At 69.2% G+C, this 109,850-nt stretch carries 115 protein-coding genes and 3 riboswitches (1 of these 118 only partly in view); of the genes, 64 read left to right on the forward strand and 51 right to left on the reverse strand.

Features of this window, described 5'->3' with window-relative positions; all coding sequences use genetic code 11:
• The 5 genes in view from ACK4JY_RS00250 to ACK4JY_RS00270 are tightly spaced (at most 36 nt apart) and all read right to left on the reverse strand, a layout consistent with a single transcriptional unit that may run on beyond the window.
• Positions 1–699, reverse strand: partial view of a sugar kinase gene (locus ACK4JY_RS00250; RefSeq protein ID WP_409602019.1) — the 5' portion only. Its footprint begins 411 nt before the window's first position; the window shows 699 of its 1,110 coding nt (coding positions 1–699); it begins with the start codon at positions 697–699; its stop codon lies off the left edge, out of view.
• Positions 696–1,976: a TRAP transporter large permease gene (locus ACK4JY_RS00255; RefSeq protein ID WP_409602021.1), complete on the reverse strand. Its 1,281-nt coding sequence runs from the start codon at positions 1,974–1,976 to the stop codon at positions 696–698. The genes ACK4JY_RS00250 and ACK4JY_RS00255 overlap by 4 nt, the downstream gene beginning before the upstream one ends.
• A 2-nt stretch (positions 1,977–1,978) precedes the next feature.
• Entirely contained in the window at positions 1,979–2,491 is a 513-nt protein-coding gene (locus ACK4JY_RS00260; RefSeq protein ID WP_409602023.1) for a TRAP transporter small permease, read from the reverse strand.
• A gap of 36 nt (positions 2,492–2,527) precedes the next feature.
• Positions 2,528–3,514: a TRAP transporter substrate-binding protein gene (locus ACK4JY_RS00265; RefSeq protein ID WP_409602025.1), complete on the reverse strand. Its 987-nt coding sequence runs from the start codon at positions 3,512–3,514 to the stop codon at positions 2,528–2,530.
• A 2-nt stretch (positions 3,515–3,516) separates the two neighbouring features.
• The gene (locus ACK4JY_RS00270) at positions 3,517–4,329 is read right to left on the reverse strand and encodes a 2-keto-4-pentenoate hydratase (RefSeq protein WP_409602027.1); all 813 of its coding nucleotides are present in this window, start codon (positions 4,327–4,329) and stop codon (positions 3,517–3,519) included.
• Positions 4,330–4,458: 129 nt separating this feature from the next.
• Here ACK4JY_RS00270 and ACK4JY_RS00275 point away from each other — a divergent pair, with 129 nt between their 5' ends.
• The 4 genes from ACK4JY_RS00275 to ACK4JY_RS00290 all read left to right on the forward strand — a co-directional run bounded on the left by ACK4JY_RS00275 (position 4,459) and on the right by ACK4JY_RS00290 (position 8,797).
• On the forward strand, positions 4,459–5,826 hold the full coding sequence (locus ACK4JY_RS00275) for a polysaccharide lyase family 1 protein (RefSeq protein ID WP_409602029.1): 1,368 nt from the start codon (positions 4,459–4,461) through the stop codon (positions 5,824–5,826).
• Between the two features lie 59 nt (positions 5,827–5,885).
• The gene (locus ACK4JY_RS00280) at positions 5,886–6,926 is read left to right on the forward strand and encodes a LacI family DNA-binding transcriptional regulator (RefSeq protein WP_409602030.1); all 1,041 of its coding nucleotides are present in this window, start codon (positions 5,886–5,888) and stop codon (positions 6,924–6,926) included.
• A gap of 120 nt (positions 6,927–7,046) precedes the next feature.
• Positions 7,047–7,463, forward strand: coding sequence for a DUF2231 domain-containing protein (locus ACK4JY_RS00285; RefSeq protein WP_409602032.1), 417 nt, complete (start codon positions 7,047–7,049; stop codon positions 7,461–7,463).
• On the forward strand, positions 7,460–8,797 hold the full coding sequence (locus ACK4JY_RS00290; protein WP_409602034.1) for a PQQ-dependent sugar dehydrogenase: 1,338 nt from the start codon (positions 7,460–7,462) through the stop codon (positions 8,795–8,797). Before ACK4JY_RS00285 ends, ACK4JY_RS00290 begins: the two co-directional genes overlap by 4 nt.
• A gap of 53 nt (positions 8,798–8,850) precedes the next feature.
• Here ACK4JY_RS00290 and ACK4JY_RS00295 read toward each other — a convergent pair whose 3' ends face one another.
• Complete coding sequence (locus tag ACK4JY_RS00295) at positions 8,851–9,492, reverse strand: RpiB/LacA/LacB family sugar-phosphate isomerase (RefSeq protein ID WP_409602036.1); 642 nt, start codon at positions 9,490–9,492, stop codon at positions 8,851–8,853.
• Positions 9,493–9,710: 218 nt separating this feature from the next.
• On the opposite strand from ACK4JY_RS00295, the gene kduD reads away from it, so the two are divergent.
• From kduD to ACK4JY_RS00310, 3 genes are all read left to right on the forward strand, one after another.
• A complete protein-coding gene (kduD, locus tag ACK4JY_RS00300; protein WP_409602038.1) occupies positions 9,711–10,454 on the forward strand; it encodes a 2-dehydro-3-deoxy-D-gluconate 5-dehydrogenase KduD in 744 nt (247 codons plus the stop codon).
• A gap of 68 nt (positions 10,455–10,522) precedes the next feature.
• A complete protein-coding gene (locus ACK4JY_RS00305) occupies positions 10,523–10,681 on the forward strand; it encodes a hypothetical protein (protein WP_409602040.1) in 159 nt (52 codons plus the stop codon).
• 269 nt (positions 10,682–10,950) lie between these two features.
• Positions 10,951–13,716 (forward strand): TonB-dependent receptor, encoded by a 2,766-nt coding sequence (locus tag ACK4JY_RS00310; protein WP_409602042.1) that lies wholly within the window; start codon positions 10,951–10,953, stop codon positions 13,714–13,716.
• 66 nt (positions 13,717–13,782) lie between these two features.
• On the opposite strand, the gene ACK4JY_RS00315 is transcribed toward ACK4JY_RS00310, so the two are convergent.
• The 6 genes from ACK4JY_RS00315 to ACK4JY_RS00340 all read right to left on the reverse strand — a co-directional run bounded on the left by ACK4JY_RS00315 (position 13,783) and on the right by ACK4JY_RS00340 (position 23,379).
• Positions 13,783–15,000: a homoserine dehydrogenase gene (locus tag ACK4JY_RS00315; protein ID WP_409602044.1), complete on the reverse strand. Its 1,218-nt coding sequence runs from the start codon at positions 14,998–15,000 to the stop codon at positions 13,783–13,785.
• Positions 15,001–15,011: 11 nt separating this feature from the next.
• Positions 15,012–16,196 (reverse strand): cystathionine gamma-synthase, encoded by a 1,185-nt coding sequence (metB, locus tag ACK4JY_RS00320; RefSeq protein ID WP_409602046.1) that lies wholly within the window; start codon positions 16,194–16,196, stop codon positions 15,012–15,014.
• Entirely contained in the window at positions 16,193–17,197 is a 1,005-nt protein-coding gene (locus tag ACK4JY_RS00325; protein WP_409602048.1) for a homoserine O-succinyltransferase, read from the reverse strand. Before ACK4JY_RS00325 ends, metB begins: the two co-directional genes overlap by 4 nt.
• A gap of 105 nt (positions 17,198–17,302) precedes the next feature.
• A riboswitch (SAM riboswitch) is annotated at positions 17,303–17,424 on the reverse strand.
• Positions 17,425–17,493: 69 nt separating this feature from the next.
• Positions 17,494–18,927 carry an efflux transporter outer membrane subunit gene (locus ACK4JY_RS00330; RefSeq protein WP_409602049.1) on the reverse strand — a complete coding sequence of 478 codons (1,434 nt, stop codon included), beginning with the start codon at positions 18,925–18,927 and terminating at the stop codon, positions 17,494–17,496.
• Positions 18,927–22,172 (reverse strand): efflux RND transporter permease subunit, encoded by a 3,246-nt coding sequence (locus tag ACK4JY_RS00335; protein ID WP_409602051.1) that lies wholly within the window; start codon positions 22,170–22,172, stop codon positions 18,927–18,929. The genes ACK4JY_RS00330 and ACK4JY_RS00335 overlap by 1 nt, the downstream gene beginning before the upstream one ends.
• Positions 22,173–22,179: 7 nt before the next feature.
• Positions 22,180–23,379 (reverse strand): efflux RND transporter periplasmic adaptor subunit, encoded by a 1,200-nt coding sequence (locus ACK4JY_RS00340; protein ID WP_409602053.1) that lies wholly within the window; start codon positions 23,377–23,379, stop codon positions 22,180–22,182.
• A 147-nt stretch (positions 23,380–23,526) separates the two neighbouring features.
• Here ACK4JY_RS00340 and ACK4JY_RS00345 point away from each other — a divergent pair, with 147 nt between their 5' ends.
• Positions 23,527–24,096, forward strand: a complete 570-nt coding sequence (locus ACK4JY_RS00345; RefSeq protein ID WP_409602055.1) for a TetR family transcriptional regulator — start codon at positions 23,527–23,529, stop codon at positions 24,094–24,096.
• Positions 24,097–24,204: 108 nt separating this feature from the next.
• On the opposite strand, the gene ACK4JY_RS00350 is transcribed toward ACK4JY_RS00345, so the two are convergent.
• The gene (locus ACK4JY_RS00350) at positions 24,205–24,660 is read right to left on the reverse strand and encodes a PaaI family thioesterase (protein WP_409602057.1); all 456 of its coding nucleotides are present in this window, start codon (positions 24,658–24,660) and stop codon (positions 24,205–24,207) included.
• A 48-nt stretch (positions 24,661–24,708) separates the two neighbouring features.
• Between ACK4JY_RS00350 and ACK4JY_RS00355 the strand changes: the two genes are divergently transcribed.
• The 3 genes from ACK4JY_RS00355 (at position 24,709) to ACK4JY_RS00365 (ending at position 26,900) form a co-directional block, all read left to right on the forward strand.
• Positions 24,709–25,023, forward strand: a complete 315-nt coding sequence (locus ACK4JY_RS00355) for a DUF3253 domain-containing protein (RefSeq protein WP_409602059.1) — start codon at positions 24,709–24,711, stop codon at positions 25,021–25,023.
• 138 nt (positions 25,024–25,161) lie between these two features.
• On the forward strand, positions 25,162–25,746 hold the full coding sequence (locus ACK4JY_RS00360; protein ID WP_409602061.1) for a uracil-DNA glycosylase family protein: 585 nt from the start codon (positions 25,162–25,164) through the stop codon (positions 25,744–25,746).
• A 62-nt stretch (positions 25,747–25,808) separates the two neighbouring features.
• Positions 25,809–26,900: an alpha/beta fold hydrolase gene (locus ACK4JY_RS00365; RefSeq protein WP_409602063.1), complete on the forward strand. Its 1,092-nt coding sequence runs from the start codon at positions 25,809–25,811 to the stop codon at positions 26,898–26,900.
• A gap of 66 nt (positions 26,901–26,966) precedes the next feature.
• Here ACK4JY_RS00365 and ACK4JY_RS00370 read toward each other — a convergent pair whose 3' ends face one another.
• Positions 26,967–27,293, reverse strand: coding sequence for a hypothetical protein (locus ACK4JY_RS00370; protein WP_409602065.1), 327 nt, complete (start codon positions 27,291–27,293; stop codon positions 26,967–26,969).
• 167 nt (positions 27,294–27,460) lie between these two features.
• On the opposite strand from ACK4JY_RS00370, the gene ACK4JY_RS00375 reads away from it, so the two are divergent.
• Complete coding sequence (locus tag ACK4JY_RS00375) at positions 27,461–28,552, forward strand: Glu/Leu/Phe/Val family dehydrogenase (RefSeq protein WP_409602363.1); 1,092 nt, start codon at positions 27,461–27,463, stop codon at positions 28,550–28,552.
• Positions 28,553–28,736: 184 nt separating this feature from the next.
• On the forward strand, positions 28,737–30,770 hold the full coding sequence (cckA, locus tag ACK4JY_RS00380; protein ID WP_409602067.1) for a cell cycle histidine kinase CckA: 2,034 nt from the start codon (positions 28,737–28,739) through the stop codon (positions 30,768–30,770).
• Between the two features lie 3 nt (positions 30,771–30,773).
• On the opposite strand, the gene ACK4JY_RS00385 is transcribed toward cckA, so the two are convergent.
• Positions 30,774–31,703 carry a LysR substrate-binding domain-containing protein gene (locus tag ACK4JY_RS00385; RefSeq protein ID WP_409602068.1) on the reverse strand — a complete coding sequence of 310 codons (930 nt, stop codon included), beginning with the start codon at positions 31,701–31,703 and terminating at the stop codon, positions 30,774–30,776.
• A gap of 100 nt (positions 31,704–31,803) precedes the next feature.
• Here ACK4JY_RS00385 and ACK4JY_RS00390 point away from each other — a divergent pair, with 100 nt between their 5' ends.
• Entirely contained in the window at positions 31,804–31,962 is a 159-nt protein-coding gene (locus ACK4JY_RS00390) for a hypothetical protein (protein ID WP_409602070.1), read from the forward strand.
• On the opposite strand, the gene ACK4JY_RS00395 is transcribed toward ACK4JY_RS00390, so the two are convergent.
• The 3 genes from ACK4JY_RS00395 to ACK4JY_RS00405 form a co-directional block, all read right to left on the reverse strand.
• Complete coding sequence (locus ACK4JY_RS00395; RefSeq protein WP_409602072.1) at positions 31,959–32,918, reverse strand: NAD(P)/FAD-dependent oxidoreductase; 960 nt, start codon at positions 32,916–32,918, stop codon at positions 31,959–31,961. The two genes, ACK4JY_RS00390 and ACK4JY_RS00395, sit on opposite strands and share 4 nt — an antisense overlap.
• Positions 32,867–33,934, reverse strand: a complete 1,068-nt coding sequence (locus ACK4JY_RS00400) for a DUF1176 domain-containing protein (protein WP_409602074.1) — start codon at positions 33,932–33,934, stop codon at positions 32,867–32,869. The genes ACK4JY_RS00395 and ACK4JY_RS00400 overlap by 52 nt, the downstream gene beginning before the upstream one ends.
• 94 nt (positions 33,935–34,028) lie before the next feature.
• The gene (locus ACK4JY_RS00405) at positions 34,029–34,163 is read right to left on the reverse strand and encodes a hypothetical protein (protein ID WP_409602076.1); all 135 of its coding nucleotides are present in this window, start codon (positions 34,161–34,163) and stop codon (positions 34,029–34,031) included.
• A gap of 175 nt (positions 34,164–34,338) precedes the next feature.
• Here ACK4JY_RS00405 and ACK4JY_RS00410 point away from each other — a divergent pair, with 175 nt between their 5' ends.
• The 3 genes from ACK4JY_RS00410 to ACK4JY_RS00420 all read left to right on the forward strand — a co-directional run bounded on the left by ACK4JY_RS00410 (position 34,339) and on the right by ACK4JY_RS00420 (position 36,880).
• A complete protein-coding gene (locus tag ACK4JY_RS00410) occupies positions 34,339–35,553 on the forward strand; it encodes an NADP-dependent isocitrate dehydrogenase (protein ID WP_409602078.1) in 1,215 nt (404 codons plus the stop codon).
• A 109-nt stretch (positions 35,554–35,662) separates the two neighbouring features.
• Positions 35,663–36,259 carry a DUF2939 domain-containing protein gene (locus ACK4JY_RS00415; protein WP_409602080.1) on the forward strand — a complete coding sequence of 199 codons (597 nt, stop codon included), beginning with the start codon at positions 35,663–35,665 and terminating at the stop codon, positions 36,257–36,259.
• 63 nt (positions 36,260–36,322) lie between these two features.
• Entirely contained in the window at positions 36,323–36,880 is a 558-nt protein-coding gene (locus tag ACK4JY_RS00420; RefSeq protein WP_409602082.1) for a DUF2939 domain-containing protein, read from the forward strand.
• On the opposite strand, the gene alaS is transcribed toward ACK4JY_RS00420, so the two are convergent.
• Together alaS and recA are read right to left on the reverse strand one after the other, a co-directional pair.
• Positions 36,877–39,537 (reverse strand): alanine--tRNA ligase, encoded by a 2,661-nt coding sequence (alaS, locus tag ACK4JY_RS00425; protein ID WP_409602084.1) that lies wholly within the window; start codon positions 39,535–39,537, stop codon positions 36,877–36,879. The two genes, ACK4JY_RS00420 and alaS, sit on opposite strands and share 4 nt — an antisense overlap.
• A gap of 280 nt (positions 39,538–39,817) precedes the next feature.
• Positions 39,818–40,900: a recombinase RecA gene (gene recA, locus ACK4JY_RS00430; protein ID WP_409602365.1), complete on the reverse strand. Its 1,083-nt coding sequence runs from the start codon at positions 40,898–40,900 to the stop codon at positions 39,818–39,820.
• 319 nt (positions 40,901–41,219) lie between these two features.
• Between recA and ACK4JY_RS00435 the strand changes: the two genes are divergently transcribed.
• Entirely contained in the window at positions 41,220–41,483 is a 264-nt protein-coding gene (locus tag ACK4JY_RS00435) for a hypothetical protein (protein WP_409602086.1), read from the forward strand.
• Between the two features lie 27 nt (positions 41,484–41,510).
• Here ACK4JY_RS00435 and ACK4JY_RS00440 read toward each other — a convergent pair whose 3' ends face one another.
• A complete protein-coding gene (locus tag ACK4JY_RS00440; RefSeq protein WP_409602088.1) occupies positions 41,511–41,750 on the reverse strand; it encodes a hypothetical protein in 240 nt (79 codons plus the stop codon).
• 206 nt (positions 41,751–41,956) lie between these two features.
• Between ACK4JY_RS00440 and ACK4JY_RS00445 the strand changes: the two genes are divergently transcribed.
• The 3 genes from ACK4JY_RS00445 (at position 41,957) to ACK4JY_RS00455 (ending at position 44,649) form a co-directional block, all read left to right on the forward strand.
• On the forward strand, positions 41,957–42,679 hold the full coding sequence (locus ACK4JY_RS00445) for a Crp/Fnr family transcriptional regulator (RefSeq protein WP_409602090.1): 723 nt from the start codon (positions 41,957–41,959) through the stop codon (positions 42,677–42,679).
• Positions 42,680–42,817: 138 nt separating this feature from the next.
• Complete coding sequence (locus ACK4JY_RS00450) at positions 42,818–43,012, forward strand: hypothetical protein (RefSeq protein ID WP_409602092.1); 195 nt, start codon at positions 42,818–42,820, stop codon at positions 43,010–43,012.
• Positions 43,013–43,101: 89 nt separating this feature from the next.
• Positions 43,102–44,649: a GNAT family N-acetyltransferase gene (locus tag ACK4JY_RS00455; RefSeq protein ID WP_409602094.1), complete on the forward strand. Its 1,548-nt coding sequence runs from the start codon at positions 43,102–43,104 to the stop codon at positions 44,647–44,649.
• 3 nt (positions 44,650–44,652) lie between these two features.
• Here ACK4JY_RS00455 and ACK4JY_RS00460 read toward each other — a convergent pair whose 3' ends face one another.
• From ACK4JY_RS00460 to chpT, 5 genes are all read right to left on the reverse strand, one after another.
• Positions 44,653–45,105 carry a MaoC family dehydratase gene (locus ACK4JY_RS00460; RefSeq protein WP_409602096.1) on the reverse strand — a complete coding sequence of 151 codons (453 nt, stop codon included), beginning with the start codon at positions 45,103–45,105 and terminating at the stop codon, positions 44,653–44,655.
• Positions 45,106–45,154: 49 nt separating this feature from the next.
• The gene (locus ACK4JY_RS00465; protein WP_409602098.1) at positions 45,155–47,044 is read right to left on the reverse strand and encodes a M20/M25/M40 family metallo-hydrolase; all 1,890 of its coding nucleotides are present in this window, start codon (positions 47,042–47,044) and stop codon (positions 45,155–45,157) included.
• A gap of 73 nt (positions 47,045–47,117) precedes the next feature.
• Positions 47,118–47,933 (reverse strand): CheR family methyltransferase, encoded by an 816-nt coding sequence (locus ACK4JY_RS00470; protein WP_409602100.1) that lies wholly within the window; start codon positions 47,931–47,933, stop codon positions 47,118–47,120.
• A 4-nt stretch (positions 47,934–47,937) separates the two neighbouring features.
• A complete protein-coding gene (locus tag ACK4JY_RS00475; RefSeq protein ID WP_409602102.1) occupies positions 47,938–48,309 on the reverse strand; it encodes a response regulator in 372 nt (123 codons plus the stop codon).
• 95 nt (positions 48,310–48,404) lie between these two features.
• Positions 48,405–49,061, reverse strand: coding sequence for a histidine phosphotransferase ChpT (gene chpT / locus ACK4JY_RS00480; protein WP_409602104.1), 657 nt, complete (start codon positions 49,059–49,061; stop codon positions 48,405–48,407).
• A gap of 89 nt (positions 49,062–49,150) precedes the next feature.
• On the opposite strand from chpT, the gene cysQ reads away from it, so the two are divergent.
• Positions 49,151–49,936, forward strand: a complete 786-nt coding sequence (gene cysQ, locus ACK4JY_RS00485) for a 3'(2'),5'-bisphosphate nucleotidase CysQ (protein WP_409602106.1) — start codon at positions 49,151–49,153, stop codon at positions 49,934–49,936.
• 74 nt (positions 49,937–50,010) lie between these two features.
• Here the strand turns inward: cysQ and ACK4JY_RS00490 are convergent, their stop codons facing one another.
• Complete coding sequence (locus ACK4JY_RS00490; RefSeq protein ID WP_409602108.1) at positions 50,011–51,258, reverse strand: hypothetical protein; 1,248 nt, start codon at positions 51,256–51,258, stop codon at positions 50,011–50,013.
• Between the two features lie 264 nt (positions 51,259–51,522).
• Between ACK4JY_RS00490 and ACK4JY_RS00495 the strand changes: the two genes are divergently transcribed.
• On the forward strand, positions 51,523–51,912 hold the full coding sequence (locus ACK4JY_RS00495) for a hypothetical protein (protein ID WP_409602110.1): 390 nt from the start codon (positions 51,523–51,525) through the stop codon (positions 51,910–51,912).
• Positions 51,913–52,051: 139 nt separating this feature from the next.
• On the forward strand, positions 52,052–52,414 hold the full coding sequence (locus ACK4JY_RS00500) for a hypothetical protein (protein ID WP_409602112.1): 363 nt from the start codon (positions 52,052–52,054) through the stop codon (positions 52,412–52,414).
• A gap of 103 nt (positions 52,415–52,517) precedes the next feature.
• Here the strand turns inward: ACK4JY_RS00500 and ACK4JY_RS00505 are convergent, their stop codons facing one another.
• Together ACK4JY_RS00505 and ACK4JY_RS00510 are read right to left on the reverse strand one after the other, a co-directional pair.
• Positions 52,518–52,682, reverse strand: a complete 165-nt coding sequence (locus tag ACK4JY_RS00505; protein ID WP_409602114.1) for a hypothetical protein — start codon at positions 52,680–52,682, stop codon at positions 52,518–52,520.
• Positions 52,683–52,875: 193 nt separating this feature from the next.
• Complete coding sequence (locus ACK4JY_RS00510; protein WP_409602116.1) at positions 52,876–54,522, reverse strand: peptide chain release factor 3; 1,647 nt, start codon at positions 54,520–54,522, stop codon at positions 52,876–52,878.
• A gap of 148 nt (positions 54,523–54,670) precedes the next feature.
• On the opposite strand from ACK4JY_RS00510, the gene ACK4JY_RS00515 reads away from it, so the two are divergent.
• Positions 54,671–54,805 (forward strand): hypothetical protein, encoded by a 135-nt coding sequence (locus ACK4JY_RS00515; RefSeq protein ID WP_409602118.1) that lies wholly within the window; start codon positions 54,671–54,673, stop codon positions 54,803–54,805.
• Positions 54,806–54,829: 24 nt separating this feature from the next.
• Here the strand turns inward: ACK4JY_RS00515 and ACK4JY_RS00520 are convergent, their stop codons facing one another.
• Positions 54,830–55,210 (reverse strand): hypothetical protein, encoded by a 381-nt coding sequence (locus ACK4JY_RS00520; protein ID WP_409602119.1) that lies wholly within the window; start codon positions 55,208–55,210, stop codon positions 54,830–54,832.
• A 224-nt stretch (positions 55,211–55,434) separates the two neighbouring features.
• Between ACK4JY_RS00520 and ACK4JY_RS00525 the strand changes: the two genes are divergently transcribed.
• Positions 55,435–55,848 carry a hypothetical protein gene (locus ACK4JY_RS00525; protein ID WP_409602121.1) on the forward strand — a complete coding sequence of 138 codons (414 nt, stop codon included), beginning with the start codon at positions 55,435–55,437 and terminating at the stop codon, positions 55,846–55,848.
• On the opposite strand, the gene ACK4JY_RS00530 is transcribed toward ACK4JY_RS00525, so the two are convergent.
• Positions 55,845–56,177 carry a DUF1491 family protein gene (locus tag ACK4JY_RS00530; RefSeq protein WP_409602123.1) on the reverse strand — a complete coding sequence of 111 codons (333 nt, stop codon included), beginning with the start codon at positions 56,175–56,177 and terminating at the stop codon, positions 55,845–55,847. The genes ACK4JY_RS00525 and ACK4JY_RS00530 overlap by 4 nt on opposite strands.
• A gap of 56 nt (positions 56,178–56,233) precedes the next feature.
• On the opposite strand from ACK4JY_RS00530, the gene ACK4JY_RS00535 reads away from it, so the two are divergent.
• The 8 genes from ACK4JY_RS00535 (at position 56,234) to flhA (ending at position 65,310) form a co-directional block, all read left to right on the forward strand.
• Positions 56,234–57,094: a hypothetical protein gene (locus ACK4JY_RS00535; RefSeq protein WP_409602125.1), complete on the forward strand. Its 861-nt coding sequence runs from the start codon at positions 56,234–56,236 to the stop codon at positions 57,092–57,094.
• A 95-nt stretch (positions 57,095–57,189) separates the two neighbouring features.
• Positions 57,190–58,821, forward strand: a complete 1,632-nt coding sequence (fliF, locus tag ACK4JY_RS00540; RefSeq protein ID WP_409602127.1) for a flagellar basal-body MS-ring/collar protein FliF — start codon at positions 57,190–57,192, stop codon at positions 58,819–58,821.
• An 11-nt stretch (positions 58,822–58,832) separates the two neighbouring features.
• Positions 58,833–59,858 carry a flagellar motor switch protein FliG gene (gene fliG / locus ACK4JY_RS00545; protein ID WP_409602129.1) on the forward strand — a complete coding sequence of 342 codons (1,026 nt, stop codon included), beginning with the start codon at positions 58,833–58,835 and terminating at the stop codon, positions 59,856–59,858.
• Between the two features lies 1 nt (position 59,859).
• Entirely contained in the window at positions 59,860–60,528 is a 669-nt protein-coding gene (locus ACK4JY_RS00550; protein WP_409602131.1) for a flagellar assembly protein FlbE, read from the forward strand.
• A complete protein-coding gene (gene fliN / locus ACK4JY_RS00555; RefSeq protein WP_324794999.1) occupies positions 60,528–60,860 on the forward strand; it encodes a flagellar motor switch protein FliN in 333 nt (110 codons plus the stop codon). Before ACK4JY_RS00550 ends, fliN begins: the two co-directional genes overlap by 1 nt.
• 36 nt (positions 60,861–60,896) lie before the next feature.
• A complete protein-coding gene (locus ACK4JY_RS00560) occupies positions 60,897–62,291 on the forward strand; it encodes a sigma 54-interacting transcriptional regulator (RefSeq protein ID WP_409602133.1) in 1,395 nt (464 codons plus the stop codon).
• 2 nt (positions 62,292–62,293) lie between these two features.
• Positions 62,294–63,196, forward strand: coding sequence for a class A beta-lactamase (bla, locus tag ACK4JY_RS00565; RefSeq protein ID WP_409602135.1), 903 nt, complete (start codon positions 62,294–62,296; stop codon positions 63,194–63,196).
• Positions 63,193–65,310, forward strand: coding sequence for a flagellar biosynthesis protein FlhA (flhA, locus tag ACK4JY_RS00570; RefSeq protein ID WP_409602137.1), 2,118 nt, complete (start codon positions 63,193–63,195; stop codon positions 65,308–65,310). Before bla ends, flhA begins: the two co-directional genes overlap by 4 nt.
• Before the next feature lie 16 nt (positions 65,311–65,326).
• On the opposite strand, the gene ACK4JY_RS00575 is transcribed toward flhA, so the two are convergent.
• Positions 65,327–65,890 carry a hypothetical protein gene (locus ACK4JY_RS00575; RefSeq protein ID WP_409602139.1) on the reverse strand — a complete coding sequence of 188 codons (564 nt, stop codon included), beginning with the start codon at positions 65,888–65,890 and terminating at the stop codon, positions 65,327–65,329.
• A gap of 256 nt (positions 65,891–66,146) precedes the next feature.
• Here ACK4JY_RS00575 and ACK4JY_RS00580 point away from each other — a divergent pair, with 256 nt between their 5' ends.
• From ACK4JY_RS00580 to ACK4JY_RS00600, 5 genes are all read left to right on the forward strand, one after another.
• Positions 66,147–67,679 carry a sensor histidine kinase gene (locus ACK4JY_RS00580; protein ID WP_409602140.1) on the forward strand — a complete coding sequence of 511 codons (1,533 nt, stop codon included), beginning with the start codon at positions 66,147–66,149 and terminating at the stop codon, positions 67,677–67,679.
• Positions 67,676–68,101 carry a response regulator gene (locus ACK4JY_RS00585; protein WP_409602141.1) on the forward strand — a complete coding sequence of 142 codons (426 nt, stop codon included), beginning with the start codon at positions 67,676–67,678 and terminating at the stop codon, positions 68,099–68,101. Before ACK4JY_RS00580 ends, ACK4JY_RS00585 begins: the two co-directional genes overlap by 4 nt.
• A gap of 2 nt (positions 68,102–68,103) precedes the next feature.
• Positions 68,104–69,153 carry a histidine kinase dimerization/phosphoacceptor domain -containing protein gene (locus ACK4JY_RS00590; RefSeq protein WP_409602142.1) on the forward strand — a complete coding sequence of 350 codons (1,050 nt, stop codon included), beginning with the start codon at positions 68,104–68,106 and terminating at the stop codon, positions 69,151–69,153.
• A 23-nt stretch (positions 69,154–69,176) separates the two neighbouring features.
• Complete coding sequence (locus ACK4JY_RS00595; protein WP_409602143.1) at positions 69,177–69,620, forward strand: NUDIX domain-containing protein; 444 nt, start codon at positions 69,177–69,179, stop codon at positions 69,618–69,620.
• A gap of 121 nt (positions 69,621–69,741) precedes the next feature.
• Positions 69,742–69,924: a CsbD family protein gene (locus tag ACK4JY_RS00600; protein ID WP_409602144.1), complete on the forward strand. Its 183-nt coding sequence runs from the start codon at positions 69,742–69,744 to the stop codon at positions 69,922–69,924.
• 75 nt (positions 69,925–69,999) lie between these two features.
• Here the strand turns inward: ACK4JY_RS00600 and ACK4JY_RS00605 are convergent, their stop codons facing one another.
• Genes ACK4JY_RS00605 through ACK4JY_RS00630 form a run of 6 tightly spaced genes read right to left on the reverse strand, consistent with a single transcriptional unit; the run spans position 70,000 to position 73,662 of the window.
• Entirely contained in the window at positions 70,000–70,515 is a 516-nt protein-coding gene (locus ACK4JY_RS00605; protein ID WP_409602145.1) for a hypothetical protein, read from the reverse strand.
• A gap of 36 nt (positions 70,516–70,551) precedes the next feature.
• Positions 70,552–71,730: a vWA domain-containing protein gene (locus ACK4JY_RS00610; RefSeq protein WP_409602146.1), complete on the reverse strand. Its 1,179-nt coding sequence runs from the start codon at positions 71,728–71,730 to the stop codon at positions 70,552–70,554.
• Complete coding sequence (locus ACK4JY_RS00615; RefSeq protein WP_409602148.1) at positions 71,703–72,071, reverse strand: DUF86 domain-containing protein; 369 nt, start codon at positions 72,069–72,071, stop codon at positions 71,703–71,705. The genes ACK4JY_RS00610 and ACK4JY_RS00615 overlap by 28 nt, the downstream gene beginning before the upstream one ends.
• Positions 72,061–72,348 carry a nucleotidyltransferase family protein gene (locus ACK4JY_RS00620; RefSeq protein ID WP_409602149.1) on the reverse strand — a complete coding sequence of 96 codons (288 nt, stop codon included), beginning with the start codon at positions 72,346–72,348 and terminating at the stop codon, positions 72,061–72,063. The genes ACK4JY_RS00615 and ACK4JY_RS00620 overlap by 11 nt, the downstream gene beginning before the upstream one ends.
• Positions 72,349–72,373: 25 nt before the next feature.
• Positions 72,374–73,102 carry a DUF72 domain-containing protein gene (locus ACK4JY_RS00625; protein WP_409602150.1) on the reverse strand — a complete coding sequence of 243 codons (729 nt, stop codon included), beginning with the start codon at positions 73,100–73,102 and terminating at the stop codon, positions 72,374–72,376.
• A gap of 32 nt (positions 73,103–73,134) precedes the next feature.
• Positions 73,135–73,662 carry an N-acetyltransferase family protein gene (locus tag ACK4JY_RS00630; RefSeq protein WP_409602152.1) on the reverse strand — a complete coding sequence of 176 codons (528 nt, stop codon included), beginning with the start codon at positions 73,660–73,662 and terminating at the stop codon, positions 73,135–73,137.
• A 77-nt stretch (positions 73,663–73,739) separates the two neighbouring features.
• On the opposite strand from ACK4JY_RS00630, the gene ACK4JY_RS00635 reads away from it, so the two are divergent.
• The 12 genes from ACK4JY_RS00635 (at position 73,740) to ACK4JY_RS00690 (ending at position 83,038) form a co-directional block, all read left to right on the forward strand.
• Complete coding sequence (locus tag ACK4JY_RS00635; protein ID WP_409602154.1) at positions 73,740–74,660, forward strand: histone deacetylase family protein; 921 nt, start codon at positions 73,740–73,742, stop codon at positions 74,658–74,660.
• Between the two features lie 61 nt (positions 74,661–74,721).
• Positions 74,722–75,354 carry a histidine phosphatase family protein gene (locus ACK4JY_RS00640; protein WP_409602155.1) on the forward strand — a complete coding sequence of 211 codons (633 nt, stop codon included), beginning with the start codon at positions 74,722–74,724 and terminating at the stop codon, positions 75,352–75,354.
• A 55-nt stretch (positions 75,355–75,409) separates the two neighbouring features.
• Complete coding sequence (locus ACK4JY_RS00645) at positions 75,410–75,658, forward strand: exodeoxyribonuclease VII small subunit (protein ID WP_409602156.1); 249 nt, start codon at positions 75,410–75,412, stop codon at positions 75,656–75,658.
• Entirely contained in the window at positions 75,658–76,011 is a 354-nt protein-coding gene (locus ACK4JY_RS00650; protein WP_409602157.1) for a tRNA-binding protein, read from the forward strand. The genes ACK4JY_RS00645 and ACK4JY_RS00650 overlap by 1 nt, the downstream gene beginning before the upstream one ends.
• Before the next feature lie 53 nt (positions 76,012–76,064).
• A complete protein-coding gene (locus tag ACK4JY_RS00655; RefSeq protein ID WP_409602366.1) occupies positions 76,065–76,934 on the forward strand; it encodes a polyprenyl synthetase family protein in 870 nt (289 codons plus the stop codon).
• 164 nt (positions 76,935–77,098) lie between these two features.
• A complete protein-coding gene (dxs, locus tag ACK4JY_RS00660) occupies positions 77,099–79,009 on the forward strand; it encodes a 1-deoxy-D-xylulose-5-phosphate synthase (RefSeq protein WP_409602159.1) in 1,911 nt (636 codons plus the stop codon).
• 64 nt (positions 79,010–79,073) lie between these two features.
• Positions 79,074–79,475: a hypothetical protein gene (locus ACK4JY_RS00665; protein ID WP_409602161.1), complete on the forward strand. Its 402-nt coding sequence runs from the start codon at positions 79,074–79,076 to the stop codon at positions 79,473–79,475.
• Between the two features lie 968 nt (positions 79,476–80,443).
• Complete coding sequence (locus ACK4JY_RS00670; RefSeq protein WP_409602163.1) at positions 80,444–80,803, forward strand: AtpZ/AtpI family protein; 360 nt, start codon at positions 80,444–80,446, stop codon at positions 80,801–80,803.
• A gap of 3 nt (positions 80,804–80,806) precedes the next feature.
• Entirely contained in the window at positions 80,807–81,595 is a 789-nt protein-coding gene (locus tag ACK4JY_RS00675; RefSeq protein WP_409602165.1) for a F0F1 ATP synthase subunit A, read from the forward strand.
• Between the two features lie 59 nt (positions 81,596–81,654).
• Positions 81,655–81,879: a F0F1 ATP synthase subunit C gene (locus tag ACK4JY_RS00680; protein ID WP_077356178.1), complete on the forward strand. Its 225-nt coding sequence runs from the start codon at positions 81,655–81,657 to the stop codon at positions 81,877–81,879.
• 77 nt (positions 81,880–81,956) lie between these two features.
• Complete coding sequence (locus ACK4JY_RS00685; protein WP_409602168.1) at positions 81,957–82,523, forward strand: hypothetical protein; 567 nt, start codon at positions 81,957–81,959, stop codon at positions 82,521–82,523.
• Positions 82,523–83,038, forward strand: coding sequence for a F0F1 ATP synthase subunit B (locus ACK4JY_RS00690; protein WP_409602170.1), 516 nt, complete (start codon positions 82,523–82,525; stop codon positions 83,036–83,038). Before ACK4JY_RS00685 ends, ACK4JY_RS00690 begins: the two co-directional genes overlap by 1 nt.
• Positions 83,039–83,123: 85 nt before the next feature.
• On the opposite strand, the gene ACK4JY_RS00695 is transcribed toward ACK4JY_RS00690, so the two are convergent.
• The 8 genes from ACK4JY_RS00695 to ACK4JY_RS00730 all read right to left on the reverse strand — a co-directional run bounded on the left by ACK4JY_RS00695 (position 83,124) and on the right by ACK4JY_RS00730 (position 92,044).
• Complete coding sequence (locus ACK4JY_RS00695) at positions 83,124–83,612, reverse strand: DUF6789 family protein (protein ID WP_409602172.1); 489 nt, start codon at positions 83,610–83,612, stop codon at positions 83,124–83,126.
• Positions 83,613–83,707: 95 nt separating this feature from the next.
• Positions 83,708–85,279 (reverse strand): aminomethyl-transferring glycine dehydrogenase subunit GcvPB, encoded by a 1,572-nt coding sequence (gcvPB, locus tag ACK4JY_RS00700; RefSeq protein ID WP_409602174.1) that lies wholly within the window; start codon positions 85,277–85,279, stop codon positions 83,708–83,710.
• A 12-nt stretch (positions 85,280–85,291) separates the two neighbouring features.
• Entirely contained in the window at positions 85,292–86,635 is a 1,344-nt protein-coding gene (gene gcvPA, locus ACK4JY_RS00705; protein ID WP_409602176.1) for an aminomethyl-transferring glycine dehydrogenase subunit GcvPA, read from the reverse strand.
• A gap of 33 nt (positions 86,636–86,668) precedes the next feature.
• Positions 86,669–87,034: a glycine cleavage system protein GcvH gene (gene gcvH / locus ACK4JY_RS00710; protein WP_409602178.1), complete on the reverse strand. Its 366-nt coding sequence runs from the start codon at positions 87,032–87,034 to the stop codon at positions 86,669–86,671.
• A 19-nt stretch (positions 87,035–87,053) separates the two neighbouring features.
• Entirely contained in the window at positions 87,054–88,172 is a 1,119-nt protein-coding gene (gene gcvT, locus ACK4JY_RS00715) for a glycine cleavage system aminomethyltransferase GcvT (protein ID WP_409602180.1), read from the reverse strand.
• Positions 88,173–88,227: 55 nt separating this feature from the next.
• A riboswitch (glycine riboswitch) is annotated at positions 88,228–88,312 on the reverse strand.
• Between the two features lie 4 nt (positions 88,313–88,316).
• Positions 88,317–88,414, reverse strand: a riboswitch (glycine riboswitch).
• A 29-nt stretch (positions 88,415–88,443) separates the two neighbouring features.
• A complete protein-coding gene (locus ACK4JY_RS00720; RefSeq protein ID WP_409602182.1) occupies positions 88,444–89,454 on the reverse strand; it encodes an adenosine deaminase in 1,011 nt (336 codons plus the stop codon).
• A 31-nt stretch (positions 89,455–89,485) separates the two neighbouring features.
• Complete coding sequence (gene argS, locus ACK4JY_RS00725; RefSeq protein ID WP_409602184.1) at positions 89,486–91,288, reverse strand: arginine--tRNA ligase; 1,803 nt, start codon at positions 91,286–91,288, stop codon at positions 89,486–89,488.
• Entirely contained in the window at positions 91,289–92,044 is a 756-nt protein-coding gene (locus ACK4JY_RS00730; protein ID WP_409602186.1) for a Tat pathway signal sequence domain protein, read from the reverse strand.
• A gap of 70 nt (positions 92,045–92,114) precedes the next feature.
• On the opposite strand from ACK4JY_RS00730, the gene ispH reads away from it, so the two are divergent.
• The 5 genes from ispH (at position 92,115) to ACK4JY_RS00755 (ending at position 96,837) form a co-directional block, all read left to right on the forward strand.
• Complete coding sequence (gene ispH / locus ACK4JY_RS00735; protein WP_409602188.1) at positions 92,115–93,086, forward strand: 4-hydroxy-3-methylbut-2-enyl diphosphate reductase; 972 nt, start codon at positions 92,115–92,117, stop codon at positions 93,084–93,086.
• An 80-nt stretch (positions 93,087–93,166) separates the two neighbouring features.
• Positions 93,167–94,075 (forward strand): DUF4232 domain-containing protein, encoded by a 909-nt coding sequence (locus tag ACK4JY_RS00740; RefSeq protein WP_409602190.1) that lies wholly within the window; start codon positions 93,167–93,169, stop codon positions 94,073–94,075.
• Between the two features lie 55 nt (positions 94,076–94,130).
• On the forward strand, positions 94,131–95,324 hold the full coding sequence (locus ACK4JY_RS00745) for a glycine C-acetyltransferase (protein WP_409602191.1): 1,194 nt from the start codon (positions 94,131–94,133) through the stop codon (positions 95,322–95,324).
• Between the two features lie 8 nt (positions 95,325–95,332).
• The gene (gene tdh / locus ACK4JY_RS00750; RefSeq protein WP_409602368.1) at positions 95,333–96,373 is read left to right on the forward strand and encodes an L-threonine 3-dehydrogenase; all 1,041 of its coding nucleotides are present in this window, start codon (positions 95,333–95,335) and stop codon (positions 96,371–96,373) included.
• A gap of 8 nt (positions 96,374–96,381) precedes the next feature.
• The gene (locus tag ACK4JY_RS00755) at positions 96,382–96,837 is read left to right on the forward strand and encodes an opioid growth factor receptor-related protein (protein ID WP_409602193.1); all 456 of its coding nucleotides are present in this window, start codon (positions 96,382–96,384) and stop codon (positions 96,835–96,837) included.
• 3 nt (positions 96,838–96,840) lie between these two features.
• Here ACK4JY_RS00755 and ACK4JY_RS00760 read toward each other — a convergent pair whose 3' ends face one another.
• From ACK4JY_RS00760 to ACK4JY_RS00770, 3 genes are all read right to left on the reverse strand, one after another.
• On the reverse strand, positions 96,841–97,233 hold the full coding sequence (locus ACK4JY_RS00760; protein ID WP_409602195.1) for a hypothetical protein: 393 nt from the start codon (positions 97,231–97,233) through the stop codon (positions 96,841–96,843).
• Positions 97,234–97,344: 111 nt separating this feature from the next.
• Complete coding sequence (locus tag ACK4JY_RS00765) at positions 97,345–97,872, reverse strand: thermonuclease family protein (RefSeq protein WP_409602197.1); 528 nt, start codon at positions 97,870–97,872, stop codon at positions 97,345–97,347.
• A gap of 126 nt (positions 97,873–97,998) precedes the next feature.
• The gene (locus ACK4JY_RS00770) at positions 97,999–99,003 is read right to left on the reverse strand and encodes a DNA topoisomerase IB (protein ID WP_409602199.1); all 1,005 of its coding nucleotides are present in this window, start codon (positions 99,001–99,003) and stop codon (positions 97,999–98,001) included.
• Between the two features lie 187 nt (positions 99,004–99,190).
• Here ACK4JY_RS00770 and rlmJ point away from each other — a divergent pair, with 187 nt between their 5' ends.
• The 3 genes from rlmJ to ACK4JY_RS00785 all read left to right on the forward strand — a co-directional run bounded on the left by rlmJ (position 99,191) and on the right by ACK4JY_RS00785 (position 103,305).
• Positions 99,191–100,027 (forward strand): 23S rRNA (adenine(2030)-N(6))-methyltransferase RlmJ, encoded by an 837-nt coding sequence (gene rlmJ / locus ACK4JY_RS00775; RefSeq protein ID WP_409602201.1) that lies wholly within the window; start codon positions 99,191–99,193, stop codon positions 100,025–100,027.
• A complete protein-coding gene (locus ACK4JY_RS00780) occupies positions 100,024–100,728 on the forward strand; it encodes a glutamine amidotransferase-related protein (protein WP_409602202.1) in 705 nt (234 codons plus the stop codon). Before rlmJ ends, ACK4JY_RS00780 begins: the two co-directional genes overlap by 4 nt.
• Positions 100,729–100,821: 93 nt before the next feature.
• Positions 100,822–103,305 carry an ATP-binding protein gene (locus tag ACK4JY_RS00785; protein WP_409602370.1) on the forward strand — a complete coding sequence of 828 codons (2,484 nt, stop codon included), beginning with the start codon at positions 100,822–100,824 and terminating at the stop codon, positions 103,303–103,305.
• Positions 103,306–103,309: 4 nt separating this feature from the next.
• Here the strand turns inward: ACK4JY_RS00785 and hemF are convergent, their stop codons facing one another.
• Positions 103,310–104,185: an oxygen-dependent coproporphyrinogen oxidase gene (gene hemF, locus ACK4JY_RS00790; protein ID WP_409602204.1), complete on the reverse strand. Its 876-nt coding sequence runs from the start codon at positions 104,183–104,185 to the stop codon at positions 103,310–103,312.
• A gap of 422 nt (positions 104,186–104,607) precedes the next feature.
• Between hemF and ACK4JY_RS00795 the strand changes: the two genes are divergently transcribed.
• Together ACK4JY_RS00795 and ACK4JY_RS00800 are read left to right on the forward strand one after the other, a co-directional pair.
• Positions 104,608–105,855, forward strand: a complete 1,248-nt coding sequence (locus ACK4JY_RS00795; protein WP_409602206.1) for a dipeptidase — start codon at positions 104,608–104,610, stop codon at positions 105,853–105,855.
• On the forward strand, positions 105,852–106,439 hold the full coding sequence (locus tag ACK4JY_RS00800; protein ID WP_409602208.1) for an NUDIX domain-containing protein: 588 nt from the start codon (positions 105,852–105,854) through the stop codon (positions 106,437–106,439). Before ACK4JY_RS00795 ends, ACK4JY_RS00800 begins: the two co-directional genes overlap by 4 nt.
• Here ACK4JY_RS00800 and ACK4JY_RS00805 read toward each other — a convergent pair.
• Complete coding sequence (locus ACK4JY_RS00805) at positions 106,436–106,879, reverse strand: tRNA (cytidine(34)-2'-O)-methyltransferase (RefSeq protein ID WP_409602210.1); 444 nt, start codon at positions 106,877–106,879, stop codon at positions 106,436–106,438. The genes ACK4JY_RS00800 and ACK4JY_RS00805 overlap by 4 nt on opposite strands.
• A gap of 196 nt (positions 106,880–107,075) precedes the next feature.
• Here ACK4JY_RS00805 and petA point away from each other — a divergent pair, with 196 nt between their 5' ends.
• From petA to ACK4JY_RS00820, 3 genes are read left to right on the forward strand one after another with little or no spacing between them, the layout of a single operon-like run.
• Entirely contained in the window at positions 107,076–107,612 is a 537-nt protein-coding gene (gene petA / locus ACK4JY_RS00810; protein ID WP_409602212.1) for a ubiquinol-cytochrome c reductase iron-sulfur subunit, read from the forward strand.
• A gap of 17 nt (positions 107,613–107,629) precedes the next feature.
• Complete coding sequence (locus tag ACK4JY_RS00815) at positions 107,630–108,952, forward strand: cytochrome b (RefSeq protein WP_409602214.1); 1,323 nt, start codon at positions 107,630–107,632, stop codon at positions 108,950–108,952.
• Positions 108,953–108,960: 8 nt separating this feature from the next.
• Positions 108,961–109,836, forward strand: a complete 876-nt coding sequence (locus tag ACK4JY_RS00820) for a cytochrome c1 (RefSeq protein ID WP_409602216.1) — start codon at positions 108,961–108,963, stop codon at positions 109,834–109,836.
• Positions 109,837–109,850 lie beyond the last annotated feature (14 nt).

Genomic DNA, 109,850 nt, shown 5'->3' on the forward strand with positions numbered 1-109,850 from the left:
GCAGGAGGCCCAAGCGTATTCGTCGCCGACCAGCACGTCGACCAGTCCGGCGATCTCGCGATTGACGCGCCGGGCGGCGTCGGGGTCCGGGTGGCTGGACCACAGGCTGGCGCGATAGTTGAGGTCGTAGCTGACCACCACGCCGTGCCGTTTGGCGGCGCGGACGGCGGCGAGCGTGGTCCCGGCCGTGCTCTCCGACAGGGCCGCGAAGATGCCGCCGGTGTGCAGCCAGCGCACGCCTTCGCCCCCCTCCTCGGGGCTGGCAAACAGGGCGTCCCAGTCGACCTCGTCGGGGCGCATCTGCGAGGCCGCGGAATTGGCCCGGTCCGAGGCTCCCAGCGCCCCGCGCACGCCGAAGCCCCGCTCGGTGAAATTCAGGCCCATGCGGGTGTTGCGGCCGACGCCGTCGGCCTCGCGCCACAGGATGTGGGAGGTGTCCACCCCGCCCTGCAGGATCAGGTCCTCGGCCAGGGCGCCCATCTCGTTGCGCGGCAGGGCGGTGACGACCGAGGTGCGCAGGCCGAAGGTCCTGCGCAGGCCGCGGGCGACATTGTACTCGCCGCCGCCCTCCCAGACCTGGAAGGACCGGGCGGTGCGGATTCGGCCCTCGCCGGGGTCGAGGCGGAGCATCACTTCGCCGAGGGCGACGCAGTCCCAGCGGCAGTCTTCGGCGCTGCGTAGCGCCAGTCGATCGGTCATTTCATCAGCGAGGGCAGCCACAGCGAAAGCGCCGGGATGAAGGTGACCAGCATCAGCACGCCGGCGCAAGCCAGCCAGAACGGCCAGATGGTCTTCAGCGCCCGGGTCATCGGTATGCCGGCGATGGCGCTGCCGACGAACAGCACCGATCCGACCGGCGGGGTGATCAGGCCGATGCCGCAGTTGAGCAGCAGGATGACGCCGAACTGCACCGGGTCGACGTCGAAGGCCTTGGCCACCGGCAGGAAGATCGGGGTGCAGATGATGATCAGCGGCGCCATGTCCATGAAGGTGCCGAGCACCAGCAGGATGAGGTTGATCAGCAGCAGGATCAGGATCGGATTGTCGGTCAGGGTCTGCAGCAGATCGACCATCATGACCGGCACCTGCAGGTAGGCCATCAGCCAGCCGAACGCCCCGGCGCAGCCGATGATGAACAGCACCATGCCCGAGGTCCGGGCGGCCCCGACGCAGGCCTCCTTGAAGGCGGCCCACGTCATGTGGCGGTACACCAGACCGGTGACCACGGTGGCGTAGACCACGGCGATCGAGGCGCTCTCGACGGCGGTGAAGACGCCCAGCCGGATGCCGGTGAAGATGATGCCGACCAGCAGCAGGCCGGGGATGGCGGCGACCAGCCGGGTCAGGATGGCGCGGAAGCCGGGGAAGGCCTCGGCCGCATAGCCGCGTCGGCGGGCGACGACATAGGAGGTGACCATCAGCACCGCCGCCAGCAACAGGGCCGGGATAATGCCGGCCGCGAACAGGTCGGAGATCGACACGCCGCCGCCGGCCGCGGCCGAGTACAGGATCATATTGTGCGAGGGCGGCACCAGCAGGGCCACCAGCGCCGCCGAGATGGTGACGTTGACGGCGTAGTCGGCGTCATAGCCGCGCTTTTGCATCTGCGGGATCATGGTGCCGCCGATGGCCGAGACGTCGGCGATCGCGCTGCCCGAAACGCCGCCGAACAGGGTCGAACCGACCACCGTGACCTGGCCCAGGCCGCCGCGCACATGGCCGACCATGGAGGAGGCGAGGGCGATCATCCGGTCGGACAGGCCGCCCTTCATCATCAGCTCGCCGGTGAAGATGAACAGCGGAATGGCCAGCAGGGCCACCGAGGTGATGTCGGATCCCATCTGCTGGAACACCACGATCGGCGGCAGGGCCAGATAGAGGACCGTGGCCAAGGTCGCGGCCAGCAGCGAGAAGGCGACCGGCACGCCGATGGCCAGCAGAATGGCCAGCAGGCCGAAGAGGATGAGATATTCCATGCTCAGTCCTCCGCCTCGGCCGGCGCATCGGGCGCGAGATAGTCGCCGGTGAGCAGGCGTTCGATCGAGAACAGCAGGATCAGGGCCCCGCCGATGCACAGGCCGGCGAACTTCAGACCCGACGGCAGCGGCGCCCCGGCCATGGCCACAGTCCATTCATCCAGCATCAGCGTGCCGCCCAGCACCATAAGCCCCGCGCCGGAGACGGCGGCGATCAGGCGCGAGATCGACTTGAGCACCCACTGGGCCCGCCCCGGGGCGGCGTCGCGGAAGGTCTGGAAGGCGAAATGGGTCTCGCGCCGAACGGCGACGGCGGCGCCGAACATGACGGCGAAGCTCATCAACAGCAGGGCCAGAGGCTCGGTCCAGCCGGGGCTGTCGTTCAGCACATAGCGGGCGAAGACCTGCCACGCCTGGACCAGGGCCATGGCCACGAGGGCGACCCCCGCCAGACCGAGGGCGAGGCTCGCCAGACCATCGAGGGCGCGGACGGATCCGCGTCGGGGTTCAGACATTCGGGCCCTCCCTGAGCGCCGGGGATGCGCGGTCGTTCAGGCGACCGCTGCGATACGTTCGTGGAGCGCGCGCAGGCGCGGCTCGGATAGATATCTGTCCAGCACCGGCCGGGTCGCGGCGGCGAAGGCGGCCTTGTCGACCTCGGCGACCTGCACCCCGGCGGCGACGACCGCGGCCCGGGCTTCGGCTTCGCGCCGGTCCCACCCGGTCCGCATGACCTGCACCGAGCGACGGGCGACGTCGCGGACCAGCTCCCGGTCCGACGGCGTCAGGGCGTCGAAGCTGGACTTCGACATCAGCAGGGCGTCGGGCGAGAAGGAGTGCTCGGTCTGGCTCCAGAACCCGGCGACCTCGTACTGGCGGCTGGACTGGTAGGCCGTCCAGTTGTTCTCGGCGCCGTCGATCAGATGGGTCTGCAGGGACGAGAACACCGCCCCGAAGGACAGCGGCGTCGGGTTGGCGCCCATGGCGCGCAGGGTGTCGAGGAAGATGTCCGACTGCGGCGCCCGCATCTTCAGGCCGCGCAGCTGGCCCGGCTCGGCGACCGGATGGCGGACATTGTACAGGCAGCGCGGGGCGGCGTCGTAATAGGCGAGGCCGACCAGTCCGCGGTCCTCGAACACGTTCAGCAACTCGGCGCCAATCTCGCCGTCAATGACGGCGCGGACATGGGCGATGTCGCGATAGACATAGGGCAGGGCCAGCAGCCGGGTTTCCGGGAAGGCGTTGTTCAGGGCCGCGACGGCGACGCGGCACATGTCGATGGCGCCGTGGCGCGCCAGGCCGATGGAGTCGTCCTCCGAGCCCAGTTGCCCGGAGGGGAACTGACGGACGCCCAGCCGGCCGTCGGTCAGGCGGCCCAGTTCCTCGCCCATCCATTTGACGGCGGTGACGGTGGGGAAGTCGCCGGGGTGGACATCCACGGCGTCGAAGACGGTGCGGCCGCCAGTCGTCGGGCGCGGGGCGCAGGCGGCGAGGCCCAGCCCGGCGAGTCCGGCGAGGCCGAGCGTTCTGCGCGTCATGGTCACGGCGTCTCTCCCTGGGCGGCGACGGCCCGGCATTCGATGCGGCCGTCGGGGCCGAAATCGGCGATCGCCGACTGACCGGCGCGGATGGCGTGGACCCCGGTGGCGGCGCCGGTCGAGATCAGCTGTCCCGCCTCCAGCCGCCGCCCGCGGCGGTGCAGCAGGTTGAGCAGGAAGCCGAGGGAATCGAGCGGACCGTCCGGGATCGACGCAGCCCCGCCTTGTCCGATCACGACGCCGTCAATGGTCATGGTGCAGGTCAGGTCGGCGAGGCGCGACCGCCAGTCCGCGACCCGGGCGCCGAGGATCAGGCCGGCGTTGTTGCCGAAGTCGGAGGCCGTCACCGCCGGTCCGTGGTCATTGATGCCGGCGAAGGGGCTGCCGGCGATCTCGACGCCGGTGAAGACGCGGGCGACCAGCGGCGCGACGGTCGCGGCGGTCCAGTCGTCCCTGTCCGGCGCGGTCTCGCCCAGTTCCAGCACATATTCGGCCTCGACCGCGGCGAAGCCGCCGTCGATCACATCGAACCGCGTCGGCGCCGCCCCGGCGGTCCAGACGGCATGCGAGAAGATCGGCCCGGCCAGCCGCCCGGCGCCGAAGCGCGCGTCATGCGGCGGGTTGATCCGGCCCAGCTTCCAGCCGGCGATCCGGTCGGGCCAGGCGGCGATGGCCTCGTCCTGGATCCGGTAGGCGGCGTCGAGCGATTCGGGCTGCGCGCCCGGATACGGCGACAGCGCCCGGCTGGCGCGCCGCGCGTCCACAAAGGCCCGTGCAATCGGCGAACCGCTTGAATTATCGTGTGCGTGGCTCACGCCGCCTCCCTGTTGCGGCAGACATTGCGCAGGAAGGAAACCGGTGTCAATTTGAATCCGGCGCCGTCGTTGCGACGACGCTCACGATGAAGGTCGCGGCCACAGGCGACCCTGTGACAGGATGGAAACATGACCCTCGCCCGTATCGCGGCCGTCGCGGCCGCCCTCGTTCTGCCCCTGACCGCGCCGTCCATCGCGGCGGCCCAGACGGCCGCTCCAGCGGCGACAGAGGCCGCCCTGCCGGCCTTCCCTGGTGCGCTCGGCTGGGCTTCCCGGACCCCGGGCGGGCGAGGCGGCCAGATCATCCGCGTCACCAATCTGGACGGGGAGGGGCCCGGCTCCCTGCGCGCCGCGATCGAGGCCGACGGCCCGCGCATCGTGGTGTTCGAGGTCGGCGGCGTCATCGACCTGGGCAAACAGACCCTGCGGCTGCGCAATCCCTTCATCACCATCGCCGGCCAGACCGCGCCGTCGCCGGGCATCACCCTGATCCGCGGCGGCATCGACATCACCGCCCACGACGTGATCGTCCAGCACATCCGCATTCGCCCCGGCTCGGCCGGCGGCGAATGGATGAGCGGCTGGGACGAGGACGGCATCGCCACCGTCGGCGCGCACAATGTCATCATCGACCACTGCAGCCTGACCTGGGCCACGGACGAGAACCTGTCCGCCTCGGGCCCGCGCTTCACCGGCGAGACGCCCGAGGAATGGCGTCGCGGCACCAGCCACAACATCACCTTCTCGAACAATCTGAACGGCGAGAGCCTGGCCTATTCGACCCATTCCAAGGGCGAGCACTCCAAGGGCTCGCTGATCCACGACAACGTCACCGGCCTGTTGATCGTCGGCAATCTGTACGCCCACAACTATGAGCGCAGCCCGCTGTTCAAGGGCGGCGTCCACGGCGTCATCGCCAACAATCTGATCTACAATCCGGGCCCGCGCGCCATCCACTACAACCTGGCGCCGGAAGAATGGGGTGATGTGCCGTTCGAGGTCGGCAAGATGTCGGTGGTCGGCAACGTCCTGCGCGCCGGGCCGTCGACGCCGACCGACCATCTGGCCTTCATGATGATCGGCGGGGCCGGCGACGTGGAATACTACGGTCACGACAATATCGCCGTCGACCAGGTTGGCGCGCCGCTCCGTATGTTCGGCCGCTACACAACTTCGCCTGCGCGGATCATCGAGATGCGCCGCCCGCCGGTCTGGTGGGAGGGCCTGGTCCCCATTCCCGCCGTGGACGTGCAGCGCGCCCTGCTGGCCAATGTCGGCGCCCGCCCGTGGGACCGCGACATGCGCGACGTGCTGTTGATCGCCGAGGTGGCCGAGGGGCGCGGCGAGATCATCGACCACGAGCGCGAGGTCGGCGGCTATCCGGCGGTGGTCGAGGCGACCCGCAAGACGTTCAATCCGGACGACTGGGACCTGCGCTTCATGACGCCGCTGCGCGAGGACGTGCTGGACCGCCCCGCGACGCGACGCGGCACCTGATCGCCGCTGACAGCCCCGCTGGTTCCGTCTAAGACAGCGTTCGACCAGAGAGATCGCGCGTGAACGAGCCCAGACGGACCGGCGGCAAGCCCGCGACCATCAACGACATCGCCCGCCTCGCCGAGGTGTCGAAGAAGACCGTTTCCCGGGTCATCAACAACTCCCCCTTCGTCAAGGAGGAGACCCGCAAGCGCGTCGAGGCGGTGATCGCCGAACACGGCTTCAGCCCCGATCCGCAGGCCCGCGGCCTGGCCTTCCGGCGGTCGTTCCTGGTCGGGATGATCTACGACAACCCCAGCCCCAACTACGTCGTCAACATGCAGCAGGGGGTGCTGGACGCGGTGCGCGGGTCGGGTCTCGAACTGGTCGTCCACCCCTGCAACCGTGCCGCCGACAACTTCCTGACCGACGTCCGCGCCTTCATCGTGCGGCAGAAGCTGTTCGGCGTGGTCATGCCGCCCTCGGTGTCGGAGGATGACCGGGTGGTGGCCATCCTCAAGGAGGCGGACTGCCCCTATGTCCGCATCGCCTCGGTGTCGCTGGACGAGCCCGCCTGCATGGTCGTGACCCACGACAGCCGCGGCGCGGCCCAGGCGGCGCGGCACCTGGCCGAGCTGGGGCACCGCAGGGTCGCCTTCATCTCCGGACCCGACACTTTCCGCTCGTCGTATGAGCGGGGGCAGGGTTTCCGCGAGGGGCTGGCTGAACACGGTCTGACCCTCGACGACGACTGCGTGCGCAAAGGCGCCTACACCTTCGAGTCGGGGGTGGAGGCGGCGCAGAGCCTTCTGGCCATGGCGAACCCGCCCACCGCCATATTCGCCGGCAATGACGAGATGGCCATCGGCGTCATGAAGGCCGCGCGCGACGCCGGCCTCGACGTGCCGCGCGATCTGTCGATCGTCGGCTTCGACGACCTGCCGATGGCCTCGCGGGTGTGGCCGAACCTGACCACGGTGCGCCTGCCCATCCGCGACATGGGGCGGATGGCGGCCGAAAAGCTCACCGCCCGCAGTCGCGGCCTCGACCCGGCGACCCTCGTCCAGCCGGAGGTCGATCCGTCGCTGGTGGTGCGCGATTCGACGGCGCCGCCGGAGTAGCCGAGGGGCGTCCCCGACGCGATTGGTCGCGGTCTGAATTGAACCAATCCGGTTGCGACGGATTGGCCCTGTGGCTGAGATCACGGACAGGGAGGCTTCAGGATGCCGTTCAGGCGATATTTGACCACGGGTGCCCCGCATCCCCTTCATGCGATCCTGCTGAGCTTTCCGATCGCCCTGTTCACCAGCGGCCTGATGTCGGACATCACCTATCTGCGGACCTCCGAGATCCAGTGGACGAATTTCTCGTCCTGGCTGATCGCCGGAGCCCTGGTGTTCGGCGGACTGGTTCTGGCCTGGGCGCTGATCTCCCTCGTGCTCGGCTGGCGCGGAGCGGAGCGCCGACCCCGCCTGATCTACGCCGGCGTCCTCGCCGGCATGTGGGTTTTGGGCCTGATCAACGCCTTCAAGCACAGCCAGGACGGCTGGAGCTCGGTGGGGGCGTTGGGCTTGATCCTCTCCATTCTGTGCACCCTGCTGGCGCTCGCGGCCGGTGTGATCGCCTTCTCCAACCGCGAGCGGGAGGTCGCGCCATGAGCCGCATTTCATGGATGGGTGCCGTCGCCCTCGCCGCCCTGGTCGCCGGCTGCGGCGGCTCTGACCAGAGCCTGAATCAGACCGGTCCGACCCCGGACATTCCGGATATCCGCGAGACTCTGATCCCGTCGATGAAGATCGCCGAGCCGATCGGCTGGGGCGACGAGGTTCCGACGGTTCCCGCAGGCTTCACCGTCACCGCCCTGGCCACCGATCTGCAGATCCCGCGTCAGATGCTGGTGCTGCCGAACGGCGACATCCTCGTGGCCGAGGGCCGGGGCGGCAAGGCGCCGCCGCTGCGTCCCAAGGACGTCATCGCCGGCGTGATCAAGAAGAAGGGCAACACCCAGGTCGAGAGCGGCAACCGCATCACCCTGCTGCGCGACGCCGATCAGGACGGCCGGGCCGAGGTGCGCACGGTGTTCATCGACAATCTGGACGCGCCGTATGGCCTCGCCTTCGTCGACGGCTACATCTACGTCGCCAATCAGGGCGCCCTTGTGCGCTTCCCCTATCAGCCAGGTCAGACGCGCATCACCGCCGCGCCAGAGGAGCTGACCAAACTCCCCGAGCGGATCAACCACCACTGGACCAAGGCGATGACCGCCAGCGCCGACGGTCAGACCCTCTATGTCGGCATCGGCTCGAACAGCAATGTCGGCGAGCGCGGCATGGCGGTGGAAGAGGAGCGGGCGGTGGTCTGGGCCATCGATCGCCAGACGGGCGCGCGCCGCACCGTCGCCACCGGCATCCGCAACCCGACCGCCCTGGCCATCGAGCCCCAGACCAGCGCCCTGTGGGCCGTGGTCAACGAGCGCGACGAGATCGGCCCGCAGGCGGTGCCCGACTATCTGACATCCGTGCGCGAAGGCGCCTTCTATGGCTGGCCCTACAGCTACTGGGGCAAGAACGTCGATCCGCGGGTCAGTCCGCAGCGGCCGGATCTGGTCGCCACGGCGATCGAGCCCGACTACGGCCTCGGCTCGCACGTGGCCGCGCTGGGCCTGTCGTTTGCGACGGGCGGCGGCTTCGGCGGGGCCTTCTCGCAGGGCGCCTTCGTCGGCCAGCACGGCAGCTGGAACCGCAGCGACCTGTCCGGATACAAGGTCTCGTTCGTGCCCTTCGCCGGCGGCCAGCCCAATGGCGAGATGGTCGACTTCGCCACCGGCTTCCTGACCGAAGACGGCGAAGCCCGCGGTCGTCCGGTCGGCGTCGTGTTCGACCAGGGCCGCCGCATCCTGCTGGTCGCGGACGACCTGTCCAACACCATCTGGCGCATCGCGCCGCGGCCCTCCGCCGCGGCTGCTCCGGCCGCTCCGGCGGCCCGACCCTAGGACCGGTTCCGACGGCCCGGCCCGGGAATCCGGGATCGGGCCGTGTTGGGGCTTCAGCCCTTGGCGAGGTTCTGGATGTAGTCGCGGATTTCCGCGTCCTCGGCGTGGGCGAAGAAATACTCCTGGAACCGCTCGCCGGCGATCGCCGCCTTCAGCAGGTCCTGGTCGACCGACTTCAGAACCGTGATCATGTCCTTGCAGGTCACGGCCTTCAGGCTCTTCAGGATGCCGCGGTTCTTGGCCATGATTTCCGCCCGCTCCTTGGGATAGCCCAGCCCCCGCTCGCCCTCGAACAGCTTGCGATAGACGTCCTGCAGGTTCAGTTCGGCGGCCCAGCCGAAGCCCTTGGCGTAGGGCATGGAGATGGCGTTGCCGTCGTTGATCTGGGCGAACAGAAAGGCGTCGGTCGGGTCGATCACCAGGCCGCAGAACACGCCCGGCATGGCGTTGCAGGCGAGCATCGAGCCCATCCCTGTGCCGCACCCCGTCACCACGAAGTCGGCCGCCCGAGAGTTGAGCAGAATGCCGGTCAGCAGGCCGTTCATCACGTAGGTGAGGGAGGCCTTATCTTCCGCCGTGTACATGCCGTAGTTGAACACCTGGTGGCCCAGCGGTTCGGCCACCGAGGTCAGGGCGGTGTGGATCGTCGCGTTCTTGGCGGCCTGGCTGTTTTCGGTGATCAGGGCGATTTTCATGGGCTTCCTCGGGGCGTGATGACGGGCGGGCGGAGCCTCAACACTCCTGACGGACGGTCGGCTGCATACGGCCGCGCCACATTCCGGCGTTTGCATCCGCTTATGACACCGGTTACCTATGCATTCAATCCGCATCCCACAAGGCGTGTCGGTCAGGGCGCATCCGTGCGAGACCCCCATTACCAAACTAATGTCAGCCAAGAGCGAGGCCAGCTGAAATGAACCCGTTCGATCTCAGCGGCCGCACGGCCCTGGTCACCGGCGCCAACACCGGGCTGGGCCAAGCCATCGCCGTCGGCCTCGCCGCAGCCGGCGCCGACATCGTCGCCGTCGGCCGCTCGGCGCCAACCGAAACCGAAGCCATGGTCACGGGCCTTGGCCGCGCCTTCAAAGCCATCTCCGCCGACCTCGGCTCGACCGCGCCGATCGCCGATGTGGTCGCCGGGGCGGGGCCCGTGGACATCCTCGTCAACAACGCAGGCATCATCCGCCGCGCCGACAGTCTCGACTTCAGCGAAGACGACTGGGATGCGGTGATGGACACCAATCTGAAGACCGCCTTCTTCCTCTCGCAGGCCGTGGCCCGGACCTGGGTCGCCGACGGCCGGGGCGGCAAGATCATCAACATCTGCTCGATGCTGTCCTTCCAGGGCGGCATCCGCGTGCCGTCCTACACCGCCTCCAAGAGCGGTCTCGCCGGCCTGACGAAGCTGCTGGCCTGCGAATGGGCGGCCAAGGGGATCAACGTCAACGGCATCGCCCCCGGTTATTTCGCCACCAACAACACCCAGGCCCTGCGCGCCGACGAGACGCGCAACCGCGATATCCTTGCCCGCATCCCGGCCGGCCATTGGGGCCAGCCGTCCGATCTGGCGGGGGCCGCGGTGTTCCTTGCGTCTGACGCCGCGAGCTATGTCCATGGGACGGTGCTGGCCGTCGACGGCGGCTGGCTGGCGCGCTAGCGCCGCCATATGGAACCCGGATCGGTGCGGCCGGTTTCGCCGTGCCCCCTTCCGTCGCGAACCCGCACATGCCGCCCCTGCGTACCGCCCAACAGTGCCGTCAGAAGGTCAGCGAATTGATCGCCGAGGCCGTCCCCGAACCCGATGCGGTTCGCCGCGAGGGCCTGCTCGGCATGGCCGACCAATGGATCAAGGTCGCGCGCAGGCGCCACCAAAGTCCCGGCTAGGTTCAATCCGTGGCGGTCATCCGTCGGCGGACACTGTGACCCCGACAGCACGGATAACGACGTTACCATTTCGCTTGATGACACTTTGTCACCGGACAGCCTTGCGAAAACGCGGATCGTCGGGTTAGGCTCTCGATTGCTACCGGTGTCAGGACGCGTTCCTCGCATTGATGACACCGGTGTCAAACGGAACGGCCGACAATGCCGGACCGCAATAATCGATAGACCGGGGTCACCCCGGCGTCCTTATGCCCATTGGGAGGAGGCATATGATGCAAGCCATTCAGTCGGGGCCGTGCGCCCTGCGTCGTACTTTGTTCGCCGGCGCTTCGGGCGTGGCGGTCGCCCTGTCGCTGGGGGCCGGGGCCGCGCTGGCCCAGACCGCGCCACAGACGCCCGAAGCCACGACCGAGGTCGAGGAAGTCATTGTCACCGGCTTCCGCGGCAGCCTGGCCCAGGCCCTGAACGTCAAGCGCAACGAGGCGGGCGCGGTCGACGTCATCATGGCGGAAGACATCGCCGACTTCCCCGACCAGAACCTGGCCGAAGCGATCCAGCGGGTGCCCGGCGTGACCATCACCCGTGACGCCGGCGAAGGCCGCAACATCTCCGTGCGCGGTCTTGGTCCGGACTTCACCCGCATCCGCATCAACGGCATGGAGGCCCTCGGCACCACCGGCGGCACCGACAGCTCCGGCGGCACCAACCGCGGCCGCGGTTTCGACTTCAACGTCTTCGCGTCGGACCTCTTCAACAGCATCACGGTGCGCAAGACCGCTTCGGCCGATACCGAGGAAGGCTCACTCGGGGCGACGGTGGACCTGCAGGCGGCCCGTCCGTTCGACTATCCGGGCTTCACCCTCGCCGTCTCCGGGCAACTGGGCTGGAACGATCTCGCCCAGAACGCCGACCCGCGCGCGGCCATGCTGATCTCCAACACATGGGGCGACGGCAAGTTCGGGGCGCTGCTCTCGGTCGCCTTCTCGAGCCGGAAGGCGCTCGAGGAGGGTCACAGCACGGTGCGCTGGCAGGGCGGCAACGTGGGCAGCGGCGCCGGGGCGGTCAACGCCTTCACGCCCCGCCTGCCGCGCTACGGTATCCTCGAGCACGACCAGGACCGGCTGGGCGTCACCGGCTCGCTGCAGTGGCGGCCGACCGACCGGACCGAAGTCAGCCTCGATCTGCTGTACGCCGACTTCAGCGCCACCCGGTTCGAGCATTTCCTGCAATCCCCGGACTTCAGCGCCGGCGGCGCTGGCGGCCGGGCCGGCATCGTGGTCGTGGACTCGGAAGTCGATAGCAACGGGACCATGGTCTACGGGCTATTCGACAATGTCGACGTGCGCTCGGAGTCCCGTTTCGACGAGCTCGATACCGTGTTCACCCAGCTGACGCTGGACGTGTCGCACGAATTTTCCGACACCTTCCGGGTCAAGGGCTTCCTCGGCTCCTCGACGTCGGAACATGACAACCCGATCCAGACCACCCTGCTGTTCGATCACGCGGGGTCGGACGGCTACAGCTACGACTACCGCGACAACGCCAACCTGCCGATGATCAGCTACGGCTTCGACGTCAACGATCCGGCCAGCTGGACCCTCAGCCAGATTCGGCTGCGCCCCCAGACGGCCGACAATACCTATGAAACCGCCCAGGCCACCGCGGAATGGGACATCAATCCCGTTCTCACCCTGAGCGCCGGCCTGTTCCTCAAGAGCTATACCTTCGAGACCACGGAACTGCGTCGCGACCCCGCGTCGTGCGGCCTTGCGCCGACCGGCAATGCCGAAGGGTGTCTTCCGGCCGGTGTCGCCGGAACCCCCATCTCCGACTATAGCCGCATCGTCGGCCTGGCGGATCAGTGGGACATCCCGGCCGGCTCGACCCTGTCATGGCTGATCCCGGACTATCACGCAGCGGACGCCCTGTTCGACTTCGGCAGCTTCCCGATGAGCTTCATTCCCTCGCGCGGCAACAACCGCTCGGTCGAGGAAGACAGCCAGGGAGGCTTCGTCCAGGTCGACTTCGACACCGCGATGGGGGCCATGCCCGTCCGCGGCAATGTCGGCCTGCGCTATATCGAGACCGACCAGTATTCGACCGGCTACACCCTGGCGGCCGGGGCTCCCGTCTTCACCGAGGCCAACCGCAGCTATGACGACCTGCTGCCGTCAATGAACGTCGTGTTCGAGCCGATGGACGACTTCCTGATCCGTCTCGGGGCAGCCAAGGTGATGACCCGGCCGGGCCTTGGGTCGCTGACGCCGGGCGGCACGGTGTCGGTGTCCGGCAACAACCGCACCGTAAACTCGGGCAACCCCCTGCTGGAGCCGACGCGGGCGACCACTTACGACGTCGCCTTCGAATGGTATTTCGCGCCCGAGTCGATCCTGTCGCTGGCGCTGTTCAAGAAGGATATCAACAGCTTCGTCGCCAACGACACGGTGACGGCGCCGTTCACCGGCAACGCCCTGGGTCTGCCCGACAGCGTCGCCGTCGCGGCGTGCGGCGCCACCGCCGGCTGCTCCCCGGGGGCGGACTGGGTGTTCAACCAGCCAGTCAATACCGAGGGGGGCGAACTGGACGGCTTCGAAATCAGCTACCAGCAGCCGCTGACCTTCCTGCCGGGCGTCTTCCGCAACTTCGGCGTCCTGGCCAACTACACCTATGTCGACTCGGAAATCGAATATCCGAACGGCACGACCAACACCCTGACCAACCTGTCGAAGCGCGCCTACAACGGCACCCTGTACTATGAGGACGACCGGTTCAGCGCTCGCGTCTCGGGCACCTACCGCGATGGCTATCTGACCCAGGTTCCGGGCCGCAACGGCAATGCGATCGAGGGGGTGGTCGACACCTTCAACGTCGACGCCTCGGCCTCCTACAACGTCACCGAGGAACTGACGCTGACCCTGGAAGGCATCAACCTGACCGACGAAGTCGCGACCCAGTACGTCGGCGACTACAATCTGGTCTCGGTGCACCACCACACCGGCCGACAGGTCTTCGCCGGCTTCCGCTACCGCTTCTGATTGACTCCTGATCGAAGCCATCTCGCGCCGCCGGATCCGATCCGGCGGCGCTTTTTTTGTCGCGGGTCAGCGAGCCGCCAGCAGATCCGTCAGATCGGCCCAGACGCTTTCCGCCGTCGGCGTCCGCCCGGCTCCGCGGCCGGTCGCGGTGAAGATCCGGCCGTCGGCGGTGGTCACGCGCACGGCGTTGCCCTCGTCGGCCAGCCCGGCGAACAGCGGGTCCGCGTCCATCGCCTCAAAGGTCACCGAGGCGGAACGCGCCGCCAGGTCCAGCCGCGCCGTCTGCCGCACGCGGCCGGTCGGCAGGGCCGTCGTCGCCGACAGCGCTTCCCGCGCCACGCCCGCCGGGGCCAGCCGCCAGTCGCCGGCCTCATGCGCGAGGATGGCCAGCTTGGCCGCGGCGTCCAGCCCGGTCAGATCGGCCGACGGATCGGCCTCGGCGAAACCCGCCTCGCGCGCCGCCGTCAGGGCGGCGTCGAACGCGACGCCGTGCGCCAGCCGGTTGAGGATGAAGTTGCAGGTGCCGTTCAGCACCGCCTCGATCCGCACCACCGGCGCATGGGCCCGGGCCCGGCGCACGGTCTCGATCAGCGGCGCCCCGCCGCCGACGCTGGCGGAATAGAGCAGCCGCGCCCCGCCGCTGTCGGCGAGGGCGGTCAGGGCCGGAAGGTCGCCGCCGACCGCCTGTTTGTTGGCGCTGACCACGTGGACGCCGCGGCCGAGGGCGGCGCGGATCAGCGCCAGTCCCGTCGACGCCTCGGAGATCGCCTCGACCAGTACATCCGGCTCGCGCGCCAGCAGGGCGGCGGGGTCGGACAGCAGCAGCGCCTCGGGCACGGCCACGTCGCGGCGCTTGGTCGGGTCGCGGACCAGCACCCCGACGACCTCGAACCGGGGGTCGGCCAGCAGTCGCGGCAGCAGGCCGCCGCCGACCACCCCGCAGCCGGCCAGCGCCACGCGCAGCCGCGTGAGCGGCGCCGTCACCTGTGCGGGCGGCGCGGCGTCCGGGCCGGGCGCCAGGGTGACTCCGTCGTGCAGCAGGGCCTCCCCGGCGGCGGGCGTCACCGTCGCCACGCCGATCGCGTCCAGCGCCCGGGCCAGGCCCGAGACCGCCTCCACCCCGCCCGCGACCACCGCCACCACCCGCCGGCCGCGCCGCACCTCGCGATAGACGGCCGAGGCGGCGTCGGCGGTTTCCGACGACAGTTGCAGCAGGGCGACCGGCTCGGTCGGCGCCAGCGCCGCCGGAACCGGATCGAGGCGGGCGAGGGGGAGGGCGGTCATGACGGCGTCCCTCAGGCGGCTTCGGCGGCGAGCGGAACCGGCACCGCGGCCAGCGCCGCCGACAGATCGGCCAGCAGGTCCTCGGGATGCTCCAGCCCGATCGACAGGCGCAGCAGGCCGTCGGTGATGCCGGCGGTCACCCGGGCCTCCGGGGTCATCGCGGCGTGGGTCATCAGCGCCGGATGGGCGATCAGGCTCTCCACCCCGCCCAGCGACTCGGCCAGGGTGAAGACATTCAGTCCGTCGACCAGCGCCCGCACCGAGGTGATGTCGGCCAGTTCAAAGCTGAGCATGGCGCCGAAGCCGGCCTGCTGGCGCGCCGCGATGGCGTGGCCGGGGTGGCTCTTGAGCCCGGGATAGTGGACCGCCTTGACCGCCGGGTGGGCGGCCAGCCATTCGGCGACGCGGCCGGCGGTGGCCTGCTGGCGCTCGATGCGGGCGAACAGGGTGCGGACCCCGCGCAGGGTCAGCCAGGCGTCGAACGGCGAACCGGTGACGCCGAGGCAGTTGGCCCACCAGGTCAGCTGCTCTAGATCGGCCGGGTCCTTCGCCACCACGCAGCCGCCGACCACGTCGGAGTGGCCGTTGATGTATTTGGTCGTCGAATGGATCACCAGATCGGCGCCGAGGGCGAGCGGCTGCTGCAGCGCCGGCGACAGGAAGGTGTTGTCCACCGCCGCCTTGCAGCCGACGGCATGGGCGCGGGCGCAGATGTCGGCAACGTCCACCACCCGCATCAGCGGGTTGGACGGCGTCTCGATCAGGATCAGTTTCGGTCCGCGGGCGAAGGCGGCGTCCAGGGCGGCGCGGTCGTTCTGGTCGACGAAGGCGACCTCAAAATGCTTCCGTTTCGCCCGCGCGCACAGCAGCCGGTGGGTGCCGCCGTACAGGTCATGCGGCGCGATCAGCAGGTCGCCCGGCTCCAGCGCGAACAGGGCCAGATCGACCGCCGCCATGCCCGTCGCCGTCACCACCGCGCCGCAGCCGCCCTCCAGCTTGGCCAGCGCCTCGGCCAGCACGTCGCGGGTCGGATTGCCCGAGCGGGTGTAGTCGTAGCGCCGCTTTCCATCGAGGCCGTCGAAGCTGAAGTTCGACGACAGATACAGCGGCGTCATCACCGCGCCATGGGTCGGGTCGGTGTTGACGCCGTGGCGGGCGGCGGTCGTACAGGGGCGGACTTCGGACGGGCAGGTCATGCGGCGATCTCACGGTGGGGAGTGGCGTAAAGCGGGGAGAGGGCGTCGTGCAGGGCGCGACCGACCAGTTCGCGTTCCTTGAGGAAGGCGTCGTGGCCGAAGATGGAGGGGGCCTCGACCAGCCGGCGCAGATGCGGCGCGCGCCCGGCCAGTTCGCGGCTGTCCTCGATCGGCACCAGCTGGTCCGAGGTGAAGCCGATCACGGTCAGGGCGCACTGGACCGCTTCCGGCGCGACGTCGTGGCGGTCCAGCGAGTCCGACAGGGCGATCCAGCGGGCGGCCGAGGTCACCTCGGCATAGCCGGCCCCGCGAGCGATCAGATAGTCGCACACCGGATAGGGCGCGCCCGCCTCGACCGGCGGCGTCGCGGCGAAGCGCAGGGCGAACTCCTCGGGCGTGCGATAGGTGGCCATGGCCAGTTCGCGGGCCAGCGCCACCCCCTCGGCCTCGCGGCCGCAGTCGCGGGCGAAGGCCAGCAGGCGCCGCTGCACGCCGCGCCAGGCGGTGGCGGCCGGATGGCTCCGGTGCGCGGCCGAAATCGCCACGACATGGCCGACCCGCTCGGGGAAGGCGGCGGCGAAGGCCAGGCCGATACAGCCGCCATAGGAGGCGCCGACGAAGGCCTCGACACGCGGCTCGTCCAGCGCATCCAGCAGCAGGGCCAGCAGGCGGGCCTGATCCGTGGTGGTGATGGTGACACCCGGCTCGTCCTTGCCCGGCAGCAGGTCGACGGCCAGCACGCGGACGCGATCGAGGTCGACGGGGCCGCCGGGTCGGACCGCCCACGACCACCAGCGGCTGACAAAGCGGCCGCTCGAAATGCCGCCGGCGACGACGACCAGCGGCCCGTTGACCGGACCGTGCACCCGACCGACGATTTCGGCCGCGGCCAGACGCTCGCCCGACTCCAGCCGGAACTCTCCCGGGATGGGCGCGCGGACGTCACGTCCGGGGGCTTCGTCGACGGGCCAGTCCTGGCCGGTTGGGTCTGGGGACGCCACGGTACGCTCCGCTCTCGCTCAGCGAAACCGGTGGGGCGAACCAATTCGTGCGGTGACAGACCCGTGGAGTTCAGTCGAACCCCGGACGTGGAGGGGCCATCGCTCCACTCATCTCTCGCGGCTCCGAAGGAACCCCGCAGGAGTTGGCACCATCTCCAGGATCGGGTGGATCCTGACAGGTTGCCCCGGCGTCAAAGGGCCTATCCCTCAGCCGGTCTTGATGAGTGCCCTTACGGTGCCGAACAGATCGGGCGACGTCAATACCCTTGTTGCAGGTGCGAAGCCGCCCGCCGCCGTTAGCCCTCGCTCCAGCCGCCCGCCAGCGCCTTGAAGAGGGCGATCTGATAGGTGGTGACCAGGGCGTCCGACGAGGCCAGTTGGGCGTCGGCCGCGGCCAGCGTCCGTTCCGCGTCCAGCACGGTCAGGAAGCTGTCGGCCCCGGCGTCGAAGCGCAGGCGCGACAGCCGGGCGGCCGTGGCCGCCTGATCCCGCGCCGACTGCAGCGCCGACCGCCGGTCCAGTTCGTTGGCGTAGTTGGCCAGCGCCGTCTCGGTCTCCTGCAGGGCGACCAGCACCGTCTGGTCGAAGGTTGCCAGGGCCGCCTCCGATCCGGCGCTTGCCTGTTCGATGCGGGCTCGGGCGGCGAACACATTGGGGAAGGACCAACTGATCAGCGGCCCGACCGAGAAGCGGAAATTCTCGCTGTCGCCCAGACCGTCGGCCTCCAGCGCCGTCGCTCCCAGCGAGCCGCCCAGGCTGATGCGCGGATACAGGTCCGCCGTCGCCACATTCACCCGCGCCGCGGCGCCGGCGAGGTTGCGCTCGGCCTGACGCACGTCGGGGCGGCGGGCCAGCAGGGCGGCGCCGTCGCCGACCGGGATCGGCTGAGCCAGCTGCGGCGGCCGCTGGCAGGCGCGGGCCGCTTCGCTGGCCTCGGCCGGGGTGCGGCCGGTGAGGGTGGCGAGACGGAACAGGGCCCCGTCGCGCTGCGCCCTCAACGGCGGCAGGCTGGCGCGGCTGCTTTCCAGCGCCGAACGGGCGCGGGCGGTGTCCAGCCCGTTGCCCGAGCCGGCGTCCAGCAGGCGCTGGGTCAGGTCGACGCTGTCCGATTGCAGTTCGATGGTCCGTTCGGCCACCGCGATCTGGGCGTTGGCCGAGCAGGCGTCGGCATAGGTGCGGGCCGTCTCGGCCGCGACCGTGACGCGCACGATATCCAGCGCCGCCTCGGCGGCGGCGGCGTCGGCCCGGGCGGCGCGGATGGTCGATTCCACCCGGCCGAACAGATCGATCTCATAGGCGACGTCGAGTCCGGCGTCGTAGGTGTCGGTCTCGGGCGCCTCGGTTCCGGCCGGCAGGCCCGGCACGGTGGCGGCCGAGGGCCGGCCGGTGCTGACCCCGGCCGAGGTCGTGGTGGCCGGGAACCGGCCGACCCGGGCCTCGCCGAGGGCCGCGCGGACGCGGCGCAGATTGGCCGCGGCGGCTTCCAGCTCGTTGTTCTCGGTCAGGGCCTGGCCGATCAGGCTGTCGAGGATCGGATCATCGTAGAGCCGCCACCAGTCATCGCGGGCGGCCTCGGCCGTCACGCCCGGGGCGTCGGCTCCGACGAAGGCGCCCGACGCGAGGGGGGGAAGGGTTGCGTCAGGCGCCTTCGGCCCGACCGCGCACGAGGCCAGCAGAAGGCTGGCGCCGGCGGTTGCGGTCAGGAACCGGAGAGGGGATCGGGTGGTCATCAGGCGTCTCCCAGCCGGGGCGTGGCGGGTTCGAGTTGATCGTGCGGCGGCAGGCCGCCGGTGGTCGGGATCTCGGTTTCCTTCTTCGGCGCGCCGGGCAGTTTGGCCGCCAGACCGCGCATCACGACGTAGAAGACCGGCGTGAAGATCAGGCCGAAGAAGGTCACCCCCAGCATGCCGGAGAAGACCGCCGTGCCCAGCGACTGGCGCATTTCGGCGCCGGCGCCGGTCGCTAGCATCAGCGGCACGACGCCGAAGATGAAGGCGAACGAGGTCATCAGGATCGGCCGCAGACGGGTCTGGGCGGCGCGAACGGCGGCATCCCAGCGGTTCAGTCCCTCGTCCTCGGCCTGTTTGGCGAACTCCACGATCAGGATGGCGTTCTTGGCCGCCAGCGCGATCAGCACCACCAGGCCGATCTGGACGAGGATGTTGTTGTCCAGACCGCGGATGTTGATGCCGATCATGGCCGCGAGAATGCACATCGGGACGATCAGCACGACCGCCAGCGGAAGGGTGAAGGCCTCGTACTGCGCCGCCAGCACCAGGAAGACGAAGATCACCGCCATGACGAAGACGATGGTCGCGCCCCCGGCCGACTGCTGCTCCTGCAGAGCCAGCCCGGTCCACTCATAAGAGAAGCCTTCGGGCAGGGCGGCCTCGGCCATCTGCTCCATGTGGGCCAAAGCCTCTCCGGACGAGACGCCGGGCGCCGCCTGGCCCTGCAGCTCGGAAGCCGGGAACAGGTTGTAGCGGACCACCCGGGCCGGACCGGAGTCCTCGCGCAGATTGGCCACCGAGCCGATCGGCACCATGGCGCCGGACGCCGAACGGGTCTTCAGATTGGCGATGTCGGCGATGTCGTCCCGCGCCGTGGGCTCCGCCTGCGCCGTCACCCGGAATGTGCGGCCCAGATAGTTGAAGTCGTTGACGTAGGACGAGCCCAGATAGACGCCCAGGGTGTTGAACACGTCCGACGGCTGGACCCCCATCATCAGCGCCTTGTCGCGATCGACGTCGGCGGCGATGCGCGGCGAGCCGGTGTTGTAGGTCGAGAACACCTGCTGCACCTGCTCCGGCGCCTGGGCGGCGGCGCCCATCATGGCGAAGGTCGCGCCTTCCAGCGGGCGATAGCCCGCGCCGGTGCGGTCCTGCACCATCATCTGGAAGCCGTTGCCATTGCCCAGACCCTGAACCGCGGGCGGGGCGATGACGAAGATGTTGGCGTCCTCGATGCCCATTGTCGCGCCGGTAATGGCGCCCGCCAGGGCCAGGGCGCTCTGTTCGGCGCTCTTGCGATCGTCGAAGGCGTCGAGGCGAACGAAGATGGTCGCAGCATTGGAGCCGAACGAGAAGCTGGAGCCGTCGAGGCCGGCGAAGGCGACCAGGCCTTCCACGCCCTCGGTGGTCTTGATGGTGTCCGAGGCCTGCCGCATCACCGCCTCGGTGCGTTCCAGCGAGGCGCCTGCGGGCAGCTGTATGACGCCGATCAGGAAGCCCTGGTCCTGCTCCGGAATGAAGCCTGACGGGGTGTCCATCAGCCGCCAGCCCGTCAGGCACAGCAGGCCGACATAGACGATCAGCACCATGCCGACGGTGCGCACCAGTCGCGCGGTCAGCCGGCCGTATTTGTCGGACAGCCAGTCGAAACCCTCGTTGAACTTCCGTCCGGCGTAGCCGCCGTAATAGGTGACCGCGCCCCAGGCGCCCGGCTTGCGGTGGGTGTCGTGCTCCTTGTGCGGCTTCAGCAGCAGGGCGGCCATGGCCGGCGACAGCGTCAGCGACACCAGCAGCGACACCACCGAGGCCGTGGTGATGACGATGGCGAACTCGCGGTAGAAGATGCCCGGGATGCCCGGCACGAACATGGTCGGGATGAACACCGAGACCAGCACCAGGCCGATCGAGATCAGGGCGCCCGAGACCTCCTGCATGGAGCGGTAGGCGGCCTCCTTCGGCGTCAGGCCTTCGCGGATATAGCGTTCGACGTTCTCGACCACGACGATGGCGTCATCGACGACGATGCCGACGGCGAGGACGAGGGCGAACAGGCTCAGCGAGTTGATCGAATAGCCGAGCATCAGCTGGACGGCGAAGGTCGCCACCAGCGCCACCGGAATGGCGACGATGGGGATGATCGCCGCCCGCCACGTCTGCAGGAAGACGACCACGACCAGCACCACCAGCAGGATGGCCTCGACCAGGGTGTGCTGCACCGATTCCACCGAGGCGGCGACGAACTCTGTCGGGTTGTAGGCGACCGACAGATCCATGCCTTGCGGCAGTTCGGCCTTCACGGCCTCCATCTCGGCCAGCACCCGTTCGGCCGTGCCGAGGGCGTTGGCGCCCGGCTGCTGAACGATGGCGATGCCGACGCCCCGCTCGCCGTCGAAGAAGCCGCGGATGCCGTAGTCCTGGGCGCCGAGCTCGACCCGGGCGACGTCGCGGACGCGGGTCACCCGGCCCTCGGCGTCGGTCTTGATGACGATGTCGCTGAACTGGTCGGGATCCGACAGGCGGCCCTGCACCTGCACCGGCAGCTGGAGGGCCGCGGCGTTGGTCGGGAAGGGCGGCTGGCCGATCGCCCCGGCCGCGGCCTGCACGTTCTGGGCGCGCAGGGCGGTGACGATGTCCTGGCCGGTCAGGCCGCGCGCGGCGGCCTTGGCCGGATCGATCCAGACCCGCATCGAATAGTTGCCGCCGCCGAAGATCTGCACCGAGCCGACGCCCTCGAGGCGCAGCAGCCGGTCCCGCAAGGTCGAGTTGGCGTAGTTGCCGACGTAGTCGTTATCCAGCGACTTGTCCGGGGACGTCAGCCCCAGGATCATCAGGAAGCCGCTCTCCTGCTTGTTCACGACCACGCCGGTCTGGCGGACCTGTTCAGGCAGGCGCGGCTCGGCCAGGGCGACCCGGTTCTGGACCAGCACCTGGGCCGCGTCCAGGTCGGTGCCCGGCTGGAAGGTCACGGTGATCGCCGCGACCCCGTCCGAGGTGGACGAGGACGACAGGTACAGCATGCCCTCGACGCCGTTGACCTCCTGCTCGATCGGCGCGGCGACGGTCTCGGCCAGGGTCTCGGCCGAGGCTCCGGGATAGGAGGCGGTGATGGAGATCGTCGGCGGCGCGATCTCCGGATACTGCGACAGCGGCAGCAGCGGATAGGCGAAGACCCCGATCAGGGTGATGAACACCGCGATCACGGCCGCGAAGATCGGCCGGTCGATGAAGAAGCGTGAGATGTTCATGTTCGGCTCAGTCGCCCGACGACAGGCTGTTGGCGAAGGTCGCGCTGGAGGCCGGCGCGGCCTGGGTCACGGGGACCGCGGCTTCGCTGGCCACCGGCTGGATGCGGCCGTTGGTCGTGGTCACCTTCATGCCCGGCTGCTGGATGCGCTGGACGCCGTTGATGATGACCCGGTCGTTGGCGGCGAGGCCCGAGCGGACGACGCGCAGGCCGTCTACCAGCGGCCCCAGTTGCACCGGCTTGGGCGCGACCGAGCCGTCGGCGGCGACGACATAGACGATGCGTCGGGCCTGATCGGTGGCGATGGCGGCGTCGGGCACCAGCATGGCGTTATAGGTTCCGGCCCCGGCCAGACGGGCCTGACCGAACATGCCGGGCTTGAGGAAGCCGTCGGGGTTCGGGATCACCGCCCGCAGGCGGATGACGCCCGAGGCCGTGTCGACCGCGTTGTCGGTGAAGTCGAGGCTGCCCGAGCGCGAATAGGTCGACTCGTCCTGCAGCCGCACCTGGATCGGCGCGGCGCCGTTGCGGGCCTGACGCTGATACTTGAGCAGCAGGGCTTCCGAGCCGTCGAATACAAAGTGGATCGGGGCGCTGGAGACGACGGTGGTCAGCACGTCGGCCGCCGACGATCCGCCGGCCACCAGATTGCCGGCGTCGACGCGGCGGTCGGACACCCGGCCCGAGATTGGGGCGGTGACGCGGGTGAACTCGACGTCCAGCTGGCGGGCGCGGACACTGGCGTTGGCGGCGGCGATGGCCGCCTCGGCCGTCTGCAGGGCCCCGCGCCGGGTGTCGACCTCGGCCTGGGACACGGCCTGCGAGTCCAGCAGGGTCTCGGACCGGGCCAGTTCGCTGCGCGCCAGCGCCAGCTGGGCCTGGGCCTGCGACAGTTGCGCGCGGGCCGAGGCGAGGGCGGCCTGGGCCGGACGCGGGTCGAGGGTGAACAGCAGCTGGCCGCGCCGGACGTACTGACCGTCGCGGAAATGGACGGCCGAGATATAGCCGCCGACGCGGGCGCGCACCTCGACCGACTGGGTCGCTTCGAAGCGGCCGGTGAACTCGTCCCAGTCCTGCACCGCCTGAACCAGCGGGGTGGCGACGGTCACCGCCGGCGCCGGCGGGGCCTGGGCCTCGCTCCTGGAGGAACAGCCATAGAGCGCGGCCGCCATCAAGGCGGACGCGGCCACGATCTTCGCGGTGCGCATGAAGGGTAAATCCTGTCTTCTGTCGACGCGGCGATCGGGGAGGAGGGCCGCTAGTCAACGCCCGGTGACTTAATGGTGATCGCGCTTTCGCTTGTCAACGGGTGATGACAAAGCCATATGGTTTATGGGGCCATTGGAGATCACAAATTGTTTTGTAACGTCGCGCCCCGGCCCCGTAACGCCGAGGCGACCCGCGCCGCCATCCTGAACGCCGCGCTCGAACGCTTCTCGCGGGAAAGCTACGACGACGTCGGCATGCGCGACATCGCCGGCGACGTCGGCGTCGACGCCGCCCTGGTGTCCCGTTATTTCGGCTCCAAGGACGAGCTGTTCCTGACCGTCCTCGACAGCTGCTCCAACGGGCGCGACCTGATGGATGGCTCACGTAAGGACTTCGGCCGCCGGGTCGCCCGGGAGGTCATTTTCGAGAGCAAGAATGAGGGCAAGCTCAAGAAGCTGCTGATCATGCTGCGCTCCGTCGGCTCGGCCAAGGCCATGGATCTGGTTCAGCGCACGGGCAGCGAGACCTTCTTCGATCCCTTCGCCGCCTGGATCGGCGGCGAGGACGCCGCGATTCGGGCCCGTCTGGCCGCGGCGACCATCATGGGCATGGCCGTCAGCCGCGAGATCACGGCCGGCTTCGGCCTGACCCCGGCGGAATGCGAGCGGCTTGCCGAACGCATGGGCGTCATGCTGCAGGACATCATCGACAACTGATCCGGGGTCCAGGGTCCAGGGTCCAGGGTCTCGCGCCAGCGGTCCGGGGTTCGGGGCTCCGGCGTGGTGGCTTCAGGGACCCTCAGACGCAGTCTGGCCCCCGAGCCCCTAGTCCGTGGCCCCTGGCCCCTGGCCCCTCTTCTCAAACTTCCGGATCACGCCCGAGAAGGTCATCAGGATGCGCTCGCCGGCGTTGATCTGGCCGCGCACGAAGATCAGGCTCTTGCCGGCCCGCACCACCTCGCCGGTGGCCTCGACCAGTTCGCCGACATAGGCCCCGTCGATGAAGGTCGAATCCAGCGACACCGTCACCCCCGACGCCCCCTCCATCTCCTGATAGGCGGTCTGGAACAGGGCGATGTCGGCGAAGGTCATCAGACAGCCGCCGTGCATCCGGTCGCCGGCGTTCATATGCTTCGGCTCGGCCCGGAAGGCGCAGCGCATCCGCCCGTCCGGGTCCGGCTTGAAATAGAACGGCCCGACCACCTGGTCGAAGGTGCCGTGCAGGTCGTACATCCGCCAGCCGGCGAACTCGCCCTCCGACACCGTGACTTTCGCGACCATCGAAATCTCCGCCTTCTTCTTGCTCTCGCAATGCACCATACAGGCGCGATGAGCGACCCCATCGAAACCGCCATCTTCGAAAAACTGGCGAAGGCCGACCCCAAGGGCGTCGGCGGCAAGAGCATCGAACCGGCCGATGTGGCCAAGGAGCTGCAGCCCGAGCAGTGGCAGCGCATGCTGCCCAAGGTTCGCGCCTGCGCGCTCGGCCTGATGCGTCAGGGCAAGCTGACCATCACCAAGAAGGGCAAGCCGGTCGACCCCAACGCCTTCAAGGGCGTCATCCGCCTGCGCCTGCCGACCGAGGCCGAGACCGCCGCGGCCCTGGCGGCCCTGCCGCCGCCCGTCGAAAGCGATGACGACTGATCTTCCACATCTCCCTCCCCTTTATGGGGAGGGATGTCGGCGCGCAGCGACGACAGGGTGGGGAAATGTCCCGAAGCGCCCCACCCGTCTCGCTCCGCGAGCCACCCTCCCCACAAGGGGGAGGGAAAGCGCCGCGTCATGACCCTCGACACCCTCCTCGCCGACATCCGCGCCTGCCGGGCCTGCCTCGGCCACCTGCCCCATACGCCGCGCCCGGTGGTGAGGGTCTTCCCCGAGACCCGGCTGCTGATCTGCGGCCAGGCCCCCGGACGGCGTGTGCATGAAAGCGGCCTGCCGTTCACCGATCCGTCCGGCGACCGCCTGCGCCAGTGGATGGGAGTCGACTACGAGACCTTCTACGCCGACCGCCGCCTCGGCGTCGCCGCCCAGGCCTTCTGCTATCCCGGCACGGCGCCGAAGGGCGGCGACTATCCGCCGCCGCGCCGCTGCGCCGAGCTGTGGCGGCCGCAGCTGCTGACCCAGCTGCCGGGCGTCGAACTGACGCTGCTGGTCGGCGGCTACGCCCAGGTCTGGGCCCTCGGCGACCGGGCGAAGATCAACATGACGGAGACGGTGCGGGCGTGGCGCGACTACGCCCCCGACATCCTGCCAATGCCCCACCCGTCGTGGCGCAACACCGCCTGGCTGCGGAAGAACCCGTGGTTCGAGGACGAGGTCGTGCCGTATCTTCGCCAAAGGGTCCGGGGCATTCTGGGATCATGACCTTCATGCGCCGCCTCACCGTTCCTTCTCCCCTCGGGGGAGAAGGCGGCCCGGAGGGCCGGATGAGGGGGAGGCCTGATCGGGACCGGCGGGCGGCCGTTCCGCGGCCAACAGCCGCCTCATCCGGACGGCTTCGCCGCCCACCTTCTCCCCCGAGGGGAGAAGGAATCCTCGCCCTGTTCCTCGCCCTCTCCCTCGCCGCCTGCGCCACGCCCGCCATCCAGCCGCCCCTGACCCCGCCGCCCGGCTTCGCCGGTCCGGCGCTCGAGGACCGCGCCCTGGTCATGGACGACGGCGCCCGCCTGCCGCTGGTCCGCTGGACTCCCGACGGCCAGCCCTGGGCCGTGGTCGTCGCCCTGCACGGCGTCAACGACGGCCGCGCCGCCTTCCGCCTCGCCGGGCCGTGGTGGGCCGAGCAGGGGATCGAGACCTGGGCCTTCGACCAGCGCGGCTTCGGCGCCGCGCCGGGACGCGGGATCTGGCCGGGCGAGGACCGCATGGTCGCCGACCTGCGCACCGCCGTGGCCCTTGCCCGCGCGCGCCATCCCGGGGCGCTGATCGTCGTGGCCGGCGAAAGCATGGGCGCCTCCGTGGCCATCGCCGCCTTCGCCTCGGACCGGCCGCCGGACGCCGACCGCCTGATCCTGCTGGCCCCGGCGGTGTGGGGCTGGTCGGCGCAGGGGCCGGTTAACTCCGCCGCCCTGTGGCTGGCCGCCCGCACCCTCGGCGATCGCGCCGTCCAGCCGCCGGACTGGGCGGTCAGGGACCGCGCGGCCTCCGACAACCGGGTCGAGTTGTTCCGCAACGGCCGTGATCCCAACAGCCTGATAACCACGCGCTTCGATGTCCTGTACGGCCTCGTCGACCTGATGGAGTCGGCCTCGGCGGGGCTGGGCGACGTACGGGCCCCGACCCTGCTGATGTACGGTGGTCACGACCATCTGGTGCCGAAGGCGCCGATGCGCCGCGCCCTCGACCGCGCCGGCGACCGCGCGGGCCTGCGCACCGCCTTCTACCCCGACGGCTGGCACCTGCTGAACCGCGACCTGCAGGCGGAGACCGTGTTTCGCGACGTGGAAGGGTGGCTGCGGGACGCCGCCGAGCCGCTGCCGTCCGGGGCGAGAGAGGTCGCGGAGGCCTTGGCAGACCCTTAGACCGAGGTCGCTAAAGCCGACGGTTCGAACGCCCGCTGTGGGTGGGAAGCGAACAGCGGCTATCAACTAAGACGTGGCGACCCCAAACGCGAACCAACACATGACAATCAACACCGCGATGTGCCCGCCAACATTCAGCCAGAACCAGACCGGATCATCGGCTCGGGACTCGTAGCGCTTCCGGGTTCCGCGGGCCGGAATGCGCCCTGTCCAAAGGCCAATGAACAGTTGCCAACCTACCAATGGCGGAAGCAGCAGGAACCACGTGACGCCTAACGCGGCCTTCCACTCCCGGGTCGCCCAACCGAACAAAAGGCCGCTTATAGCCGCTACGCCCAGCATGGCGGCGATAAGAGTCCACTTCTGTTTATTGGACCAGCTCCACCACAACATGGTGCCATCTAGAAGAATGGCGCTTCCGTCCGCAACTGGTCGGGAGCCGACGGTCGGGCAGGGAGGGTCCCATCCCCCCGCCCCCAAACCGCCATGCTTGCCCTGTTGATCCTCCCGGCGTATCAGCCGCCGCAATAAAAAATACCCCGGGAGACGCTCAGGTGAGCATGACGCTGTTTGATTCCCCGTCCTTCGCGAACCATGAAGGCGTCCACGCGGTCTTTGATGAAAAGACCGGCCTGCGCGCCATTATCGCGGTTCACTCCAGCGCCCGCGGCCCGGCCTGCGGCGGCACCCGGATGTGGAACTACGGCTCCAGCGCCGAAGCGCTGGAAGACGTGCTGCGCCTGTCGAAGGGCATGAGCTACAAGAACGCGGTCGCCGACCTCGAGATGGGCGGCGGCAAGTCGGTCATCATCGGCGACAGCCGCACACAAAAGACCCCCGAGCTGTTCCACGCCTTCGGCCGCGCCGTCGACACCCTCGGCGGCCTCTACTATGCGGCCGAGGACGTCGGCGTGTCGGTCGCCGACATCGCCGAGGCCCGCAAGGTCACCCCCTATGTGCTCGGCCTCAACGACGGCCCGGAAGCTTCGGGCGACCCCAGCCCGGTGACCGCCGAGGGCGTCTATCGCTCGACCCTCGCTGTCGCCCGCCGCCTGTGGAACCAGGACGACCTGACCGGCCTGACCATCGCCCTGCAGGGCATCGGCCATGTCGGCGGCTATCTGGCCGACAAGCTGCACGCCGCCGGCGCGAAACTGGTCATGACCGACGTCAACACCGCCCTGCTGGCCGAGGTCGCCGCCCGCACCAAGGCCGAGATCGTCGCGCCCGACGCCATCTATGAGGTGAAGGCCGACATCTATGCGCCGTGCGCGCTCGGCGCGACGCTGAACCCGCAGACGCTGGACCGGCTGACGGTCAAGGCGGTCGTCGGCGCCGCCAACAATCAGCTGGCCACCTCCGACATCGGCCAGACCCTGTTCGAGCGCGGCGTGCTGTACGCCCCCGACTATGTCGTCAACGGCGGCGGCATCATCAACGTCGCCTCCGAGCTTCGCGCCCGCCAGACCGGCGGCGCCTATGACCCCGCCTGGGTCGAGACCAAGCTGGCGCGCCTGATGGAGACGCTGGAGGAAATCCTCGAACGCTCCGCCGTCGAGAACCGCCCGACGCACGAGATCGCCGGGGCCATCGCCGAGGCCCGCATCAACGCCGCCCGCGACGCCAAGGCCGAGCAGCGCAAGGCCGCCTGAGCCTACGTCCGCTTTTGACGTACCGTGGGTTTATGGTGCGTCATGACTCAGGACGCCAAACGGACTCTAGGGACTCGAGGGACTCATCGGACTGTATTTTTTGAGCCCGGGCGGCCGGATTCGCCCCCGGGCGCCAGACAGACCACACTCGCCGGAAACGCCCCATGATTCGGGCCGAGGCGACATGACCGCAACCGACCGCAAGGGCTTTGATCCGCTGCTCCTCGTCATGGTGGTCGGCTTTGTCATGGCCGTCGGGGCAATGGCCTGGCCCGCCTTCCGCGCCGACCCGATGAGCGCCCCGGGGCTGGTGCTGATCTTCACCGCCGGGGCCGTGGCCCTGATCGGCCTGTTCGCTTTCTCGCGCAGCGAGACGCGCAAGCCGCTGGGCGACACCACCGTCGACCTGCTGGACGCCATGGCCGAGCCCGCCGCCCTGGTCTGGGCCTCCGGTCAGGTTCTGGCCTTCAACGCCGCCTGGGCCGAAAGCAATGGCGCCATCACCACCCTGCCCAAGGGCCGCTCGGCCTCGGCCCTCTACATGGCCTTCGCCCAGGCCCGCGCCGGCGAACAGGGCCGCGCCATCGTCGTCATCGGCGAGCGCGAGCAGGAGGTGCTGATCGGCCAGGCGGGGGAGGGGCGTTTCCTCGTCCGCGCCGCCCCCGACGCCGCCCTGCCGGTCGTCAACGGCGGCGCCCCCGCGCCCGCCTCCAATGCGGTCGAGAGCCGCGCCATGGCCGCCGGCGCTCCGTTCGGCTCAGCCGTCATCGCCGCCGAGGACCTGTTCGCCGGCAAAGTCGAGGAGGCCAACGCCGCCCTCGCCGTGCTGACCGGTCCGGCCGCCGCCCGCGACGCCGCCTTCGGCCATCTGTTCGATCCGGCCGGGGTGACCGAGGCCCGGGCCAAGCTGGCGGCCGGCTCCTCCGGCCCGATCGAACTGGTCGCCCGCGCCTTCCCCGACCGCATGCTGCACCTCTATGTCGCCCCCGAAGGCGATGCGCGCCGCATCTGGCTGTTCGACGTCACGGCCCAGAAGTCGATGGAGCTGCAGCTCTCGCAGGCGCAGAAGATGCAGGCCGTCGGCCAACTGGCCGGCGGCGTGGCCCACGACTTCAACAACCTGCTGACCGCCATCCAGCTGCAGCTGTCGGGTCTGTTGGAGCGCCATCCGGTTGGCGATCCGTCGTATGAGGGTCTGAACGAAATCCGCCAGACCGCCATCCGCGCCGCCGATCTGGTGCGCAAGCTGCTGGCCTTTTCGCGCAAGTCGACGGTCCGCCGCGAACGCCTCGACCTCGGCGAACTGGTCGGCGAGTTCGCCGTCCTGCTGCGTCGCCTGCTGCGCGAGGATGTGCGTCTGGAAACCGACTACGGCCGCGACCTGCCGGTGGTGCTGGCCGACAAGAGCCAGCTCGAAACGGCGGTGATGAACCTCGCCGTCAACGCCCGCGACGCCATGCGCGGCGTGGTCGAACCGGGCGCCGGGGTGGTCACCATCCGCACCTGCCGCCTGACCCGTGACGAGGCCCGGGCCATGGGCTGGAGCGCCGCCCCGACCGACGCCGTGGCCCTGATCGAGGTGACCGACACCGGCCCCGGCGTGCCGCCCGAACTGCAGGACAAGATCTTCGAACCCTTCTTCACCACCAAGGCGGTGAACGAGGGCACCGGCATGGGCCTGGCCACCGTCTACGGCATCGTCGAACAGGCCGGCGGCCACATCAACGTCTCCAATGTCGACGGGGCCGGCGCGGCCTTCCGCATCTTCCTTCCCGAGGCCGACGCCGCCGAACTGGCCGAGACGCCGGTGGTCGAGATCAAGCTCAAGACCCCGCGCGACCTGTCCGGCGCCGGCCGCATCCTGTTCGTCGAAGACGAGGCCGCCGTGCGCGGCATCGCCGCCCGCCTGCTGCGCCAGCGCGGCTATGAGGTGATCGAGGCCGAGGACGGCGAGGAGGCCCTGGCCCTGGCCGAGGAGCACGCGGGGACCATCGACATGATGATCTCCGACGTCATCATGCCCGGCCTCGACGGCCCGGCCCTGCTCAAGAAGGCCCGGCCCTACCTCGGCGACGCTCCGGTGCTGTTCATCTCCGGCTATGCCGAGAGCGACTTCTCCGACCTGCTGCAGGACGAGGTCGGTGTCTCCTTCCTGCCCAAGCCGCTGGACATCAAGACCCTGGCCGAGCGGGTCAAGCAGGAGCTGCGCGCCGGCTGACGTTCAGCCCGCCGCCAGCGCCTCGCGCGCGGCCAGTACGGTGGAATCCGCCGCGGCGGCGGCAAGGATCCAGTCGCGGAACCGGGCGATCTTGGGCGATCGCCGCCGCCCCTCGGGCCAGACCAGCCAGTAGGCGTAGTCGGGGATCAGCTTGACCGCCAGTGGCACGGGCTGGACCAGCTGGCCGGCCGCCAGCTCCCGGGCGAACAGGATCGGCGAGGCCAGGGCCACGCCCTGGTCGCCCAGCGCGGCCGCCACCTCCAGCGCCTGATAGTCGGCTCTCAGCCGCGACGGCGCCTGGCCGTCGGAGACCACGCCGGCCGCCGCGAACCAGACGTCCCACTCCTTTTCCATGCCGATCCGCGGGGCCCGCAGCAGGTCCTCGGCCGTCTCCAGCCCCAGCCGGTCGCGCAGCCGCGGACTGCAGACGGCCGTGAACACGCTGGGCATGACCTCGACGCTCTCCAGCCCCGGCCAGTCGCCGGTCCCCGAGCGGATGCCGACGTCGAAGCCCTCGCGCGACAGGTCGACCAGATGCGCCGCCGTATCCAGCCGCACCGCCAGCTCCGGATGGGCCAGCTGGAACTCGCCCAGCCGCGGCGCCAGCCACTGCGTCGCCAGCGTCGCCAGGGTGGTGATCGACAGGATGGCCTGATCCTGCTCGGTCAGCTCCGACACGGCCCGCCGCAGCAGGTTCATCGCCTCGGTGGCGGCGCGCGACAGCCGCTCCCCGGGCTCGGTCGGAACGACCTCGCGCGGCAGGCGGCGGAACAGGCTCTGGCCCAGCCGCCCCTCCAGCGCCTTGATCTGCCAGCTGACCGCCGCCTGGGTCATGCCCAGCTCTTCCGCCGCGCGGGTGAAGCTGTTCAGACGCGCCGCCGCTTCGAACACGCGCAGGGACGCGAGGGGAATTCCAGCGAGCGGATCGGCCATAAGCTTGCCTTATGCGGTTCCTCACCAATCTGGTTTGTCGGCGGCCGCGGTCAAGCTCAATCTCACCTTGCCCTCACCGCAGGGTCGACAGGAGGCCGGGATGGAAGAGGCGCACCGCACACATAAGGAACCCGCATGGGGTTGGGTCGCCGTGCTCAACGACTGGCGGCGCAGCCGCGCCCGCGCCCGGCTGCGCCAGCCGAAGACGGATCGTAACCCCGCGCCGTCGCTGATCCACCCGTCAGAGGCGGCGCGCTAGTCGACCGTCCAGCCGTCGGTCTCGCGCAGGGCGTTGTGGATGGCGGTCGCCGCGATCGCGGCCTCCGCCCCCGCCACGGCGATCTGGTTCAGTCCCCGCACCAGGTCCCCGGCGGCGTAGAGGCCGGGGATGCTGGTCGCCTGATGGTCATCGACGACCATCCGCCCGTCGTCGCCCGTCCGGGCTCCCAGCGCCGCCGCCAGTTCGGCGTTCGGAGAAGTTCCCAGGGCCGAATAGACCATGTCGAACACCCGGAAGTCCTCGCCCCAGCCCAAGGCCGTGACGCGATCCCCCTCAAGCCGGACGTTGTTGATCGCGGTGCGGATCAGTTCAACGCCCATCCTGCCAAGCTCCGCCTCTTGCGTCAGCGCACCGGCGGGCCCGGTGTGGATCAGCGTCACACGGTCCGAATAGGTGCGCAGGAATGCGGCTTCACGGACGCCCCGGTCGTCGTTGCCGATGATCGCCACGGCCTTGTCGATCGCCTCATAGCCGTCGCAGATCGGACAGATGCGGACGAGCGACCGTTCGATCGCCCGCTCGACGCCCGGCAGATCGGGGTGGTGGTCGGTGACCCCCGTTGCCAGCAACACCGATCGCGCCCGCACCTCACGCCCGTTCAGCCGCGCCACGAAACCGTCGCCATCGCGCTCCAGCACCTCGACCCGGCCCGGCTCGACCACGGCGCCGTACTCCACCGCCTGTTCGGTCATCCGCTCGAGGATGGCGTCGCCGGTGATGCCTTCCGGAAAGCCGGGCATGTTGTGGCTGACCGGGATCCAGCGGGCCCGGGCTCCGCCGCCGTCGACCACCAGCACCCGCCGCCGGAACCGCGCCAGATAGGTGGCGGCGGTCAGGCCGGCGGGGCCAGCGCCGATGATCAGAACCTCGGCTTCAAGATCGCTCATCGCGTCCGCCATGTCGTTGGCCACCGCTCCGCGGGAATTCCCCAGCATTCCGACATCTCCTGTTCCGAGGTGAGAACGAACGCGCGGCCCGTCCAGGTCCATGTCGAGGCGACGCCGCAGTCGCCGATGCCGCGCCCCTTGGCGAAGGCGCTGAGGGTGCGGGTCTCGGGGGAATAGCCGCCGTTGATCGTACTGGCGGTGACCTCGCCGGAGCTGGAGCTCAACCGGGCCGGGCGCGGATCGCGACCGCCGGGTCCGGTGACGTACCAATCATGGCCGATATTGTAGGCGCCGACGAAGCACGGCACGGCCCAAAGCTCGGTCGAGGCGTCCAGTCGCGCCGACATGACCTGATTGGCGGCCCAGTGATCCCCGGTCTCGGTGCGGCACGCCGCCACTGCAGGAACCGCCTCCAACGCCGCGGGCAGAGCCGGTTTCTGACCGCCAAAGCCGGTCTGCGCCACGGCCCGGGCCGGCGTGACGACAGGCAGCGCAGGCGCTTCGGGGACAGACGAGGCCGGCTGGCTCCCCGGTCGGCGCAGCGCCGTCACCGTATTCACGCGGCCCTGCCGCTCGTCGATCCACAACATCGCCGCCGCCGCGCCCGAGAGGGAAATCGCCTGGTCCGGCCCGATCCGGGCCGTCGCGCCATCGGCGAGGGCGCGGACAACCTCCAGCGCCTGGGCCGGGGCCGCGGTGGCGGCATCCGCATCTTTAGCCAGCGTCAGGGGATATTCGGTCATGTCGATGGTGAGGGTGAGCGGGCCGGCCTCCGCGCCATCGTCCGGCCAACGTCCGGCGGCGACCTCGGGCCGGGCGTCGGGGCCGGCCGCCATGGCCACCCGGATCCAGCCGAACCCGTCCTCGCCTTGGCCGTAGGCGGAGCAGGCATCGCCGTTGTCGCAAATGGCGATCCAGTCGCGGAAGGTACGGGTCTCACTGCGCGGGTCGGCGGCGGCGGCCGTCGCGGGCGGGTCGCCGGCCTCCAGTGCAGGGGTGGCTGCGCTCCCCCCGGGAGAGCAGGCGGCGAGGCCGAAGCCGGCGAGCAGAGGCAAGAAGCGCATGGGATCTCCCGGGTCGCGTTGACCGCCCGCGCGGGTGTCGCGCGCCAGCAACCATTCTTGCGGCTCGGGCGCCCTGCTGCAACGGCTCAGCGGCTCAGGACTCAGCGGTTTCCGGCGCGGGCTCCAGTCCGTCCAGCACGCGCCGCATCAATTCGGGGTCGATCAGCACCGGAGCCTCGCAGAAGGCGACGATCCAGCGCTGAACCAGCGCCGTCGTTTCGGTGTCCAAGAAATTCGTCCCAGGTTACGCTACAGGACCGACCCAACGACCCTGTCGTGGTCCGGTTTCACTCCGGACCCGGTTAATCCGCGGCCGTGGCGTCGTGTCGCGGGGTTTGCGCCCCGCCCGGCGGCGGCTATACCGCCCGCCTCACTCCCCACTCCCAGTCAGAGGCGAACAGCGCATGGCCAAGATCAAGGTCGCCAATCCCATCGTGGACATCGACGGCGACGAGATGACCCGCATCATCTGGCAGATGATCAAGGACAAGCTGGTCTTCCCCTTCCTCGACCTCGAGCTCGACTACTACGACCTGTCGATGGAGAACCGCGACGCCACCGACGACAAGGTCACGGTGGATGCGGCGCACGCCATCCAGAAGCACGGCGTCGGCGTCAAATGCGCCACCATCACGCCCGATGAAGCCCGGGTCGCCGAGTTCGGCCTGAAGAAGATGTGGAAGTCGCCCAACGGCACCATCCGCAACATCCTCGGCGGCGTGGTCTTCCGCGAGCCGATCATCTGCTCGAACGTGCCGCGGCTGGTGCCGGGCTGGACCCAGCCGATCGTCGTCGGCCGTCACGCCTTCGGCGACCAGTACAAGGCCACTGATTTCCTGATCCCCGGCCCCGGCAAGCTGACCATCAAATTCGTCGGCAATGACGGGCAGGAGATCGAGCACGAGGTCTTCGACTTCCCCTCGGCCGGCATCGCCATGGGCATGTACAACCTAGATGACTCGATCACCGAGTTCGCCCGCGCCAGCTTCTCGTTCGGTCTGCAGCGCAACTTCCCGGTCTATCTGTCGACCAAGAACACCATCCTCAAGGCCTATGACGGGCGCTTCAAGGACATCTTCCAGAAGGTGTTCGACGAGGAGTTCGCCGACCAGTTCAAGGCCGCCGGCCTGACCTATGAGCACCGGCTGATCGACGACATGGTCGCGGCGGCGATCAAATGGTCGGGCGGTTTCGTCTGGGCCTGCAAGAACTACGACGGCGACGTGCAGTCCGACGTGGTCGCCCAAGGCTTCGGCTCGCTGGGCCTGATGACCTCGGTGCTGATGACCCCGGACGGCAAGGTGCTGGAATCGGAAGCCGCCCACGGCACCGTCACCCGCCACTACCGCCAGCACCAGAAGGGCGAGGCCACCTCGACCAACTCCATCGCCTCGATCTTCGCCTGGACTCGCGGCTTCTCGCACCGGGCCAAGCTGGACGGCAATGACGAGCTGGCGCGGTTCGCGGCCACGCTCGAGCGCGTCGTCGTCGAGACGGTCGAGTCCGGCCACATGACCAAGGACCTGGCGCTTCTGGTCGGCGACCAGCAGGGCTGGCTGACGACCGAGGGCTTCCTCGACAAGGTGGCCGAGAACCTGACGACGGCGATGGCGGCGTAAGCCCTCGCCGACCCGAGACCTTCAGCCCCGCCGGACTCGCTCCGGCGGGGCTTTCGTTTGAGCCGGAAGCGGCATTCATGCATTGATGCCGTTAACCGTGGAGGGTCTGGTGAAGAAGCTGTTCGGCAATCTGTTGCTTCTGGCTGTGATCGCGGCCGTGGTCAGCTTCTTCGTCGCGCCGGCCGTGGCCTTCTTCGGCATCCGCTCGGCGGCGGACGCCAATGACGTCGCCGGCCTGTCACGACTGATCGACTTCACCGCCGTCCGCCAGTCGCTGCGGCCCCAGCTGTCGGGCAATCCCGCGGCCATGGCCCCCGCGCCGACCTTCCTCGAGGATCCGATCGGCGCCGTGCGCCGCCAGTTCGAGCCAACCGAGACCGCCACGGTCGCCGACGCGGATGCGTATCTGACCCCGGCCGCTCTGGCGGGCCTGACGCGCGGAGACGGCCGCTTCGCCTCGCAGCGGTCCAGCGCGGCGGTCGGCGAAGCGATCGGCAATCCGATGCCGGCGCCGGTCTTCTGGAGCGTCAATCGCGCCCGCCTGGCCATCACCGACGAGGGCGGTTCGCGAACCATCTTCACCTTCGAACGCAAGGGGCCGTTCGAATGGAAGCTGGTTCATATCGGCCTGCCCGAAGGGACGGCGCCGGCTGCCTCGGCGGTCACCGGTCCGGGGGCGACGCCCGCGCCGGCGGCTCGCCGCTAGCCAGTCCTTCCGACTCGCGGCAACCGTGGCCACGGGGAGGCGTTTCGACGCCGGAGGGTCATCATGATCAAGAAACTCGTCGTCGGCCTCGCCGTCGCCGCCGTGGCGCTCTTCGCCCTGGCCTGGGCCGCCGCGCCGGTGTTCGCCGCCCAGGCGCTGATCCGCGCCGCCAAGGCCGGGGACGCCGCCCGGATCGAACAGCTGGTCGACTTCCCGGCCTTGCGCCAGAGCCTGAAGGACGAGCTGACCGCGGAGCTGGCCGCCCACATGCGCCGCGACCCGCGCCTGTCTGACAGCCGGCTGGGCGGTCTCGGCATGATCCTCGCGCCGATGCTGCTGTCAGGGGCCGTGGACGCGGCCGTGACGCCGGAGGTGGTGGCGCAGATGGTCACCACGGCCGAGGCGCCCGATCCGACCGTGCCGGACAAGCCCGAACCTGACGACGCCGCCGACAAGGATGACATCCATCAGGCGTGGGGCTATCGCGACATGAACGCCTTCGCCGTCACCCTGACGGACCGGGACCAGCCTGATCAGCGGCTGGCCCTGATCCTGGAACGGCGCGGACTGTTTACCTGGAAGCTGGCCGCCGTGGATATCCAGAACGACGCGCGACCCTAGGCCAGGGCCGCCCGCACCGCCGCCAGACCGTCCTCGGCCTTACCGCCGTCCGGGGCGCCGCCCTGGGCGAAGTCGGGCTTGCCGCCCGCGCCCTGACCGCCCATGGCGATCACCGCCGCGCGCGCCAGGTCGGCGGCGTTGACCTTGCCGGCCATGTCCGAGGTCACGGCGACGGTGACCGCCGCCTTGCCCTCGGTGACGCCGATCAGGGCGACGACGCCGGATCCGACCTGTTTGCGGAAATCCTCGGCCACGCCGCGCAGGCCCTTGCCGTCGACGCCGTCCAGCACCCGCGCGATCAGCTTGACGCCGTTGATCTCTTCCGGCGCCGCGTTGGCGGAGCCGCCGCCGCCAAGGGCCAGCTGCTTCTTCAGCTCGGCGACCTGTTTCTCGAGCGCGCGGCGGTCGGCGGTCAGGGCCTCGACCCGGGCCGGGACGTCGGCGGGCTGGACCTTGAACGACTGGGCCAGCGTCTTCGCCACCCCGGCCTGGGCCAGCAGATACTGGCGCGCGGCCTCGCCGGTCAGGGCCTCGATGCGGCGCACGCCGGCGGCGATGCCCGTTTCGGAGACGATCTTGAACAGGGCGATGTCGCCGGTGCGGGCGACATGGGTGCCGCCGCACAGCTCGACCGAATAGGGCTTGTCCGTCTCGGTCAGCGACCGGCCCAGCGTCAGGACGCGGACCTCGTCGCCGTATTTCTCGCCGAACAGGGCGACGGCGCCGGCCTCGATGGCCTCTTGCGGCGCCATCAGCTTCGTCTCCGCGGGCAGGTTCTGGCGGATGATGGCGTTTACCTCATCCTCCATCCGCGCCAGCTCGTCCTCGGTGACCGGGGCGTTGTGGCTGAAATCGAAGCGCAGCCGCTCGGCGTCGACCATCTGGCCCTTCTGGGCGACGTGGCCGCCGAGGACATTGGCGAGGGCCTTGTGCAGCAGGTGGGCGGCCGAATGGTTGGCGCGGGTGGTCAGGCGCGCGTCGGCGCCGGCGCGCAGCTGGGCCCGGGCGCCGATGGCGAGGGTTCCGGCCGTGACCTCGATGCGGTGGGCGTACAGGTCGCCGGCGTGTTTCTGCACGTCCAGCACCGTGGCCGAGCCCTGCTGGCCGTGGGCGTCGGTCCATTCAATCTCGCCCTTGTCGCCGGCCTGGCCGCCGCCTTCGCCGTAGAAGGGGGTTTCGTCGAACAGGACCTCAGCGGTCTCGCCGGCCGACAGTTCGTCGACCGAGGCGCCGTCGCGGACGATGGCCAGCACTTCGCCCGAACCCTCGACGGCGTCATAGCCGGTGAAGACGGTGGGGCCGAGGCGGTCGCGCAGGGCCAGCCATTCGCCGGTCGAGGCGGTCTGGCCCGAGCCGGTCCAGTGTTCGCGGCTGCGGGCCTTCTGTTCGCTCATGGCGGCGTCGAAAGCGTCGGTGTCGACGGTGAAGCCGCGGCGGCGCGCCTCGTCCTGGGTCAGGTCGAGGGGGAAGCCGTAGGTGTCGTACAGGGTGAAGGCGGTCTGGCCGGGCAGGACCCCGCCCTCGCCGAGATCCTTCGCCGCGTCCTCCAGCAGGCCCATGCCGCGGCCGAGGGTGGTGCGGAAGCGCATCTCCTCCTGCTTCAACGTGTCCTCGATGAAGGCCTGGGCGCGGCGCAGCTCGGGATAGGCGTCGCCCATCTCCTGCACCAGGGTCGGCACCAGCCTGTGCATCAGCGGGTCGGCGGCGCCCAGCAGGTGGGCGTGGCGCATGGCCCGGCGCATGATCCGGCGCAGCACATAGCCGCGGCCCTCGTTCGACGGCGTGACCCCGTCGGCGATCAGGAAGGACGAACTGCGCAGGTGGTCGGCGATGACCCGGTGGCTGGGCGCGCGGTCGCCCTCGGCGGCTGTGTTGGTCTCATGCTCCGACGCCGCGATCAGGGTGCGGAACAGGTCGGTGTCATAGTTGGAGTGGACGCCCTGCAGCACGGCGGCGACGCGTTCCAGTCCGGCCCCGGTGTCGATCGACGGCTTGGGCAGCAGGGTCCGACTGCCGTCGGCCGCCTGGTCGAACTGCATGAAGACCAGGTTCCAGATCTCGACCCAGCGGTCGCCGTCTTCCTCCGGGGTGCCCGGAGGGCCGCCCCAGATGTGTTCGCCGTGGTCGTAGAAGATTTCGGTGCAGGGGCCGCACGGGCCGGTGTCGCCCATGGACCAGAAATTGTCGGAGCCGGCGATGCGGGTGATGCGGCTCTCGGGCAGGCCGGCGATCTTCTTCCACAGGTCGAAGGCCTCGTCGTCGTCGATATAGACGGTGGCCATCAGCCGGTCGGCGGGGATGCCGAACTCCTTGGTGACGAGGTTCCACGCCAGCTCGATGGCGTGTTCCTTGAAATAGTCCCCGAAGGAGAAATTCCCCAGCATTTCGAAGAAGGTGTGGTGGCGGGCGGTGTAGCCGACGTTGTCCAGGTCGTTGTGCTTGCCGCCGGCGCGAACGCATTTCTGCGAGCTGGTCGCGCGCTTCGAAGCCCGGGTTTCCTGGCCGGTGAAGACGTTCTTGAACGGCACCATGCCGGCGTTGACGAACAGCAGGGTCGGGTCGTTCTGGGGCACCAGCGGGGCGGACTGGACCTTCTCGTGGCCGTCGGCCGCGAAATAGTCGAGGAAGGTCGAGCGGATCTGGTTCAGGCTGGACATGGGGCGCGCGGTCAATCGGGAGACGAAAAGGAACGGGCCTCATATAGGGCTTTCGGTCTGAAAGCATCACCCGGCCGTGATCGGGAGCCAGACGAAAAAAGGCCGCCCGACCCGGGTGGGGGTCGGGCGGCCGCTCCATCCGGCCCGGCCCACACGGGGTCGGTGGCGGGTCGCGGGACCCGGCCGGAGAAGGGGGGGGTATTTCATCCGGGTAAAACCCGAAAACACCGTCCAGATCGTCCAGATCGTCCGGACCGTCCGGATCGGCCACTCCGATGTTCTAACCCTCGAGGTCCTGTCCCTCGTCGGGCTCGGGCGTGCCCAGCAGCTCCTCGGCGATCTTGTTGGTCGAGGCGCGCACGGCCTTTTCGATCGAGTCGGCCATGTCGGGATTGGCCTTGAGGAAGGCGCGCACGTTTTCGCGGCCCTGACCGATGCGCTGGCTGTCGTAGGAGAACCAACTGCCCGACTTCTCGACGATGCCGGCCTTGACGCCTAGGTCGATGATCTCGCCCAGTTTGGAGATGCCTTCGCCATACATGATGTCGAAGATGACCTCGCGGAACGGCGGGGCGACCTTGTTCTTGACGACCTTGACGCGGGTGGTGTTGCCGACGACCTCGTCGCGGTCCTTGATCGCGCCGGTGCGGCGGATGTCGAGGCGGACCGAGGCGTAGAATTTCAGCGCATTGCCGCCCGTCGTCGTCTCCGGCGAGCCGTACATGACGCCGATCTTGTGGCGGATCTGGTTGATGAACAGGACGATGCACTGCGACTTGTTGATCGAGGCGGTCAGCTTGCGCAGCGCCTGGCTCATCAGACGGGCCTGCAGGCCGGGCAGGCTGTCGCCCATCTCGCCCTCGATCTCGGCGCGCGGCGTCAGGGCGGCGACGGAGTCGACCACCACGATGTCCACGGCGCCCGAGCGCACAAGGGTGTCGACGATCTCGAGCGCCTGTTCGCCGGTGTCGGGCTGGGACACTAGCAGGTCGTCGAGGTTGACGCCCAGCTTCTGGGCGTAGCCGGGATCAAGCGCATGTTCGGCGTCGACGAAGGCGGCGGTGCCGCCGGCCTTCTGGATCTCGGCCACGGTGTGCAGGGCCAGGGTCGTCTTGCCCGAGCTTTCCGGCCCGAACACCTCGATGACCCGACCGCGCGGCAGGCCGCCGATGCCCAGCGCCATGTCGAGGCCCAGCGAGCCGGTCGAGACCGAGGGAATGGCCTCGGTCACGCCGTTCTTGCCCAGCTTCATCACCGAGCCCTTGCCGAAGGCGCGGTCGATCTGGGCGATCGCCGCCTCCAGAGCCCGCTGTTTGTCGCCGTCGTCCTTGCCGACCAATTTCAAATTCGCCTGTGCCGCCACCTTGCCGCTCTCCCTTGCCATGATTCCCGTTCGGTACTCTGGAGGAGAGGCCCGCCTTCGGTCCGATGACCGTGACCCGCTCCCTGTGAGCCGCAATATGTGCACGGTTTGTTCCGGTTGCCAATATGTTCTTTTCGCCCGACGCGGTTTGACGGGACCGACACGACCGATTTTGACGTAGGGGGGCGTTGGCGCGCCGGCGCGTCGTCGACGCCGTTTACTAACTCATGTTCTACAGCCCGCCGGGCTAGCCGTGCCAGACCTGTCGCGGCGCGGAGGCGGGCTTGTCGGCGCCGCCGCATCGATAGAGGGGCTGGCCGTGACGGAGTTCCGCGTCTTCATCTACGCCGACGGCCTGGTCCTGCCGCTGGTGGTGCCGGTGAGCTGCGGCGCCGAGAACCTGACCGACCGCCTGCAGCGGATATTCGCCCATGATATCGTCGCCAGCCGCGCCGAGGTCTGGGACGGCCCGAGCCTGGTCATGCGGATCGATCCCGCCGGCATCGCCGGGCTGGTCGAGCAGGCGACAGCGACCCCGGAGGGGCCCGAACAACCGGATGCCGAGGTACCGTCCGTGCACTGATCCGACACAGGCAAGCCGGGCCGTCACCTAGCCGGGGACGACGTCCCAGCGCAGGCTGGCGCTGATCGCGTTCAGCAGGTGGGTCGAGCGCCGCACGGCGGCCGGCGAGTCGCCGCGGTCGCGGGCGATGTCCGCCTTCACCTCGGCCGCGCTGTCGACGATCTCGACGGCGTCGGCGACGGTGATCACCTCGCGCGCGATCAGGCCGTGGACGAGGCTTTCCACCAGCAGCATCGCCGCCTGTCCGTGCGCGTCAGGGCTGTGCACGGGAACCGCGTCCCCGTTGTCGTTGGATATTTCGGAAGTCAAAGGAATCTCCGGTCGAAACACTGGTCGCGCGTCGGCGACCAGACATCCAGGCCGTCGACCGAGCGGCTTGTAGCGAACCGAGACAAGTTCTCTATCACGTAGATCAACATTCGACTATAACATTGATCAATGTTATTGGATGTGGCGGCGTGGAATGATGCGGAATGCAGAACCGTTTCATCAACAAGCTGAACGGTTTCTCCAGATTATCGCCTGACGAAATCGCGGCCCTGACCTTGGCGACGGCCGCCCCCCGCGAGTATGCCGCGCGACAGGATCTTATCCGCGAGGGTGATCGACCGGGGCCGGTCTTTGTCGTGCTGGGCGGATGGGCGTGCCGTTACAAGATCCTGCCCAACGGCTCGCGGCAGATCCTCGCCTATCTGATGCCCGGCGACGCCTGCGACCTGAATGTCGGTCTGCTGGCCGAAATGGACCACAGCATCCAGGCCGTCACGGCCTGTCTGATCGCCACCATCGAACGCGCCGAGATGGACGCGATCATGGACAGCCACCGCGGCGTGGCCAGGGCGATGTATCTGGCCCAGCTGATCGACGAGGGCACGATGCGCGCCTGGATCACCAGCATGGGACGGCGCGCCAGCATCGAGCGCGTGGCCCATCTGATGTGCGAGCTCTATCTGAGGGCGCATAACGTCGGCCTGGCGCTGGAACCGAAATTCGCCCTGCCGCTGTCACAGGCGATGCTGGCGGATTCGCTCGGCATGACCCCGGTGCACCTGAACCGGGTGATGAAGGAACTGCGGGCCAGCGGCGCCATGACCCTGCAGCGCGGCAGCCTGGTCATCGAGGATCCGGCGCGGCTGGTCCGGATCGCCGGCTTCGATGAAAATTATCTGCATCGGCGCATCCGAAACGCGAACTAGTCGCCTTCCCACCAACCTATGTTCGAACGCGGGCGGCCCCTTTGTGGCAGTAATGGCTGGTCACCCGCGCGGCGGGTGCTCGAGAGAGAGCGGCAGTGGGCGCCGTATACTCCCCACACCCGGGCTGAGGCGTGGTCGATGACTTATTTCGTCTATATTGATTCACGGATCAGCTCCGTGCCGCATATGGAGCCGCTTGAAGCTGGGTGCCCGGCGTCGGCCAGCCTCGAGGCGCTGGAACGGCTGCGGATGCACAGCGACGGGATCGCCGCCCATGTCTTCGACGGCGACACCTGCGTGGCCTCGATGCGGCGGGAGGAACAGCATCCGTAAGTCTCGAGCGGCGCGGTGGACGGGCGAATTGACGCTCGCCGACACCGGGCGGGGTTGATCCGCGCGCGGGGCCATGCGTTCAGGGGGCCATGACAAAACGTTCCAAGCCCGCCGTCCTCAATATCCGCAACGCCAAGCTGGGCGACGTCAAGGCGATCTCGGCCCTGGTGGCCAAGGTCTACAAGGACATGCCGGCCTATACGCCGGGGATGCTGCGCGGCCAGATCGCCGCCTTCCCCGACGGCCAGTTCGTGGTCGAATACGCCGACGAGATCGTCGGTTACGCCGCCGGCTTCCGCATCGACGAGGCGACGGCGATGTCGCCCCACACCTGGACCCAGATCACCGGCGGCGGCTATGCGGCGCGGCACGATCCGGTCGGCGACTGGTTCTACGGCATGGAGGTGTGCGTCGATCCCGACCGCCGCCGGCTGCGCATCGGTCAGCGGCTGTATGACGCCCGGCGCGACCTGTGCGAGGCGCAGAACCTGCGCGGCATCGTCTTCGGCGGCCGGATGCCGGGGCTGGCGCGGCGCAAGGCGGCCTATCCGGACGCGCGCGAATATCTGGACGCGGTCACGGCGCGCAAGCTGAACGATCCGGTGATTGGCTTCCACATGCGCGGTGGTTTCGAGCCGATCGGGGTGCTGGAGAACTATCTGACCTCGGACACGGCGTCGCTGGGTCATGCGGCGCACATGGTGTGGCGCAATCCTTACTACGTCGAGACGCACGGTCGCGGCGCGGCCTTCGCGGTCAAGGAGACGGTGCGGGTGGCGACGGTGCAGCTGCAGGCCCGCAAGGTCTCCAGCTTCGAGGAGTTCATCTCCAACATCGAATATTTCGTCGACGTGACCTCGGACTACCGGTCGGACTTCGTGGTCTTCCCCGAGCTGTTCACCCTGCAGCTGCTGTCGCTCGAGGACAAAAAGCTGACGCCGGTGGAGTCGATCGAGGCCCTGACCCGCTATACGCCGCGCTTCGTCGAGGCGATGCGCAAGCTGGCGGTCGAGTACAACATCAACATCATCGGCGGCTCCCATCCGACCCAGACCGACGACGGCGACATCCAGAACGTTGCCTATGTCTTCCTGCGCGACGGCTCGGTGCACGAGCAGGAGAAGATCCACCCGACGCCGAACGAGCGCCACTGGTGGAACATCAAGGGCGGCGACCGGGTGCACGCCATCCCGACCGACTGCGGGCCGATCGGGGTGCTGATCTGCTATGACTCGGAGTTCCCCGAGCTGGCGCGGCGGCTGGTCGACGAGGGGGCGCGGCTGCTGTTCGTGCCGTTCTGCACCGACAACCGGCAGGGCTATCTGCGGGTGCGTTACTGCTCCCAGGCGCGGGCCATCGAGAACCAGTGCTACGTCATCCTGTCGGGCAATGTCGGCAACCTGCCGAACGTCGAGAACATGGACATCCAGTACGCCCAGTCGTGCATCCTGACGCCGTGCGACTTCCCGTTCGCGCGGGATGGCGTGGCCGCGGAAGCGAGCGAGAACGTCGAGACGGTGACGGTGGCCGACCTCGACCTGTCGGACCTGGCCTGGGCCAAGTCGCAGGGCACGGTGCGCAACCTGCGCGACCGCCGCTTCGACCTGTACAAGACGGTGTGGACCGACGGGGGCTGAGGCCTAGCCGGCCGGACGACGCCAGGCGACGATGCCGAGGTTCGAAACCTGCACCGGCTGGCCATGCTGGTTGCGGGTCTCGTTGCGGGTGCGGACCATGCCGCGATCCGGGCGCGACCTCGAGGGGGTGATCTCCACCACCTCTATGTGAACGGTCAGCGTATCTCCCGGCCGGGTCGGCCGCGGCCAGGTGGTCTCGCCGCCGACTCCGATCAGGCCGCCGGCGATGGGCAGGCCGTCGACCAGCAGCCGCATGCTCAGCGCCGCCGTGTGCCAGCCGCTGGCCGCCAGTCCGGCGAACAGGCTGTCCTGCGCCGCCGCCTCGTCGAGGTGGAAGGGCTGCGGGTCATACTGCCGGGCGAAGGCCTTGATCTCGTCGGCGGTGACGGTGATCGAGCCGGTGGTGAAGGTCTGACCGATGTGGAGGTCTTCGAGGAAGAGGGCTGGGGCGGGCACTTCGGTTCTCCGTGGGGGGCGGCAGGGTCGTTCGCCTGACAGGGCGATGTCACGCTTCGGCGACCGTCTCCGGCCCGGCGGCGGGTTCGGCGATCAGGGCGGTGAACGATACGGCCGCTCCAAGGGCGAGGACCGCCAGGGCGGCCATCAACCACGGGCGGACGAGGCCGCGCTCGGGGCTCAGCGGCCGGACCAGCATCAACACGAGCAGGCCCAGCACGGCCAGCACGCCGGGCAGGTCGAGGCCGATGCCGAGGAAGACCGGATGCGACAGGGCGACCAGCCAGCCGCCGCCGAGGACCACTCCGATGGCGATCGGGGCCAGCGACCGGGCGCGCGTCAGCCCCGGGTCGAGGAGGGCCGACGTCGCCGCCGCCGTCGCCGCCAGCAGGCCGGGCCACAGGAACAGGAAGGCGGTCTGCGGCGCCAAGGTCTGGGCCACGGCGCCGAGGGCGAGGACGAGGGCGACAAGGCCGGTCCAGCCGCCCCAGACCGTTCGCGCCGCCAGACCCGGGGCCAGCGACAAGCCCAGGGCCGCGACGGCGCCGCCGATGACGATGGGGTTGGGCCCGCCCAGCGTCAGGGCGAACGCGGCCGCGACGGCGAGGGCCCCGGCGGTGACGCGCCGGTCCGGCCGCGTCCGGCCGCCCAGCACGGCCATGGTCAGCGCCAGCACGGTCAGGGCGGCGCCGGCCTCCATCCACGGCAGGCGCGCCAGCAGGAGATAGTAGGCGTCGCTGCTTTCGGCTCGCTGCGCCATCGGTCCGGCGAGGGTCCGGACCGCCTGGGTCAGCACCAGACCCGCCGCCGTGAACCAGACGCCGTCGACGGCGCCCCGGCCGAGGTCGGCCAGCGTCAGGCCGGCCCGGTCGCGCGCGCGCCAGCCCGCCACTCCGAGCAGCATCAGAGCCAGCGCCAGCACGCCCCAGCCTGCGCCCGGCGAATGGCTGAGCACGACCCGGCCGAACAGGTCGGCGTAGACGGCCTCGGCGCCCCGCGCCGGCAGCGCCTCTGCCCGTAACAGGGCGTCGGCGGTCTCCAGCGTCTGCGAGCCGATATGCTGGACCGAGCCCCGGTCCAGCCTGTCGGGCGTGGAGGCCGGGGCGTGGTATTGCTCGGGCCGGCCGATGAAGGCGAGGTTCAGGCCCTGGACGCCGCGGTTCTTCGGAATGGTGAAGTCGGTCCCGTTGGGCATCCGCTCATAGACGAAGGCCGCCAGCGAGTTGGAGGTGACGCCGCCGTCGGCCCGGACCCCGGCGCGACCGAACAGGGCGACGGTTTCGGCGGCGCCGCGTCCGGTCTCGAACATCATGGCCCGGCCGCCGCCGCCGCGCGCCTCCAGATTGATCACCGCGCCGATCCGGTCGCGCAGCGGATGGCCGCCCCAGAACACGCGGGCGCCGTCGAGGCCGATCTCCTCGGCGTCGGTCAGCAGCACCACCAGGGTCCGCTCCGCCGGGCCGCGAGCGCGCAGGGCCCGCACGCTCTCCAGCACCGCCGCCACCCCGGCGGAATCGTCGGCCGCCCCGGGGGACGTCGGCACGGTGTCGTAGTGGGCCATCAGGGCCACGGCCGGCAGGGCCGGGTCGCGGCCGGGCAGGACGCCGACCAGATTGACGGCGGTGAAGCCCGCCGCCTCGGGGTCGCCGCCCATCCGCCGCAGGGCGTCGGCCGAGCCACGCGCGATCGGCCCGGTCTGGGTCGAGGTTTCCAGGCCCAGCGCCGTCATCCGCCGCAGCAGATGGTCCCGCACCCGCGCATGATCGACCGAGCCGACCGGATGCGGGCGCTGCGCCAACTCGCGCACGTGGGCCATGGCCCGTTCGGCCGAGAAGGCGGTGGCCGGGGCGTCGACGCCGACGGGCCGCGGGCTTTGCAGGGAGACGACGCCGAGCAGCAGGGCGAGCGCCAGCGATCCGATCAGCAAGTACAGCCGCATGCCCATCCTCCCCGACGACGTCCGAAGCTAGGTCAGCATCCCGGATATGCGAAGCGATTTGGCGGCGCGGGCGCTACGCCGCCCGACGCAGCGCCGCCGGGGATTTGACGAACAGGCCCTTGCGGCCGGCGACGGGGCGGAAGGCGAGGCTGTCGGTCTCCAACGCCTCGTCGGCGCCGACGAACAGGCAGCCGTCGTCGACCAGCCGCCGCTCCAGATTGTCGAGCGTCTGGGCGCGGCGGGCCGGCTCCATGTCCGTCAGCACATGGCGGCAGAAGATCAGGTCGAAGCGGTGGTCGTCGGTCGGCGGGTCCAGCAGGTTGGCGCGGACGAAATGCACCGCGGCGCGCAGCTCGGGCCGGGCGATCCAGTTGTCCTCGGCCTGGTCGAACCAGGCCAGCATGGTCCCGGCCTTGAGGCCGCGCTGGATCTCGAAGCCGGTATAGGCGCCGGAGCGGGCCTTCTCCAGCGCGCGCTGCGACAGGTCGGTGGCGATGATCTCGACCGGGAAGCCGGCGTCCATGGCGCCGATGGCCAGCGACCAGGCCTCCTGTCCGGTCGAACAGCCGGCCGACCAGATCTTGACCGGCGCCCCGCCGCGGGCGGCGGACAGGGCGGGCAGCAGCTCCAGCGCGAAGGTGTCGAAGGCGGCGCGGTCGCGGCGGAACCAGGTCTCGGGATTCAGCAGGGCCTCGATCACCGCCCAGCCCAGCGTCGCCACCGGCCGCGCCCACAGCGAGGCCAGCAGGGCGTCGACCGTCTCATAGCCCTCGCGCCGGGCCAGCGGGCCCAGCCGGTGTTCGGCCAGCTTCATCCGGTCGCGCGTCAGGCGGAACCCGGCGCGCGAGGCCATCAGCGACTGGAGGCGGTCGAAATCCTCGGGCGACATGGGTTCAGACGGCCCCCACCTCGGCCAGTTTCGACGTCAGGATCTCGCCGTCGAACGGCTTCATCACATAGTCGTCGGCGCCGGCGGACAGGGCCTCGGCGATGCGGTCGGCGCGGGTCTCGATGGTGCAGAACAGCACCTTGGGCGCGTCGCCGCCGGGCATGGCGCGCAGGCGGCGCAGGAAGGTCATGCCGTCCATCACCGGCATCGACCAGTCCAGCAGGATGACCTCGGGCATGACGCCGGCGCAGAAGGCGAGGGCCTCGGAGCCGTCGGCGGCTTCGTCGACCTCGAACCCAAGCCCCTCGACGATCCGCCGGGCGACCTTGCGGATGATCCGGCTGTCGTCGACGATCAGGCAGGTTCTGGGGGTCAAGACCGGTGTCCGGATGGGTGGCGCCGCGCGCGCGTGCAGGCTGTCTATAATCACGCCGCGCCGGTTAACGAGTCCTTGGGAAAGCGGCTTAAGTCTCAGTTAGGCATGTGGACGGTCAGCGAAACCCGGCCGTCTTCGGCCACCACGTCCAGCGATCCGCCGGCGTCATGAGCGGTGAGCCATAACCAGTAGGGTTGGATCCATTGGCCCTGCAGACCCTCGGCGAGGGGCTGGCCCGCCAGACCGGCCACGGCCTCCGCCTTGAGCCGGGCCCGCGCGCCCTCCGCCAGGCCGGTGATCTGCAGCGTATCGCCGTCGCGCCGGGTCGAGACCACCGCCGCGCCGCCCGAGGGCAGGGCCCCGATCGTCAGCCAGCCGAGGTTGACCAGCGCCCGCGCCTGGGCCTTCGAATAGTCGCCGCTCTCGACGCGCCACTCCAGCGTCGCCCGCCCGCCTTCCGCCAGGCCGGTGACCAGCTCGCCCAGCTCCGCGGCCGAGAACCGCTCGGTCGAGGTCGAGGCTCCGAACGCCACCCGCGCGAAGGCCACCAGGGCCACCATCTTCTTCGCGCTGGCCTCGATCAGGCTCATGGCGTCGTCGCGCATGTCCTGGGCGGTCGGGTCCTTCAGCAGGTCCAGTCCGGATCGGATCGCGCCCGCCGGACTGATGAAGTCGTGGCACAGCTTGCCGGCGACCAGCGCCGCCAAGGCCTGGCCGTCGGGAAGGGAGGACGTCGCAACGGTGTCGGTCATAGGGCTCGAAAACAACAGGGGATCGGTGGCGCGAACGCTGCCCTGATTTGCCGGTTCTTCAAACCGTCGCGATGGTCTAGGCAGCGCCCATGAGCAATCGACTGACCGCCGACCTCGCCTCGGGCGCCCTGACCGAGGCGCTGGCCGACATCGCCGAGGACGCCGCACGCGTCATCCTGCCCTACTGGCGCAACGGCGTGGTCGCCGAGGCCAAGGCCGATGACAGCCCGGTGACGAAGGCCGACCAGGAGGCCGAGGCGCTGATCCTGAAACGGCTGGAAGCCCTGTACCCCGGCGTCCAGACCGTGGCCGAGGAGGCCGTGGCCGCCGACGGGGCCCCGGCCACGACGGAAGAGTGGTTCTGGCTGATCGACCCGCTGGACGGCACCCGCGGCTTCGTCGAGGGCCGCGAGAGCTACACCGTCAACATCGCCCTGGTGCACAAGGGCGCGGTGGTCGCCGGCGTCGTCACCGCCCCGGCCACGGCCACCACCTGGCGGAGCGGCGCTCCGGGCGCCGGCGCCGCGCGTCGCCGCTTCGGCGAGGCCTGGCAGGCCATCAAGGTGCGCGATCGTCCGGCCTCGCCGATGGCGGTGATGAGCCACAGCATGACCGACGTCGAGGCCGAACGCCTCGCCTCGCGCCACGGCTGCATCCAGTGGCAGGGCACGGATTCATCGCTGAAATTCTGCCTGATCGCCGAGGGCCGGTTCGACGCCTATCCGCGCACCGGCCCGACCTCGGAGTGGGACACGGCGGCGGGCCATGCGGTGCTCGAGGCGGCCGGCGGCCGGGTCATGGCCGAGGACGGCCAGCCGCTGCGCTATGGCAAGCCGGGCTTCGCCAACGGCGGGTTCGTGGCGCTGGGGGGATAGGGGTCAGGGATTAGGGATTAGGGATTAGGGATGAGGATATCCCGGGGGCAGCCCAGCGCTCGACTTGCTAATCCCTAATCCCTAATCCACTCGCTTTCCGGCATCGCCAGCACCGCCCGCTGCATCAGCGCCGGGGCGCCCCATTCGCGGGCCGTCTCCATCGCCTCGGCGAGCATCAGGCCGACCGCCCGCGGCTCGGTTCCGGTCAGACGGCCCGTCGCCATCGCCAGATGGGCCATGCCGATCTGGTCGGCGGCCCAGTCCAGCGGCTCGGTGCGTCCGGCCACGGCCAGCCTGCGCCGGATGGCCGTCGCCATGGCGGTCAGGGCCGCGACATCGGCCATGGCCTCCGCGAGGGCGGCCTCGGCGGCGATGCGACGCTCGCGGGCCAGCGCCCCGAGGATCAGCCCCGGCTCGCGGCTCAGCGCCTCGGCCTCGGCCAGCAGCGACAGCGGCGTGTCGGCGCGCACCCGCGCCATGCACACAGCGAGCCAGTCCAGCGGGCTGTGGTCGGGCGTGAACTGATCGGCGGCGGCGTCGAACAGCGCCTGGCCCTGGATCCGGGCCGGCTCGTTGCCCGCCAGCTCGGCCAGCGCCATCAGGCCCGCCCCGGCCAGGGCCAGGGCGCGCGCCCGCGTCAGCGGGCGGTAGTCGGGCGAGGCGGCGTCGACGAGGTTGCGCAGGTCGCGCCCGGCCTGATCCAGCATGCGGCTGTCGCGCCGGGCCACCCCGGCCTCCAGCGCCAGCGCCGCCCGATCCAGCCGCAGCTCGTCGCCGGCCGCCGGCGGCAGGTCGCGGCTGGCGTGCAGGGCCGCGTCCAGCAGGGCGGCGGCGTCGAGCAGGGCCGAGGGTTCGCCCGTCATGCGGGCGCGGCGGGCGCACAGGCGGGCATGCAAGGCGGCCGCGGCCGAGCGGATCGCCGGCCGTTCCGCAGCAAGGGACTGGGCGTCGGCGAGGGCCGCCGTCAGGGCCGTCGGCCCGCCGAACAGGTCGAAGCGCAGCAGGTGAATCTCGCCGGACTCTATGGCGGCGGCGGCGGCGTCGTCCGGGTTGGTCGTGTGGCGGGTCGCGTCCGAGGCGCATTTCGCCGCCCGTGACAGGCTTTCTCGACGGCCGGTCCGGCGGGCGTGTTCGCGCCACAGGGCCGAGGCCCGCATCCAGCTGTCGAACGGCCGGGCGCAGGACACCCGACCGGCGTCGGTCGCCTCACGGCGGGCCTCGGCCTCGACCAGATCGGCGCCGATCAGCTCCAGCCAGCCGAGGTCGTCGCTTTCGCGCGCCTTCTCGAACAATTTCCTCAGATCCCGGCCGAACTCGAACATGGGATGACGCGCGCTCCGTCCCGCTTCGGGACTGACAGGGGTCCCTCTCGCTACCCTTGCAAACGCAACGCCGCGACGGCGGTTCGGCTTGGCTGTGGGGATACGTTCTCCGCGTCTGTGGACGGGACGTCCTCTGAAGAAGGCGGGCCCGCTCCGACCCCGCGCCACCCGGAAGTCGCCCATGGCGAGAAAGGCCGGGACCGACTCAGCCGTCCCGGCCACACGGGCGACAGAGCGGACCGATACGCGGACGCGGGAGAATTAATGGATATCGAGCATCGCTTCGACGACGGCAGGAAGTGCGTCCTGATGACGATCGGCGAGGCCGCCTCGGGCGCCGCCGTCTCCCGCTATATCGCCGGCCTGGCGGCCGAACGGCCCGAACTGGCCGACTGGGACTGGATCCAGGACATTCGCGACAGCCGCGGCAAGGTCGACAACGCCGACATCGCTGTCGTCGCCGAGGCCCTCGCCACCGCCTCGCCCGGGCCGTGCTGGACCATCTATGTGACGCACGACCACAACCTCGCCCTGTGGTGCAAGGTGATGGACGCCATGTTCAGCGGCCGGCTGCACCGGGTCGTCGCCACCCCGCAGGCCGCCGCGACCCTGCTGGACACGCTGCGGGGGGCTGGGTCGCGTACTGATAAGTGACGCGCGGCGACCAGCCGAACAGCAGACATCCCGAACAGCCGCAACGGGTGGAAAGCGGACATCACTTCTCAGGTCTGGACATGGTAATACGCGGAAGGTTGAAGCCCCTTTCCGCCAGCCTAGCCATCGGAGCAGTAGCGTGACGAAGAGCGGGGTTCTCGCTGCAATCGTGTTTGCAGCGGTTGGCGTCACGTCGTGCAAGGAGGCCATCGACATAGATGTGTCCATTGTGGCCGGGGTGCCGAGGTTCATTGTGGCGAATGATCGGGGAGCATGCGCTAAGCAGGTGACTGTCTATATAGAGGCATCTCCTTCGCCGACCTACGTTTGGAGCATTGCCACGAAGGCTCGCTGCAACAATCTCCGTGAGGTCATCTACGCGGAGAACATTGTGGGGTTCGAGGTTTTTGACGGACCCGATCCGTTGGTCTCTGGACAGGAATACACCGTCAGGGTGGATGCTCCCGGTGGCGACGGTCTCGTGCGCTTCGTGGCACCGTAAGTTCCGCAGCCTGTCGCGGCCAACGCACACCCATCAATGTCCGCAATGGGTCGGGATCAGTCCTCACCATCAGGCCGGAAAGCGGACCTTGCTGGATCGCTTGCTAGAGCTGTTTGCCCTTACGTCGGCTGATGACACCTAGACCACCGAACAAGATGCCGAGGATGATCCACACCACCCAACTATCACCCTGAACGACCTTGAAGACGCCCACGGCGAGGAATAACGCGCCAATGAGCGGGAAGCCCTTCTGCTGAAGTTGACCCATCGGTTCTCACCCTCGACCATTTCACTGACGGTATGATCCAGCTCTGTCGCTGCCAAGATCAAATCAACGGGTGGTGCTGGAGAGAATGAACGAGGGAGGTGAGGGGGTCGACTGTCCGCTATGGGTCGGGAGCACGCATTGGCTTGCTAGCTGGAAGCGGACCTGCGGCAAGGCGATCTGACGATTATACGCCCTAACCCCGCTCCTTCGTCTTCGTGAAGGCCACGTTCGGGAACCGCTCCATCACATAGCCGGTCTCCCAGCTGGACTTGGCGAGGAAGACCGGGTCGTCGTCGATGTCGCGGGCCATCTGGCCGCGGTATTTGCCCATGAAGTCCTCGAGGTCGGCCTTTGTCCCGCCGATCCAGCGGGCCTCGGCCCAGGGCGAGGGTTCGAAGATGACCTCCAGGCCGTATTCCTCTCCCAGGCGGTCGGCCATGACCTCGAACTGCAGCTGGCCGACGGCGCCGACGATGAAGTCGCTGCCCATCTCGGGGCGGAACAGCTGGGTCACGCCTTCCTCGGCGAGGCCGTCCAGCGCCTTCTTCAGGTGTTTGGCCTTGAGCGGATCCTTGACCCGGACGCGCTGCAGGATTTCGGGGGCGAAGTTCGGCAGGCCGGCGAAGCGGATCAGGCCGCTCTCGGACAGGCTGTCGCCGACGCGCAGGACGCCGTGGTTGGGGATGCCGATGACGTCGCCGGCATAGGCGTCCTCGGCCAGTTCGCGGTCGCTGGCGAAGAACATGATCGGGGCGTTGACGCTCAACTGCTTGCCGGTGTTCTGCACCTTCAGCTTCATGCCGCGCTGGAACCGGCCCGAGGCCATGCGGAACATGGCGATGCGGTCGCGGTGGTTGGGGTCCATATTGGCCTGGACCTTGAAGACGAAGCCGGTGACCTCGGGCGCGCCCGGCTCGACGGTGGTGGCGACGGGTTCGGCGGCGTTGCGGGTCCCGGCGGGGGCGGCCTTGTGCGCCTTCATCACCTTGGGCGGCGGGGCCCATTCGCCGATCGCGGCCAGCAGTTCGTCGATGCCGAAATGGCGCAGGGCCGAGCCCCACAGCACTGGCGTCATATGGCCTTCGAGGAAGGACTGGCGGTCGAACGCCGGATAGCCGCCCTCGACCAGCTCCTGCGCCTCCATCAGGGCCTCATGCTCGCCCGCCTCGAAATACCGCGCGGCCTCGGCGAGCGGCAGGGCCTCGGGATGGGGCACGTCCTCGGTCGAGCCGGCCGGCTTGCGGGCGTAGGGCTGGAAGCGGCCGGTGCCCATCTCGACCATGCCGCGCAGGCGGTTGCCGCTCTGCGCCGGCCACCAGATCGGGGCGGGGTCGAGCTGCAGCCGGCTGGCGATCTCGTCCAGCAGGGCCATCGGGTCCTGGGCCTCGCGGTCCAGCTTGTTGATGAAGGTGATGATCGGGATGTCGCGCAGACGGCAGACCTCGAACAGCTTCAGCGTCTGCGGCTCGATGCCCTTGGCGGCGTCCAGGACCATGATGGCGCAGTCGGCGGCGGTCAGGGTGCGGTAGGTGTCTTCCGAGAAGTCCTCGTGCCCGGGCGTGTCCAGCAGGTTGAACATCCGCGCCATGCCGTCGGCCGGGGTGTGTTCGAAGGTCATGACCGAGGCGCTGACCGAGATGCCGCGCTCCTTCTCGATCTTCATCCAGTCGGACTGGGTGCGCCGGTTCTCGCCGCGCGCGCGCACTGCCCCGGCCGCGCGGATGGCCCCGCCGGCCAGCAGGATATGCTCGGTCAGGGTGGTCTTGCCCGCATCCGGGTGGGCGATGATGGCGAAGGTCCTGCGACGCAGGGCCTCCTGTTCGAGCGTGAGTTTCGACATGGCGGCGCGGGAGGTAGCGCGGACGCGCCCGAAAGTCACTCGCGTCGGAATAACCCCTAGCCAGGCAGGGTTTTTGGAGTCATCGTCGGTTCAGGCGAGACGTCCGGTCACGCAATCGGGCGCCGCCTTTGGAAACGAAGGAACGGACATGGCCCTCAACCACCCCGTCGATCAGACCCCGTCGCGCGACGGACCGCATCCCGCCGTCTGCCTTTTGGCGGGGTTTGGCGTCATTATCGGCTGCGCCACCCTGGTGCATGTGATCTTCAACGTCCTGGTCTGAACCAGGCCGGAAGGAGGCGAGGATTTAGGCCGCCAGACGCATCCAGACCGCCTTGTCGGCGGCGACGGCGTCCAGTTTGCCCTTTTCGGCGCGGGTCTTCAGCTGGCGCATGACCGGATCGGGCAGGGCGCAGAACTGCGGCTCGACCAGATCGGGATCGCAACCGGCCGCCGGGGCGGCGAACAGGGCGGCGTTGACGTCCGGCGAACGGTCGTGGATCAGCCAGGCCAGACGGCGCGCCCGCACCGGATCGGTTTGGTGCAGCATCGGGTCCTCGGCGAACAGCTCGCACCCCAGCGTCAGCACATAGTCGAAGCCCAGCTTCTCGAACCGGCGCGCGTCGCCAGGCGTGACCGGGCAGGCCTCGTCCAGGTCGAACACGACGTCGTTCAGAAGAAAGAGCATAGGGCGCACCACCATCGCCGGGTTCGTTCTGGACCCGTTGACATGACCATAGGCGCCCCGGCTTGCGGTTCCGTTCCCGAACGCGGTTAAGGATTTCGCACGATGCCGCCCGGCGTTAACCGGTCGGTCGCCATCTCCGTTTCAGCCTCAGGTTACGGAGAATTCACACGACAACCCGCGCGAGGGCCAGGATGGTGGAGCCTTGGGCGGTCCGGAGACGTGCGATGCGGTTGACGATGACGGGCGCGGCTCTGGTCCTTGCGATCTCGACGGCTGCAGCCACGGCGTCCGCCCGGGACACGCCCCTGACCGGCCGTGACGTGATCGGCAGCTGGTTTTTGCGTTTTCCTCCGTCCGAACGTCAGGGCGTCACCGTGATCGGGCGTCCCGAGATGCCTCTCGTCGTGGCGGCTCGCGGCGCCGCGCTGGCCTGCACCCTCGACGATGAGGCGGCGAATTGCGCGATCCGCGACGGCGCCCTGGTGGTCACCTGGACGCAGTCGGGCGCCGCCATGACGTTCACGATGAGCCGACGGACGCGCGAGGGCTTTTCCGGCAATACCCGCATCCGGGCGCGGATGCTGCCGTTCAGCGCCGACGCCGGGCCGGTGGACATGGTCCGCGCCCCGGCGCCCTAGGGGGTGGCCACCTTCTCGGTGATGAAGTGGCGGCCCTCGCGGTCCTCGATTTCGACCACCCAGATATCGGGATCATAGCCGGACTGACGCTGGATATAGGCGTCCAGTTCGCTCTCGAACTCGCTTTCGACCGGCTGCATCCACAGGCGCTCGCCGTCCGGCCCGAAGGCCTCACTATAGAGTCGGGCGCGGCGGGTGGATGTGTCGAACGCCTTGACGATCACCGTGCCGGCCCGCGCGTCGCCCTTGCGGGCCACGGTGGCGAAGGCGCCCGACAGTTCGGCGCGGCGGATCAGGGCGGAGACCCACAGATCGGTGGAAAGAAGCAATTCGCTAACCCTGCTCGGAAACCCGACCGGAACGCGTGGCGCGTAGGGTGCGGCCCATGACGATAGGGCAGAACGCCGCCACCGCCAAAGCCGTCCTCCTCGCCGCCGCGATGCTGGCCGGGCCGGCGCCGGCGTGGGCGGGGGCCGACAACACCTATTATGAACGCGCCTTCGTCCTCGCCGCCGACGCGCGGTGCGGCCTGTTCGACGAGGCCGTCGACGCCGCCCTGACCGCCGCCACCGCCCAGGCGCGTGGCGCCGCCCTGCGCTCCGGCGCGGCCGAGGCCGAGCTCAACGCCATCGCCTTACGGGCCCGCGCCCGCGCCGCCGCGGTGTCGTGCCGGGACCCGCAGCTGGCGGTGGTCCGCGACCGCGTGGACGGCGCCTTCTCCGGCTGGGTCCGCACCCCGCGCATGACCTTCGCCGGCGATCGGCAGCCGTGGGTCGCCGATCGCACCCACTGGTCCGAGCCGGGCTGGCGGCTGATGCAGGCCTCCCGCGTCGGCGCCTCACCGGTCGCGTTCGGTTACGACGGCGAGGCCGGGGAGCCGGCCCTGACGGCGGTGGTCTCCTTCGTCGGCCGTTCGCGTCCGAACGCCGCCCGCATCGTCTTCCGCGACATCGCCAAGGCCCCGCGCGCTTGGGTGTCCGGCGGGGGCCTGCCGCCCGTCTCGACCCGCGCCAGCGTCTGGGCGACGGGCGTCTCGGCCGCGGACCCCGCCCTGCTGGCCGAGGGCAGCCGCGCCGGCGAGGCGTGGCGTTTCCCGGCCGCCGCCGCCGACCGCCTGGCCCGCCTCGATCCGCGCGAGACCTTCTTGATCGAATTCCATTTTCGCGACGGCAGCGTGGCCCTGGCGCGCTTCGAAGCCGGCGATTTCGCCGCCGGCCGCGCCTTCATGGCGATGGGGGCTCTGTAAGTCGTCGGACTCTTAACGGCGTGTTTACCACGCGCCCGGCATTTTCTGCCTGGCGGGCGTCGGTATGCACCCCGTGAGTATTCGGGGCGGGACGCGTGGGCGGCTTCACGGCGGCGTTGCAGAGATTCGGTATCGGTCGGCTGACCGTGGTGCTGGGCGTCGCCGCCGGCGTCGCGGCTGTGCTGGTGGCCGTCATGCTGCGTATCGGCCAGGCGCCGGACGCCCTGCTGTATTCCAATCTCGACCTGCGCGAGGCGTCCGAGATCACCACCGCCCTCGACAGCGCCGGGATCAAATACTCGTCCAAGGGCGACGGCTCGACCATCTTCGTCAGCCGCGACGAGGTCGGCGAAGCCCGCCTGCTGGTCGCCGGCAAGGGTCTCGTGACCTCGGGATCGGTCGGCTACGAAATCTTCGACAGCCAGTCGGTGCTGGGCCAGACCGAGTTCCAGCAGAACCTCAATGAAAAGCGCGCCCTCGAGGGCGAGCTGGCCCGCACCATCATGAGCATGCGCGGCATCACCTCGGCCCGGGTGATGATCGCCATGCCGTCGCGCCAGCTGTTCCAGACCGCCGCGGCCGATCCGACGGCGGCGGTGGTGGTCGGCGTCAGCGGCGGAACCCTGACCGGCGCCCAGGTCCAGGCCATCCGCAATGTCGTCGCCTCGTCGGTGCCCAATCTGAAGCCGGAAAAGGTCACCCTGACCGACACGGCCAACCGCACCCTCGCCGCCGGCTCGGACGACGCCGGCTTCAGCGCCGCCTCGGCCGAGGAAGCCAAGTCCTCGACCGAGGCCCAGCTGCAGGCGCGCATCAAGGACATCGTCGAGGGCGTCGTCGGCGTCGGCGCGGCCCGCGTCCAGGTCACCGCCGATATCGACCACAGCCGTTCGACCACCCAGGAGCAGCGCTTCGATCCGGACGGCCAGGTCGTCCGCTCGATGTCGACCAATGGCTCGGAGAGCGTCGACACCGACCCCGTCAACGACGGCGGCGCCACCGCCCTGAACAACATCCCCGGCGGCGAGGCCCCCGGCGCCGCCCAGGCCGGTTCGACCGACACCCAGAACACCGAGACCACCAACTACGAGATCTCCAACACCACCACGACCACGGTCAAGGAGGCCGGCGAGGTCAAGAAGCTGGCCGTGTCGGTCGCCGTCGACGGCCGCTGGACCCCCGCCGCCAACGGTGGAGAGCCGACCTACGCCCCGCGCACCGCCGACGAGATCGCCCAGATCAAGTCGCTGGTGGCCGCCGCCGTCGGCATCGACGAGGCGCGCGGCGACAAGATCGAGGTGCTGAACGTCCGCTTCGCCCGCGACGTGCCCACGGCCGGCGGGGTCGAGGCCGGCAACTCGCTGTTCAACTTCACCAAGAACGACCTGATGCGCGGCGTCGAGCTGCTGGTGCTGCTGATCACCGGCATGCTGCTGATCTTCTTCGTCCTGCGACCGCTGCTGAAGACCGCCACCGGCGGGAGCCAGCCCCAGCTGGCCGGGGCCGGCGCCCCGGTGACCCCGCTGCAGACCAGCCTGATGGCCGGCGCCTCGCAGATGGCCCAGCTGACCGGTCCGACCGGTCCGTCGGAGATGGAGCAGCGGCTCGACATCGCCCGCATCGAGGGCCAGGTGAAGGCGTCCTCGGTCAAGAAGGTCGCCGACTTCGTCGAGAAACATCCTGACGAGTCGACCGCCATCCTGCGCAACTGGGTGCACGAAGGCTGATGGCCGCCCGGATGGTCAGCAAGAAACCGGCCGTCGACGACGTCAGGAAACTGACCGGACCGGAGAAGGCCGCCGTCATCCTGCTGTCGCTGGGCGAGGACCACACCCGCCTGTGGCAGAGCCTCGACGAGGACGAGATCAAGGAGATCTCCCAGGCCATGGCCGGCCTAGGCACCGTCAGCGCCCAGGTGGTCGAGGAGCTGATGGTCGAGTTCGTCTCGGGCATGAGCGGCTCGGGCGCGGTCATGGGCAGCTACGAACAGACCCAGCGCCTGCTCAACGCCTTCATGCCCGCCGACCGCGTCGACGCCCTGATGGAGGAGATCCGCGGCCCCGCCGGCCGCACCATGTGGGACAAGCTCGGCAATGTGAACGAGGCCGTCCTCGCCAACTATCTGAAGAACGAATACCCTCAGACCGTCGCCGTGATCCTGTCGAAGGTGAAGGCGGATCACGCCGCCCGCGTCCTGACCAGCCTGCCCGAGGATTTCGCCCTCGAATGCGTCCAGCGGATGCTTCGGATGGAGCCGGTGCAGCGGGAAATCCTCGACAAGATCGAGCAGACGCTGCGCACCGAATTCATGTCCAACCTGGCCCGCACCTCCAAGCGCGACAGCCACGAGATGATGGCCGACATCTTCAACAGTTTCGACCGCCAGACCGAGGCCCGCTTCATCGGCGCCCTGGAAGAGCGCAACCGCGAGGCCGCCGAGCGCATCCGCGCCCTGATGTTCGTCTTCGAGGACCTGTCCAAGCTGGACCCGGGCGGCATCCAGACCCTGCTGCGCGCGGTCGAGAAGGATTCCCTCGGTCTCGCCCTGAAAGGCGCCTCGGAGGCCCTGCGCGAGATGTTCTTCTCCAACATGTCCGAACGCGCCTCCAAGATCATGCGCGAGGACATGGAGACCATGGGTCCGGTCCGCCTCAAGGACGTCGACCAGGCCCAGATGGCCATGGTCCAGGTCGCCAAGGACCTCGCCGCCAAGGGCGAAATCATGCTGGTCGGCCAGGGCGCAGACGACGAGTTGATCTACTGACATGACCGCTCAACCGTTCAGCACTCCCTTCTCCTTCGACACCGAGTTCGACGCGGTCGGCGGCGTCGTGCATGCCTCCACCTTCCGCCCGACCAAGCGCGCCTACACCCTCGCCGAGGTCGAAGCCCTCGTCGCCGAGGCGCGGCTGGAGGCGCGGAACGCCGTCCTTGCCGAGGTCGAGAGCCTGCAGGCCATGGCCCTGTCCACCATCGGCCAGGCCCTCGCGACCGCCGTCCCGACCCTGACCCAGGTGGCCCAGGCCCACCGCGAACAGTCAGCCGAACTGGCGCTGGCCGCCGCCCGCGTCGTCGCCTCGGCGGCGCTGGACCGCTTCCCCGCCGGCCCGCTGCAGGCGGCGCTGGAGGCGCTGGGTCAGGAGATCGACGCCTCGCCCCGTCTGGTCATCCGCACCGGCGATCTCGACGACGCCAACCGCGCTCGCATCACCCGGCTGTGCGACGACTCCGGGTTCTCCGGCGTGGTCGCCTTCCGCGTCGAGCCGGGCCTCGCCCCGGCCTCGTTCCAGCTGGAATGGGCCGACGGCCGCGCCGCCTTCGATGCCGAGGCCGCCTTCGTCCGCATCGGAGAGGCGCTGAACTCCGCCCTCGCCGCCGAGGCCGGGCACGCTGAATCCCTGAACCCCGACACATCAATGGAAGGGAGGCCGTAATGGCGTCCGACACCATGGCCCTGGAGGAGTTCGCCGACTCCACCGCGATCACCGTCAATGACGATGCGACCGACAAGACCGCCAGCGACCTGGCCCCGGTCTTCGACGTGCCGGTCAACATTTCGGCGGTGCTGGGCAAGGCCCACATGTCCGTGGCCCAGCTGCTGAAGCTGAACCGCGGCTCGGTGCTGGAGCTGGACCGGAAGGTCGGCGAGGCGATCGACATCTTCGTCAACAACCGGCTGGTCGCCCGCGGCGAGGTTGTCGTCGTCGAGGACCGGCTGGGCGTGACCATGACGGAAATCATCAAGACGGAAGACAGCGGCGCCTGATCGGCGGCCGTGCGTAGAGAATAGAGGAGAAGACCGATGCGGCTTCTGGTGGTTGGCAGGCTCAGCGGACAGCTGGCGACGGCGGTGAAGATGGCCATGGCGCACGGCGCCAAGGTCAGTCACGTCGAGCGCGGCGATCAGGCGACGGAACAGCTGCGGCGAGGGCAGGGGGCCGACCTGCTGATGGTCGACTACCGCGTCGACATCGCCGCCCTGATCGCCGCCAACGAGGCCGAGCGCATCCATGTGCCGGTGGTGGCCTGCGGCGTCGACGCGGACGCCAATGACGCCGCCAACGCCATCCGCGCGGGGGCCAAGGAGTTCATTCCCCTCCCGCCCGAGGCCGATCTGATCGCCGCCGTCCTGTCGGCCGTCGCCGACGACGAGCGCCCGCTGATCTCGGCCGATCCGTCGATGAAGGCGGTGATCCAGCTGGCCGACCAGGTCGCCCGCTCCGAGGCCTCGATCCTGATCACCGGCGAAAGCGGCGTCGGCAAGGAGGTGATGGCCCGCTATCTGCACCTCGGATCCAAGCGCGCCGACCGCCCCTTCATCAGCGTCAACTGCGCCGCCATCCCCGACAACCTGCTGGAATCCGAGCTGTTCGGCCACGAGAAGGGCGCCTTCACCGGGGCCATGGCGCGCCGCATCGGCAAGTTCGAGGAGGCCGACGGCGGCACCCTGCTGCTGGACGAAATCTCGGAGATGGACGTCCGTCTGCAGGCCAAGCTGCTGCGCGCCATCCAGGAGCGGGTCATCGACCGTGTCGGCGGGACCAAGCCGGTGCCGGTCAACATCCGCATCATCGCCACCTCGAACCGCGACCTGGCCAAGTCGGTCGCCGAGGGGACGTTCCGCGAAGACCTGCTGTACCGCCTCAACGTCGTCAATCTGCGCCTGCCGGCGCTGCGCGAGCGGCCGGGCGACATCGCCGTGCTGGCCGATCATTTCGTCAAGAAATACGCCGCCGCCAACGGCGTGCCGGTCAAGCCGATCTCGATCGACGCTCGCCGGGCGCTGGTCTCGCATCGCTGGAACGGCAACGTCCGCGAGCTGGAGAACGCCATGCACCGCGCCGTGCTTCTGGCGGTCGGGCCCGAGATCGACGTTGACGCCATCCGCCTGCCCGACGGGCAGCCGCTCAGCGCCGGCAGCCACGGCACCGCCCCCGACGCCGGCGTGGCCGGCCGCGCCGCCGATGTCGCCGACGCCGTCACCCGCGCCCACGTCGGCCAGACGGTGGCGCAGATGGAGAAGACCCTGATCCTCGACACCCTGTCGCACTGCCTCGGCAACCGCACCCATGCGGCCAACATCCTCGGCATCTCGATCCGCACCCTGCGCAACAAGCTGAACGAATACGCCGACGAGGGGACGCAGATCATCGCGCCCCAGTCGGGGGTCGCCTCGTCCGGCTACGCGGCCGCCTGACCATGACCCTTTCGACGGACCGCAGAAGCGTCCTGACCGGTCTCGGCGCCCTCGGCGTCGCGAGCTGTGTCCGCGCCGAACCCGCCCCGCGCCAGACGGCCCCCGCCGAGCCGGAACCCTTCGACCTGTCGGCGCTGGAGCGCGCTGACGGCGGCCGGCTGGGCTTCGTCGCCCATGACACCGGCTCGGACCGCCGCCTCGCCTGGCGGGCCGACGAGCGGTTCGTCTATTGCTCGACCTTCAAGATGTTCCTCGCCGCCGCCACCTTCGTAAGGGCGCAGGCGGGCGAGGAGCGGCTGGATCGTCTGGTCCCGATCACCGCCGCCGACATGATCTCCCATGCCCCGGTGACCGAACCGGCCGTCGGCGGATCGCTCAGCGTCGAGGCCCTGATGAAGGGCGCCGTCGAGGTCAGCGACAATCCCGCCGCCAACCTGCTGCTCAAGGCCATGGGCGGCCTTGAACCGATGCGGGCCTTCTACCGCTCGCTCGGCGACGGCAGCACCACCGTCGACCGCTTCGAGCCCGAGATGAACCGGCTGGATGGCGACAAGGACACCATCACGCCGCTGCATTCGGCGGCCAATCTGCATCGGCTGCTGGTCGACCCCGCCACGCCGCTCTCGCCGGAATCGAAGGCGACGCTGCTGCGCTGGATGGTCGACTCGCCGACCGGGGCGAACCGGCTCAAGGCGGGCGTTCCCGCCGGCTGGACGGTGGCGCACAAGACCGGCACCGGCGGCTACGGACCCACCAACGACATCGGCGTGCTCTACCCGCCGAACGGGGCCCCGGTGATCGTCGCCGCCTACTACCACGCGACCCGGTCGTCGGCCGACGACGCCAACGGCGCCGTCATCGCCGCCGCCGCGCGCCTGGCCCTCGCCGCCCTCGGTCGCGCATGACCGACATCCCCGCCCCGACCCTGATGAAGGACGGCATGGCCCGTCCGACCGGTCGCGACATGATGGGCTGGGTGGCGCGCGGCGAGGTCGGCATGGCCGTCGGCGTCATCGGCGTCATCCTGCTGCTGATCCTGCCGATTCCCGCCTTCCTGATGGACATGCTGCTGGCGCTGTCGCTGGTGTCGAGCGTGCTGATCCTGATGACCGCGGTGATGATGAAGAAGCCGCTGGACTTCGCCATCTTCCCGACCGTCCTGCTGGTCTCGACCCTGTTCCGGCTGGGCCTCAACCTGGCCTCCACCCGCCTCGTGCTCAGCCACGGCCACGAGGGTTCGGGCGGCGCCGGTCAGGTGATCGAGGCCTTCGGGGCCCTGATGATGGGCGGCAGCTTCATCATCGGCATCATCATCTTCGCCATCATCCTGGTGGTGAACTTTGTCGTCATCACCAAGGGCTCGACCCGCATCGCCGAGGTCTCGGCCCGCTTCACCCTCGACTCCATGCCGGGCAAGCAGATGGCGATCGACGCCGACCTGTCGTCCGGCCTGATCACCGAGGACCAGGCCAAGCTGCGCCGCAAGGAGCTGGAGCAGGAATCGACCTTCTTCGGGGCCATGGACGGCGCCTCGAAATTCGTCCGCGGCGACGCCGTGGCCGGCCTGATCATCGTCTTCATCAACGTCATCGGCGGCATACTGATCGGCGTCATCCAGCATCAGATGCCGATCGGCGACGCCGCCAACGCCTACATCTCCCTGACCATCGGCGACGGTCTGGTGACCCAGGTCCCGGCCATCGTCATCTCCATCGCCGCCGGCTTCCTCGTCTCCAAGGCGGGCGTCGAGGGCACGGCCGACAAGGCCCTGGTCGCCCAGCTGGCCACCAACCCGGTCAGCCTCGGCGTCGTCTCGGGCGCGTCCGGCCTGATCGGCCTGATCCCCGGCATGCCGCTGCTGCCCTTCGCCGCCCTCGCCCTGGGGACCGGCTTCATGGCCTGGCGGCTGGGCCGCCAGCGGCTCAAGCCCAAGCCGACCGAGGCCGAACTGAGCGCCGCCGCCGCCAGTCCGAAGGAGGATGTCGAGGAGCCGATCGGCACTGCCCTGAGCATCGACGAGGTCAAGATCGAGCTCGGCTATTCCCTGCTGTCGCTGATCAATGACCTGGAGGGCCGCCGCCTGACCGACCAGGTCCGCGCCCTGCGCCGCTCGCTGGCCCAGGAGTACGGCTTCGTCATGCCGTCGGTGCGCATCCTCGACAACATGCGCCTCGGCACCCAGGGCTACGCCATCCGCATCAAGGAGATGGAGGCCGGCGCCGGCGAGGTCCGGCTCGGCTCGCTGATGGCCATGGACCCGGCCGGCCGCCAGGTCGAGCTGCCGGGCGAGCACACGCGTGAGCCCGCCTTCGGCCTGCCCGCAACCTGGATCGACGAAAGCCTGCGCGAGGAGGCCACCTTCCGCGGCTACACCATCGTCGATCCCTCGACGGTGCTGACCACCCACCTGACCGAAATCCTCAAGGAGAACATGGCCGAGCTGCTCTCCTACGCCGAGGTGCAGAAGCTGCTGAAGGAACTGGGTCCGGAAGAGAAGAAGCTGGTCGACGAACTGATCCCCTCGGTGGTCACCGTCACCACCCTTCAGCGGGTGCTGCAGTCGCTGCTTCGCGAGAAGGTCTCGATCCGCGACCTGGGCGCCATCCTCGAGGGTCTGGCCGAGGCGGCGCCGCACACCAGCTCGGTCACCACCCTGGTCGAGCACGTCCGCGGCCGACTGGCGCGTCAGCTGTGCTGGCAGCACAAGGGCGACGACGGGGCCCTGCCGATCGTCACCCTGTCGCCCGATTGGGAGCAGGCCTTCGCCGACGCCCTGGTGGGGCAGGGCGAGGACAAGCAGCTGGCCATGGCCCCGTCGCGGCTGCAGGACTTCATCCGCGCCGTCCGCGACGTGTTCGAGCGCGCCGCCATGGCCGGCGAGACGGCCGTCCTGCTGACCGGCCCCCAGGTCCGCCCCTATGTCCGCTCGATCATCGAACGCTTCCGCGGCCAGACGGTGGTGATGAGCCAGAACGAGATCCATCCAAAGGCCCGCCTGCGGACCATCGGGACCGTCTGACGTCGGGAGGGCGGCGCTACTCCGCCTCGACCCAGCCGCCCGCCGAGGCGGCCCGCGCCGCGTCGTTGACCGGCCGGGCGATCAGGCCCGACTGGGTGATCCAGACCTCGTATTTCGCCCCGTCGGCCATCGGCATATAGGCCCCGCCGCCGTACAGGGTGTCGACCGCGTCGACGTACTGGCGATACCTCCGCGCCGTGTCCCAGGCGCTGACCGTCCACGGCAGGCCGTTCGGCCCGACGTCGCCGCCGGCCAGCGGATGCACGCTGCGGGCGGCGTTGATCTCCTGCTCGATCGTCTGATAGCGGCCCGACAGCCGGTCCAGCCGGTACTGGGCATCCAGCCCCAGCACATTGGCCCACGGCTTCCACTTCAGCACCTGGGCCTCGATCCGCCATTCGTCGCCGTGCAGCGGATACAGATTGCTCACCGCCGGGGCGTTCTCGCCACGCCCGGGCTGGATCACCGTCGCTTCATAGTACTGCGGCCCCAGCTGGCGGGTGGTGATCGTCGCCACCGGCCGCTCGAACGTCAGGCGCGAATACGTCTGCACATCGAGGCCCAGCAGGGCCGCGATCATGGCGGCGGCGATGAAGCCGGCCCCCCCCCACGCCGCCGAGCAGGCCGCTGAGCCGTACCCGGAACAGCGCCCCCAGCCCCTTGAACAGCAGCACCAGCCCGATCAGTCCGACCAGCGCCGGCGCGATCCACCACCACCAAACCATGCCGACATCCTCCCCTGTCAGACAATCTTTACCCTGAATTCGCGACAGGGGGACGGTTTCCCTTCACGCGCGACTGGACAGGCCTGATCCCGCCGCTAATGCTCGCGCCCGATGTTTTCGGCTGTTCGCCCGTCCCTGCCCGCCCTGCTCCGGTTCGTGCGGACACCCAGCATCGGGCGAACGATCGTCGTCCTGCTGGCCGGGGCCATCCTGCTGCTGCTGGCGGTGAACGTGGCGACCTTCGTCATGATCCAGCGCACCGCCGCCTTCAACGACCAGGTCGAGCGCTCGCAGCAGGTCCGCCGCGCCGCCCGCACGGTGCTGCTGTCGTTGATCGACGCCGAGACCGGCCAGCGCGGCTACCTGCTGACCGGGCGCCCCGAGTTCCTCGACCCCTACATCCGCGCCGAAACCTCCCTATCCGAGCAGATGGAAGAGCTCGAGGCGCTGACGGTGGGCGATCCCCTGCTCCAGGACGAGGTCCCGCCCATGCTGGAGGCGGCGCGGGAAAAGATCGCCGAAATGGATCGCACCCTGACGCTGTCGCGCACCGGCCGCACCGCCGAGGCGCTGGAGCAGGTGCGATCGGGCGGGGGCCGGGCGCTGATGGAATCGATCCGCGCCCGGATGTCCGCGATCGACGAGATCGAGAACGAGCGACTCGCCTCGCGCACCCTGCAATCCGAGCGCGGCTCGAGGTCGACCCTCTGGGCCAACGCCCTAGCGGCCCTGCTGGTGATGGTGCTGGCCGGCATCATGATCTGGCTGGTCCGGCGCTACGTCGCCGAGATCCAGGCCGCCCGCGACACGCTGGATCGCCTCAATGCCGGCCTCGAGGGCCAGGTCCGCGAGCGCACCGCCCAGCTCACCCGCGCCAACGACGAAATCCAGCGCTTCGCCTATATCGTCAGCCACGACCTGCGCGCCCCGCTGGTCAACATCATGGGCTACACCTCCGAACTGGAGCAGGCCGGCCGGGCGCTGGAGCGGCAGATCGCCCTGGTCGAGGCCCGGGCGCCGAAATCGCTCGACGCCGAGGCCGTCACGGCGGTCCGCGAGGATGTGCCCGAGGCGATCGGCTTCATCCGCGCCTCGACCGGCAAGATGGACAGGCTGATCAACGCCATCCTCAAACTGTCGCGCGAGGGCCGCCGCAACCTCGTCCCCGAGGTGCTCGACATGACCGCCATGGCCCAGGGCATCGCCGACAGCGTCCGCCACCAGACCGCCGAGGCCGGGGCCGAAATCGTCGTCGAGCCGCTGCCGCGGATCGAGAGCGACCGGCTGTCGATGGAGCAGATTCTCGGCAATCTGGTCGACAACGGCGTCAAATACCTCGACCCGTCCCGTCCCGGCCGCATCGTCGTCTCCGGTGCGGAGGAAGCGGGCGGCCAGGTCGTCTACCGCGTCGCCGACAACGGCCGCGGCGTCTCGCCCCGCGACCATGAACGCATCTTCGAGCTGTTCCGGCGCTCCGGCAAACAGGACCGCCCCGGGGAGGGTCTGGGCCTTGCCTTCGTGCGCAATAGCGTCCGGCGTTTGGGCGGCGACATCCACGTCGAGTCCGAGCTTGGAAAGGGATCGACTTTCGTGCTCAAATTCCCCACACGCCTGATCCTCGAAGAGTCCGGAGAGATCGCATGAGCAGCGCCGTCAAGATTGTCATGGTCGAGGACGACCACGGCCACGCCCGGTTGATCGAAAAGAATATCCGCCGCGCCAACATCTCCAACGAGATCGCCCATTTCGCAGACGGCGGCGCGGCCCTCGACTATCTGTTCAGCGAGGAGGTCCGCCAGAACGGGCCGATGCTGATCCTGCTGGATCTCAACCTGCCGGACATGTCGGGCACCGACATCCTCGAACGGGTCAAGGGCGACGACCGCCTCAAGCGCGCCCCGGTCGTGGTCCTGACCACCACCGACGACAAGACCGAGATCCAGCGCTGCTACGACCTCGGCTGCAACGTCTACATCACCAAGCCCGTCGACTATGAGAGCTTCGCCGACGCCATCCGCCAGCTGGGCCTGTTCCTGTCGGTGATGCAGGCCCCGGACATCGACTGACCTTGCACGCCACCGAACAGGTCATCCGCCTGCTCTACATCGACGATGACCGCGGCCTGTCGCGGCTGGTCGAGAAGGAGCTGGGCCGTCACGGCTATGCCGTCACCTGCGCGCCCGACGGCGAGGCGGGCCTTGAGGTGCTGGCCGCGCGCACCGGCGATTTCGACGTCGTCGCCCTTGACCACTACATGCCCGGCCGCGAGGGCCTCGACATCCTGCCGGAGATTCTCGCGCTCGAGGCGCCCCCGCCGGTGGTCTATGTCACCGGGGCCCAGGAGGGCCGCATCGCCGTCGCCGCCCTGCGCGCCGGCGCCGCCGACTACGTCATCAAGGACGTCTCCGAGGATTTCACCGCCCTGCTGCGCAATGCGCTCGAGGACGCCGTCACCCGCCGCCGCCTGCAGCGCGAGCACGAGGAGGCCCAGGAGCAGGTCCGCCTCGCCCGCGACCGCGCCGAGGCCATGCTGCGCGAGGTCAACCACCGGGTCGGCAACTCCCTGCAGCTGGTGTCCAGCTTCATGTCGCTGCAGCTGCGCCACCTCGCCGACGAGGGCGCCCGCGCCGCGCTGCGGGAATCCCAGGCCCGGATCGAGGCCGTGGCCCATGTCCACCGCCGGCTCTACACCTCGGGCGACATGTCGTCGGTGGCGATGGACGAATATCTCGAGGGCCTGATCGCCGAACTGGGCCAGTCGCTGGCGCCCGGGGCCGGCTCGCCGACCCTGAAGCTGACCGCCGGCCGGATGAACGTCTCGACCGACCAGGCCGTGTCGATCGGCGTGGTCGTCACCGAACTGGTCACCAACGCGGTCAAATACGCCTATGCCCCGGGCCAGACCGGCGAAATCCGCGTCATCCTCGAACCCGACGCGGCAAACGCGCGAGCCATACTGACGGTCGAGGACGACGGCCCCGGCCTCGGCGACGCCAAGCCCAAGGGCACCGGCCTCGGCGGCAAGATCATCTCGGCCATGGCCTCGGGCCTGCGCTCTGCGGTCGAGTATGACCCGGCCCATCCCGGCGTCCGCGCCCGTCTCGCCTTCGACCTCTGAGCCGCGGCGCGATAATGTCCCGCATGCTCCAGTTCGGCGTCCCTGATCCGTCCCTCGACTACGCCCCGCGCCCAACCGCCTTCGGCCTCGTCTTTCATGAGGCGAAGCTGGCCTGTGTCCGCGTCGATCGCGGCGAGGGCAGCTATTACGACCTGCCCGGCGGCGCCGTGGACGGCGACGAGACCGAGCAGCAGGCGCTGATCCGGGAGTTCGTCGAGGAAACGGGCATGACGGTCCGCCCCGTCACCCGGATCGTCGAGGCCGGCCAGTATTTCCGCAAGTCCGACGGCACGCCGATCAACAATACCGGCGGCGTCTGGATCGCCGAACAGCTCGCGCTCGATCCCGCCGCCAAGGTCGAGGATGATCACCAACTCGTCTGGCTGCACCCGCACACGGCCCTGAACGAACTGCGCCACGACGCCCACGCCTGGGCCGTCGCCGTCTGGCTGCGTCGCGGCCGCTAGGCGACCCCGGAGCCGAGCCGGCGCCGGAACCCATTGACGCAGCACGGGAACGTCCCGTCGCCCGATCCATTTACCTCCCATACGCGGCGCTAATGCCGCGCCCTGCAACAGGAGTTCAGACATGGCTGATCATGATCGCATCGAAGGCGCCGCCAAGAATATGGGCGGCAAGGCCAAGGAAGCGGCCGGAAATGTCACCGGCGACGAAAAACTGAAGGCCGAAGGCAAGGCCGATCAGGTCGAGGGCAAGGTCCAGAACACCGTCGGCGGCGTCAAGGACACCCTCCGCGGCGACAAGCACTAGGCCTTTCGCAGACCATCACAGCGCCGCGCTCCCTGACCGGGAGCGCGGCGTTTGTGTGTCGGTTATCCCGGTTCGCTAGTCGTCGTCCCCGCCGAGACGGAGGCGCAGGCCCTCCCGGGGCCGCTCGCTGCCGTCGCCGGGCCGGCATTCCTCGGTCCAGGTCACGCCGCCCTCCGCCCGCGCGCGGGGCCGGGTCTCGCAGACCTGCTCGACCAGCCGGGACGTCGCCGGACCCGACCGGCTCGGCGCGCCGCACTGCAGGGCGTAGCGATCGCCGGCCGCTTCCTGACGGCACTGGTCGGCGGCGCCAGTCCCGGCCAGGCCGACCGGCAGATCGTCGCCCAGATGGGCGGCGAGGGCGGCGCGCACCCGGACCTGACAGGCCTCCATGCTCTCATCGGCCTTGCGGATCAGCGGGCTGCATTCCGACCGTTCATAGCCATAGGGATCGGCGCGAGCCCAATCCGGTATCGCCGGGATCGCCGCTGGCGCCTCGGCCGCCACGGGCTCGGGCGGCGGGGGCGTTTGCCACACCACCTGACCGGGGGCGGCCTGTTGCAGAACGAGAGCGACGGCCAGGGCGGGGAACATGGGCAACCTCCAGAACGGCGTTGGCGCGAGGCTAGCCTATTTGGCGAGCGCCCGCATCGCCTTCTCCAGCCCTTCCAGCGTCAGCGGATACATCCGCTCGTCGACCAGTTCGCGGATCATCCCGACCGAGGCCGAATAGCTCCAGTAGCGCTCCGGTGACGGGTTCAACCACGCCGCCTTGTCCCACTGCAGCATGGCCCGCTTCATCCAGACCGCGCCCGCCTCCTCGTTCCAGTGCTCGACCGAGCCGCCGGGCATGGTCACCTCATAGGGGCTCATGGTGGCGTCGCCGACGAAGATGGCGCGCCAGTCGCCGGGATATTTGTTCAGCACCTCCCAGGTCGGGATCTTCTCGCTGTGCCGACGCCGGTCGTCCTTCCACACCCCCTCGTAGAGGCAGTTGTGAAAGTAGAAGAATTCCAGATGTTTGAACTCGGTCTTCGCCGCCGAGAACAGCTCCTCGCACATCTTCACATGGGCATCCATCGAGCCGCCGATGTCGAGGAACAGCAGCACCTTGATGGTGTTGCGCCGCTCGGGCCGCATGTGGATGTCCAGCCAGCCCTGCCGCGCCGTGCCGTCGATGGTGGCGTCCATGTCCAGTTCGTCCGCCGCACCCTGTCGCGCGAACCGGCGAAGCCGGCGCAGGGCGACCTTGATGTTGCGGGTGCCCAGCTCGACCTGGTCGTCGAGGTTCCGGTACTCGCGCTTCTCCCACACCTTCACCGCACGGCCATGCTTGCCGGGCCCGCCGACACGCACCCCCTCGGGATTGTAGCCGCCGTGGCCGAACGGACTGGTCCCGCCGGTGCCGATCCATTTCGACCCGCCCTCGTGCCGGCCCTTCTGCTCTTCGAGCCGCTGCTTCAGCGTCTCCATCAGCTTTTCGAACCCGCCCAGCGCCTCGATCTGCGCCTTCTCCTCGTCGGTCAGATATTTCTCGTTCAGCAGCCTCAGCCAGTCCTCGGGCACGTCCAGCGCCGGCTCGTCGCCCGCGCCGACGGTCTCGATCCCCGCGAACACCTTGCCGAACACCTGGTCGAACCGGTCGTAGTGTTTCTCGTCCTTGACCAGCACCGCCCGCGACAGATGGTAGAAGTCATCGACCTTCCGACCGGCCACGTCCTTGTCCATGGCCTCCATCAGAAGGAGCCATTCCTTCATCGACACGGGCACCCGCGCGTCTCTCAGGGCGGTGAAGAAGGGGAGGAGCATGAGTCTTCCGGGAGTTGCGACAAGGCGTCCGCCAGTTGGGGCACACTGACGGTGACGATACTCCAGAGCAGGGAAGGACTCGCCGCGCCATAGTCATGCGCCAGCATGTGTCGCAGACCGGCCATGCCGTCCCAGTTCAGGTGAGGCAGTCTGGCCTTGCCGTCGTCTGTCAGGCGGTTCGCCGCCTCGCCGATGACGATCAGGCGCATGCACACAGCATCCCGTGTTCTCATGTCGGCGCGAAAACTGCCGACCGAATGCCCGACCAGATACTCCTCGATCCGGGACACCGACTCGCGCAGTTCCGAGATCAGGACGGGATCGGGGCGCTCAGACGACAATCGCGTCTCGCAAAGCCGTTCGCCGGATGTAGGGATTGTTCAACCCATCATCCGGGCACATGTCGACCTTGTGGCCAAGCCGCAGCGCCACCTCGTCCTTGAGACTGAAGAAGTCCCATCCGATCGGTTTGGAGATGTCCACCAGCAGGTCAACATCGCTGTCCGGCCCCGCCTCGTCGCGCGCATAGCTGCCGAACAGGCGCACATTGACGATGCCCTGCTCTTCCAGCCAGGGCTTCAGTTCGCGCAGCTTGGTCAGCAGTTCCTCGCGGGTCATGGACGCAACATAGCGTGTCGCGCCGCTAACCGGAACGGTCCAGCAGCCCGACCAGCTGGTTGGCGTCCGCCGGCGCGGCGCTTTTGATGTCGTTGTCGAAATAGACGAAGACCTCCCGTTCCTTCCGCCACGCCCGGATCGCCTTGGCCCAAATCTTCAGCGCCGCCTCGCCGTAGCGGCCATGATAGTCCCCGGCGGGCCCGTGCCCGCGCAGATAGATGAAGTCCGCCGTGGCCTCCCATGGCGCCGACGCATGGTGATGGTCGGACAGGCACAGGGCCACGTTCCGCGCCCGCAGCATGTCCAGCACCGCGTCGGCGTACCAGCCCGGATGCCGAAACTCGATGCTGTAGCGCCGCCCCCCGGGCAGGGCGTCGAGGAAGGTCTGCAGCCGCTCGTCGTTGCGGTGCAGATTGGGCGGCAACTGGAACAGGATCGGCCCCAGCTTGTCGCCCAACCCGGCCAGCCGACCGAACATCAGGGCCAGCGGCTCGACCGGGTCTTTCAGCTTCTTGTTGTGGGTGATGAACCGCGAGGCCTTCCAGGCGAACAGGAAGTCGCCGGGCGTCTGCTCGCGCCAGGCGGCCACCGCCTGATCCGTCGGCATGCGATAGAAGCTGGCGTTGATCTCCAGCGTCCGGAACCGGTTCGAAATGTAGGCCAGCCGCCCGGCGGCCTTCACCTCGTCCGGGTAGAACGGCCCGTTCCAGTCCTTGTAGGCCCAGCCTGAGGTGCCGATCCGAACGTCGCCCATGAACGCCGAACCGCCCCCGTGCAGGTCGGTTCCTAACCGCGCCGCAGGATGAACTCGTCATCCAGCCAGTCGCCGACCGGATATTGATACTCGCCGACCTTCTCGAACCCTCGGGCCGCATACATCGCCTGGGCCTTCACATTGCCGCTCCAGACGCCGATCCACAGCGGCCCGTTGCTATTGGCCTCCATCCACTCCAGCGCCACGGTCAGCAGCCGGCGGCCGACGCCCAGCCCCTGGGCCTCCTTCGCCACATACAGCCGCCGCAGCTCGGTATGGCTGGGCCGCGCCTCCGGGTGGGGCAGGGTGTTCGGCCCGGCGTTGGCGAAGGCCAGCAGCGCCCCGTCGCGCTCGGCCACCCACCACGCCCCGCCGGGCTCCTTCAGCTTCTCGCGGACGGCCGCGGGACTGAAGCTGGCGTCGAGAAATCGGGTCAGGTCGCCGGCCGGATAGGGGATGCCGAAGCCGTTGACGAAGGTGTCGATGAAGGTGCGCCATCCCAGTTCGCCGAGGGCTTCGGCGTCGGCGTCTACGGCGGGGCGGATCACGGGCTCGGTCATGCGTCGCGACCTACACCCGTCGCGGCCGTCCGTCACGGGCCGCGACAATCCCTCTCGCGCCCCCTATCCTGTCCCCGATGAGCGTCCCCCTCTTCACCCACCCCGACATGCTGGACCACCATCCCGGCGTCGGCCATCCCGAGCGACCCGAACGCCTGAAGGCGGTGCTGGACGCGCTCGACGACGCCGGCCTGTCCGGCGACCGCCGCCCGGCCACCGAGGCGGCCATCGCCGATCTGGAGCGGCTGCATCCGGTCGCCTATGTCGCCCGCCTGCTGACCGCCGCCCCGGCCACCGGCCTCAACCAGCTGGACGCCGACACCATACTGTCGCCCGGCAGCGTGCGCGCCGCCCGACTCGCCGCCGGGGCGGTGATCGACGCCGTCCGCGCCGTGGCCCGGGGCGAGACCGCCCGCGCCTTCGCCGCCGTCCGCCCGCCCGGCCACCACGCCGAGCCCGACCGGGCCATGGGCTTCTGCCTGTTCTCCAACGTCGCCGTCGCCGCCCGCGTCGCCCAGGCCGAGGGTCTGGCCCGCGTCGCCGTGATCGATTTCGACGTCCACCACGGCAACGGCACCCAGGCGGCCTTCGAGCACGACGACAGCCTGTTCCTCGGCTCGATCCACCAGATGCCGCTCTATCCGGGCACGGGCGCGGCGTCCGAAACCGGCGTCGGCAACATCGTCAACGTCCCGGTGGCGCCGCACGCCGCCCGCGAGGCGTGGCGCGCGACCTTCTCAGGCGGCCTGATGCCGGCGCTGGAATCCTTCCGTCCGGACCTGATCCTGATCTCGGCCGGCTTCGACGCCCACCGTCGCGATCCGCTCGCCCACCAGAGCCTCGAGGCCGAGGATTTCGCCTGGGCCACCCGCGCCGTGCTCGAGGTCGCGCGATCGTGCTGCGCCGGCAAGGTTGTGTCCTCGCTCGAGGGCGGTTACGACCTAGAGGGGCTCGGTCGTTCGGCGGCCGCTCACGTTCAGGCCTTGGGGGAGGAATAAGGACGGTTCGCCAAAGGCTTATCCTCCGCAAATCATGCCCGTCCAAGCCCGAGACTCAGTGATGGCCGACCCGCCGCTCCCCGCGACCCCGCCGCCGCCCCGCGCGGCCCTGGTCTCGGTGCGGCCCGGCGCCATCACCCTCGCCCGCCACGGCGAGCCGGCCCTGTCGCGCAAATGCCTGCTGACCTCGGACCAGTACCGCGAATGGTGGGCCAAATACGAGGTCGGCGGCCTGCTCGCCGGCCAGATCCCGCCGCCCGAGCTTCTGGCCACGGCCGAGGGCGCCGGCGCCATCTACGCCTCGACCCGCCGCCGCGCCCAGGAAACGGCCGCCGCCATCTCGGCTGGCCGCGAGGTGATGAGCGACGCCCTGTTCATCGAGGCCCCCCTGCCGCCGCCGCGCTTTCCGTCGTGGTTCCGCCTGCCGCCGAAATACTGGGGCGTCGTCGCCCGCATCTGGTGGCACGCCTTCAACCACCACGAGGGCCAGGAAACCCGCGCCCAGGCCGAGGCCCGCGCCGAACAGGCGGCCCGGGCCCTGATCGCCCGCGCCGAGAGCGGTCAGGACGTGCTGGTCCTCGCCCACGGCTATTTCAACCACATGGTCGGGCGCCGCCTGCGCGCCGACGGCTGGACGCTGGTCCACAACCAGGGCTTCAAATACTGGTCCCAGCGGCGCTACGAGCGGCGCTGATCTTCGCCCTTCCGCTACTTGAGGCGCGGCGCCGCCCCCTCTAGGGTCGCCGCCGATGACAGACGCCGCCCCCATACCCGCCGAGCTCAGCTTCGAGGACGCCCTGCAGCGCCTCGAACAGATCGTCTCCCGCCTCGAGTCCGGCCAGGCCCCGCTCGAGGAGTCGATCGCCCTCTATGAGGAGGGCGCCCGCCTCAAGGCCCATTGCGAAAGCCGGCTCAAGGCCGCCCAGCTGCGCGTCGACAAGATCGTCGTCGGCCCCGACGGCCAGGCGAAGGGCGTCGAACCGGCCGGGTTCGACTGATGTCCGGCCCCGCGGCCGATCAGATCGCCTTCGACGACTTCATGAAGGTCGACATCCGCATCGGCCAGGTGATCTCCGCCGAGCCCTTCCCGCAGGCGCGCAAGCCGGCCTTCAAACTGGCCATCGACTTCGGCCCCGACATCGGGGTGAAGAAGTCCTCGGCCCAGATCACCGTCCACTACACCCCGGACCAGCTGGTCGGCCGCAAGGTCGCCGCCGTGGTCAATTTCCCGCCGCGCCAGATCGGCCCCTTCATGTCCGAGGTCCTGACGCTCGGCTTCCCCGACGCCGCCGGCGAGGTCGTGCTGGTCGGCGTCGACCGCGACACGCCCCTCGGCGGGAGGCTGTTCTGACCCCCCTCCCTCCCTCCAGGATTCGGGCCGCCAATTCGCCGGAGCAGGGCGTCATCGACCGGGTGGCCGAGATCGCCGATCTGGTCACCGTCGCCCTCGACGAGCTGCTGCCCCGCGCCGACGGTCCCGAATCCCGCCTGACCGAGGCCATGCGCTATGCCGCCCTCGGCCCCGGCAAGCGGCTGCGTCCCTTCTTCGCGCTGGAAGCCGCCGCCCTGTTCGACATCGACCCGCGCTCGGTGCTGCGCGCCGCCTGCGCCCTTGAATGCGTCCACGCCTACAGCCTGGTCCACGACGACCTGCCGTGCATGGACGACGACGACATGCGCCGCGGCCGCCCGACGGTGCATATCGCCTATGACGAGGCCACCGCCGTCCTCGCCGGCGACGCCCTGCAGACCGCCGCCTTCGACATCCTGCTGCACCCCGACACCCACGAGAACCCGGCCGTCCGCTGCGAGCTGGCCGCCCGCCTGTCGCTGGCCAGCGGCGCGCGCGGCATGGCCGGCGGCCAGATGATCGACCTGCTGGGCGTGCGCGACGACCTCGGCGGCGTCGCCCGCATGCAGCGGCTCAAGACCGGGGCCCTGTTCACCTACGCCTTCGAGATCCCGCTGATCATTGCCGACGCCCGCGAGAGCCAGCGTCAGGCCCTGACCAGCTTCGCCCACGACATCGGCCTCGCCTACCAGATCGTCGACGACCTGCTGGACGTCGAGGGCGACGAGGACATCCTCGGCAAGGCCGCCAACAAGGATCACGCCCAGGGCAAGACCAATTTCGTCACCCTGCTGGGCGTCGACGCGGCGCGGCATCGCGTCGCGCATCTGGCTGATCAGGCCCGCGCCCACCTCGATGTCTTTGGTCCGGATGCGGAAATCCTCAAAGCCAGCGTGGACTTCGTGCTACAGCGGCGATCGTAGCCCATTCCGTCATTCCGGGCGATGCGCAGCATCGAACCCGGAACCCAGGAGTTCATCTGCGGTCCTGGGTTCCGGGTTCCGCTTCGCGGCCCCGGAATGACGGGGTAAGGGTGGCGGATCGCCGTGTTCGATCCGGCGCCGGATTGAGAAGCCGAAGAGTTTTCATGCCCGACACCCCGCTGCTCGACCAGGTCCACATCCCCGCCGACACGCGGCGCTTCGACATCCCGCAGCTGAAACAGCTGGCCGACGAACTGCGCACCGAGACCATCGACGCCGTCTCGACCACCGGCGGACACCTCGGCGCCGGTCTCGGCGTGGTCGAGCTGACCGTGGCCCTGCACCATGTGCTGGAGACGCCGAAGGACATCCTGATCTGGGACGTCGGCCACCAGTGCTATCCGCACAAGATCCTGACCGGCCGGCGCGACCGCATCCGCACCCTGCGCATGGCCGGCGGCCTCAGCGGCTTCACCAAGCGCAGCGAGAGCGAGTACGACCCTTTCGGCGCGGCCCACGCCTCGACCTCGATCAGCGCCGCCCTCGGCTTCGCCGCCGCCCGCGACCAGAAGGGGGAAAAGAACCGCGTCGTCGCCGTCATCGGCGACGGCTCGATGTCCGCCGGCATGGCCTATGAGGCGATGAACAACGCCGCCGAGACCACCAACGGCCAGCTGATGGTCATCCTCAACGACAACGACATGTCGATCGCCCCGCCGGTCGGCGGCATGAGCGCCTATCTGGCCAAACAGGTCTCGGGCGACGCCTACCGGAATTTCCGCCGCTTCGGGAAATCGGTCGCCGAACACCTGCCGCGCCCGTTCCGCAACGCCGCCCGCAAGGCGGAGGAATATGCTCGCGGCATGATCGTCGGCGGCACCTTCTTCGAGGAGCTGGGCTTCTACTACATCGGCCCGGTCGACGGGCACGACATGGACAACCTCGTCCCGATCCTCAAGAACGCCGCCGCCATCACCGACCGCCCGGTCGTGGTCCATGTCGTCACCCAGAAGGGCAAGGGCTACGCCCCCGCCGAATCCAGCGCCGACAAGCTGCATGCGGTGGTCAAGTTCGACGTCGTCTCGGGCAAGCAGTCGAAGAGCGTCTCCAACGCCCCCAGCTACACCAAGGTGTTTGGGACCGAGCTGATCAAGCGGGCGCACCTCGACCCCTCGATCGTCGCCATCACCGCCGCCATGCCCTCGGGCACCGGTCTGGACCTGTTCGGTCAGGCCTTCCCGACCCGCACCTATGACGTCGGCATCGCCGAACAGCACGCCGTCACCTTCGCCGCCGGCCTCGCCGCCGACGGCATGAAGCCGGTCTGCGCCATCTATTCGACCTTCCTCCAGCGCGGCTACGACCAGGTCGTCCACGACGTCGCCATCCAGTCCCTGCCGGTGCGCTTCGCCATGGACCGCGCCGGCCTGGTCGGGGCCGACGGGGCCACCCATGCCGGCAGTTTCGACATCGGCTTCATGGGCGCCCTGCCGGGCATGGTGCTGATGGCCGCGGCCGACGAGGCCGAACTCGCCGCCATGATCGCCACCAGCCTCGAGATCGACGACCGCCCCTCGGCCTTCCGCTATCCGCGCGGCGACGGCGTCGGCGTCGAGATTCCCGAACTCGCCGCCCCGCTGGAGATCGGCAAGGGCCGCATCGTCCGCGAAGGCACGACCGTCGCCATCCTGTCGCTCGGCACGCGGCTGCAGGAATCGCTCAAGGCCGCCGACGCCCTCGCCGCCCGCGGCGTCTCGGCCACGGTCGCCGACGCCCGCTTCGCCAAGCCGCTGGACGCCGACCTGATCCTGCGCCTCGCCCGCGAGCATGAATGCCTGATCACGGTCGAGGAGGGGGCTATGGGCGGCTTCGGCGCCTTCGTGCTTCAGCTGCTGGCGGAAAAGGGCGCGCTCGACGCTGGCCTCAAGGTCCGCACCCTTCAACTGCCCGACGTCTTCCAGGATCAGGACAAGCCCGAGGCGATGTACGCCACGGCCGGCCTCAACGCCGAACACATCGCCGCCGCCGCCCTGCGGGCGCTGGGCGTCGAAGCGAGCCGCGCCGTCCGCGCCTGACGGGGCTACAGGCAACCTCGGCCCTCCACTCCCGTTCTGTCCGGGAACAAGTGGAGTTCCGATCGTGAAAACTCATCTCTTCATCGCCGCCGTTCTGGTCTGCGGCGCCTGTGCGACCCCGCCGCAGCCGGCCGGGTCGGGCGCGGACGGAACGGCGGGCTCCGGTACGGTGGTGCGGACCGGCGACGCCAATCTCAGCTGCATCCAGATCGCCGACGAAGCCGCCGGCCTCAGCGAACGCATGGGTGGGACCGCCCCCGGCCGCCTCGGCGCGGCCGTCGACGTGGCCAAGGCCGGAGCGGCCATGCTGATCCCCGGCGCGGGCCTGGTGCTGGCCGGCGCCGATGCCCTGACCGGGCCCGAACGCGAGCGCCGCGAGGCCGAGGCCCAGGCCCTGCAGAACCGCTGGCACTACCTCAACGGCCTCTACATCGCCGGTGACTGCATGCAGACGACGGGCGGGTAGGGGGCCGTCGGGTGTCCTTCTCCCCTTGGGGGAGAAGGTGGCCCGGAGGGCCGGATGAGGGGTAGGCGGGCTCCAGACCCGCCGACAGCCAGTTTTCCTCCAGCATCCCCCTCATCCGTCTCGCTCCGCGAGCCACCTTCTCCCCCGGAGGGGAGAAGGAAGCCGCGTGACGCTGTGCCTACAATCCGCGAATCTATAGTCTAGTTATCAAAATATTCCCCAGCACAATCAGCCACATAACCTTTTCTCAAACCGTTTTGTCTGTACTAGGGCCGGGCTCCCGTAAAATGCCCTTCATCCCGTCGCGGGGGAGGGCGTCTGGCGCCAGGGCCAACCGCGTGCGGCGGGTGTGATCGTTGCGGGACGCCGGGCGTCGCCTTCACGGGCGCGCACGGCGGAACTGGACCATCCTGCGGGACGGGTTGCTCCCCCCTGCGGCATGGAAAGGGACTGTCCTCCGGTTTGAAACGGAGGAGCCCAGGGGCCTTGGCCGCTCCTGCCCGCCCGGGCTTAGTTTCGAAAGGGCCTAAAGGGTGAAGGCCGCGGGGCCGAAAATTGGCAAGACCCGCACCGCCCTGGGATGCCCGCCCCGAAGCGCTCGGAAGCCACGATCACGGCGGAGCGCGGGCGTTCAGCCGAAAACACATCAAGGCTCCCGTAACGCGAAAGCAGGGGGCCACATCGGTTCCGGGCTGACGCCCGCGCTCCGCCAACCTCCCCAACCGCTTTTCCCGAAGCGGCGCAGACGCATGCCCGCTTCTGCCTCCCCGTCACTCCCCGAATCCCCGTCCCTGCCAGCGACCGTTCGCCACGCCCGCAAAACACGGAAGCAAATATGCGGAAAATCAACGACCTAATGCCGTTCCTCACCGCCTTGACCTGCGGGGGTCCCGCCTATAGGTTCCGCGCCGAATTCAGACCCCCTCCGGGGTTCGCCACACGGCGAATCGAGGAGCGCTGAGGCCATCATGTCCCTGCCACCGGAATCGCGCGAAGAGGCGATCGCTCGTCTCACCCGAAGCGCATCCGATCTGGAAGCGCGGACGGCCCCGCCGGCCTCTCACGAGGCCGCGGGACAGGCGGCGGCGGGGCAGGCGTGGCGGATCATCGCCGATCTGCTTGGCGGGGTCTTCGTCGGCCTGGCGCTGGGCGCCGGAGTGGACTGGTATTTCCAGACCAATCCGTGGGGTTTGATTGGTGGGGTCCTGCTGGGCTTCGGGGTTTCAATCTGGATGGCCTGGCGAACCGCGCAGCGGGTGATGGCCATGGCCAGGGCAAGCGGTGGGGAGCCGAAATCGGTTCCTTTCGACGAGGACGAAGAAGACTGACGCATGGCTGATCCGATCCACCAGTTCCAGGTCGTCCCGCTCGTCGAATTCGGCGAGGTGACCCTGCCGTTTATCGGCACGCAGCAGATTGCGTTCACCAACTCGCATCTGGCGATGACCATCGCCTTCGCCGCGGTCGTGCTCTTCCTGCAGATCGTGACCGCCGGGGCCAAGGTCGTCCCGGGTCGGCTGCAGGCGACCGGCGAACAGATGTTCGGCATGATCGACGGCGTCACGGATTCCATCATCGGCCATGAGGGCCGCAAATACTTCCCGTTCGTCTTCACCCTGTTCACCCTGATCCTCGGCATGAACATGCTGGGCATGTTCCTGACCTTCACCGCCACCTCGCAGCTGGCCGTGACCATGACCTTCGCCCTGCTCACCATCCTGCTGGTGATCGGCATCGGCATCGGCAAGCACGGGCTGAAATTCTTCCTGCTGTTCTGGCCGTCCAGCGCCCCTCTGATCCTGCGCCCCGTGGTCGGCGCGATCGAGTTCCTGTCCTTCCTGCTCCGTCCGGTGACCCTGGCGCTGCGTCTGTTCGGCAACATGCTGGGCGGCCACGTGGCGCTGAAGATCTTCGCCGGCTTCGTCGTCAGCCTGGGGGCCATGGCCTTCGCCGGCGAGGGTCTGGGCCTGTTCGCCCTGCCGATCGCGGCCCTGTCGATGACCATGGTCGTCGCCCTGACCGCCCTGGAGTTTCTCGTGGCCTTCCTGCAGGCCTTCGTGTTCGCCGTTCTGGCCGCCATCTATCTCAATGATGTGGTCAACCTGGGCCATGGCCACTAAGCCGGGCGCAGTTCTTTCACCCCAACCCTGAACCCCTCAGAAAACTAGGAACACACCCCATGGAAGCTGAAGCCGCCAAATACATCGGCGCCGGCCTGGCCACCCTCGGCATGATCGGCTCCGCCATCGGCGTGGGCAACATCTTCGCCAACTTCCTCAACGGCGCCCTGCGCAACCCGTCGGCCGCCGGCTCGCAAGTCGGCAACCTGTTCGTCGGCGCGGCCCTGGCCGAAGCCCTGGGCATCCTGGCCTTCGTGCTCGGCATCCTGATCCTCAACGCCTAAGCTCTTTCAGGCGTCACAGCGGCGACGTCCCCAGACGGGGGCGTCGCCTCTTTGCCCGATTTTCCCAGACGGACACCATGGTCGCTCCCGCACCCACCGACATTCATGGCGAAACCCACGCCACGACCACGGCCGAAGGCCATGGCGAAGCCGCGTCGGGCGGCCTGCCGCAGTTCGACACGACCGTCTGGTTCGGCCAGATCGTCTGGCTGCTGATCCTGTTCGCCATCCTCTACCTGCTGATCAGCAAGGTCTTCGCGCCGCGCCTGCGCCGCGTCATGGATGAGCGTACCGCCACCATTTCCGGCGCCGTCGCCTCCGCCCGTCAGGTCCAGGCCGAAGCGGCCGGCCAGGCCGAGGCGGCCAAGGCCGAGGTCGCCGCCGCCCGGGCCTCCTCCCGCGCCACCGCCGCCGCCGCCGCCGCCCGCATCGGCGAGGAAGCCGCCGCCCGCAAGGCCGCCGACGAGGCCGCCGTCTCGGCGCGCATCGCCGAGGCCGAGGCCGCCATCGGCCAGACCCGTGACGCGGCCATGACCAAGGTCGCCGCCATCGCCGGCGACACGACGGCCGCCATGGTCGAGCGTCTGACCGGCCGCGCGCCCACCGCCGCCGAGGTCGACGCCGCCGTCAAGGGAGCCGCCTGATGCCCCATTTCCTCGACCCCCACATGTACAGCCTCGACAACCCGGAGCTCTGGGTCGGCATCGGGCTGCTGCTGTTCTTCGGCATCCTGATCATGGCCGGCGTACCGAAACTGGTCGCCACGGTGCTCGATTCGAAGGCCGCGAAGATCCAGTCCGAGCTCGACGAGGCCGCCCGTCTGCGCGCCGAGGCCGAGGCCCTGCTGGCCCAGATCCGCATCGAAAAGGCCGAGGCCGAGGCCCAGGCCGCCGACATGCTGGCCGCCGCCGAAACCGACGCCCGTCGCCTCGAGGCCGAAGCCAAGGTCAAGCTGGAAGAGTCCATGGCTCGTCGTCAGGCCCTGGCCGAGCGTCGCATCGAACAGGCCGAGGTCCAGGCCACGGCCGAGGTCAAGGCCGCCGCCGCCGACCTCGCCGCGAAAGCCGCCGAACAGATCCTCGCCGCCCGTCTGGCCGGCCAGAAGACCGACCCGCTGCTCGACGCCGCCATCGCCCAGATCGGCGCGCGGTTGAACTAGGGGCGCTATCGCTCGCCGCGCGGCGGCTCGCTGCTTCAGCGCTGAGAAAAAAAAAGCCCCGCTTCGCAGCGGGGCTTTTTCCGTTCTAGTGCGCCATGGCTCCGCCGACCGGCGCCCGGTGGCGCTTCTCGCGCTCCACCAGCCGCCCGTAAACATTGCCCAGCACGATGCCGTAGACCGCGTGCGTCGCGATCATCCACACCAGGGTGCCGAACCCGGCCTGCATGAAGAAGATGCCGACCGAGCGTCCGCCCAGCATGCCGACCAGCGGGGCAACGGTCAGGCCCATCACGAGGAAGGCCCCGACCGCGAACAGTATGCCCTTGGACTCCGGCGTGCTCGACGGCAGCCTCGGGCACAGCACGCCGAAGGCGGCGCCCAGCACGAAGGTCCCGACCACGAAGTGGGCGATCCAGCCCACGATCATCTGGTCAGGCATCTGCAGCATGACGGACAGTAATCGCGGGAAACTGGCGGCCCACGGTCCGAAATACAGATTGGCGGCCTCAAGCAGCGACACCGCGACCGTCGCCGAAAAGCCGGCGATTACGCCCTTTTGTACGCGTGACATCATGACCTGTGCGCCTCCCAACGCCTGTTCTGGTTCTGACTACGCAGACCAGAGCATACGCCTGTCAGGGAGAGCGGCGTTCACATTGCCGTGCTCGCCTATTCGGCCGCGATGTTCGACCCCTCCGGCGCCGTCCAGCGCAGCACCGGCGAACGCGCCGCCCGGGTCTCGTCCAGCCGCCGCAGGGGGGCATGGAAGGGCGCGCCCTTGAAGCGGTCGACGTCGCCGGCCTTGGCCGCCGTCGCCAGGGCCCGCATCGCCTCGATGAAGCGGTCCAGTTCCTGCTTCGACTCGGTCTCGGTCGGCTCGATCAGCATCGCCCCGTGGACGACCAGCGGGAAATACATGGTCATCGGGTGGAAGCCCTCGTCGATCATCGCCTTGGCGAAGTCGAGCGTGGTCACATCCGTGCCCTTCAGCCATTCGTCGTCGAACAGGGCTTCGTGCATGCACGGCCCCTCGGGGAAGGCGGCGCTCATCAGGTCCGACAGCCGGGCCTTGATATAGTTGGCGTTCAGCACCGCATCTTCGGCCACCTGCCGCAGCCCGTCCGAGCCGTGGCTCATCATGTAGCTGAGGGCGCGCACATACATGCCCATCTGGCCCTGGAAGGCGCACAGCCGGCCGAAGGCCTGTTCGGCCTCGTCCTCGGCGAACTCGACCAGTCTGAAGCCGTCCTCGCCGGACACCACCCACGGCGCCGGCGCGAAGGGGGCAAGCGCCTCAGACAGCACCACCGGACCCGCCCCCGGCCCGCCGCCGCCGTGCGGCGTCGAGAAGGTTTTATGCAGGTTGATGTGCATGGCGTCGACGCCCAGATCGCCCGGCCGCACCCGCCCGACGATGGCGTTGAAGTTGGCTCCGTCGCAGTAGAAATACGCCCCGGCCTCATGCGTCAGGCGGCTGATCTCGAGGATGTCCCGCTCGAACAGACCGCAGGTGTTCGGATTGGTCACCATGATGGCGGCGACGTCGTCGCCCAGCTTGGACGCCAGATCGGCCACGTCGACGCGGCCGTCCTCGGTCTGGGCGACCTCGACGACGGTGTAGCCGACGAAGGCGGCGGTGGCCGGATTGGTGCCGTGGGCCGAGGTCGGCACCAGCACCTTGCGGCGCTTCTCATGCTCGCCCGAGGCCTCGTGGGCGGCGCGGATGGCCATCAGGCCGCACAGCTCGCCATGGGCGCCCGCCTTGGGCGACAGGGCCACCGCCGGCATGCCGGTCAGGGTCGTCAGCCAGTGGGCCAGCGTATCCATCAACTCCAGCGCGCCCTGCACGGTCGAGACCGGCTGCAGCGGGTGGATGTCGGAGAAGCCGGGCAGGCGGGCCATCTTCTCGTTGAGGCGCGGATTGTGCTTCATCGTGCACGACCCCAGCGGATAGATGGCCAGGTCGATGGCGTGGTTCTTCTGCGACAACCGCACATAGTGCCGCATCGTCTCGGGCTCGGAGAGGCCCGGCAGTCCGATCGGATCGCGGCGCACCAGATCGCCGAGATCGGACCCGTCCGTCTTCGGCTCCGGCAGGTCGACGCCGGTCTTGCCCCAGCCGTCGCTCTCGAAGATCAGATGCTCGTTCTGCAGCAGACCGCGGCCCCCGGTCAGGGTGGCGGGCTTGCTCTCGACGGCGTTCGGGGTGGTCGGGCGGCCGACGGTGTTCATGCTGCTCATGATCCGGGCTCCTTAAGCGCAGACCTTGGCGAGCGCGCTCGCCAGGATTTTGATGTCGCCGTCCAGCGTCGTCTCGGTCGCCGCGACCAGCAGGACGTCGTCCATGCCGGCGCCCGGGGCCAGACGGCTGTAGGGCACGCCGGCCAGCAGGTGGTGCCGGGCCAGCTCGTCGACCACCTCAGCCGCCGGTCGGGGCAGGCGAACGGCGAACTCGTTGAAGAAGCGCGGGGTCAGCACCTCGACGCCCGGAATGGCCGCCAGGGCGTCCCGCGTCGCCACCGCCTTCTCGTGGTTCAGCAGGGCCAGTTTGCGCAGCCCGGTCTCGCCCAGCAGGCTCATGTGGATGGTGAAGGCCAGGGTGCACAGGCCCGAGTTGGTACAGATGTTCGAGGTCGCCTTGTCGCGGCGGATGTGCTGCTCGCGCGTGGACAGGGTCAGGACAAAGCCGCGGGTTCCCTCGGCGTCGACGGTCTCGCCGCACAGCCGGCCCGGCATCTGCCGGATCAGCTTTTCGCGGCAGGCGAACAGGCCGACGTAGGGGCCGCCGAAGTTGAGGGCGTTGCCGATCGACTGGCCCTCGGCGGCGACGATGTCGGCCCCCATTTCGCCCGGCGATTTGAGCAGTCCCATCGACACGGCTTCGGTCACCACGACGATCAGCAGGGCGCCGGCGGCGTGAGCGGCCTCGGCGATCTTCGTCACATCCGTCGCCGTGCCGAATACGTTCGGGGTCTGGACCACGACGCAGGCCGTGTCGGGCCCGATCTGGCCGATCACATCGGCCTCGGCGTCGACCGCGGCCGGCAGGACCTGGGTCTCGACGCCGACGGCATGGACCACGGTCTCGGTCGCGGCGACATAGTGCGGATGCACCCCGCCCGAGATCACCGCCTTGTTGCGGCGGGTCACGCGGGTGGCCATCAGCACGCCCTCGGCCATGGCGGTCGAGCCGTCATAGAGGCTGGCGTTGGCCACCGGCATGCCGGTCAGATTGGCGACCTGGGTCTGGAATTCGTACAGATACTGCAGCGTGCCCTGGGCGATCTCGGGCTGGTAGGGCGTGTAGCTGGTCAGGAACTCCGACCGCTGGATCACATGGTCCACCGTCGCCGGGACATGGTGCTTGTACGCCCCGGCGCCGCAGAAGAAGGGCACCGTCCCGGCCGTGGCGTTCTTCGCCGCCATGGCCCCCAGCGCCCGCTCGACCTCCAGCTCCCCCGCCACGCGCGGCAGGTCGACGAAGCCCTCACGCCGCGCCGCCTGCGGCACGTCCACGAACAGGTCGTCGATGGTCTTGGCCCCGATCGCCGCCAGCATGGCGGAGCGGTCGTCGGGCGTCAGCGGGAGGTAGCGCATGGCGGGGGGAGGTCCGTGCGGGAGAGGTGGGAACTAGAGGGTGGCGAGGAAGGCGTCGTAGGCGGCGCGGTCCATCAGGGCGTCGATCTGCGAGCCATCCGACACGCGGATTTTCGCAAACCAGCCGTCGCCTTCGGGATCGGCGTTGACCGTCTCTGGGGCCGAGGCGAGGGCGGCGTTGCCTTCCACCACTTCACCCGACACCGGGGCGTAGACGTCCGAGGCCGCCTTGACGCTCTCGACGACGGCGAAGCTGTCGCCCTTCGAGACGGTCTTGCCGGCTTCCGGCGTCTCGACGAACACCACGTCGCCGAGGGCGTCAGCGGCGTGCTTCGAAATGCCGACGGTGGCGACGTCGCCGTCGAGGCGAACCCACTCGTGATCCTTGGTGAAATGCATCGGTCTGTCTCCGGAAGGCTCAGACGGCCTTGGGTTTGCGATAGTAGCGTTGGGCGACGAAGGGCATGGCGACCACCTCGGCCGCGGCGGGCTTGCCGCGCACCAGCACCTTGAGGTCGGCCCCCAGGTCGGCGAACTGAGGCGGCACATAGCCCATGGCGATGTTGCGGCCCAGCGTGGGCGAGGGGCCGCCCGAGGTCACCTTGCCGATGACGTTTCCGTCCATGTCAGCGATCTCGGCGCCTTCGCGGGCCGGTGCGCCTTCCTTGACGCTGAGGCCGATGCGGACCCGCGACGGGCCGTTGGCTAGTTCCTCAAGGATGCGGTCGACGCCGTTGAAGTCGGCGCGCTCCTTGCGCGACTTCGACAGGGCGAAGGTCAGGCCGCCTTCGACCGGGCTGGTCGAGGCGTCGATGTCGTGGCCGTGCAGCGGCAGGCCGGCCTCGAGGCGCAGGCTGTCGCGGGCGCCGAGGCCGATCGGCTTGACGCGGGCGTCCTTGAGGATCGTCGTCCAGATGCGCTCGGCCTGATCGGCGGGCACGGAGATTTCGTAGCCGTCCTCGCCGGTGTAGCCGGAGCGGGAGACGTAGCAGTCGACCCCGAACAGCATCAGCCGGGCGCAGTCCATGAAGCCGAACTCGGCCAGCACCGGCTCGTGCTTCGCCATCACCTCGGCCGCCTCGGGGCCCTGGATCGCGATCAGGGCCCGGTCGTCCAGCACGGTCAGCGCCGCGTCGCCGGACAGATTGGCTTTCAGGAAGGCGAAGTCGGCGTCCTTGTTGCCGGCGTTGACCACGACATGAAGGCCGTCGTGGTCCGGCTTGCCGGCCATCAGGTCGTCCATGATCCCGCCTTCGGCGTTGAGCAGCAGGCTGTACTTCTGCTTGCCGGCCTTGAGGATCGCGTAGTCGCCGGGCACGAAACGCTCGAACTGGGCGACGGCGTCCTCGCCGGTGATCTTGCACTGCCCCATGTGCGAGACGTCGAACAGGCCGGCGTGCTCGCGGGTCCAGCGGTGCTCGGCCAGCACGCCCTCGTACTGTACCGGCATGTCATAGCCGCCGAAGCCGACCATGCGGGCGCCCAGCGCGCGATGGGCGGCGTTCAGGGGCGTGGTCTTGAGGGTGTCGTCGGTCATGTCAGGCCTTCAGAGTCGCGTTGCGGGGCGGAAAGCTCCGCCGTCCTCGCGCCCCCGCTGTCCTGAAGCCTGAGAGATTCCGGCGCCACAAGTGAGGCGTCTTGCTCCGTCGGCGCATCCCGGGGGATGACTTTCCAGCGTCCGAATGTTCTCGCGGTCCGTTTGCCTGAGCGTTTCCGGGGCGGTTGCGCCTTCGGCTCCGGGGCCGCCGAAACGGCCCCGATCTCTCCCGCGAGAGCGCCGTGACCTAGGCCCCGACTCAGCGCCCAAGTCAAGCGTGGGCGGCGTAGGCCTCGACCTCGGCGATCCGCGCCGCCTTCTGCTCCGGATCAAGGAACGAGCCCTCGAAGCTGTTGCGCGCGATCCGCGTCACCTGCTCCCGCGTCAGCCCCACGGCCTCGGCCAGCTGGCGGTAGTTCTCGTTCACATAGCCGCCGAAATAGGCCGGATCGTCCGAGTTCAGCGTCACATGCAGCCCCCGGCGCAGCATCTCCGGCACGGGGTGGTCCTTGAGGTCGTTCACCACGCAGAGCTTCAGGTTCGACAGCGGGCACACCGTCAGGGTCATCTGCGACGCGGCCAGCCGTTCTATCAGGGTCTCGTCTTCCATCGACCGGTTGCCGTGATCCATCCGGTCGATGCGCAGCAGGTCCAACGCCTCGTGCACATAGGCCGGCGGCCCCTCCTCGCCGGCGTGGGCGCACAGCTTCAGGCCCAGGTCGCGGGCGGCGGCGAATACCCGAACAAACTTCGACGGGGGATGGCCGACCTCGGACGAATCCAGCCCCACGCCGATGAAATGGTGCAGATACGGCTTCGCCGTCTCCAGCGTGGCGAAGGCCTCCTCTTCCGATAGATGGCGCAGGAAGCTGAGGATCAGTCCCGAGGTCACGCCCAGCTCGGCCTTCGCCCGGTCCATGCCGGCGATCAGCCCTTCCACCACCACCGCGAACGGCACGCCCCGGTCGGTGTGGGTCTGGGGATCGAAGAAGATTTCCGCGTGGCGCACATTGTCCGCCGCCGCCCGCTGGAAATAGGCGAAGGCGAGGTCCTCGAAATCGCGCCGCGTCAGCAGGACGTTGGCCCCGGCATAGTAGATGTCGAGGAAGTCCTGCAGGTTGGAAAAATCATAGGCCGCCCGCACCGCCTCGACGCTGTCGAACGGAATGGCCACGCCGTTGCGCTGCGCGAGCTCAAACATCAGCTCGGGCTCAAGCGAGCCTTCGATATGCAGATGCAGCTCGGCCTTGGGCAGGCCGGCGATATAGGCGTCGAGGGACATGGGCGGCTCCGTGCTGAGCCGCCAGTCTAACCTACATCCGCTCCGGCGTGTCGATGCCCAGCAGGTTCAGGGCCGTCTCCAGCTGATCCAGCACCGCCTTCGACAGGGTCAGCCGCGAACCCTTTGTCGCCTCGTCCGGCGCGATCAGCACGGGGCAGGCAGCGTAGAATTTCGAGAACGCCTGGGCCAGCCGGTAGGCGTGCTCCGAGATCAGGTGCGGCATCCGCTTGTCATAGGCCTCGGTCACCGCCTGCGAGAAGGCGTCCAGCGTCAGGGCCAGGTCGCGCTCGGCCGGCTCGCCGATCATGACCGGTCCCGCCGCCGCGCCCTGATCGGCCGCCTTGCGCAGCAGGGATTTGATCCGCACCGCCTGGTACAGCAGATACGGTCCCGTCTTGCCCTCGAAGCTCATGAAGCGGTCGAGGTCGAAGACGTAGCTGGTCGTCCGGCTGTTCGACAGGTCGGCAAACTTGAGGGCCGCGACGGCGACCTTGTGGGCGATCGTCTCGAACTCCGCCGCGGGCAGATCGTCGCCGAGCTTCGCTTCGCGCAGACGCTCACGCGCCTTGTCCACCGCCATGGTGATCAGGTCGTGCAGCTTCAGCACCCCGCCTGCGCGGGTCTTGAACGGCTTCCCGTCCGGCCCGTTCATGGTCCCGAAGCCGAGGTGCTCCAGCGTTCCCTCGGCGGCGTACCCGGCCAGATAGGCGGCGCGGTAGACCTGTTCGAAATGCTCCGCCTGCCGCTCGTCGACGACATAGAGGATGAGATCGGGATCGATGGTCTTGCGGCGGTCGAGGATCGTGGCCAGGTCGGTCGTGCCGTACATGGCCGAGCCTTCCGAGCTGATCACCAGCAGCGGCGGCGGGCTCGGCGCCTCGATCACGCTGCCGTCGGCCAGCTTGCGCTTGCGCGTCTCGCCGGGCCGGGCGACGTGCACCACGCGGGCTCCGTCATCCTCGACCAGCAGGCCGGTTTCCTCGAGGTGGTCGATCATCTCGGCCATCACCGGATCGGCGTCGCTCTCGCCGTTCCACAGGTCGAAGGTCACGCCGAGGGCTCCGAACTCGCGCTCCAGCGCCGTGCGGCTGACCGCCACGAAATGGGCCCACAGCGCGCGATAGCCGGGGCGGCCGCCCTGCAGCTCGGCCGTCGCCTTGCGGGCGCGGTCGCGGAAGGCCGGGTCTTCCTTCGCCATGGCGGCCGCGGCTGGATACAGCCGCTCAAGATCTTCGAGTGTGACCGGACTGTCGGCCGGGAAGGGCCCGTCGCCCGCGGCGAGGAAGGCGTCGGCCTTGCCCTCGTCGCCGACCGCGACGATCAGCAGTCCCATCTGGAAGCCCCAGTCGCCGAAATGGGCGTCGCCCCACACCGTGTCGCCGCGGAAGCGGAACAGCCGCTTGAGGCTCTCGCCGATGATGGAGGACCGCAGGTGACCGACATGCATGGGTTTGGCCACGTTCGGTCCAGCGAAGTCGATCACCACCTTACGCGGCGCGGCAACAACGGCGGCGCCGGCGTGCTCGCGGTCGTCCGCGACCTCGGCGGCCCGGGCCGCCAGCGTGGCGTCGGCGACCTTCAGATTGATGAAGCCCGGTCCGGCCACCTCGACCGACGCCAGCCGGTCATCGTCCTTGAGCCGCTCGGCCACGCGCGTGGCCAGCTCGCGCGGGTTGGCTTTCAGCGCCTTGGCCGCCGCGAGGGCGCCGTTCGACTGGAAATCCGCCAGATCGGGCCGGTCCGAGGGCGTCACGCGGGCGAGGGCGGGGTCCACGCCTTCGGCGGCGAAGGCGGCCCCGACCGCCTCGCCCAGAACAGTCCTGAGATCGGTCATTTAAGGGTTCGCGGGCGGCGTGGCGGCCTGGGCGCCCGCGTTGACACGGAAGCGGCTGCCGGATCGATTGAACTCCGCCATCTGCGGGGTGATGTCGAAGCCGACCAGGATCTCGAAATTGTCGCCGCTCGTCGTGGCTTCGGCGCGCGGGATGAGGATGGTCTGCTCCTGCGTCACCTCGGCGGTTTCAGCGCCTTCGAAAACCACGGGCAGGTCGAAATACTGCTTCGCAAGCACCGCCTTGTTCCGCTCGGTCACGGCGATCCAGTAGCGGTAAGTTCGGGCGTCGCCCCCGGCCTGCGGCCCGCGGCCGAGGTTGAACAGCACGCGGGTATGCACCGAAATCGGCTCGTCGCCCTGGTAGGCGCAGTCCGAGGTCAGGCCTTCGATCTCACCCGTGAAACCGACGTTGGAGGCCGTCACCCGGTCCCCGGTCAGTTCGACATAGCGGGCGGCGTCATAGAGAATTTTGACATAGGGGCAGGGTCCGGCCGCGGCGCTGCGACGCAGCGGCGCGATGCGCGGGGCCTCGCTCCTCGGGTTCGCCGCGCTCCCGTCAGCGTTCTCGCCGCGGTTCGGGTCCGGGCGGGGCGTCTGCGCCTGGGCGGCCAGGGGCAGGGCAAGGACCGCAACGGCCGAGAGCAGGGAAATCTTGAAGGCGCGACGCATCGAAATTCTTCCACGTACGAGGAGGCGCGTCAGCCCGACGCCGGGCGCACGCTCGTCGCTGATAGCGGCTAAAGCGAGGCGCGGCAAACCCGCGCTGGGACCTGGGCGCGGTCGATGCGAGGTGGCGGCGGGCGGACCGAACGACTAGGTTCCCGCCATGACCCTGCACGCGCCGATCCCGGCTCCAGAAAAGCGTCCGCTGACCGTCCGGCTGGCCACCCCGCGCGGCTTCTGCGCCGGGGTCGACCGGGCTATCCAGATCGTCGAGCGCGCGATCGAGAAATACGGCGCCCCCGTCTATGTGCGGCACGAGATCGTGCACAATCGTCACGTCGTCGAACGCCTCAAGGCCATGGGCGCGGTGTTCGTGCGGGAGCTGGATGAATGCCCCGACGACCGGCCGGTCGTCTTCTCAGCCCATGGCGTGCCGAAGTCCGTGCCGGAGGGCGCCAAGGCTCGCCAGATGCTGTATCTCGACGCCACCTGCCCGCTGGTGTCCAAGGTCCATGTCGAGGCCGAACGCCATCATGCCGCCGGCCGCCATATCATCCTGATCGGCCACGCCGGCCATCCCGAGGTGGTCGGCACCATGGGCCAGTTGCCGCCCGGGGCGATCAGCCTGATCGAGACGGTCGAGGACGCCGCGCGATTCCAGCGTCCCGGCGAGGCGACCCTGGCCTATGCGACCCAGACGACGCTCTCGGTCGACGACACCAGCGAAATCCTCGCCGTGCTCAAGCAGCGCTTCCCCGAACTGCCCGACCCGCACAAGGAAGACATCTGCTACGCCACGACCAACCGTCAGGAAGCGGTCAAGCGGCTGGGGGCGGGCTGCGACCTTGTCCTCGTGGTGGGTTCCAAGAACTCCTCGAACTCTGTGCGGTTGGTCGAGGTGGCGCTGCGGGCGGGGGCCCGCGACGCCCGGCTGGTTGATGACGCCAGCCACGTGGACTGGCGCTGGCTGGACGACGTCTCGACCTTGGGCGTCACCGCCGGCGCATCCGCGCCGGAGCCCCTGATCGAAGCGCTGGTCGACGCCGTCCGCGCCCGGTTCGACGCCGAGGTGGTCGAGGACGACGGCGAGCGCGAGACCGTGACATTCAAGCTGCCTCGCGTCCTGACCACCTGACGGGCGACTGACTGCCCTTGCGCGGCGGAAGCGTTTGCCCTTGGCTGGCGTTGACCGTCCGGTCTGTCAGGGGAAGCGTCATGCGTCGGAATCAGATTGTCGGCCTCGGTCTGGCGACCTTCGGACTGGCGGCGGTCGCCGGCTGCGAACAGGCGGAGCCGCCCGTGTCGCCGCCGCCCGAGCCTTCCGCGCCGATCGCAGAGGCTGCGCCCGTCACCGCCACCTATGTCTGCGACAGCGGCCTGACGGTGGCCGTGGCGTATCCCGACCCGCAGTCGGCCCAGGTCACCTGGCGCGATCGCACCTACGCCCTGCGCGCCGCCCCGGCCGCCTCGGGCGCCCGCTACAGCGACGCCGAGGTGGAGTGGCGGTCGCTGACCCGCGACGGCGTCGAACAGGCCACGCTCAGCCGGTTGGTGGCCGAGGACGCGCCGGTCGTCCTCGAGCGCTGCAGCCGCCCCGCATCCGTCGCGACCCCGGTCGTGCCCCCGCCAACGGACGCGGCCGCCGCCGCGGGGCAGGTTCCGGCCGCCGCCGTTGCGCCGCCGTGCAATGGGCCCCAGCTCAGGCTCTCCGCCGAGGGCGGCGACGCGGGCGCCGGCAACCGGGCCGCGATCCTCGGCGTCCAGAATATCGGGGCCGAGGCCTGCAGCCTGACCGGCTATCCGACCGTCACACTCCAGGACGCCCAGAGTCGACCCCTCGCCGCGGTGCGCGCCGAGCAGAGCCTCGGCAGCTATTTCCGGCAGGGCGAGATTCCCGGGCCGGTCGAACTGGCTCCGCAGGCCAAGGCCTTCTTCGACGTCGCCTGGAACGTGGTCCCGGATGAAAGCCAGGGGCAAAAGACGTGCCCGTCGGCGGCCCGGATCCGGATCACCGCGCCCGGCGACACCTCTCCTGTCGCCCTGGCCCAACCCTTCACGCCCTGCGGCGGCCGGATCCGGGTCAGTCCCTTCCGGCCCGTGGCCGAAGCCGAGCCCGCGGCCTAGGTCCCGGCGCTTCAAGGGCTTCAAACGGCCTTCAAAACGGCGTAGCGGAGCGCGCATGACAGCCAGCTTCCATGACCGCATCCGCGCGGAACTCGCCGACATCGACGCCCAGGGGCTGACCAAGCCCGAGCGGGTCATCGCCTCCCGCCAAGGACCGGTGATCGAGGTCGGCGGCCGCGACGTGCTCAATTTCTGCGCCAACAACTACCTCGGCCTCGCCGGAGACGAGCGGGTGAGCCGGGCGGGGATCGAGGCGCAACAGAAGTGGGGCGCCGGCACGGCCTCGGTGCGCTTCATCTGCGGCACGCTGGAGATCCACAAGGAACTGGAACGCGCCACGGCCGACTACCTCGGCTTCGAGGACACGATCCTGTTCGCCGCCGCCTTCGACGCCAATGGCGGCCTGTTCGAACCCCTGTTCGGGGCCGAGGACGCGATCGTTTCCGACAGCCTGAACCACGCCTCGATCATCGACGGCGTGCGGCTGTGCAAGGCCAAACGCTACCGCTTCGCCAATTCCGACATGGACGACCTCGAGACCCAGCTGAAACAGGCCCGGGCCGATGGCGCGAAAGAGATCGTCATCGCCACCGACGGCGTCTTCTCGATGGACGGCTATATCGCGAAGCTGAAGGACATCCGGGCCCTCGCTGACAAATACGACGCCCTGATCATGGTCGACGACTGCCACGCCACCGGCTTCCTCGGCCCCCAGGGCCGCGGCTCATACGCCCACCACGGGGTCGAGATCGACTTCCTGACCGGCACCTTCGGCAAGGCGCTGGGCGGGGCCATGGGCGGCTTCATCTGCGCCACGTCCGAGGTGGTGTCCCTGCTCAAGCAGCGGGCCCGGCCCTATCTGTTCTCCAACGCCCTGGCCCCGGCGATCTGCGGCTCCAGCCTCGAGGCCATCCGCATCGCCGGCGGCGACGAGGGCGACGCCCTGCGCCAGCAGCTGTTCGCCAACGCCGCCCGCTACCGCGCCGCCATGACCGACGCCGGCTTCACCCTGTTGCCGGGCGGGCACCCGATCATCCCGGTCATGCTTGGCGACGCCAGACTGGCGCAGGATTTCGCCGCCCGCGCGCTCGAGCTCGGCGTCTACGTCATCGGCTTCAGCTTCCCGGTGGTGCCGCGCGGCCAGGCCCGCATCCGCACGCAGATGTCGGCGGCTCACACCTTCGAACAGATTGATCAAACGGTCGCGGCGTTCACGACGGCCGGCAAGGAATTGGGAGTTATCGCATGACCGACACCATGAAGGCCCTGGCCAAGACGAAGCCCGGCATCGGTCTTGAGCTGATCGACGCCCCGATCCCCGTCGCCGGCGACGAGGACGTTCTGATCAAGGTGCACCGGACCGCCGTCTGCGGCACCGACATCCACATCTGGAACTGGGACGAGTGGAGCCAGAAGAACGTTCCCGTGCCGATGATCACCGGCCATGAGTTCTCGGGCGAGATCGTCGCCATCGGCAAGGACGTCGACCGTCGCCTGAAGGTCGGCCAGCGCGTCTCGGCCGAGGGTCACGTCATCGACCTGAACTCCGAGGCGGCCCGCGCCGGCCATTTCCACCTCGATCCGGCGACGCGCGGCATCGGCGTCAACCGCCAGGGGGCCTTCGCGGAGTTCGTCGTCGCTCCCGCCTTCAACGTCATCGAACTGCCGGACGAGGTCCCCTACGAGATCGGCGCCATCCTCGACCCGTTCGGCAACGCCGTGCACACGGCGCAACAGTTCGATCTGCTGGGCGAAGATGTGCTGGTCACCGGCGCCGGTCCTATCGGCATGATGGCCGCCGCCGTCGCCCGCCACGCCGGCGCCCGCACCGTCGTCCTGACCGACATCAACGACTTCCGCCTTGAGCTGGCGCAGAAGGTCGCGCCCGGCGTGCGCACCGTGAACACCACGAAGGAAGACCTGCACGACGTCATCCACGAGCTGGGCATGAAGGTCGGTTTCGACGTGGCGCTGGAGATGTCGGGTTCGCCGATCGCCTTCAAACAGTGCGTCGACACCCTGATCATGGGTGGCGGGATGGCCATGCTGGGCATCCCGTCGAAGCCGATGGAGACCGACTGGGGCGCGATCATCCTCAAGGCCCTGACCATCAAGGGGGTCTACGGGCGCGAGATGTTCACCACCTGGCGCAAGATGCTGGGCCTGCTCAAGGCCGGCCTCGACCTGACCCCGCTGATCACCCACCAGATGAGCTACGACCGCTTCGAAGAGGGCTTTGAGGCCATGCGCTCCGGCCAGTCCGGCAAGGTCGTGCTCGACTGGGACAAGGCGGCCTAGAACCTGCCATGGCCGCGCCGGGCGCCATCGTTGCCTTTCTGGAAGGCGAGGGCCCGGACGGCGTGGGGCGGACGCTGTTCGACGTCCTGGCCATGAACAACGTCGCCCTGGAGCAGACACACGACTACATTCAGTGGCTGTTCCCGCTGCCCGAGCCATCGCGGGCCGTACCGGACGCCCCGGTGCTGACGGACGACGAGGTGGAGGCCATCCGCGTCTCCGGCATGGCCCAGATCGCCCTCGCCGCGGCGACCGACAGGATGCAGGCCTTCTATCGCATGACCCACGACTGGCTGATGCCCAACGACCACAACCACCTGCGCATCACCCGGATCATCCGTTCGTTGCGATTGCTGGTCGGCGACGCCCAGGCCGACGCCTTCAAGGCCGACATCCTGTCGCGGGTGGAGACGACGCGGGCCCCGGTCAGCGCCCGCAGTCGCGGCTACTGGGCGACGGCCTGACGATCAGGCCGCGGCTGGTTCGGGCTTTTGCATCGTCGCCTTGAAGACGACGATGACGAACAGCAGCATCGACGTGACCAGCATGACTTCGGAGGCGATCATCGCCGGCATGAAGATCGGCCGCTGCAGGATCAGCAGGGTCAGCGACGGCATCAGGATCAGGAAACCGACGACCGACAGGCCGAAATGGGCCAGCGGCAGCCAGCCTCGCCCGGCCGCCGGGACAGCCCGGTAGAACAGGCCGAACAGCATCATCGAGGCGAAGCCCAGCAGGTTGACGTGGGCGTGCACAGGCCTGAGGGCGAAATCCTGGTTGGCGCCCATCCAGACGCCCAGCGACATGCCCACGAGGGCGGACAGCACGCCGAGGCGCAGAAAATTATTCGATACAAACATTGCGGACGGTCCCCACCGAGTTGAATGGCGCGCTCGTAGACCGTCGTTCCCCGAACACGCAAGTTACATCGCGGTTAGTCTGGGGGCGGCTTCGCGGCCCTCCGGCGGCGCCTAGCGCCTGCGCCACTGCTCGGGGCGGTCGAACGATCCGATCCACGCGCCGGCCGCGTCTTGCCGCGCCGCCAGTTCCTCGTCGACATAGTCCTGGCTGTAGCGACGATAGGCCAGCGCCATTCCCTCCACGACGAGGGCCCGGGCGATATCGACGCCGGCCTGTTCGCAGCGGCTGACCTTGCGGCCGTAGCGGTCAGTGTCGATCACCCGGCAGACCAGCCCCCGACCTTCGGCCCGTGACTTCAGCGCACGGGTCGCGGCGGCGCCGCAAGCCCACGGCCCCTGTGGGCCGTCGCATGTCTGGTTGCGTTCGAAGGCGTCGATGCCATGCAGGCGGACGCGCACCGCGCCCACGTCGAGGGTGTCGCCGTCGATGACGCGGCCGACGCCTTCCAACCGGTCCGCCGATGCCTCGACCCGGACCGGTTCAGCCTCGGCGTGGGCCGCGTCGGCGCCCGGCCGCAGGATCAGGACCACAGCCAGCACCATGCAGGCCAGCACCAGAGCCTCACTCAGGACCCCCACCCGGCTCCGCGGCCGGACCGCCTTCCGCGGGCGTCGTGCCCGGAGGGGGTAAATGCGTCGGGCCACCGTCTCACCTGTCGGTCATTCACCGTCAGGATCGCCGATCAACCTTTCCGGACCGTTGCCTCAGGCCGCGAGGACCCGGGCCAGGGCGCGCTCGAACCCGGCGGCTTCCGGGCCGGGGAGCGTCTTCCCGAGGCGACCGTCCTGGAACAGCTCGAACACGCGGGGATGCACATAGGAGGACCGGCACACCGTCGGGGTGTTGCCCAGCAGGCCCGCGACCGCCTTGACGCAGACGGTGATCTGCCGCTTCGCCGCGGTTGGCGAGGCCGGCGGCTCCACGTCGCGAAGGGCGCGTGCGGCGGAAACCGTTGCGGCCCAGGTGCGGAAGTCCTTGGCTGAAAACTGCTCGCCCATGGCCTCGCGGATGTAGGCGTTCACGTCGTCAGAGGTGACCACGCACAGGTCGCCGTCGGCGTCGCGATACTTGAACAGCTGCTGGCCCGGCAGGTCGCGCAGGCTGCGCACCATCGCCGCCAGCCGGCGGTCGCGGACGCGGACTTCGTGCTCGACCCCGCTCTTGCCCTTGAAGGCGAAGGTCAGGGCCGCGCCGTCGACGTCGAGGTGACGCTTGTGCAGGGTGGTCAGGCCGTATGAGCGGTTCTGCTTCGCATACTGGGCGTTGCCGACCCGGATCAGGGTCAGTTCCAGCAGGCGCACGGCGGTGGCCAGCACCTTTTCGCGCGAGACGCCGCGGCGGCCCAGATCGGCCTCGACCCGCTTGCGCAGCTTCGGCAGGGCCCGGGCGAAATCGGGCAGGCGATCGAACTTGGTCACGGCGGCGTGGGCGTGCCAGTCGGGGTGGTAGCGGTACTGCTTGCGGCCCTTGATATCGCGGCCGGTCGCCTGGATGTGCCCCGAGGCGCGCGGGCAGATCCAGACGTCGGTCCACGCCGGCGGAATGGCCAGCATGCGGAAGCGGTCCAGCGCCGCCTCATCGGTGACCGGCTCCCCCTTTCGGTCCAGATAGTGGAAGCCGTCGCCGGCGGGCATGCGCCGGAAACCCGGCCGCTCGTCGCTGCACCAGGTCAGGCCCTTGGGAATGTCGGCGGCGTCAGCGAGCGTCACGGGACCTCCCGCAAAGGGGCGCGCAAGCCCGGACCGGGCCAGACTTCGGCGTCAGGCGTATGGTCTGGATCGGAACGTGCGGAGGGGTCGGTCATCGAGGGCTTTCTTGCCGGTCTGCGCAAACGGCGGCGCGGGGCTGCGGTTCCGGGGCCCTTGACCGCGGCGCGGGGGCGGGTGAACAGCGGCCATGAACTATCGCCACAGCTTCCACGCCGGGAATTTCGCCGATCTCGTCAAACACGCCCTGGTCCTGTGGCTGCTGGAGCGACGCCAGACCTCGGGCCCGGTCACGGTGATCGACACCCACGCGGGAGCGGGGATCTACGATCTGAGCGGCGACGGGGCCCGTTCGAAAGAAGCCGAGGCGGGCGTCGCCCGGCTGATGGCCTCGGCCGACCGCCCGCCGACGGTCGAGGCGCTCGCGCGGGAAGTCGCCCGACTCAATCCGCATGGCGGGGCCAAACTCTATCCAGGTTCGCCCCTGTTGATCGCCGGCCGCCTGCGCCCGGTCGACCGCTACGTCGGCTTCGAGCTGAACCCACCTGTGCTCGACCTGCTGGAGCAGGCGCTGGAACCGTTTGCAGGCGCGTCCGCCCGCGGCGGCGACGGCTATGACCAGGTCAGGGGCGAGGCGACCCGGCAGGCCGGGGCCCTGGTCCTGATCGACCCGCCGTTCGAACAGCCGGACGACTACCGTCGCGCCGCCGACACGGGAACCGCGATCGTCTGCGCCGATCCCCGCGCCACGGTGGCGATCTGGACGCCGCTCAAGGACATGGAGACCTTCGACGGCTTCCTGCGCCGGCTCGATCAGTCCGGGGTCAAACGGGTGCTGGTGGCCGAGGCGCGGCTGCGCCCGCTGACCAATCCGATGAAGATGAACGGCTGCGCGGTGGTGGTGCTGAACCCGCCCACGGGCGCCGAGGCCGCGGCCTCCGAGATCTGCGGCTGGGTGGCGGAGCGGCTGGGCGAGGCCGGGGGCCGGTCCGAGGTCTGGATGGCCGGCGCGGGAGGCGGGGCATGACCCGGGTGGCGATCGTAAAGACCGGCGCGCCGCCTTCGGCCCTGGCCGCGCGGCACGGCGACTATCCCGCCATGTTCGGCGCCCTGCTGGGCGAGGGCCACGACATCGAGACGTTCGACGCCCAGGCGGGGGAATGGCCCGACGCCGCGGCCTTCGACGCCGCCATCATCACCGGCTCGCCCTCCGGCGTGTACGAGACGGATCCCTGGATCGGGCAGTTGCTGGACTGGATCCGCGACGCCAAGGGGCGGACAGGCCTCATCGGCGTCTGCTTCGGCCATCAGGCCATGGCCCAGGCGCTGGGCGGCCGGGTCGAGAAATCAGACCGGGGTTGGGGCGTCGGGCTGCATCGATACGAGGTCCGCTCTCTCGAGCCGTGGATGACGCCGCGCGCCGCGACGGTGGCCATTCCGGCCTCGCATCAGGACCAGGTGGTGGAGAAGCCCGCCGACGCGCGCGTCCTGCTGAGCAGCGACTTCACGCCTTTCGCCGGCCTCGCCTGGGACGCCGACGCGATCAGTTTTCAGGGCCATCCCGAGTTCACGCCAGCCTACGCCGCCGACCTGACCGGAGGGCGACGCGACAGGATCGGCGCGGTTGTGACCGACGCGGCGCTGGACAGCCTGACCGGTCCCGACGACCGCGCCCTGGTCGGCGAATGGGTTCGCCGGTTCATCGGGTCCTGCGCCGCCGGACGATAGTCCCGTCGCCGATCGGCGGACCGCTAAACCTTGCGCAACACATATGTGCGACGACCGGAGCATCACGCCGGGTTGCTCATGTCGCTTTTTCGTATGCTCGCGGTGAGCCTTGTATGGCTCGTCGCCCTGACCTTTGCGCCCCCGGGGGTTGCCCAGCCGCCCACCGATCCGGGCGACAGGACCGATGCGCGAGACCTCGCCCGGTTCGTGGAACGGCGCGCCGCCTCGACCGATTTCGCGGCCCTTGAGGCGTTCGGACTTGCGGCTGTTCAGCGTCAGGACCGCGAAGGCCTGAACCAGCTCTATCACGTCACCTGGACGATCCTGAACCAGGGCGAGTTCGACCGCGCGGCGGTCTGGAACCGTCGACTGCTCGAGGCCGCCCGGCGGCTGAAGGACGCCCGCTACGTCGATATCGCCCATCTCAACGACCTCACCGCCCGATACGATCAGGGCGACATCGGCGTGGCGTCCGAGATGCACCGGCTGGCGCGGGACGGGCGGGACTGGTTCGTGCGGGCGCACGCCGCCCGACTGGCGGCCATCTCGCTGGTCGACGAGGGCCGGATCGGCGAAGGACTGGATCTGCTGGGACGGGCCCAGGCGGATATTCCCGAAGGCGACGCCTTTGCGGCGACCGCGAGGGCCGGCATCTGGGAAGTGGCCGGGATGGGTCTGAAGGACCTGAACGATATCGACGGAGCGGTCGCGGCGTTTCGCAAATTCGAGATCGAGAACAGCAATCCCGCCTACCCCCGGCCGGACTTCGACAGCCTTTACAATCTGACGATGATGGCGGTGCGGGTTGGCGATGAGGCGCGCGCGGCGGAATACTACGCGGCCCACCATCGGTTGGCGGCGCGATCCGACCTGCCGTCGCTGGCCATTTTCGACGCCAGCCTGTGCGCCACGGTGGCCGATGCGCGCGGTGCGCCGCGGGATGTCCTGGCCTGCCTCGAGCCCTACGGCGAGAGCCTGGCCGGCGCCGCCTACCTTGCCGACAGGATGTTGCCCCTTCGGGCTATCGCCCGCGCCCGAACCGGCGAGACCGCGGCGGCGCGGCGCGACCTCGAGGCGTTGCGCCGGCTCGAGGGGGGCGGAACCAATATCGAGATCGATCACGTCGAGGCCGAGGTTCTGTTCGCAGAGGGGCGGACGGCTGAGGCCTTCCGGGCGCTGCGGGACCACATGCTCGAAAGCGAGATCGTCGCGGCGCGAAATTTCAGCGCCGGCATCCATCAGGTCACGGGGGACATGCAGCAGCAGCTGGCGGAGCGGCGGCGGCAGCTCGAGACGGCGCGGCACAACACCAATCTGCAGCGGGCGGTGATCGCCATCGCGGTCGTCTTCCTGGCGTTCTCCGTCGGGATGGTGATCTGGCTGATCCGCCAGGCGCGGCGGCTCAAGCTGGCGCAGCGGCGGGCCGAGGACGCCAACCGCGCCAAGAGCGAATTCCTCGCCAATATGAGCCATGAGATCCGCACGCCGCTGAACGGCGTGGTGTCGATGGCCGATTCCCTGACACGGCGACCGCTGGGGCCGCAGGAGCTGGAGATGGTCGAGCTGATCCGGTCGTCGGGGGTGACGCTGGAACGGCTGCTGTCGGACATTCTGGACAGCGCCCGGATCGAGTCGGGTCAGGTGGCGATCGAGCCCGCGCCGTTCGACCTCGAACAGACGGTCAGCGACATCGGGGCCCTGTGGCGCGTCAAGGCCGAGGACAAGGGTGTGGCGCTGGAGGTGGGTTTCGACCCGGCCCTGACAGGCATGGTGGAAGGCGATGCGGTGCGGCTGCGGCAGGTGCTGACCAATCTCGTCAGCAACGCCCTGAAGTTCACCGGCGAGGGCACGGTCCGGCTGGCCGTCGAGGCCGGGGCGCAAGACCGTGTCCTGTTCCGGGTCAGCGACACCGGCGTCGGCTTCGACAGGGAGCAGCGCAGCCGGATTTTCCACCGCTTCCAGCAGGCCGACGGCTCTATCACCCGCCGCTATGGCGGCACGGGGCTGGGGCTGGCCATTTCGACCGCCCTGGTCGATCTGATGGGCGGCGAACTGGACTGCGAGAGCCGCCCCGGGGAGGGCTCGATCTTCTGGTTCGAGATCCCCTTGCCGCGGGCGGAGCCGGCGGCGGGGCTGACGGCGGTCCTTGACGCCCCGCGCGACCTGAGCGACGCGCGACTGCGGGTGCTGCTGGCCGATGATCATCCCGCCAACCGCAAGGTCGTGGAGATCATGCTGGCGGCGACCGAGATGGAGCTGGTCGCGGTCGAGGACGGGAGCCAGGCGGTCGAGGCGTTCAAGGGTGGGAATTTTGACCTGGTGCTGATGGATATGCAGATGCCGGTGATGGACGGGCTGACGGCGACGGCGGCTATTCGCAGGCACGAAGCGAAGCACGGTCTGGGGCGGACGCCGGTGGTGATGCTGACCGCCAACGCCATGGCCGAGCATGTCGAGGCCGGGCGCGCCGCAGGGGCGGATGTGCACCTGGCAAAGCCGGTCACCATGGCCAGTCTGGTGGCGGCCGTCGGCGCGGCGCTGGAGCCGGCCCGCGAGGATGAGCGTCAGCTGGCCTGACGCCTCAGGGCCACTTCACCACGGGCGGCATTGAACTGAGGATCGACTCGACATTGCCGCCGGTCTTGAGCCCGAACATGGTGCCGCGGTCGTACAGCAGGTTGAACTCGACGTAGCGGCCGCGACGGATCAGCTGTTCCTCGCGCTCGTCCGCCGTCCACGGCTCGGCCATGCGGCGGGCGACGATCTGCGGATAGACCTGCAGGAACGCCTCGCCGACGTCGCGGGTGAAGGCGAAGTCGCGGGCCCGGTCGCCGCTGTCCAGATGGTCGTAGAAGATCCCGCCGGTGCCGCGATGCTCGTTGCGGTGGGGCAGGAAGAAATACTCGTCGCACCACGCCTTGAACCTCGCGTGCCATTCCGGGTCGTGGGCGTCGCAGGCGGCCTTCATGGCGGCGTGGAAGGCCAGGGTGTCGGGATGGTCCTGACGCCGGTCGAACCCGAGCACCGGGGTCAGGTCGGCGCCGCCGCCGAACCAGCCCCTGGTCGTGGCGATGAAGCGGGTGTTCATGTGAACGGCCGGGACGCGGGGGCTGACCGGGTGGGCGATCAGGCTGATGCCGGTGGCGAAGAAGCGCGGGTCCTCGGCGGCGCCCGGCACGCCCCTGGCATAGTCGGCGGGGAAGGTCCCGTGCACGGTCGAGACGTGGACGCCGACCTTTTCGAACAGGCGGCCGTGCATCATGCCCATGACGCCGCCGCCGCCCTCGGGCCGATCCCACGGGGTGCGGACGAAGCGCCCCGGTTCTCCGGGGAAGAGCTCGGCCGGGGCCGCGTCCTCCAGCGCCTCGAAGGCCGAATGGATCCGGTCGCGCAGGGTTTCGAACCAGGCGCGGGCCTCGGTCTTGTGTCGGGCGAGGGGATCGGAGGCGTCGGTCATGCGGCTCCTCTAGGCCGTCCGTCCGCGGGGGTGAAGCCCGGCCGTTCGTTGCGCGTAGCGGCGGCGGGCCAATGCGCCCGGCCCGAAGATTTACCCGGGTAAAACCGAAAAACACCGTCCAGATAGTCCAGATCGTCCGATGGGCGTTCGCGGGTAGATTCGATTGTCAAAGGCCGGGCGTCGCTTGCAGGCTGGTCAGTATAAACCCGGCGGTTCCTGCGGCGGGTTCATGACGCTGGGGCCGAGGGTCGGCGTAAGAATTCCAGTAGCTTGAGCCCGCAGATTGTGATGGCGGGCGGCGGATTTGCAGCGCAGCGACCGGGCGTCACGCCTGTCGCCGACACCGGCCGCGTCAGTGGTGGTCCGCCGTTGACGCGAGAGCCCGGTCTGCCACTGTCCGCCATCATCATCGGGAGGCCTTCATGATCCGCGCCGTTCTTCTGTCCACCGTCGCCGTGCTGGCGACGGCCGCTCCCGCAGCCGCCCAGGACGAGGCCGCGGCGCGGCGGATCCTTGAGCGGACGCCCCTGATCGACGGCCACAACGACCTGCCCTGGGCCCTGCGCCAGCAGCACGGCAACGACCCCCATGCGGTCGATCTGACCACCAATCTGGACGCCTCGACGGCGCTGCACACCGACATTCCGCGCCTGCGCGCCGGCGGCGTCGGCGGACAGTTCTGGTCGGTCTATGTCCCGGCCAGCCTGGAGCCGGTCGAGGCGGCCAAGGCGACCTTCGAACAGATCGACACGGTCAAGCGGCTGGTCGCCGCCCATCCCGACGTCTTTGAACTGGCGACGACCGCCGATGACGTCGAGCGCATCCACGCCGGCGGCAAGATCGCCTCGCTGATCGGCATGGAGGGCGGCTATTCGATCGACGACTCGCTGGGCCTGCTGCGCGAGTTCCATGACGCGGGGTCGCGCTATATGACGCTGACCCACTCAAAGACGACCTCATGGGCCGACAGCGCCACCGACGCGCCGAAATGGGGCGGGCTGAATGCGTTCGGCGAAGAGGTGGTCCGCGAGATGAACCGGATCGGCATGATGGTCGATCTGAGCCACGTCTCGGAGGAGACGATGCTGGACGCCATGCGGGTGTCGGAGGCGCCAGTGATCTTCTCCCACTCGTCGGCGCGGGCGGTGACCGACCATCCGCGCAATGTGCCCGACGCGGTGCTGCGTCAGATGGCCGAGGACGGCGGGGTGGTGATGGTCACCTTCGTGCCCGGCTTCGTGAATGCGGCCGACAACGACTGGATCAAGGCGGTCACGGCGGAGGGCGAGCGTCTCGGCGTGGACCTCAACGCCGCCGAGCCCGACCCGGCGATCCTGGCCTGGGTCGAGGCCAACCCGCGCCCGGCCACCACGCTGCAGCACGTCGTCGCCCACATCCAGCACGTCCGCGACGTCGCCGGGATCGATCACGTCGGCATCGGCGGCGACTTCGACGGCGTCGGCCGCCTGCCCGAGGGCGTCGAGGGGGTGGACGCCTATCCGCGCATCCTCGCCGCCTTGATGGCGAACGGCTGGAGCGAGGCGGACATCCGCAAGCTGGCGGGGGAGAATGTACTGCGGGTCATGCGCGCGGTCGAGGCGGCGGCGGCGGCGAAGGGCGGCGACCGGCCGAACCTGGCGAAGCTGCCAGAGGCCGGGGCGCCGGAGTGAGCGGGTCCGTCGCCGATCGGGTCCGCGTCCGCGAGATCAAGGTGCTGTCTGACAACTGGTACATCCTGCGCAAGGCCACGTTCGACTGGCGGCGCAACGACGGACAGTGGCAGACCCAGGAACGGGAGGCCTACGACCGCGGCGACGGGGTCGCGCTGCTGCCCTATAATCTGGCGACGCGGACGGTGATCCTGACGCGCCAGTTTCGCTATCCCGCCTTCTCCAACGGCCATGACGACCTTTTGACGGAGGCTCCGGCCGGTCTGCTGGACAAGGCCGACCCGGAGGCCCGCATCCGCGCCGAGGTCGAGGAGGAGATCGGCTACCGTCTCGGCGACATCCGCAAGGTCTTCGACTGCTTCATGAGCCCCGGCTCGGTGACGGAGCGGCTGCACCTGTTCGTCGGCGAATATGACGCCTCGATGCGGATCGGCGCCGGTGGGGGGCTGGAAGGCGAGGGGGAGGAGATCGATGTGGTCGAACTGGCCTTCGACGAGGCCATGGCGCAGGTGGCCGACGGCCGCATCCGCGACGCCAAGACGGTCATCCTGTTGCAGCACGCGGCGCTGACGGTGTTCGCCTAGACCCGGGTCTGCCGCAGCCCTTCCCACAGGGCGATGCCGGCGCTGACCGACAGGTTCAGCGAGCGGGCTTCCGGCCGCAGGGGAATCACCACCCGGGCGTCGGCGGCGTCATGGACGAAGTCCGGCGCGCCGGTGCTCTCGCTGCCGAACAGCAGGGTGTCGTCCGGCTGGAAACGGAAGGCGTCGAGCGGCGTCGCCCCCTTCGTCGTGAACAGGATCAGCCGGCCCGGCCCGCGATCGCGCCGGAACTCGTCCCAGCCGGGGTGGCGGATCATGTGCCCCAACGGGCCGTAGTCCAGCGCGGCGCGCTTCATCGCCCGGTCGTCGAGGCGGAAGCCGGTGGGTTCGATGATATGCAATTCAACGCCGAAACAGGCGCCCAGGCGGATGCAGGCGCCGACGTTCTGCGGAATGGCCGGTTGAAAAAGGGCGAGACGCATTCTAAGGCCCTCATACGCGTGGCCCGGGGGCTTGTCGCGGCTCGAATTGCGACCGTTTCTCAAGAGGCGGCAGCGACTTGCGGCGATGCGCCGCAAAGCCGGGCCGGGCCAGCTAACGGGGATTTCGCTAAAGGAACGACAGCGTTGAGACGGCGCGCCCGAGGGCGACGCCGCCAACGGCTCAGGAGACGAATCGGTGGCTGCAGACCAGGGCGACCTGACCTATCAGGATCCCAATCGTAGAGACTTCATCCACATCGCGGCCGGCGCCGCGGCGGTGGGGGCCGGGGCCATGGTCGTATGGCCGCTGATCAACTCGATGAACCCGGCCGCCGACACCCTGGCGCTGTCGACCATCGAGTTCGACCTGACCAAGGTCCAGGAGGGCCAGCAGGTCGTCATCAAATGGCAGGGCAAGCCGGTGTTCGTGCGCTATCGCACCCCGGCCGAGATCGAGCGCGCGCGCGCCGACGACCGCTCCGGCCTGAAGGATCCGCAGCCCGACGCCGAGCGCGTCAAGGCGGGTCACCAGCAGTATCTGGTCGTGATCGGCTCGTGCACCCACTTGGGCTGCGTGCCGACCTTCGGGGCGGGCGATTTCGGCGGGTGGTTCTGCCCCTGCCACGGCTCGCACTACGACACCTCGGGCCGTATCCGCAAAGGGCCGGCGCCGACGAACCTGGTCGTGCCGACCTATGAATACGTGTCCGACACCCGCGTGAAAATCGGCTGAGGACGGGCAAGAGAACGATGAGCGATCACGAATCCACCTACGTCCCCAAGACCGGCGTCGAGAAATGGCTCGACAGCCGGCTGCCGATCGTCCGCTTCGGCGCTGACTATATGTCGCTGCCGACCCCGAGGAACCTCAACTACTGGTGGACCTTCGGCGGCATTCTGGCGCTGTGCCTCGTGGTGCAGATCGCCTCGGGCGTCATCCTGGCCATGCACTATGTGCCGAACACCGAACTGGCCTTCGCCTCGGTCGAGCGCATCATGCGTGACGTGCCGGGCGGCGACATCATCCGCTACACCCACGCCAACGGGGCCTCGATGTTCTTCATCGCGGTCTACATCCACATGCTGCGCGGCCTTTACTACGGCTCGTACAAGGCGCCGCGCGAGATGATCTGGATCGTCGGCTGCGTGATCTTCTTCCTGATGATCGCCACCGCCTTCCTCGGCTACGTCCTGCCGTGGGGCCAGATGTCCTTCTGGGGCGCCGAGGTCATCACCAATCTGATCGGGGCGGTCCCGGTCGTCGGCGAGCCGATCCTGATCTGGCTGCGCGGCGGTCCGGCGATCGACAACGCCACGCTGAACCGCTTCTTCTCGCTGCACTATCTGCTGCCGTTCGTCATCGCCGGCTGCGTCGTGCTGCACCTGTGGGCCCTGCACCACGCGGGTCAGAACAATCCGGTCGGGATCCTGATCCCGAAGGACCGCCTGGCCAAGGACACGGTGCCGTTCCACCCGTATTTCACGGTCAAGGACGGCTTCGCCATCATCCTGTTCCTGATCCTGTTCGCCCTGTTCGTCTTCTTCATGCCGAACGCCCTGGGCCACGCCGACAACTATATTCCGGCCAACCCGCTGCAGACGCCGGCGCACATTGTGCCCGAGTGGTACATGCTGCCGTTCTACGCGATCCTGCGCGCCATCCCCGACAAGTTCGGCGGCGTGGTGGCGATGTTCGCGGCGATCGGAGTGCTGTTCGTCCTGCCGTGGCTGGACACGTCGAAGGTGCGTTCGATGCGCTACCGCCCGACGATGCGGACCTTCTTCATCTTCTTCGTCATCGTCGGCCTCGGCCTCGGCTGGTGCGGCGCCCAGCTGCCGGACGCGCCCGTGATCGGCTCGTTCCAGACCTTCATCCTGATCGACGGGGACCTGAACAGCTATCTGTGGCTGACGCGTTTCCTGACGCTCTACTACTTCGCCTTCTTCCTCGTGATCATGCCGGTCCTCGGTCTGCGCGAGACCCCGCTGCCGATCCCTGCAACCATCTCCGAACCGGTTCTGCCCACCGTGGACGCTCCGCTCGGCGCGGCCTCGATCGAGCACAAGGGCTGAGACCGACCATGACCCTCCAGACGAACATCCGCTCGATGAAAAAGACCCTGGTCCTGATCGCCGTGGCGGCCGGCCTGAGCTTCGCCGCCGTCCAGCCGGCCCTTGCGGCCGGCGAGGCCAAACACCCGCGCAAGGGCGGCTTCAGCTTCGAGGGCCCGTTCGGGACCTTTGATCAGGCCCAGCTGCAGCGCGGCTACAAGGTCTATCGCGAGGTCTGCGCCTCGTGCCACGGCATGGACCTGATGTATTTCCGCACCTTGGCCGAGCCGGGCGGGCCGTTCTACGACTCGCACCAGATCAATCCGGCCGAGAACCGCTTCGTCAAGGCGCTGGCCGCCGAGGCCCAGGTGCCGGACATCGACAGCGAGACCGGCGAGGCGATCATGCGCGACGCCGTCCCGGCCGACCGCTTCCCCAATCCGTATCCGAACGCCACGGCCGCCGCGGCGGGCAACGGCGGCGCCTTCCCGCCCGACCTGTCGGTCATGGCCAAGGCGCGTCACGACGGGGCCAACTACATCTACTCGCTGCTGTCGGGCTACCAGGCGGCTCCGGCCGGCCTCGAGATCCGGCCGGGCCAGTACTACAACCCCTATATGGCCGGCGACCTGACGCCGTTCGTGCCGGAAGGCGCCCATGTGCCGCCGGGCGGCTTCATCGCCATGCCGCCGCCGCTGGCGGACGGTCAGGTGACCTATGACGACGGCACGGCGCAGACGGTGGACCAATATGCCAAGGACGTCGCCGCCTTCATCGCCTGGGCCTCGGATCCGAAGCAGGTCCAGCGCAAGCAGTCGGGCGTCGGGGTGCTGATCTTCCTGCTGCTGTTCGCCGGCGTGACCTATGTCAGCTACCGCCGCATCTGGAAGGGCGTCGCCCACTAGGCCTCCGCCTTTTC

Origin of the sequence: Brevundimonas sp. (genome assembly GCF_046295595.1) — a bacterium.
In the GTDB taxonomy this organism is placed as follows: Bacteria; Pseudomonadota; Alphaproteobacteria; order Caulobacterales; family Caulobacteraceae; genus Brevundimonas.

Excerpts from the sequence above, each read along its gene's own strand:
- fliN (WP_324794999.1), top strand. The coding sequence starts at position 60,528 with ATGGCGTCCGACACCATGGCCCTGGAGGAGTTCGCCGACTCCACCGCG.
- ACK4JY_RS00745 (WP_409602191.1), top strand. The coding sequence starts at position 94,131 with ATGACAGCCAGCTTCCATGACCGCATCCGCGCGGAACTCGCCGACATC.
- gcvPB (WP_409602174.1), bottom strand. The coding sequence starts at position 85,279 with ATGAGCAGCATGAACACCGTCGGCCGCCCGACCACCCCGAACGCCGTC.
- ACK4JY_RS00410 (WP_409602078.1), top strand. The coding sequence starts at position 34,339 with ATGGCCAAGATCAAGGTCGCCAATCCCATCGTGGACATCGACGGCGAC.
- ACK4JY_RS00820 (WP_409602216.1), top strand. The coding sequence starts at position 108,961 with ATGACCCTCCAGACGAACATCCGCTCGATGAAAAAGACCCTGGTCCTG.
- ACK4JY_RS00575 (WP_409602139.1), bottom strand. The coding sequence starts at position 65,890 with ATGATCGCGGCCCTGCTGGGCCTCGATGTGCAGACGTATTCGCGCCTG.
- ACK4JY_RS00510 (WP_409602116.1), bottom strand. The coding sequence starts at position 54,522 with ATGTCGAAACTCACGCTCGAACAGGAGGCCCTGCGTCGCAGGACCTTC.
- ACK4JY_RS00505 (WP_409602114.1), bottom strand. The coding sequence starts at position 52,682 with ATGGGTCAACTTCAGCAGAAGGGCTTCCCGCTCATTGGCGCGTTATTC.
- ACK4JY_RS00580 (WP_409602140.1), top strand. The coding sequence starts at position 66,147 with ATGTTTTCGGCTGTTCGCCCGTCCCTGCCCGCCCTGCTCCGGTTCGTG.
- ACK4JY_RS00695 (WP_409602172.1), bottom strand. The coding sequence starts at position 83,612 with ATGATGTCACGCGTACAAAAGGGCGTAATCGCCGGCTTTTCGGCGACG.
- ACK4JY_RS00680 (WP_077356178.1), top strand. The coding sequence starts at position 81,655 with ATGGAAGCTGAAGCCGCCAAATACATCGGCGCCGGCCTGGCCACCCTC.
- ACK4JY_RS00495 (WP_409602110.1), top strand. The coding sequence starts at position 51,523 with ATGGATATCGAGCATCGCTTCGACGACGGCAGGAAGTGCGTCCTGATG.
- ACK4JY_RS00385 (WP_409602068.1), bottom strand. The coding sequence starts at position 31,703 with ATGGCCGATCCGCTCGCTGGAATTCCCCTCGCGTCCCTGCGCGTGTTC.
- ACK4JY_RS00265 (WP_409602025.1), bottom strand. The coding sequence starts at position 3,514 with ATGACGCGCAGAACGCTCGGCCTCGCCGGACTCGCCGGGCTGGGCCTC.
- ACK4JY_RS00650 (WP_409602157.1), top strand. The coding sequence starts at position 75,658 with ATGTCCGGCCCCGCGGCCGATCAGATCGCCTTCGACGACTTCATGAAG.
- ACK4JY_RS00390 (WP_409602070.1), top strand. The coding sequence starts at position 31,804 with ATGGAAGAGGCGCACCGCACACATAAGGAACCCGCATGGGGTTGGGTC.
- cckA (WP_409602067.1), top strand. The coding sequence starts at position 28,737 with ATGACCGCAACCGACCGCAAGGGCTTTGATCCGCTGCTCCTCGTCATG.
- ACK4JY_RS00785 (WP_409602370.1), top strand. The coding sequence starts at position 100,822 with ATGCTCGCGGTGAGCCTTGTATGGCTCGTCGCCCTGACCTTTGCGCCC.
- ACK4JY_RS00370 (WP_409602065.1), bottom strand. The coding sequence starts at position 27,293 with ATGTTGTGGTGGAGCTGGTCCAATAAACAGAAGTGGACTCTTATCGCC.
- ACK4JY_RS00350 (WP_409602057.1), bottom strand. The coding sequence starts at position 24,660 with ATGGTCGCGAAAGTCACGGTGTCGGAGGGCGAGTTCGCCGGCTGGCGG.
- ACK4JY_RS00630 (WP_409602152.1), bottom strand. The coding sequence starts at position 73,662 with ATGACCGAGCCCGTGATCCGCCCCGCCGTAGACGCCGACGCCGAAGCC.
- gcvH (WP_409602178.1), bottom strand. The coding sequence starts at position 87,034 with ATGCATTTCACCAAGGATCACGAGTGGGTTCGCCTCGACGGCGACGTC.
- flhA (WP_409602137.1), top strand. The coding sequence starts at position 63,193 with ATGACCGACATCCCCGCCCCGACCCTGATGAAGGACGGCATGGCCCGT.
- ACK4JY_RS00550 (WP_409602131.1), top strand. The coding sequence starts at position 59,860 with ATGACCGCTCAACCGTTCAGCACTCCCTTCTCCTTCGACACCGAGTTC.
- ACK4JY_RS00780 (WP_409602202.1), top strand. The coding sequence starts at position 100,024 with ATGACCCGGGTGGCGATCGTAAAGACCGGCGCGCCGCCTTCGGCCCTG.
- ACK4JY_RS00620 (WP_409602149.1), bottom strand. The coding sequence starts at position 72,348 with ATGACCCGCGAGGAACTGCTGACCAAGCTGCGCGAACTGAAGCCCTGG.
- ACK4JY_RS00395 (WP_409602072.1), bottom strand. The coding sequence starts at position 32,918 with ATGCTGGGGAATTCCCGCGGAGCGGTGGCCAACGACATGGCGGACGCG.
- bla (WP_409602135.1), top strand. The coding sequence starts at position 62,294 with ATGACCCTTTCGACGGACCGCAGAAGCGTCCTGACCGGTCTCGGCGCC.
- ACK4JY_RS00595 (WP_409602143.1), top strand. The coding sequence starts at position 69,177 with ATGCTCCAGTTCGGCGTCCCTGATCCGTCCCTCGACTACGCCCCGCGC.
- ACK4JY_RS00375 (WP_409602363.1), top strand. The coding sequence starts at position 27,461 with ATGACGCTGTTTGATTCCCCGTCCTTCGCGAACCATGAAGGCGTCCAC.
- ACK4JY_RS00465 (WP_409602098.1), bottom strand. The coding sequence starts at position 47,044 with ATGCGGCTGTACTTGCTGATCGGATCGCTGGCGCTCGCCCTGCTGCTC.
- ACK4JY_RS00255 (WP_409602021.1), bottom strand. The coding sequence starts at position 1,976 with ATGGAATATCTCATCCTCTTCGGCCTGCTGGCCATTCTGCTGGCCATC.
- ACK4JY_RS00520 (WP_409602119.1), bottom strand. The coding sequence starts at position 55,210 with ATGCTCTTTCTTCTGAACGACGTCGTGTTCGACCTGGACGAGGCCTGC.
- alaS (WP_409602084.1), bottom strand. The coding sequence starts at position 39,537 with ATGTCCAGCCTGAACCAGATCCGCTCGACCTTCCTCGACTATTTCGCG.
- ACK4JY_RS00645 (WP_409602156.1), top strand. The coding sequence starts at position 75,410 with ATGACAGACGCCGCCCCCATACCCGCCGAGCTCAGCTTCGAGGACGCC.
- ACK4JY_RS00450 (WP_409602092.1), top strand. The coding sequence starts at position 42,818 with ATGACTTATTTCGTCTATATTGATTCACGGATCAGCTCCGTGCCGCAT.
- ACK4JY_RS00755 (WP_409602193.1), top strand. The coding sequence starts at position 96,382 with ATGGCCGCGCCGGGCGCCATCGTTGCCTTTCTGGAAGGCGAGGGCCCG.
- ACK4JY_RS00290 (WP_409602034.1), top strand. The coding sequence starts at position 7,460 with ATGAGCCGCATTTCATGGATGGGTGCCGTCGCCCTCGCCGCCCTGGTC.
- ACK4JY_RS00610 (WP_409602146.1), bottom strand. The coding sequence starts at position 71,730 with ATGCTCCTCCCCTTCTTCACCGCCCTGAGAGACGCGCGGGTGCCCGTG.
- ACK4JY_RS00740 (WP_409602190.1), top strand. The coding sequence starts at position 93,167 with ATGCGTCGGAATCAGATTGTCGGCCTCGGTCTGGCGACCTTCGGACTG.
- ACK4JY_RS00600 (WP_409602144.1), top strand. The coding sequence starts at position 69,742 with ATGGCTGATCATGATCGCATCGAAGGCGCCGCCAAGAATATGGGCGGC.
- ispH (WP_409602188.1), top strand. The coding sequence starts at position 92,115 with ATGACCCTGCACGCGCCGATCCCGGCTCCAGAAAAGCGTCCGCTGACC.
- ACK4JY_RS00340 (WP_409602053.1), bottom strand. The coding sequence starts at position 23,379 with ATGCGCACCGCGAAGATCGTGGCCGCGTCCGCCTTGATGGCGGCCGCG.
- kduD (WP_409602038.1), top strand. The coding sequence starts at position 9,711 with ATGAACCCGTTCGATCTCAGCGGCCGCACGGCCCTGGTCACCGGCGCC.
- ACK4JY_RS00360 (WP_409602061.1), top strand. The coding sequence starts at position 25,162 with ATGACCCTCGACACCCTCCTCGCCGACATCCGCGCCTGCCGGGCCTGC.
- ACK4JY_RS00625 (WP_409602150.1), bottom strand. The coding sequence starts at position 73,102 with ATGGGCGACGTTCGGATCGGCACCTCAGGCTGGGCCTACAAGGACTGG.
- ACK4JY_RS00445 (WP_409602090.1), top strand. The coding sequence starts at position 41,957 with ATGCAGAACCGTTTCATCAACAAGCTGAACGGTTTCTCCAGATTATCG.
- ACK4JY_RS00640 (WP_409602155.1), top strand. The coding sequence starts at position 74,722 with ATGGCCGACCCGCCGCTCCCCGCGACCCCGCCGCCGCCCCGCGCGGCC.
- ACK4JY_RS00805 (WP_409602210.1), bottom strand. The coding sequence starts at position 106,879 with ATGCGTCTCGCCCTTTTTCAACCGGCCATTCCGCAGAACGTCGGCGCC.
- ACK4JY_RS00400 (WP_409602074.1), bottom strand. The coding sequence starts at position 33,934 with ATGCGCTTCTTGCCTCTGCTCGCCGGCTTCGGCCTCGCCGCCTGCTCT.
- ACK4JY_RS00335 (WP_409602051.1), bottom strand. The coding sequence starts at position 22,172 with ATGAACATCTCACGCTTCTTCATCGACCGGCCGATCTTCGCGGCCGTG.
- ACK4JY_RS00670 (WP_409602163.1), top strand. The coding sequence starts at position 80,444 with ATGTCCCTGCCACCGGAATCGCGCGAAGAGGCGATCGCTCGTCTCACC.
- ACK4JY_RS00355 (WP_409602059.1), top strand. The coding sequence starts at position 24,709 with ATGAGCGACCCCATCGAAACCGCCATCTTCGAAAAACTGGCGAAGGCC.
- ACK4JY_RS00675 (WP_409602165.1), top strand. The coding sequence starts at position 80,807 with ATGGCTGATCCGATCCACCAGTTCCAGGTCGTCCCGCTCGTCGAATTC.
- dxs (WP_409602159.1), top strand. The coding sequence starts at position 77,099 with ATGCCCGACACCCCGCTGCTCGACCAGGTCCACATCCCCGCCGACACG.
- chpT (WP_409602104.1), bottom strand. The coding sequence starts at position 49,061 with ATGACCGACACCGTTGCGACGTCCTCCCTTCCCGACGGCCAGGCCTTG.
- gcvPA (WP_409602176.1), bottom strand. The coding sequence starts at position 86,635 with ATGCGCTACCTCCCGCTGACGCCCGACGACCGCTCCGCCATGCTGGCG.
- ACK4JY_RS00560 (WP_409602133.1), top strand. The coding sequence starts at position 60,897 with ATGCGGCTTCTGGTGGTTGGCAGGCTCAGCGGACAGCTGGCGACGGCG.
- ACK4JY_RS00455 (WP_409602094.1), top strand. The coding sequence starts at position 43,102 with ATGACAAAACGTTCCAAGCCCGCCGTCCTCAATATCCGCAACGCCAAG.
- ACK4JY_RS00305 (WP_409602040.1), top strand. The coding sequence starts at position 10,523 with ATGCCGCCCCTGCGTACCGCCCAACAGTGCCGTCAGAAGGTCAGCGAA.
- ACK4JY_RS00310 (WP_409602042.1), top strand. The coding sequence starts at position 10,951 with ATGATGCAAGCCATTCAGTCGGGGCCGTGCGCCCTGCGTCGTACTTTG.
- ACK4JY_RS00420 (WP_409602082.1), top strand. The coding sequence starts at position 36,323 with ATGATCAAGAAACTCGTCGTCGGCCTCGCCGTCGCCGCCGTGGCGCTC.
- ACK4JY_RS00815 (WP_409602214.1), top strand. The coding sequence starts at position 107,630 with ATGAGCGATCACGAATCCACCTACGTCCCCAAGACCGGCGTCGAGAAA.
- ACK4JY_RS00490 (WP_409602108.1), bottom strand. The coding sequence starts at position 51,258 with ATGTTCGAGTTCGGCCGGGATCTGAGGAAATTGTTCGAGAAGGCGCGC.
- ACK4JY_RS00795 (WP_409602206.1), top strand. The coding sequence starts at position 104,608 with ATGATCCGCGCCGTTCTTCTGTCCACCGTCGCCGTGCTGGCGACGGCC.
- fliG (WP_409602129.1), top strand. The coding sequence starts at position 58,833 with ATGGTCAGCAAGAAACCGGCCGTCGACGACGTCAGGAAACTGACCGGA.
- ACK4JY_RS00315 (WP_409602044.1), bottom strand. The coding sequence starts at position 15,000 with ATGACCGCCCTCCCCCTCGCCCGCCTCGATCCGGTTCCGGCGGCGCTG.
- ACK4JY_RS00605 (WP_409602145.1), bottom strand. The coding sequence starts at position 70,515 with ATGTTCCCCGCCCTGGCCGTCGCTCTCGTTCTGCAACAGGCCGCCCCC.
- ACK4JY_RS00330 (WP_409602049.1), bottom strand. The coding sequence starts at position 18,927 with ATGACCACCCGATCCCCTCTCCGGTTCCTGACCGCAACCGCCGGCGCC.
- metB (WP_409602046.1), bottom strand. The coding sequence starts at position 16,196 with ATGACCTGCCCGTCCGAAGTCCGCCCCTGTACGACCGCCGCCCGCCAC.
- tdh (WP_409602368.1), top strand. The coding sequence starts at position 95,333 with ATGAAGGCCCTGGCCAAGACGAAGCCCGGCATCGGTCTTGAGCTGATC.
- rlmJ (WP_409602201.1), top strand. The coding sequence starts at position 99,191 with ATGAACTATCGCCACAGCTTCCACGCCGGGAATTTCGCCGATCTCGTC.
- ACK4JY_RS00585 (WP_409602141.1), top strand. The coding sequence starts at position 67,676 with ATGAGCAGCGCCGTCAAGATTGTCATGGTCGAGGACGACCACGGCCAC.
- ACK4JY_RS00260 (WP_409602023.1), bottom strand. The coding sequence starts at position 2,491 with ATGTCTGAACCCCGACGCGGATCCGTCCGCGCCCTCGATGGTCTGGCG.
- ACK4JY_RS00690 (WP_409602170.1), top strand. The coding sequence starts at position 82,523 with ATGCCCCATTTCCTCGACCCCCACATGTACAGCCTCGACAACCCGGAG.
- ACK4JY_RS00685 (WP_409602168.1), top strand. The coding sequence starts at position 81,957 with ATGGTCGCTCCCGCACCCACCGACATTCATGGCGAAACCCACGCCACG.
- gcvT (WP_409602180.1), bottom strand. The coding sequence starts at position 88,172 with ATGACCGACGACACCCTCAAGACCACGCCCCTGAACGCCGCCCATCGC.
- ACK4JY_RS00635 (WP_409602154.1), top strand. The coding sequence starts at position 73,740 with ATGAGCGTCCCCCTCTTCACCCACCCCGACATGCTGGACCACCATCCC.
- cysQ (WP_409602106.1), top strand. The coding sequence starts at position 49,151 with ATGAGCAATCGACTGACCGCCGACCTCGCCTCGGGCGCCCTGACCGAG.
- ACK4JY_RS00535 (WP_409602125.1), top strand. The coding sequence starts at position 56,234 with ATGACGATAGGGCAGAACGCCGCCACCGCCAAAGCCGTCCTCCTCGCC.
- ACK4JY_RS00720 (WP_409602182.1), bottom strand. The coding sequence starts at position 89,454 with ATGTCCCTCGACGCCTATATCGCCGGCCTGCCCAAGGCCGAGCTGCAT.
- ACK4JY_RS00295 (WP_409602036.1), bottom strand. The coding sequence starts at position 9,492 with ATGAAAATCGCCCTGATCACCGAAAACAGCCAGGCCGCCAAGAACGCG.
- ACK4JY_RS00525 (WP_409602121.1), top strand. The coding sequence starts at position 55,435 with ATGCGGTTGACGATGACGGGCGCGGCTCTGGTCCTTGCGATCTCGACG.
- ACK4JY_RS00515 (WP_409602118.1), top strand. The coding sequence starts at position 54,671 with ATGGCCCTCAACCACCCCGTCGATCAGACCCCGTCGCGCGACGGACCG.
- argS (WP_409602184.1), bottom strand. The coding sequence starts at position 91,288 with ATGACCGATCTCAGGACTGTTCTGGGCGAGGCGGTCGGGGCCGCCTTC.
- ACK4JY_RS00470 (WP_409602100.1), bottom strand. The coding sequence starts at position 47,933 with ATGTCGCCCGAGGATTTCGACCGCCTCCAGTCGCTGATGGCCTCGCGC.
- ACK4JY_RS00760 (WP_409602195.1), bottom strand. The coding sequence starts at position 97,233 with ATGTTTGTATCGAATAATTTTCTGCGCCTCGGCGTGCTGTCCGCCCTC.
- hemF (WP_409602204.1), bottom strand. The coding sequence starts at position 104,185 with ATGACCGACGCCTCCGATCCCCTCGCCCGACACAAGACCGAGGCCCGC.
- ACK4JY_RS00365 (WP_409602063.1), top strand. The coding sequence starts at position 25,809 with ATGAGGGGGAGGCCTGATCGGGACCGGCGGGCGGCCGTTCCGCGGCCA.
- ACK4JY_RS00275 (WP_409602029.1), top strand. The coding sequence starts at position 4,459 with ATGACCCTCGCCCGTATCGCGGCCGTCGCGGCCGCCCTCGTTCTGCCC.